At 34.5% G+C, this 115,343-nt stretch carries 106 protein-coding genes, 1 riboswitch and 3 other annotated features (2 of these 110 only partly in view); of the genes, 85 read left to right on the plus strand and 21 right to left on the minus strand.

Annotated features, from left to right (window positions below; genetic code table 11):
- Both EGX95_RS07670 and EGX95_RS07675 read left to right on the plus strand, forming a co-directional pair.
- On the plus strand, positions 1 to 1,147 hold the 3' portion of the coding sequence (locus EGX95_RS07670) for an MFS transporter (protein WP_001161160.1). It extends 116 nt beyond the left edge of the window; 1,147 of the gene's 1,263 nt are visible here — the last part of the coding sequence; its start codon lies off the left edge, out of view; its stop codon occupies positions 1,145 to 1,147.
- A gap of 29 nt (positions 1,148 to 1,176) precedes the next feature.
- Entirely contained in the window at positions 1,177 to 1,455 is a 279-nt protein-coding gene (locus EGX95_RS07675) for a hypothetical protein (protein ID WP_000905837.1), read from the plus strand.
- Positions 1,456 to 1,474: 19 nt separating this feature from the next.
- Here the strand turns inward: EGX95_RS07675 and EGX95_RS07680 are convergent, their stop codons facing one another.
- Complete coding sequence (locus tag EGX95_RS07680) at positions 1,475 to 1,939, minus strand: hypothetical protein (RefSeq protein WP_000823325.1); 465 nt, start codon at positions 1,937 to 1,939, stop codon at positions 1,475 to 1,477.
- Between the two features lie 90 nt (positions 1,940 to 2,029).
- Between EGX95_RS07680 and EGX95_RS07685 the strand changes: the two genes are divergently transcribed.
- From EGX95_RS07685 to EGX95_RS07710, 6 genes are all read left to right on the plus strand, one after another.
- Positions 2,030 to 2,239 carry a hypothetical protein gene (locus EGX95_RS07685; protein ID WP_000661603.1) on the plus strand — a complete coding sequence of 70 codons (210 nt, stop codon included), beginning with the start codon at positions 2,030 to 2,032 and terminating at the stop codon, positions 2,237 to 2,239.
- A gap of 125 nt (positions 2,240 to 2,364) precedes the next feature.
- Positions 2,365 to 3,807, plus strand: a complete 1,443-nt coding sequence (locus EGX95_RS07690) for a carbon starvation CstA family protein (RefSeq protein WP_000627648.1) — start codon at positions 2,365 to 2,367, stop codon at positions 3,805 to 3,807.
- Between the two features lie 89 nt (positions 3,808 to 3,896).
- Entirely contained in the window at positions 3,897 to 4,709 is an 813-nt protein-coding gene (locus tag EGX95_RS07695) for a polyphosphate kinase 2 family protein (protein WP_000443567.1), read from the plus strand.
- A gap of 177 nt (positions 4,710 to 4,886) precedes the next feature.
- Entirely contained in the window at positions 4,887 to 5,426 is a 540-nt protein-coding gene (locus EGX95_RS07700; protein ID WP_000678338.1) for a PadR family transcriptional regulator, read from the plus strand.
- 35 nt (positions 5,427 to 5,461) lie between these two features.
- Entirely contained in the window at positions 5,462 to 7,210 is a 1,749-nt protein-coding gene (locus EGX95_RS07705; protein ID WP_000438138.1) for an MFS transporter, read from the plus strand.
- A 202-nt stretch (positions 7,211 to 7,412) separates the two neighbouring features.
- Positions 7,413 to 8,687 carry an MFS transporter gene (locus tag EGX95_RS07710; RefSeq protein WP_000886934.1) on the plus strand — a complete coding sequence of 425 codons (1,275 nt, stop codon included), beginning with the start codon at positions 7,413 to 7,415 and terminating at the stop codon, positions 8,685 to 8,687.
- Between the two features lie 43 nt (positions 8,688 to 8,730).
- Here EGX95_RS07710 and EGX95_RS07715 read toward each other — a convergent pair whose 3' ends face one another.
- Positions 8,731 to 9,714 (minus strand): ketoacyl-ACP synthase III, encoded by a 984-nt coding sequence (locus EGX95_RS07715; protein ID WP_001086322.1) that lies wholly within the window; start codon positions 9,712 to 9,714, stop codon positions 8,731 to 8,733.
- A gap of 174 nt (positions 9,715 to 9,888) precedes the next feature.
- On the opposite strand from EGX95_RS07715, the gene EGX95_RS07720 reads away from it, so the two are divergent.
- Together EGX95_RS07720 and hflX are read left to right on the plus strand one after the other, a co-directional pair.
- On the plus strand, positions 9,889 to 10,434 hold the full coding sequence (locus EGX95_RS07720; RefSeq protein ID WP_000849230.1) for a hypothetical protein: 546 nt from the start codon (positions 9,889 to 9,891) through the stop codon (positions 10,432 to 10,434).
- A 483-nt stretch (positions 10,435 to 10,917) separates the two neighbouring features.
- On the plus strand, positions 10,918 to 12,177 hold the full coding sequence (gene hflX / locus EGX95_RS07725; RefSeq protein ID WP_000391886.1) for a GTPase HflX: 1,260 nt from the start codon (positions 10,918 to 10,920) through the stop codon (positions 12,175 to 12,177).
- Positions 12,178 to 12,218: 41 nt separating this feature from the next.
- Here hflX and EGX95_RS07730 read toward each other — a convergent pair whose 3' ends face one another.
- On the minus strand, positions 12,219 to 13,859 hold the full coding sequence (locus EGX95_RS07730) for a peptide ABC transporter substrate-binding protein (RefSeq protein WP_063246783.1): 1,641 nt from the start codon (positions 13,857 to 13,859) through the stop codon (positions 12,219 to 12,221).
- A gap of 222 nt (positions 13,860 to 14,081) precedes the next feature.
- Between EGX95_RS07730 and EGX95_RS07735 the strand changes: the two genes are divergently transcribed.
- From EGX95_RS07735 to EGX95_RS07750, 4 genes are all read left to right on the plus strand, one after another.
- Positions 14,082 to 15,293 carry an MFS transporter gene (locus EGX95_RS07735; RefSeq protein WP_001149422.1) on the plus strand — a complete coding sequence of 404 codons (1,212 nt, stop codon included), beginning with the start codon at positions 14,082 to 14,084 and terminating at the stop codon, positions 15,291 to 15,293.
- A gap of 10 nt (positions 15,294 to 15,303) precedes the next feature.
- The gene (gene cysK / locus EGX95_RS07740) at positions 15,304 to 16,221 is read left to right on the plus strand and encodes a cysteine synthase A (protein WP_000762275.1); all 918 of its coding nucleotides are present in this window, start codon (positions 15,304 to 15,306) and stop codon (positions 16,219 to 16,221) included.
- Positions 16,222 to 16,298: 77 nt separating this feature from the next.
- Positions 16,299 to 16,811 (plus strand): GNAT family N-acetyltransferase, encoded by a 513-nt coding sequence (locus tag EGX95_RS07745; RefSeq protein WP_000771321.1) that lies wholly within the window; start codon positions 16,299 to 16,301, stop codon positions 16,809 to 16,811.
- 86 nt (positions 16,812 to 16,897) lie between these two features.
- Positions 16,898 to 17,722 carry a DUF4037 domain-containing protein gene (locus EGX95_RS07750; RefSeq protein ID WP_001237271.1) on the plus strand — a complete coding sequence of 275 codons (825 nt, stop codon included), beginning with the start codon at positions 16,898 to 16,900 and terminating at the stop codon, positions 17,720 to 17,722.
- Between the two features lie 40 nt (positions 17,723 to 17,762).
- Here EGX95_RS07750 and EGX95_RS07755 read toward each other — a convergent pair whose 3' ends face one another.
- A complete protein-coding gene (locus EGX95_RS07755) occupies positions 17,763 to 19,397 on the minus strand; it encodes a putative polysaccharide biosynthesis protein (RefSeq protein WP_000107891.1) in 1,635 nt (544 codons plus the stop codon).
- A gap of 220 nt (positions 19,398 to 19,617) precedes the next feature.
- Positions 19,618 to 19,840: a binding site (T-box leader), on the plus strand.
- Between the two features lie 300 nt (positions 19,841 to 20,140).
- Here EGX95_RS07755 and EGX95_RS07760 point away from each other — a divergent pair.
- The gene (locus EGX95_RS07760; RefSeq protein ID WP_001088182.1) at positions 20,141 to 21,478 is read left to right on the plus strand and encodes a sodium-dependent transporter; all 1,338 of its coding nucleotides are present in this window, start codon (positions 20,141 to 20,143) and stop codon (positions 21,476 to 21,478) included.
- A 40-nt stretch (positions 21,479 to 21,518) separates the two neighbouring features.
- Here EGX95_RS07760 and EGX95_RS07765 read toward each other — a convergent pair whose 3' ends face one another.
- Positions 21,519 to 22,223, minus strand: coding sequence for a polysaccharide deacetylase family protein (locus tag EGX95_RS07765; RefSeq protein ID WP_000727403.1), 705 nt, complete (start codon positions 22,221 to 22,223; stop codon positions 21,519 to 21,521).
- Between the two features lie 330 nt (positions 22,224 to 22,553).
- Here EGX95_RS07765 and EGX95_RS07770 point away from each other — a divergent pair, with 330 nt between their 5' ends.
- From EGX95_RS07770 to EGX95_RS07785, 4 genes are all read left to right on the plus strand, one after another.
- The gene (locus tag EGX95_RS07770) at positions 22,554 to 22,817 is read left to right on the plus strand and encodes a CD3324 family protein (RefSeq protein WP_000878319.1); all 264 of its coding nucleotides are present in this window, start codon (positions 22,554 to 22,556) and stop codon (positions 22,815 to 22,817) included.
- Between the two features lie 155 nt (positions 22,818 to 22,972).
- Positions 22,973 to 23,659: a DUF421 domain-containing protein gene (locus EGX95_RS07775; protein WP_001015532.1), complete on the plus strand. Its 687-nt coding sequence runs from the start codon at positions 22,973 to 22,975 to the stop codon at positions 23,657 to 23,659.
- Between the two features lie 110 nt (positions 23,660 to 23,769).
- On the plus strand, positions 23,770 to 24,411 hold the full coding sequence (locus EGX95_RS07780) for a FusB/FusC family EF-G-binding protein (RefSeq protein ID WP_000387063.1): 642 nt from the start codon (positions 23,770 to 23,772) through the stop codon (positions 24,409 to 24,411).
- A gap of 109 nt (positions 24,412 to 24,520) precedes the next feature.
- Positions 24,521 to 24,721 carry a hypothetical protein gene (locus EGX95_RS07785; protein ID WP_000473064.1) on the plus strand — a complete coding sequence of 67 codons (201 nt, stop codon included), beginning with the start codon at positions 24,521 to 24,523 and terminating at the stop codon, positions 24,719 to 24,721.
- Between the two features lie 163 nt (positions 24,722 to 24,884).
- On the opposite strand, the gene msrA is transcribed toward EGX95_RS07785, so the two are convergent.
- Positions 24,885 to 25,421, minus strand: a complete 537-nt coding sequence (gene msrA, locus EGX95_RS07790; RefSeq protein ID WP_001291872.1) for a peptide-methionine (S)-S-oxide reductase MsrA — start codon at positions 25,419 to 25,421, stop codon at positions 24,885 to 24,887.
- Between the two features lie 192 nt (positions 25,422 to 25,613).
- Positions 25,614 to 25,859 (plus strand) — a binding site (T-box leader).
- 62 nt (positions 25,860 to 25,921) lie between these two features.
- Positions 25,922 to 26,161: a binding site (T-box leader), on the plus strand.
- Positions 26,162 to 26,314: 153 nt separating this feature from the next.
- Between msrA and ilvE the strand changes: the two genes are divergently transcribed.
- From ilvE to ilvA, 6 genes are read left to right on the plus strand one after another with little or no spacing between them, the layout of a single operon-like run.
- Entirely contained in the window at positions 26,315 to 27,214 is a 900-nt protein-coding gene (ilvE, locus tag EGX95_RS07795) for a branched-chain-amino-acid transaminase (protein ID WP_000528129.1), read from the plus strand.
- Between the two features lie 22 nt (positions 27,215 to 27,236).
- On the plus strand, positions 27,237 to 28,952 hold the full coding sequence (gene ilvB / locus EGX95_RS07800; RefSeq protein ID WP_123805481.1) for an acetolactate synthase large subunit: 1,716 nt from the start codon (positions 27,237 to 27,239) through the stop codon (positions 28,950 to 28,952).
- Positions 28,949 to 29,161, plus strand: a complete 213-nt coding sequence (locus tag EGX95_RS07805) for an ACT domain-containing protein (RefSeq protein WP_000019906.1) — start codon at positions 28,949 to 28,951, stop codon at positions 29,159 to 29,161. Before ilvB ends, EGX95_RS07805 begins: the two co-directional genes overlap by 4 nt.
- 14 nt (positions 29,162 to 29,175) lie before the next feature.
- The gene (ilvC, locus tag EGX95_RS07810) at positions 29,176 to 30,183 is read left to right on the plus strand and encodes a ketol-acid reductoisomerase (protein ID WP_000861157.1); all 1,008 of its coding nucleotides are present in this window, start codon (positions 29,176 to 29,178) and stop codon (positions 30,181 to 30,183) included.
- Between the two features lie 46 nt (positions 30,184 to 30,229).
- Positions 30,230 to 31,903 (plus strand): dihydroxy-acid dehydratase, encoded by a 1,674-nt coding sequence (ilvD, locus tag EGX95_RS07815; RefSeq protein ID WP_001255807.1) that lies wholly within the window; start codon positions 30,230 to 30,232, stop codon positions 31,901 to 31,903.
- A 31-nt stretch (positions 31,904 to 31,934) separates the two neighbouring features.
- Entirely contained in the window at positions 31,935 to 33,197 is a 1,263-nt protein-coding gene (gene ilvA, locus EGX95_RS07820) for a threonine ammonia-lyase IlvA (RefSeq protein ID WP_000250339.1), read from the plus strand.
- A gap of 79 nt (positions 33,198 to 33,276) precedes the next feature.
- Here ilvA and EGX95_RS07825 read toward each other — a convergent pair whose 3' ends face one another.
- Both EGX95_RS07825 and EGX95_RS07830 read right to left on the minus strand, forming a co-directional pair.
- Positions 33,277 to 33,504 carry a hypothetical protein gene (locus EGX95_RS07825; protein ID WP_014297763.1) on the minus strand — a complete coding sequence of 76 codons (228 nt, stop codon included), beginning with the start codon at positions 33,502 to 33,504 and terminating at the stop codon, positions 33,277 to 33,279.
- A 52-nt stretch (positions 33,505 to 33,556) separates the two neighbouring features.
- Positions 33,557 to 34,660, minus strand: a complete 1,104-nt coding sequence (locus EGX95_RS07830; RefSeq protein ID WP_000854508.1) for a CapA family protein — start codon at positions 34,658 to 34,660, stop codon at positions 33,557 to 33,559.
- Between the two features lie 211 nt (positions 34,661 to 34,871).
- Here EGX95_RS07830 and EGX95_RS07835 point away from each other — a divergent pair, with 211 nt between their 5' ends.
- From EGX95_RS07835 to EGX95_RS07845, 3 genes are all read left to right on the plus strand, one after another.
- The gene (locus tag EGX95_RS07835) at positions 34,872 to 35,588 is read left to right on the plus strand and encodes a DUF554 domain-containing protein (protein WP_000236057.1); all 717 of its coding nucleotides are present in this window, start codon (positions 34,872 to 34,874) and stop codon (positions 35,586 to 35,588) included.
- An 18-nt stretch (positions 35,589 to 35,606) separates the two neighbouring features.
- The gene (locus EGX95_RS07840; RefSeq protein ID WP_000503625.1) at positions 35,607 to 36,458 is read left to right on the plus strand and encodes a GNAT family N-acetyltransferase; all 852 of its coding nucleotides are present in this window, start codon (positions 35,607 to 35,609) and stop codon (positions 36,456 to 36,458) included.
- Between the two features lie 168 nt (positions 36,459 to 36,626).
- On the plus strand, positions 36,627 to 37,841 hold the full coding sequence (locus EGX95_RS07845) for a multidrug efflux MFS transporter (RefSeq protein ID WP_000179309.1): 1,215 nt from the start codon (positions 36,627 to 36,629) through the stop codon (positions 37,839 to 37,841).
- A 54-nt stretch (positions 37,842 to 37,895) separates the two neighbouring features.
- On the opposite strand, the gene EGX95_RS07850 is transcribed toward EGX95_RS07845, so the two are convergent.
- Positions 37,896 to 38,657, minus strand: coding sequence for a DODA-type extradiol aromatic ring-opening family dioxygenase (locus EGX95_RS07850; protein ID WP_000982938.1), 762 nt, complete (start codon positions 38,655 to 38,657; stop codon positions 37,896 to 37,898).
- A 204-nt stretch (positions 38,658 to 38,861) separates the two neighbouring features.
- Between EGX95_RS07850 and EGX95_RS07855 the strand changes: the two genes are divergently transcribed.
- From EGX95_RS07855 to EGX95_RS07880, 6 genes are all read left to right on the plus strand, one after another.
- Positions 38,862 to 39,785 carry an alpha/beta hydrolase gene (locus EGX95_RS07855; protein ID WP_001102593.1) on the plus strand — a complete coding sequence of 308 codons (924 nt, stop codon included), beginning with the start codon at positions 38,862 to 38,864 and terminating at the stop codon, positions 39,783 to 39,785.
- Positions 39,786 to 40,032: 247 nt separating this feature from the next.
- On the plus strand, positions 40,033 to 40,677 hold the full coding sequence (locus EGX95_RS07860) for a LytTR family DNA-binding domain-containing protein (protein ID WP_000389719.1): 645 nt from the start codon (positions 40,033 to 40,035) through the stop codon (positions 40,675 to 40,677).
- Between the two features lie 127 nt (positions 40,678 to 40,804).
- On the plus strand, positions 40,805 to 42,319 hold the full coding sequence (locus EGX95_RS07865) for a succinyl-CoA:acetate CoA-transferase ScpC (protein ID WP_000429782.1): 1,515 nt from the start codon (positions 40,805 to 40,807) through the stop codon (positions 42,317 to 42,319).
- A 214-nt stretch (positions 42,320 to 42,533) separates the two neighbouring features.
- Positions 42,534 to 42,977: a GNAT family N-acetyltransferase gene (locus tag EGX95_RS07870; RefSeq protein WP_000701911.1), complete on the plus strand. Its 444-nt coding sequence runs from the start codon at positions 42,534 to 42,536 to the stop codon at positions 42,975 to 42,977.
- A gap of 27 nt (positions 42,978 to 43,004) precedes the next feature.
- Complete coding sequence (locus EGX95_RS07875) at positions 43,005 to 43,364, plus strand: YunG family protein (protein ID WP_000342916.1); 360 nt, start codon at positions 43,005 to 43,007, stop codon at positions 43,362 to 43,364.
- Between the two features lie 53 nt (positions 43,365 to 43,417).
- Positions 43,418 to 44,743 carry a bifunctional S-methyl-5'-thioadenosine deaminase/S-adenosylhomocysteine deaminase gene (locus tag EGX95_RS07880; protein ID WP_002027475.1) on the plus strand — a complete coding sequence of 442 codons (1,326 nt, stop codon included), beginning with the start codon at positions 43,418 to 43,420 and terminating at the stop codon, positions 44,741 to 44,743.
- A 153-nt stretch (positions 44,744 to 44,896) separates the two neighbouring features.
- Here EGX95_RS07880 and EGX95_RS07885 read toward each other — a convergent pair whose 3' ends face one another.
- Positions 44,897 to 46,279: an alpha/beta hydrolase family protein gene (locus EGX95_RS07885; RefSeq protein ID WP_001035240.1), complete on the minus strand. Its 1,383-nt coding sequence runs from the start codon at positions 46,277 to 46,279 to the stop codon at positions 44,897 to 44,899.
- Between the two features lie 587 nt (positions 46,280 to 46,866).
- On the opposite strand from EGX95_RS07885, the gene EGX95_RS07890 reads away from it, so the two are divergent.
- Entirely contained in the window at positions 46,867 to 48,495 is a 1,629-nt protein-coding gene (locus EGX95_RS07890; protein WP_000823536.1) for a peptide ABC transporter substrate-binding protein, read from the plus strand.
- 52 nt (positions 48,496 to 48,547) lie between these two features.
- Here the strand turns inward: EGX95_RS07890 and EGX95_RS07895 are convergent, their stop codons facing one another.
- On the minus strand, positions 48,548 to 49,078 hold the full coding sequence (locus EGX95_RS07895) for a GNAT family N-acetyltransferase (RefSeq protein ID WP_000483991.1): 531 nt from the start codon (positions 49,076 to 49,078) through the stop codon (positions 48,548 to 48,550).
- 142 nt (positions 49,079 to 49,220) lie between these two features.
- Between EGX95_RS07895 and EGX95_RS07900 the strand changes: the two genes are divergently transcribed.
- The 3 genes from EGX95_RS07900 (at position 49,221) to EGX95_RS07910 (ending at position 51,917) form a co-directional block, all read left to right on the plus strand.
- Positions 49,221 to 49,919: a response regulator transcription factor gene (locus EGX95_RS07900; protein WP_000414532.1), complete on the plus strand. Its 699-nt coding sequence runs from the start codon at positions 49,221 to 49,223 to the stop codon at positions 49,917 to 49,919.
- A complete protein-coding gene (locus EGX95_RS07905) occupies positions 49,909 to 50,985 on the plus strand; it encodes a sensor histidine kinase (protein ID WP_000695278.1) in 1,077 nt (358 codons plus the stop codon). Before EGX95_RS07900 ends, EGX95_RS07905 begins: the two co-directional genes overlap by 11 nt.
- 71 nt (positions 50,986 to 51,056) lie before the next feature.
- Complete coding sequence (locus EGX95_RS07910; RefSeq protein ID WP_000265299.1) at positions 51,057 to 51,917, plus strand: M23 family metallopeptidase; 861 nt, start codon at positions 51,057 to 51,059, stop codon at positions 51,915 to 51,917.
- 60 nt (positions 51,918 to 51,977) lie between these two features.
- Here the strand turns inward: EGX95_RS07910 and EGX95_RS07915 are convergent, their stop codons facing one another.
- Positions 51,978 to 53,273 (minus strand): Nramp family divalent metal transporter, encoded by a 1,296-nt coding sequence (locus tag EGX95_RS07915; RefSeq protein ID WP_001030679.1) that lies wholly within the window; start codon positions 53,271 to 53,273, stop codon positions 51,978 to 51,980.
- Between the two features lie 478 nt (positions 53,274 to 53,751).
- Here EGX95_RS07915 and EGX95_RS07920 point away from each other — a divergent pair, with 478 nt between their 5' ends.
- The gene (locus EGX95_RS07920; RefSeq protein WP_000246213.1) at positions 53,752 to 54,711 is read left to right on the plus strand and encodes an oxygen-dependent tRNA uridine(34) hydroxylase TrhO; all 960 of its coding nucleotides are present in this window, start codon (positions 53,752 to 53,754) and stop codon (positions 54,709 to 54,711) included.
- A 178-nt stretch (positions 54,712 to 54,889) separates the two neighbouring features.
- Here EGX95_RS07920 and EGX95_RS07925 read toward each other — a convergent pair whose 3' ends face one another.
- Positions 54,890 to 56,365 (minus strand): hypothetical protein, encoded by a 1,476-nt coding sequence (locus EGX95_RS07925; protein WP_063246785.1) that lies wholly within the window; start codon positions 56,363 to 56,365, stop codon positions 54,890 to 54,892.
- A gap of 175 nt (positions 56,366 to 56,540) precedes the next feature.
- On the opposite strand from EGX95_RS07925, the gene panE reads away from it, so the two are divergent.
- Positions 56,541 to 57,485, plus strand: coding sequence for a 2-dehydropantoate 2-reductase (gene panE / locus EGX95_RS07930; protein WP_001221878.1), 945 nt, complete (start codon positions 56,541 to 56,543; stop codon positions 57,483 to 57,485).
- A 55-nt stretch (positions 57,486 to 57,540) separates the two neighbouring features.
- On the opposite strand, the gene EGX95_RS30900 is transcribed toward panE, so the two are convergent.
- Positions 57,541 to 57,669: a hypothetical protein gene (locus EGX95_RS30900; protein WP_000031869.1), complete on the minus strand. Its 129-nt coding sequence runs from the start codon at positions 57,667 to 57,669 to the stop codon at positions 57,541 to 57,543.
- A 139-nt stretch (positions 57,670 to 57,808) separates the two neighbouring features.
- A riboswitch (cyclic di-AMP (ydaO/yuaA leader) is annotated at positions 57,809 to 57,955 on the plus strand.
- 144 nt (positions 57,956 to 58,099) lie between these two features.
- On the opposite strand from EGX95_RS30900, the gene EGX95_RS07935 reads away from it, so the two are divergent.
- The 12 genes from EGX95_RS07935 to EGX95_RS07990 all read left to right on the plus strand — a co-directional run bounded on the left by EGX95_RS07935 (position 58,100) and on the right by EGX95_RS07990 (position 71,973).
- Entirely contained in the window at positions 58,100 to 59,926 is a 1,827-nt protein-coding gene (locus EGX95_RS07935) for an APC family permease (RefSeq protein WP_000254879.1), read from the plus strand.
- 593 nt (positions 59,927 to 60,519) lie between these two features.
- Entirely contained in the window at positions 60,520 to 61,680 is a 1,161-nt protein-coding gene (nheA, locus tag EGX95_RS07940; RefSeq protein ID WP_000751836.1) for a non-hemolytic enterotoxin NHE subunit A, read from the plus strand.
- 31 nt (positions 61,681 to 61,711) lie between these two features.
- Positions 61,712 to 62,920, plus strand: a complete 1,209-nt coding sequence (gene nheB / locus EGX95_RS07945) for a non-hemolytic enterotoxin NHE subunit B (protein ID WP_000162994.1) — start codon at positions 61,712 to 61,714, stop codon at positions 62,918 to 62,920.
- A gap of 107 nt (positions 62,921 to 63,027) precedes the next feature.
- The gene (locus EGX95_RS07950; RefSeq protein WP_001172007.1) at positions 63,028 to 64,107 is read left to right on the plus strand and encodes a non-hemolytic enterotoxin subunit C; all 1,080 of its coding nucleotides are present in this window, start codon (positions 63,028 to 63,030) and stop codon (positions 64,105 to 64,107) included.
- A 297-nt stretch (positions 64,108 to 64,404) separates the two neighbouring features.
- Positions 64,405 to 65,499 carry a response regulator aspartate phosphatase gene (locus EGX95_RS07955; RefSeq protein WP_000405634.1) on the plus strand — a complete coding sequence of 365 codons (1,095 nt, stop codon included), beginning with the start codon at positions 64,405 to 64,407 and terminating at the stop codon, positions 65,497 to 65,499.
- Positions 65,496 to 65,639, plus strand: a complete 144-nt coding sequence (locus EGX95_RS07960) for a Phr family secreted Rap phosphatase inhibitor (protein ID WP_000721513.1) — start codon at positions 65,496 to 65,498, stop codon at positions 65,637 to 65,639. The genes EGX95_RS07955 and EGX95_RS07960 overlap by 4 nt, the downstream gene beginning before the upstream one ends.
- A 642-nt stretch (positions 65,640 to 66,281) precedes the next feature.
- Positions 66,282 to 67,232 (plus strand): DNA-binding transcriptional repressor DeoR, encoded by a 951-nt coding sequence (locus EGX95_RS07965; protein WP_000356563.1) that lies wholly within the window; start codon positions 66,282 to 66,284, stop codon positions 67,230 to 67,232.
- Positions 67,233 to 67,538: 306 nt separating this feature from the next.
- Positions 67,539 to 68,210: a deoxyribose-phosphate aldolase gene (gene deoC / locus EGX95_RS07970; RefSeq protein ID WP_001017430.1), complete on the plus strand. Its 672-nt coding sequence runs from the start codon at positions 67,539 to 67,541 to the stop codon at positions 68,208 to 68,210.
- A gap of 104 nt (positions 68,211 to 68,314) precedes the next feature.
- On the plus strand, positions 68,315 to 69,496 hold the full coding sequence (locus EGX95_RS07975) for a NupC/NupG family nucleoside CNT transporter (protein ID WP_000876184.1): 1,182 nt from the start codon (positions 68,315 to 68,317) through the stop codon (positions 69,494 to 69,496).
- Between the two features lie 36 nt (positions 69,497 to 69,532).
- Entirely contained in the window at positions 69,533 to 70,834 is a 1,302-nt protein-coding gene (locus tag EGX95_RS07980) for a pyrimidine-nucleoside phosphorylase (RefSeq protein ID WP_002081390.1), read from the plus strand.
- A 33-nt stretch (positions 70,835 to 70,867) separates the two neighbouring features.
- Positions 70,868 to 71,263, plus strand: a complete 396-nt coding sequence (locus tag EGX95_RS07985) for a cytidine deaminase (protein ID WP_000358525.1) — start codon at positions 70,868 to 70,870, stop codon at positions 71,261 to 71,263.
- A 230-nt stretch (positions 71,264 to 71,493) separates the two neighbouring features.
- Positions 71,494 to 71,973, plus strand: a complete 480-nt coding sequence (locus tag EGX95_RS07990) for a CcdC family protein (RefSeq protein WP_000561054.1) — start codon at positions 71,494 to 71,496, stop codon at positions 71,971 to 71,973.
- Positions 71,974 to 72,020: 47 nt separating this feature from the next.
- Here the strand turns inward: EGX95_RS07990 and EGX95_RS07995 are convergent, their stop codons facing one another.
- Positions 72,021 to 72,251, minus strand: coding sequence for a DUF896 domain-containing protein (locus EGX95_RS07995; protein WP_000789788.1), 231 nt, complete (start codon positions 72,249 to 72,251; stop codon positions 72,021 to 72,023).
- A 189-nt stretch (positions 72,252 to 72,440) separates the two neighbouring features.
- On the opposite strand from EGX95_RS07995, the gene EGX95_RS08000 reads away from it, so the two are divergent.
- Positions 72,441 to 73,724 carry an aminopeptidase P family protein gene (locus EGX95_RS08000; protein ID WP_000843006.1) on the plus strand — a complete coding sequence of 428 codons (1,284 nt, stop codon included), beginning with the start codon at positions 72,441 to 72,443 and terminating at the stop codon, positions 73,722 to 73,724.
- Positions 73,725 to 73,821: 97 nt separating this feature from the next.
- Here the strand turns inward: EGX95_RS08000 and EGX95_RS08005 are convergent, their stop codons facing one another.
- Together EGX95_RS08005 and EGX95_RS08010 are read right to left on the minus strand one after the other, a co-directional pair.
- A complete protein-coding gene (locus EGX95_RS08005; protein WP_000687263.1) occupies positions 73,822 to 74,457 on the minus strand; it encodes a pentapeptide repeat-containing protein in 636 nt (211 codons plus the stop codon).
- Positions 74,458 to 74,738: 281 nt separating this feature from the next.
- On the minus strand, positions 74,739 to 75,284 hold the full coding sequence (locus EGX95_RS08010) for a hypothetical protein (RefSeq protein ID WP_000458529.1): 546 nt from the start codon (positions 75,282 to 75,284) through the stop codon (positions 74,739 to 74,741).
- Positions 75,285 to 75,607: 323 nt separating this feature from the next.
- Here EGX95_RS08010 and topB point away from each other — a divergent pair, with 323 nt between their 5' ends.
- Both topB and EGX95_RS08020 read left to right on the plus strand, forming a co-directional pair.
- A complete protein-coding gene (gene topB, locus EGX95_RS08015) occupies positions 75,608 to 77,752 on the plus strand; it encodes a DNA topoisomerase III (RefSeq protein ID WP_000766744.1) in 2,145 nt (714 codons plus the stop codon).
- A 268-nt stretch (positions 77,753 to 78,020) separates the two neighbouring features.
- Positions 78,021 to 79,268: a DUF4153 domain-containing protein gene (locus tag EGX95_RS08020; protein WP_001064724.1), complete on the plus strand. Its 1,248-nt coding sequence runs from the start codon at positions 78,021 to 78,023 to the stop codon at positions 79,266 to 79,268.
- 126 nt (positions 79,269 to 79,394) lie between these two features.
- On the opposite strand, the gene EGX95_RS08025 is transcribed toward EGX95_RS08020, so the two are convergent.
- Positions 79,395 to 80,360: an arsenic resistance protein gene (locus EGX95_RS08025; RefSeq protein ID WP_000103775.1), complete on the minus strand. Its 966-nt coding sequence runs from the start codon at positions 80,358 to 80,360 to the stop codon at positions 79,395 to 79,397.
- A gap of 294 nt (positions 80,361 to 80,654) precedes the next feature.
- Here EGX95_RS08025 and EGX95_RS08030 point away from each other — a divergent pair, with 294 nt between their 5' ends.
- The 5 genes from EGX95_RS08030 to EGX95_RS08055 all read left to right on the plus strand — a co-directional run bounded on the left by EGX95_RS08030 (position 80,655) and on the right by EGX95_RS08055 (position 86,139).
- Entirely contained in the window at positions 80,655 to 81,347 is a 693-nt protein-coding gene (locus EGX95_RS08030) for an FMN-dependent NADH-azoreductase (protein ID WP_000522519.1), read from the plus strand.
- 240 nt (positions 81,348 to 81,587) lie between these two features.
- Positions 81,588 to 82,946, plus strand: a complete 1,359-nt coding sequence (brnQ, locus tag EGX95_RS08035) for a branched-chain amino acid transport system II carrier protein (RefSeq protein WP_001284775.1) — start codon at positions 81,588 to 81,590, stop codon at positions 82,944 to 82,946.
- 83 nt (positions 82,947 to 83,029) lie between these two features.
- Positions 83,030 to 83,449, plus strand: coding sequence for a VOC family protein (locus EGX95_RS08040; RefSeq protein ID WP_000750837.1), 420 nt, complete (start codon positions 83,030 to 83,032; stop codon positions 83,447 to 83,449).
- A gap of 330 nt (positions 83,450 to 83,779) precedes the next feature.
- Positions 83,780 to 85,429: a copper resistance CopC/CopD family protein gene (locus EGX95_RS08050; protein ID WP_000114296.1), complete on the plus strand. Its 1,650-nt coding sequence runs from the start codon at positions 83,780 to 83,782 to the stop codon at positions 85,427 to 85,429.
- Positions 85,430 to 85,518: 89 nt separating this feature from the next.
- Positions 85,519 to 86,139: a YcnI family copper-binding membrane protein gene (locus EGX95_RS08055; RefSeq protein WP_000821407.1), complete on the plus strand. Its 621-nt coding sequence runs from the start codon at positions 85,519 to 85,521 to the stop codon at positions 86,137 to 86,139.
- Between the two features lie 42 nt (positions 86,140 to 86,181).
- Here EGX95_RS08055 and EGX95_RS08060 read toward each other — a convergent pair whose 3' ends face one another.
- Positions 86,182 to 87,087 (minus strand): DMT family transporter, encoded by a 906-nt coding sequence (locus tag EGX95_RS08060; RefSeq protein WP_000192810.1) that lies wholly within the window; start codon positions 87,085 to 87,087, stop codon positions 86,182 to 86,184.
- Between the two features lie 97 nt (positions 87,088 to 87,184).
- Here EGX95_RS08060 and EGX95_RS08065 point away from each other — a divergent pair, with 97 nt between their 5' ends.
- The 7 genes from EGX95_RS08065 to EGX95_RS08090 all read left to right on the plus strand — a co-directional run bounded on the left by EGX95_RS08065 (position 87,185) and on the right by EGX95_RS08090 (position 93,157).
- Complete coding sequence (locus EGX95_RS08065) at positions 87,185 to 88,054, plus strand: LysR family transcriptional regulator (RefSeq protein ID WP_000156743.1); 870 nt, start codon at positions 87,185 to 87,187, stop codon at positions 88,052 to 88,054.
- Positions 88,055 to 88,174: 120 nt separating this feature from the next.
- Positions 88,175 to 88,606, plus strand: a complete 432-nt coding sequence (locus EGX95_RS08070; protein ID WP_000704073.1) for an Rrf2 family transcriptional regulator — start codon at positions 88,175 to 88,177, stop codon at positions 88,604 to 88,606.
- A gap of 70 nt (positions 88,607 to 88,676) precedes the next feature.
- Complete coding sequence (locus EGX95_RS08075) at positions 88,677 to 89,327, plus strand: DsbA family oxidoreductase (protein ID WP_000216669.1); 651 nt, start codon at positions 88,677 to 88,679, stop codon at positions 89,325 to 89,327.
- 57 nt (positions 89,328 to 89,384) lie between these two features.
- Complete coding sequence (locus EGX95_RS08080) at positions 89,385 to 89,987, plus strand: nitroreductase family protein (RefSeq protein WP_001277028.1); 603 nt, start codon at positions 89,385 to 89,387, stop codon at positions 89,985 to 89,987.
- 126 nt (positions 89,988 to 90,113) lie between these two features.
- Complete coding sequence (locus EGX95_RS30905; RefSeq protein WP_000997341.1) at positions 90,114 to 90,245, plus strand: hypothetical protein; 132 nt, start codon at positions 90,114 to 90,116, stop codon at positions 90,243 to 90,245.
- Positions 90,246 to 90,354: 109 nt separating this feature from the next.
- On the plus strand, positions 90,355 to 91,965 hold the full coding sequence (locus EGX95_RS08085) for an amidase family protein (RefSeq protein WP_000759430.1): 1,611 nt from the start codon (positions 90,355 to 90,357) through the stop codon (positions 91,963 to 91,965).
- A 178-nt stretch (positions 91,966 to 92,143) separates the two neighbouring features.
- Entirely contained in the window at positions 92,144 to 93,157 is a 1,014-nt protein-coding gene (locus EGX95_RS08090; protein WP_001006574.1) for an AI-2E family transporter, read from the plus strand.
- 54 nt (positions 93,158 to 93,211) lie between these two features.
- Here the strand turns inward: EGX95_RS08090 and EGX95_RS08095 are convergent, their stop codons facing one another.
- Positions 93,212 to 94,156 (minus strand): L-lactate dehydrogenase, encoded by a 945-nt coding sequence (locus tag EGX95_RS08095; protein ID WP_000715326.1) that lies wholly within the window; start codon positions 94,154 to 94,156, stop codon positions 93,212 to 93,214.
- Between the two features lie 200 nt (positions 94,157 to 94,356).
- On the opposite strand from EGX95_RS08095, the gene EGX95_RS08100 reads away from it, so the two are divergent.
- From EGX95_RS08100 to EGX95_RS08130, 7 genes are all read left to right on the plus strand, one after another.
- Positions 94,357 to 95,793 (plus strand): flavin monoamine oxidase family protein, encoded by a 1,437-nt coding sequence (locus EGX95_RS08100; protein WP_000527993.1) that lies wholly within the window; start codon positions 94,357 to 94,359, stop codon positions 95,791 to 95,793.
- Between the two features lie 103 nt (positions 95,794 to 95,896).
- Positions 95,897 to 96,814 (plus strand): CobW family GTP-binding protein, encoded by a 918-nt coding sequence (locus EGX95_RS08105; RefSeq protein ID WP_001044956.1) that lies wholly within the window; start codon positions 95,897 to 95,899, stop codon positions 96,812 to 96,814.
- 286 nt (positions 96,815 to 97,100) lie between these two features.
- Positions 97,101 to 98,318, plus strand: a complete 1,218-nt coding sequence (locus tag EGX95_RS08110) for a substrate-binding domain-containing protein (protein ID WP_000061984.1) — start codon at positions 97,101 to 97,103, stop codon at positions 98,316 to 98,318.
- Between the two features lie 88 nt (positions 98,319 to 98,406).
- On the plus strand, positions 98,407 to 99,180 hold the full coding sequence (locus tag EGX95_RS08115; protein ID WP_000149327.1) for an ABC transporter ATP-binding protein: 774 nt from the start codon (positions 98,407 to 98,409) through the stop codon (positions 99,178 to 99,180).
- Complete coding sequence (locus tag EGX95_RS08120) at positions 99,158 to 99,859, plus strand: branched-chain amino acid ABC transporter ATP-binding protein (RefSeq protein ID WP_001196704.1); 702 nt, start codon at positions 99,158 to 99,160, stop codon at positions 99,857 to 99,859. The genes EGX95_RS08115 and EGX95_RS08120 overlap by 23 nt, the downstream gene beginning before the upstream one ends.
- A 21-nt stretch (positions 99,860 to 99,880) precedes the next feature.
- Positions 99,881 to 100,741, plus strand: coding sequence for a branched-chain amino acid ABC transporter permease (locus EGX95_RS08125; protein ID WP_000382789.1), 861 nt, complete (start codon positions 99,881 to 99,883; stop codon positions 100,739 to 100,741).
- 49 nt (positions 100,742 to 100,790) lie between these two features.
- The gene (locus tag EGX95_RS08130; protein ID WP_002081376.1) at positions 100,791 to 101,744 is read left to right on the plus strand and encodes a branched-chain amino acid ABC transporter permease; all 954 of its coding nucleotides are present in this window, start codon (positions 100,791 to 100,793) and stop codon (positions 101,742 to 101,744) included.
- A gap of 98 nt (positions 101,745 to 101,842) precedes the next feature.
- Here the strand turns inward: EGX95_RS08130 and EGX95_RS08135 are convergent, their stop codons facing one another.
- Positions 101,843 to 102,631 carry a LysR family transcriptional regulator gene (locus EGX95_RS08135; RefSeq protein WP_000405011.1) on the minus strand — a complete coding sequence of 263 codons (789 nt, stop codon included), beginning with the start codon at positions 102,629 to 102,631 and terminating at the stop codon, positions 101,843 to 101,845.
- A gap of 120 nt (positions 102,632 to 102,751) precedes the next feature.
- Between EGX95_RS08135 and EGX95_RS08140 the strand changes: the two genes are divergently transcribed.
- From EGX95_RS08140 to EGX95_RS08190, 11 genes are all read left to right on the plus strand, one after another.
- The gene (locus tag EGX95_RS08140) at positions 102,752 to 103,291 is read left to right on the plus strand and encodes a DUF4865 family protein (RefSeq protein ID WP_000579898.1); all 540 of its coding nucleotides are present in this window, start codon (positions 102,752 to 102,754) and stop codon (positions 103,289 to 103,291) included.
- Positions 103,292 to 103,332: 41 nt separating this feature from the next.
- Positions 103,333 to 103,731 (plus strand): tautomerase family protein, encoded by a 399-nt coding sequence (locus tag EGX95_RS08145; protein WP_001117258.1) that lies wholly within the window; start codon positions 103,333 to 103,335, stop codon positions 103,729 to 103,731.
- Between the two features lie 12 nt (positions 103,732 to 103,743).
- On the plus strand, positions 103,744 to 104,067 hold the full coding sequence (locus EGX95_RS08150) for a carboxymuconolactone decarboxylase family protein (RefSeq protein ID WP_000980845.1): 324 nt from the start codon (positions 103,744 to 103,746) through the stop codon (positions 104,065 to 104,067).
- A gap of 153 nt (positions 104,068 to 104,220) precedes the next feature.
- The gene (locus EGX95_RS08155; protein ID WP_001205518.1) at positions 104,221 to 104,664 is read left to right on the plus strand and encodes a MarR family winged helix-turn-helix transcriptional regulator; all 444 of its coding nucleotides are present in this window, start codon (positions 104,221 to 104,223) and stop codon (positions 104,662 to 104,664) included.
- Between the two features lie 121 nt (positions 104,665 to 104,785).
- Positions 104,786 to 105,841, plus strand: a complete 1,056-nt coding sequence (locus EGX95_RS08160; protein ID WP_000417576.1) for an LLM class flavin-dependent oxidoreductase — start codon at positions 104,786 to 104,788, stop codon at positions 105,839 to 105,841.
- A gap of 617 nt (positions 105,842 to 106,458) precedes the next feature.
- Positions 106,459 to 107,862 (plus strand): cytochrome ubiquinol oxidase subunit I, encoded by a 1,404-nt coding sequence (gene cydA, locus EGX95_RS08165; protein ID WP_000448883.1) that lies wholly within the window; start codon positions 106,459 to 106,461, stop codon positions 107,860 to 107,862.
- Positions 107,849 to 108,865 (plus strand): cytochrome d ubiquinol oxidase subunit II, encoded by a 1,017-nt coding sequence (gene cydB / locus EGX95_RS08170; protein ID WP_000950062.1) that lies wholly within the window; start codon positions 107,849 to 107,851, stop codon positions 108,863 to 108,865. Before cydA ends, cydB begins: the two co-directional genes overlap by 14 nt.
- Entirely contained in the window at positions 108,865 to 110,580 is a 1,716-nt protein-coding gene (gene cydD / locus EGX95_RS08175) for a thiol reductant ABC exporter subunit CydD (protein ID WP_000824070.1), read from the plus strand. The genes cydB and cydD overlap by 1 nt, the downstream gene beginning before the upstream one ends.
- Before the next feature lie 2 nt (positions 110,581 to 110,582).
- A complete protein-coding gene (cydC, locus tag EGX95_RS08180; protein WP_000073481.1) occupies positions 110,583 to 112,307 on the plus strand; it encodes a thiol reductant ABC exporter subunit CydC in 1,725 nt (574 codons plus the stop codon).
- Between the two features lie 315 nt (positions 112,308 to 112,622).
- Positions 112,623 to 113,771 (plus strand): hypothetical protein, encoded by a 1,149-nt coding sequence (locus EGX95_RS08185; protein WP_000664273.1) that lies wholly within the window; start codon positions 112,623 to 112,625, stop codon positions 113,769 to 113,771.
- 106 nt (positions 113,772 to 113,877) lie between these two features.
- Positions 113,878 to 115,343, plus strand: partial view of a glycosyltransferase gene (locus EGX95_RS08190; protein WP_000857385.1) — the 5' portion only. Its footprint extends 1,096 nt past the window's final position; the window shows 1,466 of its 2,562 coding nt (coding positions 1–1,466); its start codon is at positions 113,878 to 113,880; its stop codon lies off the right edge, out of view.

Below are 115,343 nucleotides of genomic sequence, written 5' to 3' on the forward strand. Positions count from 1 at the left end.
AGGTAGTTCGATAACGATGGTTATTTTGCCAGTCGTTGTGTATTCATTAACTGGTTCAACAGTTGTAATGGGAATGACTATGGCAATGTACATGCTTCCTAATATTCTTGCGTTACCGTTTGCGGGATTAGTCGTAGATCGAATGGATCGAGTGAAAGTAATGTTATTTACAGATATAGTTCGCTGCATATTAATGCTATTACTTGCAACACTTATATTTATGGATGATTTAACAATTCTGCTTCTATATGTCCTCATAGCATTATATGGACTTATGGAAGGGATATTTCAACCAGCATATGCGGCTGTAAGAGCGAAAGTATTTGTACCAGAAATTCGAAATGCAGCTAATGCATTAACGCAAATGAGTAATCAAGGTATACGACTAATTGGACCGGCTCTTGGAGGATTAATCGTTTCAGTTGCATCTGCTGGAATAGGGTTTGGACTAGATGCAGTAACATATTTGTTATCATTTTTTTGTTTATTATTTTTAAGGGAAATAAAGTTTAAAAAAGTAAAAACGATTGAAAAAAGAAAGATCGATTACAAACAAGAGTTTATGGAAGGTGTTTTCGTTTTAAAAAGTCATCCGTGGCTATGGATTACAATTTTAGTTTTTTCTTTTATCAATATTTGTTATGCAGGAATTATCGTCGTATTAATTCCATGGTTATTTAATGTTCATCATCATTTTGAAGCATACGTGTATGGATTAGGAATGGCATCCTCTGGTGTTGGAGCTGTAATTGCCGCGCTAATATTTGGCGGGAGAGAACGGTGGCATAAGCGGGGATTACTTGCCTATGGTGGTGTTTTAATAAGTGGTTGTGCGCTTTTAATAATGCCGTTTATTGCTTGGGCACCTGCTTTAATCGCATTAATGGCAATTGAAGGGTTCGGTATGATGATATTTGGACTCATTTGGGAAACGAGTTTACAAGAGCTCGTGCCAGAAGAAGCATTTGGAAGAGTGGCAAGCCTTGATATGTTAGGTTCATTTGCTTTATTGCCACTAGGTTATGTAGTTGTAGGATGGTTAGCTACTGTCATAGGTGGTGAGATAACGATTATAACATTAGCTATTTTAGTACTTGTAACAATTGGAGTAGCATTATGTGTGCCGAGTATTCGAAGATTTGATTGATGATATAAGGGAAGGTGGGAACGACTTATATGCTTATAAAAAATTTGAACGATATAGTCACAAAGGAATGGGACAACCAATATACTTTGCAGGAAAAGATCTTTGAAGCAAAAAATTTCACAGTCTATATTGCTACCCATAGAGAAAATAAGCTAGCATATAATCAACTAGTATTAATAAAACATTTTTGTAACGAAAAGCCTTCCGTACATATTTGGCATAAGAAAATTAGCACTGATGCAACAAAACTGGACATCACAAAAGAAGTGACAGAAGCCATTCAAACTGGTTTTGTAAATGAAGAGTAAGCCCTAATTAAATTAGGGCTTACTCTTCATTAAATACAAATGTTTGTTTCAGTTTTTTACTTTCATTTACTGGATGGCCGTTGTAAGAAAAGTTCTTTTCTTCCCAAGTAATCACAACTTTAAAATTATGGCTATTAAAGTCTAATGGGAATACCATGTAGTCAAAGCTTGTATGACTTTTAGAAATATTTTCATTAGGGGTAGTAGGTTTAAAGGTAGCTTTAGAGGTAGGATTGTTATCAAGTATTTCCACGGATACGTTTGATACATCATGACCGATGTTTTTTACGAGTAAACTATATGTATCAAATACACCTTGTTTTGGCTGGATTGCTTGCTTGTTTACGTTATGAGATTTATCAATTTCGATATACCATTGTTTAGACTTTGATGCAATTGGTAGTGATTGAAATGTGTATGCACTAGCTTGTATTGGTAGTGCTAAGCATATAAGCGTAAAGAGAGTTAATATTTTTCGTTTCATTTTTTGAGAGCTCCCATTCTTTAATGAATTTTTTGTTATTTTCTTCTCTTTTTGAGATAATATACCATACGATTTAGGTGGGAGGATATATTGAAAGAACTCGTAAGTATGGGAAGCAGTATTTTTCTACAATTATTATTTTTGTATATATTTATTTCTGTAATGTTATTAGATTTGAATCCATGTAATGCAGTAATTGTATATATAAGTATTGGGGTACTAAGCCTTATCGTTGGAATGGATTTAGTTACGAATAATCAAGTTACCCTTACTGTTATGAGGTGGATGTTTTCATTATAAAAAGAATATACTAAAAATTCTATATAAACCATTTATTTAATTTGGTTAAATATGCTAGAATAAATTGAAAGCGTTTTCTTATGTGGGAATAGGAAAGCATTTTCTGTAAAGGGGAGGGGATAGTGATGATTACATTTTTAGTATCAATCGTCGTATTGATAATTGGTTATTTTACATACGGAAAGTTTATTGAAAAAATATTTGGAGTCAATTACAAAAGAAAGACACCGGCCTATGTGAACCAAGATGGCGTAGATTATGTACCTATGGATAGGCGAAAGAATTCTATGATTCAATTATTAAATATTGCAGGTACTGGACCTATATTTGGGCCAATATTAGGTGCTTTATATGGACCAGTTGCATTTGTTTGGATCGTAATAGGGGCTATTTTTGCAGGTGCTGTTCATGATTATCTTACAGGGATGATTTCTATTCGAAATAAAGGGGCGCATATTCCTGAATTAGCAGGGAAGTTTTTAGGAAATGCAATGAGACACATTGTAAATGTTTTTTCACTGTTGCTTTTAGTATTAGTAGGAACTGTGTTTATTACAACACCAGCATCATTACTTGATATCGTATTACAAGGGAAAGTGTCAATCACTATTATCCTAACTGTTATTTTCGTATATTACATTTTATCTACAATCTTGCCGATTGATAAAATTATTGGAAAGATTTATCCGGTATTAGGTGCATTATTGCTAATAAGTGCTATTGGTATAGGGGGAATGATGATAATAAAAGGTTCTCCAATCCCAGAATTAACGTTTGAAAATATGCATCCAGATAATGCGCCGATTTTTCCATTATTAATGCTGACAATTACATGTGGTGCTTTATCAGGATTTCATGCAACACAATCACCAATTATTTCACGGACACTTCAAACTGAAAAGCACGGCAGATATGTATTTTTTGGCATGATGATTGCGGAAGCGATTATTGCGATGATCTGGGCAGCGGCCGCTATGAGTATTTTCTCATACGGTGAATTAAATGAGTTAATTAAATCAGGTACACCAGCTGCGGTTGTAAGCGAAATCTCGAAGACAATGTTAGGTGCTGTCGGCGGAACGATCGCTGTTATCGGAGTAATTGTATTACCAATTACATCTGGTGATACCGCATTCCGTGCGGCACGTTCTATCATTGCGGACTATTTTAACTTTGAGCAAACGAGATTGAAAAACCGCTTAATTATTGCAATTCCGTTGTTTGTCATTGCATATGGTTTAACGAAAATTGATTTCACACTATTATGGAGATATTTCTCTTGGGCTAATCAATCGACTGCAGCAATTGCGTTATGGATTGGAACGATGTATTTATTCATAAAAGGAAAGCCGTATGTTGTTTCCTTAATTCCAGCGATATTTATGACGCTTATGACTGTTATTTATATTTTAAATGCGAAAATTGGTTTTAATATCCCGTTAAACACATCTTATATTATAGGTGCAGTTATTACCGTTATATTAACTGCTATATTCTTTATGAAAGCCATGAAAAATAAAAATGAGAATATTGAAGTAGATGTGCAATTAGAGAAGGAAGCTGTGTAGAGATTTTTCTACACAGTTTTTTCTAATGTGAAAAAATTTCCAATAATATGTTAAAATAACATTGTCATACAACAAGGGGGATTTGTTTTATGGAAAGTGGAGTTCTTGCTAAAGTAGATGTAACGAAAAGAATTGAATCAAAATCTAAGTACAATAAGAAACTTGAAAAATATCAAAGGCGCTTATTAGCGTTGCAGCAAATTGTAAAAGAAGAAAAAATTGCAGTTATGCTCGTTATGGAAGGCTGGGATGCGGCTGGAAAAGGCGGGGCGATTAAACGAGTGACGGAACACCTTGATCCGCGTGGGTTTCAAGTAAATCCAATTGGAGCACCAGCACCTCATGAAAAACGATACCACTACTTGCAACGTTTCTGGCGGAAGCTACCTCAGTATGGGCAAATTACTATTTTTGATCGCTCATGGTACGGCCGTGTGTTAGTGGAGCGTGTTGAAGGTTTTGCTACAAAGGAAGAGTGGATGAGAGCGTATGACGAGATCAACGATTTTGAAAAACTATTAACAGATGATCATTATATAATCGGGAAGTTCTTCTATCATATTAGTAAAGATGAACAATTAAAGAGGTTTAAGGATAGAGAGAACAATCCTTTAAAAAGATGGAAAATTACAGATGAAGATTGGCGTAACCGTGAAAAATGGGACGAGTATGTTGAAGCAATGGAAGAAATGTTTGAAAAAACAAATAGGCCAAATGCGAAATGGAAAATTATCGCGAGTAACGATAAATTATACGCTCGTTTGAAAACGTTGAAAGTGATTATTTCATTAATTGAGGATTACCTTGTAGAACATAATATAGAATTACCTTCATATTATTATGAAATAAAAGAGGGAAAGACAGAAGGCTTTGAAACGGGCCAAGATGAAGTTGTAAAATAGTACAAAGTTTGTATAGGAAATATAAAATAGAGATACCCTGTAATTTTGAACAACAAATTTACAGGGTATTTTTAATTTAGAAACATTTTACAAATAACAGAATAAGGTATATAATCAATAATCATATTAACAATGTTAATATGATTATTGATTATATACTATGTGGGGGGTCTTATTTTGAAAGGAAGAGATGTTGTTTTAGGTTTATTAATGGGAAAAGAATTGTCTGGTTATGATATTAAAATTGTGTTTGAAGATGTATTTACTCATTTCTTTGATGGAAGTTTTGGGATGATCTATCCAACGTTACGTCAGTTGGAAAAAGAGGGGAAAATAAAAAAAGAAGTTGTTATGCAAGAAGGGAAACCGAATAAGAAAATGTACTTTATTACAGATGCAGGGCGTGAAGAGTTTTATCAATACATGCAAACGGATGTAGAGAAAGATGTTTTACGTTCAGATTTTTTAATGAGGATGTATTTCGGTAATTACAGCGATGGTCAGGCGATAAAAAAATGGATTAAGGATGAAATTGAAAGGAAAGAAGCATACATTGCGGATCTACGTCTGAAATATGAAAAGTGGAGAGAAGGTATTACTTTTGTTGAGGAAATTTCACTTGATGTAGGAATTGCATCGTATAGTGCTCAAGTAGAGACTTTGAAAAGAAAACTAGAGCAACTAGAAGCAAAAGAACACAATAAAATGGAAGAGTGAAAAAACGTTCATAATAAATAAAGGGGTAGAAGAACATGGAACAATCAAAGGGTATTAAGATTGTATTTTTAATGTGCTTAGGTATATTTCTTTGTATGATTGATACGACAATTATGAATATAGCTTTACCAGCGATACAAACGAGTGTAAATACTTCATTGGAAAAAATGTCTTGGGTATTAAATGTTTATACAATGACAATAGCAGTACTTGCTATCCCGCTAGGGCGGATAGCTGATATCTTTGGAAAAGCAAAGATGTATATTCTTGGTCTGGTGATTTTTGGTGGCGGGTCAGTACTGTGCGCTTTTGCTAATACGGGGGATTTTCTTATCTTTTCTCGCTTTATACAAAGTGTAGGGGCAGCAATTTTATTTCCAACTAGTATGGTAATTGGTGTATCAGCTATGCCGTTAGCTAAGAGGCATGTTGCACTAGCAATTTTAGGAGTAACACAAGGATTATCAGCGGTGATGGGTCCAGTAATAGGTGGGATTATTACACAAAATTTCGGTTGGAGATGGGTGTTCTTCGTAAATGTTCCAATTTGTATTCTTGGAATCATTTTATGCTGTATTATGCTACAAATAAAGAATGAAGAACGTATTATCTCAAAAATAGATTGGGTAGGACTACTATTAAGTAGCACAGCAATTTTTTCTTTGACTCTCATATTAGTAAAAGGAAATACATGGGGATGGCAAAGTAAGATTGCATTGTTTTGTTATGCACTTAGCACTATTTCTCTTGTTCTATTTGTTCTAGTAGAACGAAGGAGTCATAATCCAATGGTGAATTTAAAGTTATTTCAAGATCGAATGTTTGTCGGAGCATCTATCGTTGTCATATTAAGTAATTTATTTTTAATTGGAGTTACTGTTTTACTTCCAACGTTCTTGACGAAAATACAGGGGCGAACGGAAATTGAAGCAGCTTTTTTAGTGACACCCATTTCAGCAATGATATTTTTTGTTTCACCAGTTGCAGCAACTTTAATTAAAAAACTCGGAAAAGTAACTATTATTTTATCAGGCTTTCTTGTTATGGGCTTATCTTATTATTGGTTGCAAATGATTGATGTTAATTCAACAAATATAGAAATTATTATTCCATGTATGATATTGGGTGTTGGGTATGGTTTAGTAGTAGGTCCAATTACAGTTTTAAGTGCTTCTTCGTTTGAAGGGGAATTATTAACTGCTTCTCAAAGTGTCGTGTCAATGTTGCGGCAAGTAGGTATTGTTTTAGCGGTCGCAATATTTGTATCTAACTTAACTCACAACTTAACTGTAAATAAAGAGAATGTATATCGTTATGCAGAAGAAAAAGTTCATAATATTCATGTGAGTAGTGCCGAGCAAGCGGAGATATTACAAGTAACAAAGGAAAAAATAGAGAATCAAAGTATAGAAACAAATGTAGAAAAGCATCAAAATGAAACATTTGTAGGGTTAAATAAAGAAAAAAAAGACGAATTAATTCACCAAAAAGTGGATGAAGTATTAAGAGAAGTTCCAGTAGAATATAGAGATGTAAAAAGAGAAGAAGTTATGAGTCAAGTGACAAATGAAGTTAAAAAACAAGAAGAAAGTGTAAAGAAAGAAGTACTAGCATTTTCGAATGATGTGAATCATTATGCTAAGAATCAGATGGCTATGAGTTTTACAGATTTATATAAAGCAAGTGTGCCAATTATTTTAATTTGTGCTTTAGTAAGTTTGTTATTTTCGGAAAGAAAGGCTTTGAGTAAAAAGAAAAGTGGAAGAGTAGTAGAGGAAGTGTAAAGAAAACAGGCTAATAGCAGCCTGTTTTTGTTTTCCGATTACATATTGTGAATGGTAGTATTTTTAATATAGCATGAGAGAAGTCGAGTTTGGTTAGAAAGTTTTTTAGAATGAAAGAGAAGAATGGAAAATGGCATTGAATATGTAACGTTAAACATAGTACATTAACAAGAGGGTTTAATTTTAAAGGGAGGATGAGGAATTGTTAGATAGGGCGGGGGCTTTAAAAAGTAATCGAATGTATACAGAAGAAGAACAACAAAAATTATACAAAAGAACATTAATAATCGTAAGCATTTCACAAATGTTTGGCGGAGCAGGTTTAGCTGCTGGCATTACAGTAGGTGCACTTCTTGCGCAGCAAATGCTTGGGACAGATGCATTTGCAGGTTTACCGGCTGCTATGTTTACAATGGGATCTGCGATAGCGGCTTTCTTTGTCGGGAAGTTATCGCAAAAGTATGGTCGCCGCGTAGGGCTTGCAGCGGGTTTTATAGTAGGTGGACTAGGGGCTATTGGAGTTGTATTGGCAGCAATAACAAATAGTATTATTTTTTTACTAGTTTCTTTACTCATATACGGTGCAGGTACAGCTACGAATTTACAAGCTCGTTATGCAGGTACAGATCTAGCAGACAAGAAGCAAAGGGCAACTGCCATTAGTATTACGATGGTAATGACGACTTTTGGTGCAGTCGCAGGTCCAAATTTAGTAGGTGTAATGGGAAGGTTTGCTCATTCAATTGGAATTCCTGAACTTGCTGGCCCATTCATATTATCAGCGGCAGCGTTTATACTGGCGGGTCTTGTCCTTTTTGTTATGCTACGTCCAGATCCGTTACTTATTGCTAATATGATAGAAACATATAAACAAGAGCATACATATAAAGGGCAAGCAGTAACAGAAGAAGCGAAAGAAAATAAAAGAGGCATTACGGTTGGAGCTATCGTAATGATACTTACACAAATCGTGATGGTTGCAATTATGACAATGACGCCAGTTCATATGGGACACCATGGTCATGCTTTAAGTGCAGTAGGTCTTGTAATTGGTTTTCATGTAGGTGCAATGTATCTTCCATCTCTCGTTACAGGAATGTTAATTGATAAAATTGGCAGAACTACGATGAGTATAGCTGGTGGAGTAATCTTATTAGCAGCAGGTGTCATAGCTGCGATAGCGCCAAGTGATTCTTTAATACTATTAATCGTTGCTTTGTCTTTACTTGGATTAGGGTGGAACCTCGGTTTAATCAGTGGTACTGCTCAAATTGTTGATGCAACTATACCTTCCACACGTGCAAAAACACAAGGGAAGATAGATGTGTTTATTGCGTTAGCTGGAGCTTCTGGTGGAGCGATGTCAGGAATGGTAGTAGCGAATTCAAGTTATGCGGCATTGTCATTAGCTGGAGGAGTGTTAGCTTTCATGCTGATTCCTGTTGTGATATGGTCTCAAAAAGGAGAAAGAAATTAAAGAAGAGGTTCTAGTTATTGACTAGAACCTCTTTTTCATGCATTTAACTTAAATCCCACTCCACAATAAGACCTAAATGCGTAAGACCACCACCAAATCCGTACAGTAAAAGTGTGTCTCCGTTATTTAATTTCCCTTCTTTTCTAGCTAAATCTAGAGCGAGTGGAATAGAGACAGAAGATGTATTCCCCATATATTCCACGCTCGTTAATGTTTTTTGTATTGGAATTTGAGATTTTTCACAAATAGATTCAATCATGCGTAAGTTAGCGCTATGAGGAATGAGCCAGTCTATATCATCTATTTGCATATTTGCAGTATGTAATAGTTCTTTTATACCTGCTGGCACCGTACGTGTTGCCCATTTATATACTTCTCTTCCATTTTGAACGATTTTTTCATTTGTTTGCAGTGGGGTGTCATTCATAGTAGTAGATAAGTTTGTTCTATATAGATGAATACCGCCGTGCCCATTTGTGCCCATATGATACGCGATAAAGCTTGGTTTGTTTTCATCTCTTTCTAATAAAATAGCTCCAGCACCATCGCCAAATAAAATGCAGGTCGTTCTATCGGTGTAATCAGTAACTTTTGATAATGTCTCTGTCGCTACGACAAGTACTTTTTTATGTGATCCAGAAGTAATCAAGCTATTACCGACGTGCAAGCCATATGTGAAACCAGCGCAAGTGGCATTTAAATCAAATGCCATTGTATGAGGTATGTTGAGGTATTGTTGTATTTGGCAAGCAACACTAGGGAAAACGTAATCAGCAGTAGTAGTAGCGACAATGATACAGTCGACATCTTCTAAGTTTTTCTTATATGTTGTACATAAATTTTCAACTGCTTTAATGGCTAAGTTTGAGGAGTATTCATCTTCGCTAGCGATTCTTCTTTCCTTCATTCCTGTTCTTTGTACAATCCATTCATCATTCGTATCGATCATTTTTTCTAAATCATTATTAGATAATATTTGATTTGGAACATGAGTGCCAATTGCAGTAATACGGGATTTAGAATTCATAGGAACAGCTCCTAACTTTATTTTATAACCTGATACTAATATCAGGTTATAAAAATGTCAATATAGATTTTTAGTGTATTGAACGACTTAGCTTACTATGAAGGAATTTAGCGAGTGTTGTAAAAATAATATACGAGAAGTTTCTAAAATTGATAATGAAGTGAGTTGAGCTCCTTGAAAACAATTTTACGCATGTTGCCTGTTGTCATTACTTGTAGCTTTATTCTTATTATTTTTTCAGAGAAATCTTATGCTTGTGATTGTATTAACGTATCAGCAGAAGAGGCACTTCAAAAAAATGATGTAGTGTTTGAGGGAAAAGTAATTGAGATTGGAAGGAAAGAAGAGGGTGAAATTGAAGTGTTATTTGAAGTGAAGAAAATTTGGAAAGGGACAAATTTTACGCAAATCATCGTATATACAGATGGTGGTGATTGTGTGTTTCACTTTGTAGAGGGGGGAGAGTACTTAGTATTTTCTTCTCAAAGAGGACCGGAAAAACAATTATACATACATAGTTGTAGTGGTACGAAGAGATTAGATGAGGCAGAGATAGAGAGAAATACTTTAAGTCATATTGCTAAGGGTGTTGCTCCGACGAAGAAAGTGGATTTAAAAGGGGAGATGGTGAGCGGTTTCAGTTGGTGGCAAGTTGCTATCATTTCCATTTGTCTATTATTAATCATTGTTTTTGTTGTGAGAAAAACTCGCAAAAAATGACGATTAAAGTAAATATATAAAGATTTTCTTTCTGTTTCTATAGGTGGTTTAACCTTGTGAAAGCGAATTACTTATGCTACACTTTATGTAACTTAAAATGAACGGAGGGGCTTCCTTTGATCTTAATCAGATTACGTCTCAATACTTTGTGCCAATAATTGAATAGCGCTCAAAGGCTCTGTCTGTGTACAGAGTGAACGGGATTGGTCTGCCTATTTTAAAGGAACCCTTTATTAAGCTTATATGTGAAAAAGAGGGAGGGACGAATACGCCCTCTTTTTGTTTTGCCTTTATAAATAGAATGGTATCGTATAGGTGAACACTTATTGTGGATACGTATATGATTTTGGGACTTTTTGACTATGAGATAGGATGAAAGCACAACTTTCTTCTATTTCTTTGGTGAACCCTTATCCGTTTACGAAAACACAGGCAGCGACCTGTGTTTTTTATTTTACGTAATCGAAATGGAGGAATAAATATATGGAAGAATTATTACAAAGAGCAGTTTTAGTTGGAGTAAATTTAGGTAATGAGGATGATTTTGCATATTCGATGGAAGAGCTAACGAATCTTGCAGAAGCTTGTGATGTAGAGGTAATTGGACAAGTGACGCAAAATTTACAACGTGTAAATCCATCCCATTATATTGGAAAAGGAAAGATTGAAGAAGTAGCAGCCTATGTAAATGAAGTAGGTGCGAATATGGTCATCTTTAATGACGAATTATCGCCTTCTCAAATTCGAAATTTAGAAGCAGATTTAGATTGTAAAGTAATTGACCGTACCATATTAATTTTAGACATTTTTGCGCAACGTGCGAAAACGAAAGAAGCGCAGTTGCAAGTAGAGGTGGCCCACCTTCAGTATATGATGCCTCGTTTAATTGGTCTTCGTGAGTCGTTAGGAAGACAGAGCGGCGGTGTTGGTACGAAAAATAAAGGTGTCGGTGAGAAGAAATTAGAGTTGGATCGTCGTAAAATTGAAGAACAAATTTCAGTTTTAAATAAAGATTTAGAAGCTCTTGTTGCGCAGCGTCAAACGCAGCGAAAGCAACGTAAGAAAAATGAAATTCCTGTTGTAGCATTAGTAGGTTATACGAACGCAGGAAAATCAACGACGATGAATGCGATGCTTGAAATTTATAATGGGACAGAAGAAAAACAAGTATTTGAAAAAGATATGTTATTCGCGACGTTAGAAACATCGGTGCGAAATATTGATTTACCAGATAATAAATCATTCTTATTAACAGATACAGTTGGATTTGTAAGTAAATTACCACATCATCTTGTGAAAGCATTCCGTTCAACGTTAGAAGAAGTAGCGGAAGCAGACTTACTTATTCACGTTGTAGATTATGCAAATCCGAATTATGAACAGTTAATTGATATTACAAATGAAACGTTAAAGAAAATTGGAGTAGAAAATATTCCAACAATCTATGCTTATAACAAATCAGATATGGTAGATGTTGAAATTCCGAAAGTACAAGAAGACCGTGTTTATTTATCGGCGAAGAAACATGTTGGAATAAAAGAGCTTGTCGAAATGATTCGCTCACACATTTATAAAGAGTATACGAAGTGTGAAATGTTAATTCCGTATGATCAAGGGCAGGTAGTTTCTTATTTCAATACTCATGCGCACGTTCTATCTACGAGTTATGAAAACGAAGGTACGAAACTAGAAGTGGAATGTAAGACGAGCGATTACGAAAAGTATAAGCGTTTTGCAATTTAATAAAGAAGGCGATCCTAATATGTTTTAGGATCGCCTTTTTCTTATTCCGTAATAGAGGCCCACTTATAAGAATAAATTCCTGCAAATGGACGAACAACAACACCTTTTACTGTTGGACGTTCTAAATATACAAGTCCTGATTGGAAGATTGGAGCGATAGCTGCATCATCTTCAAGTAAGATTTTCTCTGCATCTTGGAACGCTTTCCAACGTGCTGGTAAGTCAGTTACTAAAGTAGAGCTCGTTTTCTCAATTAATTCGTCGTATTGTTTGTTTGAGTAACTCATCTTATTAAACGGTCCGTCTGTGACGAACATATTTAAAAATGTTGTAGGATCAGGATAATCTGGTCCCCATGTAGAAAGTGAAATTTCAAAATCACCATTTCCTTCACGATCTAAAAATGCTTTTACTGGAAGTGGTTGTAATGTGATTTTTAATCCAGGTAAGTTTTTCTCCAGTTCACCTTTTAAAAACTCACTAATTTTTTTATCGTTAGATTCATCAGTTGTTATGATTGAAAGAGAAGCGTTTTGTAAATTTGTTTCTTTTTTCGCAGTTTCCCATAGTGTTTTAGCTTCTTTCACATTTGTTTCTACTTTTACATGACTTGTACTGCGAAAATCTTTATTGTCAGGTCCTTTTACGAATCCTTTTGGAACGAATGCATTCGCAGGTATAGAACCATTGTTTAAAATCGTTGTTGCGATTCCTTGTTTATCAAAAGCAAGCGAAATAGCTTTACGAGCATTTTTGTTTGCTAATAAAGGGTTCTTTTGACTAAATCGGAAAAACGTTACAGAAGGACGTTCCATCTTCTTTAAGCTCGGATCTTTTTGATATTTATCAACAAACTCTGAATTAATCGTAATTCGGTCTACTTGTTTACTTTCAAATAAATTAACAGCTGTTGAAGTATCTTTTACGATATTTACATTAATTTCATTTAATTTCACATTTTTATTATCCCAGTAGTTCGGGTTTTTTGTCATTTTATAACTTGTATCATGTTTCCATTCACTTAATTGGAAAGGTCCGTTATAAACTACATTTGCAGCTTCAAGTCCGTAATTTTTCCCTTGTGCTTCTACAACCTTTTTGTTTTGAGGATAAAATGTTGCAAATCCCATTAAACCTAAAAAGTATGGAACAGGGTGTTCTAACTGTACTTCTAATGTTTTATCGTCAATTGCTTTTACACCAAATGAGTCAATTGGCAATTCTTTTTTATTTATTTTTTCTGCGTTTTTAATATCGAACATAATATGTGCGTATTCAGAAGCAGTTTCTGGATTTACGGCATGTTTCCATGCATATTCAAAATCATGAGCAGTTACTGGATCGCCATTTGACCATTTTGAATCGTGTAATGTAAATGTATATGTTTTTCCGTCTTCGCTCAGTTTGTATGATTCAGCTGCTGCAGGAACAGGTTTATTGTCAGGCCCAGGCATATATAATCCTTCCATTACGTTGTTTAAAGCAGCGTAAGAAAACCCATCGGTTGCGATAGATGAATCAAGTGTAGAAATTTCCCCAGCTTCTACAATGTTTAATAATTGTTTTGAAGATTCTTTTTTCTTTTCTCCAGTAGTTGTTGCCTCTTGTTTTTGACCACATGCTGTTAAAAATATAGATAATGTGATTGAGAGTGCAACGATTCCCTTTGTTTTTTTCTTCATAGTTGTCATCCTTTCCTTCATCTCTGCCTTAGTATAAAAGAAAATATAGAAAATTTCTATAAATAAATCCGATAAAACATATAGAGAAAATATATTATTTAAAAAGTGATATTTCTGGAAAAAGAAATGAAACCAGTATAGAATAGAAATGTTTCAAAAGTCAGAATTTATTACACCTACTGTAATAAATATATATTTTGTACAGAAAGGAGAGATTCACATATGCAGGCAGTTTCGCAAAAAAACACAGTAGAAACACCGACAATATATCGAATATTATTTGCGATTAGTTTCGGTCATTTTTTAAATGATTCGATGCAAGCAGTTGTGCCCGCGTTGTTTCCTATTTTGGAAAAAACGATGAATTTATCCTATATGCAAGTAGGGTGGATTGCGTTTGCGTTAAATATGACATCATCGATTATGCAACCGGTTTTTGGTATGTATTCGGATAAGAAACCGTCACCATTTTTATTACCGCTCGGAATGTTTTCGAGTATGCTTGGGATGATTGGACTCGCGTTTGCACCGAACTTTATTATTGTTATTATTTCTGTTTTATTTATCGGATTGGGTTCTGCAGTCTTTCATCCAGAAGGGGCTCGAGTTGCTTATATGGCAGCTGGTGCAAAGCGAGGTTTAGCGCAAGCAATTTATCAAGTGGGAGGAAATACAGGGAATTCTCTAGCTCCTATTTTTACAGCATTAATTTTCGTTCCACTCGGTCAAATTGGTTCTTTAGGTTTTACAGCCTTTGCAGCGGTAGGAATAGTGCTATTAATTTTCGTATCAAATTGGTATAGAAATGAATTAGCGACTGGTGCTGTGAGAAGAAAAAAGAGGGCTGCGCTTGAGGCGGAAAATGCGATTGTCAGCACACATATTAAATTTGTTATTTTACTTCTTGTTTTTCTTACTTTTGTACGATCTTGGTACGGTGCTGGTATCGGGAATTTTTATCAATTTTACTTAATTGAGCATTACGGTTTATCTATAAAAAATGCCCAGTATTTCGTATTCGCATTTATGATTGCTGGTGTATTAGGAACTTTCTTCGGTGGACCGTTAGCAGATCGATTTGGAAAGAAAACAATTATTGTATTTTCAATGCTAGGTTCAGCGCCACTTGCCTTGCTATTACCACATGTTTCGCTCGTGTGGGTCGTACCGTTATTTTTATGTATCGGTTTTATTAGTTCAAGTAGTTTTAGTGTAATTGTTGTTTATGCGCAAGAGCTTGTTCCTGGAAAAGTAGGAATGGTATCTGGATTAATTGTAGGGCTTGCGTTTGGACTCGGCGCTTTAGGATCTGTAGTCCTTGGGAAATTGGCTGATATATATAGTCTACAATTCATTATGTTACTATGTAGTTGTCTACCATTAATTGGACTTACTTCATGGTTATTACCAAGTGATAAGAAAACGATAGAATAGGAGATGCACTATGAAATTATGTGAAAATGTAACAGAATTAATAGGAGATACACCTGTCGTCCGATTATCTAAATTTATTCCAGAAGACGCAGCAGATGTGTATGTAAAACTAGAAATGTTTAATCCATCGCGCAGTGTAAAAGACCGTGCTGCTTATAATTTACTGCACGTTGCAGAAGAAAATGGTCTCATCAAACCAGGAGATACAATTATTGAACCGACAAGTGGAAATACAGGAATAGGCTTAGCAATGAATGCAGCCGCAAAAGGATATAAAGCGATTTTAATTATGCCAGATAATATGTCAAAAGAGCGTATAAATTTATTAAAAGCATACGGAGCAGAAGTAGTTTTAACACCGGCAGAACAAAGAATGCCAGGAGCAATTGCGAAGGCGTTAGAATTGCAAAAGCAAATTCCAAATAGTTTTATTCCGCAACAATTTGAAAATCCAGCAAATCCAAATATTCATCGTTATACAACTGCACTTGAAATTTATGAACAAATGGATGGAGAGCTTGATGCATTCGTAGCAACGGCAGGAACTGGCGGAACGATTACTGGGACTGGTGAAACGTTAAAAGAGAAACTACCAAATTTATATGTTGCAGTAGTAGAACCGAAAGGATCTCCTGTTTTATCAGGAGGTGTTCCGGGTCCTCATAAACTAGTAGGAACAAGTCCAGGGTTTATCCCGAAAAACTTAAATACGGAAGTGTATAACGAAATTATTCAAATTGCAGACGAAGAGGCTTTAACGACAATGAGAAACTTAGCTAGACAAGAGGGGTTATTAGTTGGGCCGTCTTCTGGTGCTTCTGTTTACGCAGCGATTATGATTGCAAAACGATTAGGCGCTGGTAAAAAAGTTTTATGTATTGCACCTGATACAGGTGAGCGTTATTTGAGTATGGGATTATTTGAATGAAAATGATAGAAACCCCTTAATGGTGAAAGAGAGCTATTAAGGGGTTTGTTGTAGGTTATTTAGAGAGGAGAAGCACAATGAAACTATTAAAACCAACATATGAATATAGCAAACAAATTACGGAGTATCGCGATGCGTTTTTACATGCTGATGAACAACCACACGGCAGTAGTTCTTTACAAAATTTTGATTCTCTCGATGAATGGTTTGAAAAAGTGAATATACAAGAAGTGGGAGAAAAATTACAAGGTAATCGAGTACCATCTAGCCAATTTTTAAGCTTTGAAAAAGGGGAACTTATAGGTTTTGTGAATATTAGACATCGATTAAACGAAGAATTATTGCGGGAAAGTGGTCATATTGGATATAGTGTACATCCGGATAAACGTCGCCAAGGTTACGCGACAAAACAATTGAAACTCGCATTAGGTGAAGCGCAAAAATTAGGATTGAAGAAAGTGTTAATAACTTGTGATAAATCGAATGTCGGCTCTGCTAAAACGATTCAAAAGGTTGGCGGTGTGTTAGAAGATGAAGTGGCTTCTTCTCATACAAGTGAAATTGTTCAGCGTTATTGGATAGAAATATGATGTAGTGGAACTTTGAAAAGGAAATACAATGTGTAATATCGAAATAAATAAAGTAAGGCTGTAATGCAATTATAGGGGGAAATGAAGTGAGATTAAAAGAGAAAGCAATAGAAATGTCAGAGATTTATAGGAAGAACCCAAAAGTGCAGGCTATTATTTTAGCAGGCTCAGTAGCTAGAAAGTTAGAAGATGAACATTCAGATATAGAATTACATATTTTATGGTCAATACCGCCAGAGGATGAGGATCGTAAAGAGCCTATTAACTACATTGGTGGAACAATTTTGTCATATCATCCTTACGAGGAAGAAGAATGGTCGGAAACGTATTTGACGAAAGAAGGAATTAAATTAGAGATTAGTAACTTTTTAACAGAAACAGTAGAGAAAGTTATTTCGGATGTAGTGGATCAATATGATATAAGTTATGAAAAACAATGTATCGTATCATCCGTTCATGATGGTGTTAGTTTGTATGGAGAAGAGAAAGTACATGAATTAAAAGATAGAGTGGTGGCATATCCAGAAGACCTAGCGAAACGGATGATTTCAGAAAATCTTTGGTTAAGCAATCGCTGGCATAATCGAGAGGCGCTTTTAAAACGAAAAGATTGGCTTATGTTATATGATGTTATTTGTGAAGCACAGAGGAATATATTTGGGGTCTTATTTGGCTTAAACCGAATGTATGTGCATCACCCTGCCTTTAAATGGATGCCGAATAATGTGGACCGAATGAGTATTAAGCCTGAAAACTTATATAAGCGTATGGCGAATGCGTTAATAGGGAAACCGGAGTATAGTGTACAGGAGTTAGAAGTGTTAATCGAGGAGCTATTACAGTTAGTAGAACACCATGCTCCGGAATTACATATTGCTGAACAGCAAAAGCGTATTCAATATGCGAAATAAAAAACAAAGAGATGTAACCCTTGTTACATCTCTTTGTTTTTTATTTTACTAATTTCCCCAGTATAGGTAAGCGTTGAATTCTATCACCGAGAATATGTGAAGCAAGTCCACTTGTTAATACGAATAAAAGGTAAACAATCCCTCCTGCAAAGCCGCATATAACAACAATGAGAAGTGATTCGATATAAGATTGTCCAGGAATTAACCATGTTAAAATTGCTTTTAATGCCATCACAACAGCAGACATTGCTGCTGAGTAAATTGTAATAAGAAATACTGTTTTTGCTGTTTCGTCAATTTTGAATTTCGCAAACTTAACGATGCAGTATAACATAATAATATTTGAAACGAGGTATCCAAGAATTGTTCCAAGTACAGCACCGTGTCCGCCAAATAAATGTAAGAGCGGTGTATTTACTACAACTTTAACGAGAATCCCGGCTGAGAATGCAATCATTGTTTTTCTTTGATAATCGATTCCTTGTAAAATAGCTGCTGAAACTGTGAAAATCGCACTTAATATAGCAGACGGTGCAAATGAAATTAAATATTGTGATCCACCAAGTGCAATTTCAGGATTTACATAAACCATACGGAATGCATCGTAAGCGATACTAGCAAGACCAAAGGCAGCCGGGATCGTGAAGAATAACAAGACTTGAAATATCTTTGAAATTTGTTCTTGTAATTCTTCTAATTTCCCGCTTGTATAAGATTTCGTTATAGCCGGAATGATCGTTAAGGAGAATCCAGTTGCAAGTGAAGCTGGAATCATAATTAACTTTTGGGCATAGTTCGTTATATAAGCGAAAACTGCATTTGCTGTTTCTAACGGCTCTCCCATCGCTCTAAGGACATCAGCTACAGTATATTGATCTACTAACGTGTAGAGTGGAATTGCGATGCCGACAAATACAATTGGGATTGCATAGCGAAGTAATTCTATATAAATATTTTTTAATGGGATATGGGATGTTCTTGATTTTAATTCACCTTCGGGAGGTTTTAACCCATTATATTTTTTCCAGTACATCATTAAAATAGAGACACTTGCAAGTGCTCCGATAACAGCTCCAAACGTAGCAACTGCAACAGAAGAGGCTACGGAACCTCCTAATAGTTTTGAGACGATAAAGCTACCAACTAAAATGAAAACAACACGTGCAATTTGTTCCACGACTTGAGAAACAGCACTTGGTTTCATATGTTGAAAACCTTGGAAATAACCACGTGTCACACTCATAGCTGGTACGATAATAAGTGCAAAACTTAATGCTCGCATCGTAAGTGTTACGTCAGAGATAAATTGTGGATCTGGCGTTTTCGAGCGAATAATAAATTGTGATATGTATGGTGCTCCAATAAATAAAACTAAAAACCCTAAAAATCCCATAAACAACATTAATTTTACGCTAGAGTTGTATAATTTTTTGCTTGTACTATAATCACCAAGCGCATTATGCTTTGCAACGAATTTGGAAACGGCAATAGGGATACCGGCAGTTGAAAAGCTTAATAAAATACCGTACCAAGAGTATGCATATCCATATAAAGCGACCCCTTGCGTTCCAACTAATAGTTGAAAAGGGAAGAAGTATATAAAACCTAATATACGTGAAATCATTGTCGCGCCGCTTAATAAAGCAGTTCCTTTTAAAACTTTTGAAGTAGACAAAATTCTTTCCTCCTACTCGTGCTGTCTTACGTTTATCGTATATTACTATAAACCTGTTAGAGTAGTTAATATAGTATGGAACATAAATATTCTAATATTATTCACTTAAAAGTCATATTTTACATTTTCAAATAGAATGTAATACGTAAAAATTCAAAATATAAGTTGACACTATTTTTAATGTGTGATAAAAATGATAGTAATCAATTCGGAAAATAATATTTGGGCAATGAAAGGGTATAGTAGTGAATATCTCCCTATTACAGAGAGCTGATGGTTGGTGTGAATCAGTATATAGATTATTCATGAAGTTCGTCCTGGAGCATCTTTCATAAATCTCACATTATGAGGAAATGAAAGACGGTAGTTTATACCGTTATCAAATAAAGTGGTGAAGATTGTTTCACAACTAGGGTGGTACCGCGATATTTATCGTCCCTACGTATTTACGTAGGGACGTTTTTTATTTAGGTCTTACTTTGTTGTGGCTTCATAACTAGGGTGGTACCGCGATATTTTATCGTCCCTACGTATTTGCGTAGGGGCGTTTTTTATTTAGGTCCTAACTTTGGTGTATCTTCATAACTAGGGTGGTACCGCGATATTTTTGTCGTCCCTACGTATTTACGTAGGGGCGTTTTTTATTACTAGGGAGGAAGTGAACGTATTAGAAAAGAGTATCGATAGAACAATATAAATACCGAATTGTAACAAAGAAAAAGAGACAGAGAGGAGATTAACAGATGAATTCACAGCAATGGACATCGAAATTAGGTTTCGTATTAGCTGCGGCAGGTTCAGCAATTGGTCTAGGGGCTATTTGGAAGTTCCCGTATATGGCCGGAATTGGAGGGGGCGGCGCGTTCTTCCTTATTTTCATCGGTTTCACATTATTAATTGGTTTACCGCTATTATTAGCTGAATTCGTTATCGGAAGAAGTACACAAAAAGAGGCTGTTGATGCGTATAGAGAAATCGCACCAAAAACATTATGGCCATGGTTAGGGAAATTAGGGATTGTAACATGTTTCATATTACTTTCTTTCTACAGTGTTGTAGGAGGCTGGATTTTATTATATTTATGGAATGCAATTACAGGTAGACTATGGGAAGGAAATGGCGCATACGAAGCTACGTTTGGTGAAATCATTTCCAATCCGTATTTAGCAGTAGGATCACAGCTATTATTCATCCTTATTACTATTTTTATCGTAAGTAAAGGTGTACAAAATGGTGTTGAAAAAGTAAATAAATATTTCATGCCAGCACTATTCGTTTTATTCTTTGTATTAATCGTTCGTGCACTTACGTTAGATGGTGCAGGAGAAGGGGTTCGTTTCTTCTTACAACCTGATTTCTCACATGTAACATCAGAAGTTATTTTATATGCAATGGGACAATCGTTCTTCTCACTATCAGTCGGAGTAGCAGTAATGGTAACGTATAGCTCATACTTACCGAAAGAGGAAAGTTTACCGCGTTCAGCATTTTCTATCGTAGCTTTAACGCTTGTGATTACATTACTTGCAGGACTTGCAATTTTCCCAGTAGTGTTCGCATTTGGAATGGAACCATCTCAAGGACCGGGACTATTATTTATCGTACTGCCAGCTATTTTTAGTAAAATGGCATTCGGAAAATTCTTCTTCATCGTTTTCTTACTACTATTCTTCTTTGCTACTATTACATCAGCGATTTCGATGTTAGAAATTAGCGTGGCATCTTTAACTGCAAAAGGTAAAGGGAAACGTGAAAAAATGGCTTTAATCGTAGGTTTATTAATCTTCGTTGTAGGAGTACCATCAGCATTGTCATTTGGTATATTAAGCGATCTGAAGATTTTCGGAAAGACAGTCTTTGATTTAGCGGATTATGCAGTTAGTAACGTATTAATGCCACTTGGTGTTTTATTAGTTTCTATCTTTGTTCCTTTAAAAATGAAGAAAGATGTATTAATGAAAGAGCTTGGTGTAAGTAAAAATAAAGGCTATAAATTATTCGTATTATGGTTATTCTTACTTCGCTTTATCGCACCAATTGCGATTATTATCGTATTCTTAAATGTACTTGGCATTATTTAAACAAAAAGGTAGCGTATCATTGTATGATACGCTACCTTTCTTACTTTGTTCTTTTTTGTAGTTCGTTTACTGTTACGAACTGATAGCCCTTCTTAGATAAAGAGTCTAAAATACCTTCAATGGTCTGTAAACTTTCATTAGACTCATCATACATAGAGTGCAGTAAAATGATAGAACCTGGTTTTACATTTTTATTAACATATTCAATTTTATCAGCAGCAGATTTATAAAAAGTATCAGGTTCAAGGTCCCAGGTGATTGTTTCGATATTGTTTTTATTTAAATAATAGGGCAGACCAATTAGCTTTTTCCCGTTAGGTGGTCTAAAATCAATGGCGCCTGTAAATCCTGTTTGGCGGATTAATGCATTCGTTTTTTCTATTTCTTCTTTAATAAAAGAAGGTGTTTTAAAAACCATTCTGTTATGAGAATATGTATGGTTTCCAACTTGGTGTCCAGATTGTACGATAGATTTTCCTAACGATAGGTTTTTCTCTAATTCATTTCCAATTAAAAAGAAAGTAGCTTTTGCATTGTATGTATCTAGTAGCGGTAATATTTGTTTTACATTGTTAGTAGGGCCATCATCAAAAGTTAAAGCAATCACCTTTTCATTTGTTTCTACTCGATTTGTTAAATCTCCAAATAATTGAAAGCTTCTTGCATTCATCAATTTGTATGTTCCGAATAATGCTACAGTAGTAATGAATATTGTAACGATTGTAATGATTTTTTTCTTCTTCATAACGCAACCTCACTATAGTTTTTGATTGGACTAAAAAGTATTATATCAAACTAAGTAATTTCATGCTTTAAAAAGGATGTGGATGCAAGGGGAAGGAATTTATCATATAATGTAATGAAAAAGGTATATTAGGAGGTGTTTACATGGCGATTATAATTCAATTGCCAGACACTGCAGCGTCTCATGCAAAGCCAAGTATGGAAATGGCGATACTTTGCGTGAGGTAGACAAGTAATATACAATTCATCGCCAAAATGAGCTTGTATCATTTTTTGTATTTGGCTTTGCACCTTATTGAAATGAACCATAAAAAATAAGGGGCGAGCAGAAATGAAATACGTAAAAGCTAAGGCAGTTTTACCAGAGAGTTTAATTACTGAAATTCAAAAGTATATACAAGGTGAAACAATTTACATTCCAAAACAAGAAACGAAACATTATAAATGGGGAACACGATCTGGAGGAAGAAAACAGTTAGATGAAAGAAACAAAGCCATTAAAGAAGCGTTTAAAAGTGGAATTGCTATTCATCAACTTGCAGAAGAGTATTTTCTTTCCGGAGAAACGATTAAAAAGATTGTGTATTCTAAATGAAAAAAAGAGTCTAGTTCAAATATTATTTTGAACTAGACTCTTTTTTGCTTTGTATCTATTGGATATATAGCTTATGAATGGGAAAGATAATAGAAAAATATGTCGTTTTTTTACTAAATAGAACATTTGAGTGAAAAGCAGAAAGGTGAACATATATGAATCATATTGGACAAATAACGATAGAGCTTTTAATTGGTTTCTTTGTTCTATTAATTGCTACAAAAATATTAGGGAAAACACAAATATCTCAGCTGACGCCATTTGATTTTATTTCTGCTATTGTTCTTGGTGAGCTCGTTGGAAATTCAATATATGATCCTAAAATTAAAGTGTGGTCTATTTTATATTCAGTATTTGTATGGGTAATTTTAATTTATACAATAGAAGTGATAACGCAAAAAATAAGAGGAACAAGAAGGTTTTTTGAAGGATATCCTTCCATTATTATTCGTAATGGAAAGATTGATCGTGAACAATTAAGTGTAAATCATTTGGACATTAACCAATTACAACAAATGCTTAGGCAACAAAAAGATATATTTTCAATCCGAGAAGTTGAATATATGATATTAGAACCTAACGGAAATATAAGTGTTCTGAAAAAAAGTAAATACGAATCTCCCACTATAAATGATTTAAGTTTAAAACATAAGCCTGTATACTTACCAATTTCATTAATTAGCGATGGAAAAGTAGTGAAAGATAATTTGAGAGAAGCGGGCTTTGATGAAGGATGGCTGTATAAGCAAATAAAGCAAAAAGGAATTACTAAATTTGAAGACGTGTTATATGCGGAATGGAAAACAGATGATGGCTTCTTTTGTCAGGAAATGGAGCGGTAAAATATAATCGATGTATGTAATATTCGTTTCTAAGTTATCTTTTACATACCAAAAAGCTAAATCATTGTATACAATAAGATTAGATCAACAATTTGTATGGAGTGATAAAGATGGAAGCTTTTATTAGAAGTGATCAATATAATTTTATAAAATCACAAGCTTATATTTTAGCGAATGGGCACGCAACGGCAAATGATAGAGGTGTCATTCAAGCGTTAAAATCATTAGCGATTGAAAAAATAATACATGTATTTGAGAATTTAACGGATGAGCAGAAAGAGTTAATCGATACGGTATTAACAGTTCAAAATAGAGAAGATGCAGAATCGTTTTTAATGAAAATAAATCCGTATGTCATTCCGTTTCAGGAAGTTACAGCGCAAACATTAAAAAAACTATTTCCTAAAGCGAAAAAGTTAAAACTGCCTGATATGGAAGAAATAGATATGAAAGAAATATCTTATTTAAGCTGGATTGATAAAGGGTCAAGCAGGAAATTTATTATAGCGAAAAATGATAAAAATAAATTTGTTGGTCTGCAAGGAACGTTTCAAAGTTTAAATAAAAAGAGCATTTGTTCTTTATGTCACGGACATGAAGAGGTAGGGATGTTTTTAGTTGAAATTAAAGGTGATATACCAGGAACTTTCGTGAAAAAGGGAAACTATATTTGCAAAGATGCCGTGGCCTGTAATCAGAATATGAAATCACTTGATAAATTACAGGATTTTATTGAGAGATTGAAGAAATAAAATGGAAAACCTCTAGTGCTTAAACTGGAGGTTTTTTATTTAAGAAACGGTAATAGATTTCTTTTTTAAAAGATATAATTTATAAATAAAACATAGGAGAGCTAAAGAAATGTTTAAAAAGTTTTTACTTTCTTTACCGGATGTTTTACTTATATGTATTGTTATCTACATAACGTACACAACTACTCTTAGTTTTGTACAGATGTTAGTAATTTCAATTACAATCGGAATCGTTGGTGGTCTTGTTATAAGAATTTGTAAGGATGTATTCACGTATATAAGGTGGACAATGAAACAAAGGAAATCTTGAATATGTTAAATAGCTATAAGGAGAAAATAAAATGACTAATAAAAAGAATAAAACTAAAAATGAGATAATACTTTGGACATTAACAGCTGTTGTTTTTATCATTGTATGGTACTTTTTTCAAAGATAAAAATGCATCGTACTTAAAAGGTACGATGCATTTTTATTATTTTTTTTGCCAATTTTCTTTTATAAAGTCTGCACGGCCAGATTCTTTTTGCTCAGTAGCATATTTCTCTGGATTTTTTTTATAGAAATGTTGATGGTATTCTTCAGCCTCATAAAAAGGTGCAGCCGGGCGAATTTCAGTTACGATTGGCTCTTTAAACATACCGCTTTCCGCAAGAGTTTGTTTTGATTTTTCAGCAAGTTCTTTTTGCGTTTCGGTATGATAAAAAATAGCGGTGCGATAAGATGGACCACGGTCAAAAAATTGTCCGCCATCATCAGTTGGATCGATTTGCGGCCAATATAAATCCAGTAATTTTTCATATGGGAAAATAGAAGGATCAAATGTAATTTGTACAACTTCTAAATGACCAGATGTACCCGCTTTTACTTGTTCATATGTTGGGTTTTCTACATGACCACCTGCATAGCCAGAAAGTACTTTATGAATACCAGGAAGTTCATCAAACGGCTTTACCATGCACCAAAAGCAACCGCCTGCGAAGGTTGCGAGTTCGTATGTTTTTTCGGACATTGTTGTAATCCTCCTAAATATATATGTTTTATATAGTATTATATAAAAAGTTTTATTGCGCAATAAAAAAGATTCGAAAATATATGTAGTATTAAAAAAAATCAAAAAAACATGTTGACAATGAAAAGAACAACGTCCTATAATACGTTTAACAAATGAAAGTTAATTAAGAATTTTCTAACTTTATATGTTGTATATGCAAAGAAGAGGAAAGTAGATGATTATGATCGTTTCAGAGAGCTACTCCAAGGCTGTGAGAGTAGTAACAATCGAGTCATTGAAGATCACCTCGGAGCATCGCTTGCGAAAGGGAAACTGAGTAGAGGGCGACGGCATCGTCTCCGGTAAAAGGACGGGGGTCTAATTGGACCTACAGAGCTTATATTTCGTGAGAAGTATAAGGAAGCTGAGTGGTAACGCGAAACTCTCGCCTCAGCAATCAAAGCTACTAAATTGTAGTAGTTGATTGCTGAGGCGAGAGTTTTTATTTTTAAAAATAAGAGAATGCGTAGAAGAGGAGAGTAAATGATAAAAATTGTTTCAGAGAGCTACCCAGATGCTGTGAGGGTGGTAACAATGTCATCATTGAAGATCACCTCGGAGCACTACTTTTGAAAACTAGTAAAAAGTAGCGGAGTTGTTTCCGATAGAAAAACAAAAGTCTAATTGGACTTGCAGAGCTTATATTTCGTGAGAAGTGTAAGGAAGCTGAGTGGTACCACGATTCCCTCGTCTCAGCAATGGATTGCTACAAGTATGTATGTAATCGATTGTTGAGACGAGTATATTTTTAAGAATTATATACTGAATATTCTGTTAAAAAATACTCATCTCAGCAATCGATATAGAAATAGATTGCAAAAATAGAGAGAAAAAAAGAGGAGCGATGTGAGATGGGAAATCAGTACATTTATATGAATGGGGAATTTGTAGAAAAAGAAAAGGCAGTTGTTTCAGTATATGATCATGGTTTTTTATACGGAGACGGTGTATTTGAAGGGATTCGTAGTTACGGTGGAAATGTATTTTGTTTAAAAGAACATGTAAAACGATTATATGAATCGGCAAAATCTATTTTACTTACAATCCCGCTGACGGTTGACGAAATGGAAGAAGCAGTTCTACAGACACTTCAAAAAAATGAGTATGCAGATGCTTATATTCGGTTAATTGTTTCAAGAGGAAAAGGGGACTTAGGGCTCGATCCGAGAAGTTGTGTGAAACCGAGCGTTATTATCATTGCAGAACAATTAAAGTTATTCCCACAGGAATTTTACGATAATGGATTAAGCGTTGTATCTGTTGCATCAAGACGTAATACGCCAGATGCTTTAGACCCACGTATTAAGTCAATGAACTACTTAAATAACGTACTTGTAAAAATTGAAGCGGCACAAGCAGGAGTGCTAGAGGCTCTTATGTTAAATCAACAAGGATATGTTTGTGAAGGATCTGGAGATAATGTTTTCGTTGTGAAAGATGGAAAAGTATTAACCCCGCCATCCTATTTAGGAGCATTAGAAGGTATTACAAGAAATAGTGTTATTGAGCTATGTGAGCGACTTCATATTCCATGTGAGGAAAGGCCATTTACTCGCCATGACGTATATGTAGCAGATGAAGTATTTTTAACGGGAACGGCAGCAGAATTAATTCCTGTTGTAAAAGTTGATTCAAGAGAAATTGGAGATGGGAAACCAGGAAGTGTAACGAAACAATTGACAGAGGAATTTAAAAAGTTAACGAGGGAAAGAGGAGTACGTGTTCCAGGATTGGCGGAAAGCTTACTGTAGGTAGGGAGAGGAGTTAATTAAAATGGAGCAACAGTATACAACATATGAGAAATTACAGTGTGAAGATGTGACAGGAGCTGGACACGTTATTCAATGCTTGAAGAATTTAGGCGTAACGACTGTTTTCGGTTATCCGGGCGGAGCGATTTTGCCAGTGTACGATGCGTTATACGGAAGTGGTTTAAAGCACATTTTAACTCGTCATGAACAAGCTGCTATTCATGCGGCAGAAGGATATGCGAGAGCTTCTGGAAAGGTCGGGGTAGTCTTTGCTACCTCTGGCCCAGGGGCGACAAATCTAGTTACGGGCTTAGCAGATGCTTATATGGATTCGATTCCTTTAGTTGTCATTACAGGGCAAGTTGCAACGCCTTTAATTGGTAAAGATGGATTTCAAGAAGCGGATGTTGTCGGAATTACAGTACCTGTTACGAAGCATAATTACCAAGTTCGTGATGTAAATCATGTATCACGAATTGTGCAAGAAGCTTTTTACATCGCCAAAAGCGGACGACCGGGACCAGTATTAATCGATATTCCAAAAGATGTTCAAAATGCAAAAGTCACCAGTTTCTTTAATGAAGAAGTTGATATTCCGGGGTACAAACCAGAACTCGTACCAGACAGCATGAAACTTAGAGAGGTAGCGAAAGAAATTTCAAAAGCAAAACGTCCACTTCTTTATATTGGAGGAGGTGTCATTCATTCAGATGGATCTGATGAACTGATCAAATTTGCAAGAGAAAATCGTATTCCAGTCGTGTCAACTTTAATGGGACTAGGTGCGTATCCGCCGGGAGATTCATTATTTTTAGGAATGCTCGGTATGCATGGAACGTATGCTGCAAACATGGCAGTAACAGAATGTGACTTATTACTTGCTTTAGGTGTTCGTTTTGATGACCGTGTAACAGGAAAATTAGAACTCTTTTCTCCGCATTCGAAAAAGGTACATATTGATATAGATCCTTCGGAGTTTCATAAAAATGTAACTGTGGAATATCCAGTTGTTGGAGATGTGAAAAAAGCGTTACACATGTTGTTACATATGCCGATTTGTACACAGACAGATGAATGGATTACGAAAACCGAGGAATGGAAAGCGGAATACCCTCTTTCCTATATTCAAAAAGAAAGTGAGTTAAAACCACAGCATGTTATTAGCTTAGTAAGTGAATTAACGAATGGTGAAGCGATTGTTACGACAGAAGTAGGACAGCATCAAATGTGGGCTGCGCATTTTTATAAAGCGAAAAACCCGCGGACTTTTCTAACATCAGGTGGATTAGGAACGATGGGATTTGGCTTCCCGGCGGCAGTTGGTGCTCAGCTTGCAAAAGAAGAAGAACTCGTTATTTGTATTGCAGGTGATGCTTCTTTTCAAATGAATATTCAAGAACTACAAACAATTGCTGAAAATAACATCCCTGTAAAAGTATTTATTATAAACAATAAATTTTTAGGGATGGTAAGGCAATGGCAAGAAATGTTTTATGAAAACCGATTGTCAGAGTCGAAAATTGGATCTCCAGATTTTGTGAAAGTGGCAGAAGCTTATGGAGTGAAAGGATTAAGAGCGATAAATTCAACCGAGGCGAAACAAGTGATGTTAGAAGCATTTGCTCATGAAGGACCTGTCGTAGTTGATTTTTGTGTAGAAGAAGGTGAAAACGTATTTCCGATGGTTCCACCAAATAAAGGGAATAACGAAATGGTTATGAAGAGGTGGGAAGAATGAGTCATACTTTTTCATTAGTTATCGATAACGATCCAAATGTCTTATTACGCATAAGTGGAATTTTTGCTCGGCGTGGTTATTATATTTCTTCATTAAATTTAAATGAAAGTGAAATGGAGTTAACGGCAGTTTGTACAGAACAAGAAGCAACATTACTCGTCGGTCAGTTGAAAAAGTTAATCAATGTACTGCAAGTAAACAAATTATAAGGAGTGTATGGAGTATGAAAACATATTATGAGCAAGATGCAAATGTAGAGTTATTAAAAGGGAAAACAGTTGCGGTAATTGGCTATGGGTCTCAAGGTCATGCACAGGCGCAAAATTTACGCGATTCTGGTGTGGAAGTTGTAGTTGGTGTTCGACCTGGTAAGTCTTTTGAAGTAGCAAAAGCAGATGGATTTGAAGTAATGTCTGTTTCAGAAGCAGTTCGAACCGCGCAAGTTGTACAAATGTTACTGCCAGATGAACAGCAAGCTCATGTGTATAAAGCAGAGGTAGAAGAGAATCTTCGTGAAGGACAAATGTTACTTTTTTCACATGGATTTAACATTCACTTCGGCCAAATTAATCCGCCAAGTTACGTAGATGTAGCGATGGTTGCGCCAAAAAGTCCAGGTCATCTCGTTCGCCGTGTATTTCAAGAAGGAAATGGTGTTCCAGCATTAGTCGCAGTACATCAAGATGCAACAGGCACAGCGTTACATGTAGCACTTGCTTATGCAAAAGGTGTAGGGTGTACACGTGCAGGTGTAATTGAAACGACATTCCAAGAAGAAACAGAGACGGATTTGTTTGGTGAGCAAGCGGTACTTTGCGGAGGTGTAACTGCACTTGTGAAAGCTGGTTTTGAAACGTTAACAGAAGGCGGATATCGTCCTGAAATTGCATACTTCGAATGTTTACATGAATTAAAGTTAATTGTTGATTTAATGTACGAAGGTGGTTTAACGAACATGCGACATTCTATTTCCGATACGGCAGAGTTCGGAGATTATGTAACAGGATCGAGAATTGTTACAGATGAAACGAAGAAAGAAATGAAACGAGTACTTACAGAAATTCAGCAAGGTGAATTCGCGAAGAAATGGATTTTAGAAAACCAAGCTGGGCGTCCAACGTATAATGCGATGAAAAAAGCAGAGCAAAATCATCAGTTAGAAAAAGTAGGAGCAGAGCTTCGTGAAATGATGAGCTGGATTCATGCACCGAAAGAATTAGTAAAGAAATAGAGTAATAGATTGTAAGTGAAAAATACGTAAGAGGGGATTTGACAAGATGAGAAGTGACATGATTAAAAAAGGTTTTGATAAAGCGCCGCATCGTAGTTTATTAAAAGCAACTGGTTTGAAAGATGAAGATTTTGATAAACCGTTTATAGCTATTTGTAATTCTTTTATTGAAATTATTCCAGGTCATAAGCACTTAAATGAGTTTGGGAAACTTGTTAAAGAAGCAGTACGTGCAGCAGGCATGGTTCCATTTGAATTTAATACAATTGGAGTAGATGACGGTATTGCGATGGGGCATATCGGTATGCGCTATTCGCTTCCGAGTCGAGAAATCATTGCAGATTCAGTAGAAACGGTTGTAAATGCACACTGGTTTGATGGCATGATTTGTATTCCAAACTGTGACAAAATCACACCTGGTATGATGATGGCTGCACTACGTATTAATATTCCGACTGTGTTTGTTTCGGGCGGCCCGATGGCAGCAGGAAAAACATCTAAAGGAGAAGTTGTCGATTTAAGTTCTGTTTTCGAAGGAGTAGGAGCGTATCAATCTGGGAAAATTTCAGAAGAAGAATTAAAGGATATTGAAGATCATGGTTGTCCATCTTGTGGTTCTTGTTCCGGTATGTTTACAGCGAACTCTATGAACTGTTTATGTGAAGTATTAGGCTTAGCTCTTCCTGGTAACGGAAGTATTTTGGCTATTGATCCGAGGCGTGAGGAGTTAATTAAAGAAGCAGCAGAGAAATTAAAGGTTTTAATTGAAAGAGATATTAAACCGAGAGACATCGTAACAGAAGAAGCAATTGATGATGCGTTCGCGCTTGATATGGCGATGGGCGGTTCAACAAATACAGTGTTACATACATTAGCACTCGCACATGAGGCAGGACTAGATTATGATATGAGCCGTATTGATGCTGTTTCAAGGCGTGTACCACATTTATGTAAAGTAAGCCCTGCTTCTAATTGGCATATGGAAGATATTGACCGCGCGGGCGGGATTAGTGCAATTTTGAAAGAGATGAGCCGAAAAGAAGGGGTACTTCATTTAGATCGTATTACTGCTACGGGGCAGACGTTAAGAGAGAACATTGCTCATGCAGAGATTAAAGATAAGGAAGTGATTCATTCTCTTGAAAACCCTCATAGTGAAGAAGGTGGATTACGTATATTAAAAGGAAACCTTGCGAAGGATGGGGCAGTTATTAAAAGTGGGGCAACTGAAGTAAAACGATTTGAAGGACCATGCGTTATTTTTAATTCACAAGATGAGGCGCTTGCCGGCATTATGCTTGGGAAGGTTAAAAAAGGAGATGTAGTTGTTATTCGTTATGAAGGACCAAGAGGCGGTCCTGGTATGCCGGAAATGTTAGCACCAACGTCAGCGATTGCTGGCATGGGATTAGGTGCAGATGTTGCGTTGTTAACCGATGGTCGTTTCTCTGGTGCTTCACGTGGTATTTCAGTAGGGCATATTTCGCCAGAAGCAGCTGCGGGCGGAACGATTGCACTTCTTGAACAAGGGGATATCGTTTGTATCGATGTTGAGGAAAGGTTGTTAGAAGTAAGAATTAGTGATGAAGAATTAGATAAGCGTAAAAAAGAATGGAAACGACCAGAACCGAAAGTGAAAACGGGATGGCTTGGGCGCTACGCACAAATGGTAACGTCGGCGAATACAGGTGCAGTCCTAAAAGTCCCAAATTTTGATTGAGCCAATATAAAAGAGATAAGGATGATATGAAATGGTGCAAAAGGTAAAGGAGAGAGTGAAAATTGAAGATATCTTAATGGCTCATAATTGCATGAAGGATATCGTTATTAAAACACCGTTACAACGTGATACAGTTTTATCTGAGAAATATGATTGTGACGTTTATGTAAAACGAGAAGACTTACAATTAATTCGCTCTTTCAAAATTCGTGGTGCGTATAATCTAATTCAAAGTTTACCGAAAGTACAATTACAAAACGGTGTTGTTTGTGCAAGTGCTGGTAATCATGCGCAAGGAGTAGCTTATACGTGTAATTTATTGAAGATTCCGTCAAAAATTTTCATGCCGACGACGACACCTAAACAAAAAGTGTCACAAGTACAATTTTTCGGTGGTGATTTTGCGGAAATTGTATTAGTTGGTGATACATTTGATAGCTCTTTCCAAGAAGCACAGCGTTATTGTGAAGAAAATAGAATGACATTTGTTCATCCGTTTGATGATCCGTACGTAGTTGCTGGTCAAGGGACAGTGGCAGTTGAAATTATGCATGATATGGAGAAACCGGTTGATTATATCTTTACAGCAATTGGTGGTGGTGGATTAGCATCAGGTGTTGGTACATATGTGAAAGGTGTTAGTCCTGCTACACAGGTCATTGGGGTAGAGCCAATGGGAGCTGCATCTATGAAAGAGGCTTTTCTTCAAAATGATAATGTCGCATTGGAGAGAATAGATAGTTTTGTTGATGGGGCAGCGGTTAAAAAGGTAGGAAAGTTAACATTTGAAACTTGTAAAGATGTAATTGATGACATTGTTTTAGTACCAGAGGGAAAGGTTTGTACGACGATTTTAGAACTGTATAAGAAAAATGCGATTGTAGCTGAACCAGCTGGTGCACTCTCTATTGCAGCGCTTGATTTATATAGAGATGAAATAAAAGGTAAAACAGTTGTTTGTACGCTAAGTGGTGGAAATAATGATATTGATAGAATGCAAGAAATGAAAGAACGATCTCTCATTTATGAAGGATTAAAGCATTATTTCATCATTGAATTCCCACAGCGTTCAGGTGCGTTAAGAGAATTTCTTGATAAAGGATTAGGGCCAGAAGATGATATTACTCGCTTTGAGTATATTAAGAAACATAATAAAGAAAATGGTCCAGCATTAGTCGGAGTAGAGTTAAAACATAAAGAAGATTATGAGCAATTAATTACTCGTTTTAAAGAAAATAATATTCAATTTATGGAGCTTAATAAAAATCCTGTTTTGTTTGATTTGCTTATTTAATATAAGGAAAGGGTTGGCATCCAAATAAAAAAGATAGATACAAGCAAGGGAAATGCTGCTTGTTCTATCTTTTTTACAATTAAACTAAATAATTGCCATATTCAAGAAGAATAAAGCTAGCTAACCAAAAGAATATGGCAATCCGAATGATTATATACATAGTAAATTCAAAGGGAGAAAGGTTTCTCTCTCGCTTTATTTTTTTTAATAGTCTCACAGAATAAAAGGAACATAAAAGCAGAATTGCTATAGAGATTTTATAGATATTTTCTAAGAGATTTATATTTTCTAATAAGTCTTTTAGCATATTCATCACCTATTCTCTAATGTATGTTACAGAGAAATGGATCTTGTACTGTTTAGTTGCGTTTATTTATTATTTTCCCTGTATCATCAATTTCTACATCAGTTGAAATTGTTTGTAAGTATTGGAGAGCTTTTCTCTTTTCTTCCTCATTTACAGGGGAAACTTGGTTGTTACGGATGATATAAGGATTGAATGACATTTGGACATCCTTTCCTTTAAAAGTTAAAGTTAATACACCAGTTTCAGCACTTTTTCCGTTCACATAACTTGGGAATAAAAAGTTTCCTAATGAGTAAGCGACAGGAACGTTATTATAATATTCAAACCCTTGTAACCAATGTGGATGACTTCCGACAATCGCGTCGGCTCCTGCTGTAACCATTTTATTTACATATTGTTTTTGATAATCTACCGGACGATTTGATTTTTCGACACCCCAATGCATATAGACAATTAAATAGTCTGCATCTTTCTTTTGCTCTTTAATTGTTTTTGTTACAAGATTTAAATCATACCCGTTCGCAACGCCAGGTTTATTGTCATCAGCTACCCAAGTGAAATCAGGCATAAATCGGACGAATGAAAGGAATTTGAATTTTTTTCCTTTCACAGTCATTTCTCGTGCAGTATATGCGTCTTTTGCATTTTTTCCGGCTCCAATGTAAGGGAACTTTAATTTTTCTACGTAAGAGATTGTATCTAGTAATCCCTCTTGTCCGTAATCAAGTGTATGATTATTCCCGATATTTACGATGTCATAACCGGTGTTTTTTATAGCTTGAAGCGTGGATGGATCACTTTTAATCCAAAACAGTTGTCCAGGAGCTTTTTTTTCTCTCGTTGTAAATGCAGACTCTAAATTAACGAAAGAAATATCAGCTTTTGTTATTTCTTCTTTTACATGCTGGAATGGATAATCAGCCCCGTTTTTTTCGATTACCGGACGTAATTGCCAATCGAACATTGTATCACCAGAGAAGGTGAGTGTAATTTCTGGGTCTTCTATTTTCTTCTCACTCGTTGAAGCAGTTTTGCTAGATTTGTTTTGGAAATCGGGTGTGTCTTTCGCTTTTGAAGTAAAAGAGTGGTTAATTAATACAACAATTGGCGTAATGCAAAAGGCTATTAACAAAAATCGTTTTAGTAAAGTTTTCATAAATACCTTCCCTTTTGAGTTTATCCCGCAATTAAATTAGCAATGAGTCTATAAAAAGTAATTGATTTATGTACAGATATAAAAAATGCGGTTTATGTAGTGAAAAACATTTGTTAATATTCTCAATATTAAGTTAACATATAGATAACCTGTAAATCAATGTGTAAACCAAAATATAGAAATAAAGAATTCGAAGGGTGAAGAACGAGAAATGGTTATATTAGGAGCAGTTGTAAATGGGGTTTGTATTATATTTGGTACTTTACTAGGTAAATTATTTAGTAAGATTCCAGAAAGTATGAAGGGAACGATCATGCACGCAATCGGTTTAGCGGTTACTGTGCTTGGACTTCAAATGGCATTAAAAAGTGAAAATTTTCTAGTTGTCATTTTAAGTTTAGTAATTGGTACGGTCATTGGGGAATGGTTACAATTAGAAGGAAAGTTAAAACAGTTAGGGGATTGGCTAGAAAATAAAGTTGGATCAAAAGGGAAAGGCAGCATATCAGAAGGGTTTGTAACAGCTACACTTATTTTTGCAATTGGTGCAATGGGGATACTGGGTGCACTCGACAGTGGTATTCGCGGAAATCACGATATTTTATTTACGAAGGCGATTATTGACGGATTTATTTCTATTATATTAACGACAACTCTAGGGATTGGCGTAGTATTTTCAGCGATTCCAGTAATTTTATACGAAGGTGGCATTGCAGTTTTTGCAACACAAATTAATAGTGTTGTCCCGAAGGAATTAATGAATCAATTTATAGTAGAAATGACAGCTACAGGCGGTATTATGATAGCCGCTATTGGATTGAACTTGCTTAGTATTATTAAAATCAAGGTGGCAAATTTACTTCCAGGTATATTGGTAGTGGGTGTAATTGTTTCAATTATTTATGGTTACGGTTTGTTAGTAAATTAGTAGAGGATGGAAATACATATGGGGGAGTTTCAATTTACAAAACGTGTGCATAACATATTGGAGTTTGCAGCAGAAGAGGCTGAATGTAATATCATTCACCCTGTTCATTTGTTTATCGGCATGTGTAAAGAAGGTACTGGCGTTTGTGGCGAGTTGTATATGTATTTGTTCCGTAATATGGGTACGGATTTTTTAGAAAAACTTTCATTACGAAAACAATATGATTTAACGGATCAAGATTATAAAAAAATAGGACAATATAAATTATCACATAAGACGCTAGAAATTTTACAAATAGCGAAGAAACGTATGGAACGTTTTCAGCAAGTATTAATGAACGAAGGACATGTTATATATGCATTATTTCGTGTAAATCCAGTTATTGAAAATGCACAGATGCAAAGAGATATATTACGTATTATAGCTGAGCCAAGAGATTTAGCAGTCGATTTAAAAAGTTTTGTTCCTATTTATAATGATTTAACTTGTACTGTTAGAAAGGGTAACTCTTCTGATTTGAGGAAATTAGTAAGTTTTGTTAGTAAGGAATTTGGTGAACGTTGGTTACATTCGATAGGGTACGGATTTCGTACATATAAAGAAAATGTACCTATTTATATAGCAGAGCAAGAAGAAGTGATAGTAGGTTTCGCTTGTTATGATGTAGTGAGAGGAAAGAAAGGATTGTTTGGTCCAATGGGCACGGCGAAACAAAATCGTGTGAAAGGTGTAGGGAAGCAATTGTTACATTGTAGTCTGCATAGTATGAAGCAAGAGGGTTATGAATATGCAATTATTGGGCAAGCGGGCCCAATTGAGTTTTATGAGAGATGTTGTAATGCACGTTTAATACCGATCATGGATTATTAACCAACTTCATTTAGGTGGAGTTGGTTTTATTATGAAAAAAATGTGGGAATGTAGTGATTTTTATTAGAAAATAGCGGGTTTTGTAGTAAATCTTACAAATAAAGCAAATTACTAAACTTTTTATAAGAAAGGGTGTAGAATGGGTATCTAAAGAAAGAAGGTGTGAAAATGGCCAGCTGGAAACGAAATTTAATGATTTGTTGGCTAGGTTGTTTTACCACTGCAGCCGGTATGAGTTTAGTAATTCCTTTTTTATCTTTTTATATTGAGGAATTAGGGGTGACTGGCACTTCTAGTATTGCACAGTGGTCGGGACTTGCATTTGGTGTAACATTTTTAATGGGTGCGATCGTATCACCAATATGGGGAAAGCTTGGTGATATACATGGACGGAAATTGATGCTAATTCGTGCTAGCCTTGGTATGGCGATTATTATGACGCTTATGGGGTTTGTAACGGATGTATATCAACTAGTCGCACTAAGATTTTTGATGGGAGCAGTATCTGGTTTCCTTTCAACAGCGATGACATTTATTGCAGCAGAAACTCCGAAAGAACATTCAGGTTGGGCAATTTCTACAATTTCAACTGGTGGCGTGAGCGGTTCTTTACTTGGTCCATTACTTGGAGGATATTTGTCTGAGTTAATTGGAATGCGCCATGTTTTTCTTGTTACAGGAGCTTTTTTATTCCTTTCCTTTCTCATCGTTTTTTTCTTCTTACATGAAGAAAATCACTCTGCTCAAGCAAAAAAAGTACAAACGAAAAAAGTATGGACGATGGTTCCAGCTAAGCATTTAATTATTAGTTTGTTTGTAACAACATTTATTATTCAACTTGCTAATATGTCTGTTCAGCCAATTGTTACATTATACGTGAAAAATTTAGTTGGTCCTCAAACTGCGCATATTGAAACAATTGCGGGCGCCGTTATGTCAGCGACAGGATTAGCTGTTATTTTGGCAGCACCAAGACTCGGACGATTATCAGATCATATCGGTCCTCAAAAAACGTTAGTTGTAGCGTTGTTTGCTGCAGGAATTATCTTTATCCCGCAAGCATTTGTAACCTCAGCTTGGCAACTATTAATTCTTCGATTTTTATTAGGAATCGCACAAGCAGGATTATTACCTTCCGTACAAACCCTACTAAAACAACATACACCAACCCATGTAACGGGACGAATATTTGGGTATAATCAATCGTTTCAGTTTTTAGGAAATATGATTGGACCAATACTTGGTGGACAAATTGCAGCGCATGCTGGTTTTCAATATGTTTTCTTCTCTACATCATCACTATTGTTTATTGCGTGCATTTGGGTTTATTTTCATAATAAGAACGAAGGGGTATCAGAGAAACGACATTTGGAAGTTAGTTAACTAGGTGAATAAAAAAGAAAAGGATGAAGCAATGATTGCTTCATCCTTTTTTATTTAAAATTGGAGACAAAGATAACTTAATGTACCAAGCTCGTAACTACGGTGAATGACTTCACCGCTATTTTCACCACTTCCCATAGCGATAAATAAAGGAACAAAATGCTCTGCTCTTGGTACTGCTAATTGTGCATGAGGCGCATTGTTTTCCCAATTAAACAACGCATCTTTATCGTTAGTCTGCATATGTTTTATAATCCAATCATCAAATTCAATTGCCCATTGTTCGGGTGTAGTTTGATTCCATTTCAGTGCTCGTAAGTTATGAACGGTAACACCACTACCGATTACTAAAATATCTTCCTGTCCAAGTCCTTTTAATGCTTCTCCAATCATAAATTGTTCTTTTGCAGAAAGGAATGGATTTACTGATATTTGGATGACAGGAATATTTGCTTCTGGATACATGCGATGTAAGAGTGTCCATGAGCCATGATCTAAACCTCTCGTCATATTATGATGGACTGGAATACCTTTGTTTTTAAACTTTGTTTCTAACATGGATGCAATGCTAGAAGAACCTTTTGCACGATATTTAATTTCGTATAACTCTGGAGGAAAACCTCCAAAATCATAAATTGTTTCATATTCGTTATCTGATGAGGAAATCGTTAATACTTCACTTTCCCAGTGAGCAGTGAAAATAACAATTGCTTTCGGTTTGTATGTTTCTCCAAGGGTTTTTAAAAAACTTGTATATTCTGTATCTTGAATAGCGAGCATCGGTGATCCGTGTGCTAAAAATAATGATGGCATCATAATAGAAACCTCCTAAAAACATAATAATTACTTTATGTAAGTAACTATATAATTTTATTTTAAGTTCGTCAATATATTAGTTTAAGAGCTAATTGGAGAAGTGAGTCATTTGTCATAATGAAGGCAATTGCATATAATACATAATAAGAATAATGAATGGATATTCATTTTTTGAGATACATAATAGAGTTGGGGGCTGACGAAATGAACGTACAGGAAAGTTTCGTTACGGCATTGGATGGATCAGAAATTTATTTACGCAAGTGGTTACCAGAAGGTGAACCGAAAGGGATTATTCAAATTGCACATGGTATGACAGAACATGCAGGTGTTTATACAGACTTTATTGCTGCGTTATTAGAAGCAGGGTATGGTGTTTATGCACATGATCATAAAGGGCATGGGAAAACAGTGAAAAGAGAAGAAGATTATGGTCATTTTAAACCAAATGTAGGTTGGAATGAGGCTGTGTCTGATGTTATTTTTGTATCAGAAACGATAAGAAAAGAGCAGACATGTCCGTTATTTTTACTTGGACATAGTATGGGTTCTTTTTTATCAAGGCGTGCTGTACAATTGAAAGGTGAATTGTATGATGGATTCCTTATTTCAGGAACTGGTGGAAATCCAGGGTTTTTAGGAAGTATCGGTCATAAAGTAGCGACAATCGAGATGAAACTACGCGGAGCGAAAACGAAAAGTCCGATGCTAAACTTTTTATCTTTCGGAAATTTCAATTCGCACTTTAAACCAAATCGTACAAAATTTGATTGGCTATCTTCAGATAACAGTCAAGTAGATAAATATATTGCGGATCCATTATGTGGATTCATTTGTACGACTAGTTTTTATCGAGAATTATTTTCTGGTGTATTAGAAGTAAATAAACTAGAAGAGTTTAAGAAAACACCGCAAAACCTTCCAATACATATTTTTTCAGGAGATCGTGATCCTGTTGGAGATATGGGAAAAGGTGTAAAAGAAGTATATGAAAATTATAAAAAATGTGGCGTGAAAGATGTAACGTTGCGTCTATATGAAAATGGAAGACATGAAATGTTCCATGAAGTGAATAGAGATGAAGTATTTAAAGATTTGATTTCGTGGTTAGAAGAACATAATAAATGAGAATGAAAGCTAAGTCCAGACTGTTTATAGTTTGGACTTTTTGTTTGTAGGTGTTGCAAGTATTTACTGATGTAGTGTTCATATCATTTTTACATATTTGAAGATAGGTTATATTCTGTATAATTAAATAAATAGAAAGCCTTGTGCAAATGAGGAGATAAATGTATAAAATTAATAATCAAACTTTTTATAAAGCAACAGAGGCCATTCAGAATAGTAGTATAATAGCGAATGAGGTGTTAATAGAATGGAAGATAAAACATTAGGTTTACTATTAGATGTTGTTGGGGAATTATTTTCAGATGAAATTTCAATTGCTGTATCGAATACGAAACAATATATATACTATCGGCCAAGTAAACGAATTGATTTAAAGATTAGTGTCGGTGATCCTATAAAGGAAGGAACGATTGCTCATAAAGCAATGGTGACAAACCAAAAAACCTCTGAGTTTATGAATCGGGATGTTTTTGGTATTCCTTATCATGGTATGGCCGTACCATTCTCAAACAATGGAAAGCTTGAAGGTTGCGTGACAGCCATTTATCCAGCTTTAACGGACGGAAAATCAGTCGTTACTTTAAAAACAACGGACGGCTGGATTCCGGTTCCTTTTTCAAAAGTCATGTATTTAGAGGCGAAAGATAAAAAGACGTATGTAAATGCAGAAGAGTTAACAGGGACACATAAATACTCGTTACAAGAATTCGAATACTTACTTCCGAAAGATTCATTTATTAGATGCCACCGTTCCTTTATTGTAAATGTGAATCATATTCAAGCGATTTATCCTGATACGCATTCTACTTTTTTACTTTCTATGGATAATGGAGAGAGGGTTCCAGTTAGTCAATCATACGCTAGTTATTTTCGTAAACTTCTAGGATTCTAAATTATTCTGCTTTAGAGACTAGATTCGCTGTTTTGTCTGAATTTTTGCCATTGTATACTGAAATCCCTATTTAGATACTGTTAAAGTGTAAAATAATTATGAATATTCATAGGGAGAGGGATTACATATGGAGAATAATTTGGATAGAATCAGGGATGAACGTCTGAAAGATCGCGTAGTTACACCTGAAGAAGCAGCTTCATGGATTGAAAGTGGAATGACTTTAGGCTTAAGTGGGTTTACACGTGCAGGTGATGTAAAAGCAGTCCCATTTGCGCTTGTAAACCGAGTTAAGAATGATACATCTTTTAAAGTAAATGTTTATACTGGTGCCTCTTTAGGTTCTGATGTAGATAAATTATTTGCGGAAGCAGGAATTTTAGGGAAAAGATTGCCTTTCCAAGCTGATGCGACTATGCGAAAAGGAATTAATAACGGAGATTTTTTATTTGTGGACCAGCACTTATCTCATACATCAGAGTTACTTCGCGCTGACGTTATGGATGTAGATTTTGCTATTTTGGAAGCGGTTGCGATTACTGAAGATGGCATGATTATTCCAACAACTTCAATAGGAAATTCTTTAGCGTTTTCTTTAAATGCTAAGTCCATTATTATTGAAATGAATATGGCTCAATCCACGCAGTTAGAAGGACTGCATGATTTATATGAACCAGGTAAACAAGGAGAAAGACTTCCAATTCCGATTGTGAAAACGGATGATCGAATTGGAACGATTGGCATTCCAATCGATGTTGAAAAGGTGAAAGGGATTGTGTTTACGAACCAATTAGACTCACCATCGACAATTGTTCCTCCGGATGAAGAAACTGTTATTATGGCACAGCATTTAATAGAGTTCCTTCGAAAAGAAGTCGAAGTAGGCCGATTAACAAATCGTTTAGCACCGTTACAATCAGGAATTGGCTCAGTGGCTAATGCTGTTCTTCATGGAATGTTAGATTCGGAGTTTGAAGATTTAGAAGTGTATTCTGAAGTTTTACAAGATGCGGTCTTTGATCTTATGGATGCTGGAAAAGTCAATTTTGCTTCATGCTGTTCAATCACACTCTCTGAGGAGAAAATGCAAAAAGTATTTTCCAACTTTGAAAAGTATCGTGACAAATTAATGATGCGCCCGCAAGAGATTTCTAATCATCCTGAAATCATTCGTCGCCTCGGATTAATCTCGATTAATACTGCTTTAGAATTAGATATATACGGAAATGTGAACTCTACTCACGTTTTAGGCACAAAAATGATGAATGGTATCGGTGGTTCTGGTGATTTTGCGAGAAATGCTCGCCTAGCTATCTTTGTTACGAAATCGATTGCGAAAGGTGGCAACATTTCAAGTATCGTTCCTTTTGTTTCACATGTGGACCATACGGAACACGATGTAGATGTTATCGTCACTGAACAAGGGTATGTTGATCTAAGAGGACTGGCCCCAAGAGAAAGAGTGGAATTAATTATCGAGAATTGCGCACATCCAATGTATCGTGATCAGCTAAGAGCTTATTACGAAGAAGCTAAAACGAGAGGTGGACAAACTCCTCATGTTTTAGAAAAAGCTTTTTCTTGGCATACGAATTATGCTAAAAATGGAACAATGCTTGAGGCGGTAGTAGAAACTGTATAGGTGTGTATCGTTAGAAATAGTAAAACGAAAGATTGAGTTTGAAAAAAATTTTAGAAGAAGAAAACGCCAACTTTCAAAGATGGCGTTTTTTTCTTTAAATACATTGTTACAGGCCGTACTGATTATAATAAAGATTTATGAAAATAAGAGGGTTTTTTAATTACTTTTCGAATCATTTTAATAGTTTACATATCGAAGGTGAGGAGAAAGAATCATGAAGATAAGAGAAGCGTTATTAAGTGAAGCAAATGAATTAAGTGAACTCGCACTACAATCAAAAGCGACGTGGGATTATAGTGAAGAATTCATACTTGCCTGTAAGGAAGATTTAACTATTACAGAAGAGTATATAAATAATAATTTTGTATATGTTTTTGAAAACGATAATACGAAGATTGGATTTTTCTCATTTTTACGTAATGATAAAGCTCTCGATTTCCTGTACATTCATCCTCGTTACAAAGGGAAAGGCTACGGGAAAATAATGTGGAAGTATGTAATAGAAAAAGCAAATGAACTAGGCTTAAAAAGTTTTACGATTGATAGTGATCCGAATGCAAAAGGATATTACTTGAAAATGGGCGCACAGTTAATCGGAGAGACACCATCAACGGTCTTTAAGGATCGTTTACTGCCTCTTTTGAAATATGATGTGTAAAACTATTAATAGTAGGGGAAGATTAGAGTGGATGATGTAAAGGAAAAAAGAATATATGAAGCATTAATAAGATCGTGGTCGATTGAAACAAGTTCAAAGTGGACGACTGAGAATCCAGCAAAGGGACAGTGTGGTGTAACGGCTTTGGTCGTTCAAGACATATACGGAGGAGAGATTAAAAAGACAAAAGTAAGAGAGGCGTGGCACTTTTATAACTTTATAGATGGACAGAGGTTTGATTTTACAGAGGCTCAATTTAATGAAAAACTGAATTATATGGATATAGAATCAAATCGAGAAGAAGCATTTGCAGATACAAATGAAAAACAATATTGCATGTTGAAGAAAAAGATAACGAAAGAATTGAAATTATCTTTTGACTCTTAATCTTTAATAAGTTACTATAATGGTGGTAACTTATTAAAGGGAACTTCATAGAGTTGAAAGGGGAAATACTTTTGAAAACAACTTATGTAAACGCTACAATCGTAACGATGAATGAACAAAATGAAGTGATAGAAAATGGATATATCATTGTAGAAAATGATCAAATTATAGATGTGAAGAGCGGAGAATTCGCTAATGATTTTGAAGTAGATGAAGTAATTGACATGAAAGGAAAATGGGTTTTACCAGGGCTTGTCAATACACATACACACGTTGTAATGAGTCTCTTAAGAGGTATTGGTGATGATATGTTATTACAGCCGTGGCTTGAGACAAGAATTTGGCCACTTGAAAGTCAATTTACTCCAGAGCTTGCGGTCGCTAGTACGGAACTAGGATTACTTGAAATGGTGAAAAGTGGTACAACATCATTCTCTGATATGTTTAATCCAATTGGAGTAGATCAAGATGCAATTATGGAAACGGTATCAAGGAGCGGGATGCGAGCTGCTGTTTCAAGAACTTTATTTAGCTTTGGAACGAAAGAGGATGAAAAGAAAGCAATTGAAGAAGCTGAGAAATATGTGAAGCGTTACTATAACGAAAGTGGTATGTTAACTACGATGGTTGCACCGCATAGTCCATATACATGCAGTACAGAACTGTTAGAAGAGTGTGCACGTATTGCAGTAGAAAATCAAACGATGGTTCATATTCACCTTTCGGAAACAGAGCGTGAAGTACGTGATATTGAAGCAAAGTACGGAAAACGTCCAGTAGAATATGCAGCAAGTTGCGGATTGTTTAAACGACCGACAGTTATTGCACACGGTGTAGTATTAAATGACAATGAGCGTGCATTTTTAGCGGAACATGACGTTCGAGTAGCTCATAATCCGAATAGTAATTTAAAACTAGGGTCTGGTATAGCGAATGTAAAAGCGATGCTAGAAGCAGGAATAAAAGTAGGAATTGCAACAGATAGTGTTGCATCTAACAACAATTTAGATATGTTTGAGGAAATGCGCATTGCAACTTTATTACAAAAAGGTATTCACCAAGACGCAACAGCGTTACCGGTTGAAACAGCTCTTACACTTGCAACTAAGGGAGCTGCTGAAGTAATTGGGATGAAACAAACAGGCTCACTTGAGATTGGAAAGTGTGCTGATTTCATTACAATTGACCCGTCTAATAAACCGCATTTACAACCAGCAGATGAAGTGTTATCACACCTTGTGTATGCTGCTAGTGGAAAAGATATAAGTGATGTAATCATTAACGGAAAACGTGTCGTTTGGAATGGCGAATGTAAAACGTTAGATGAAGAGCGTATTATATTTGAAGCAAGTCGATATAAACGAGGTTTGCAAAGATAAGTATTTTCAGGATGTGGAGAAAGTCTTTTCCGCATCCTGTTTTTGTGTGTGAACCTTTTTTATTAATAAAACAGAAGAGAATGATTTAGATAAAATCACTAGTTTCAAAAATCCTTCACGTAATAATGATTATTGAAAGGATTTTGATGTTTCTTATTCTTTTGTCGCGTTGACCCATTTAATAATGTCCTGAATTACGTATTCAGGAATATTAGCAGGGATTTCATATTCACTAGGAAGACTTAATTCCCCATCACCCTCTGTGAAGAAATGATTCAATTTTGGGTATTCATTGAACTGAACATTCCTGCGGTTTGAAAGCCCTTCCTGCCATTTTGTATATTCATTTTTTACTGTTACTTGATAATCGCGTGCTCCTTGCAGAATCAGTAAAGGCTCTGTTCGTAATCTTGCCTCTTCAACTGGACGCCACCTAGAAACGTCATACATAAAATGAGGTGATCCAAAATTGTAGCCAGCTGGAGGGTGGTCAGGATTGAAAGTAGGATCCTGGATAAAAGCGACTTGTCTTTTTAGTTCATCGATTACTTCCTTTGGTGCTCCTAGGTATTGATTCTGATCAATAGCAATGTCAGTCAAGGGGCGTGCAGGTGGTGCGAGTAAGATACTTCCTCTAACAAGTGAAGAAGGTGATTTGCTTAGTATACGTGGCATTGCGCCAGCTCCTAGACTATGTCCAAGAATGAAAATATTATTTGGATCAATGCCTTCCTGCTGCGCTGCTGATTTTGCTGCATATATGGCATCATCTGTAGTATCACGGTCTAACGTAACAGGTTCTGCACTCATCTTTAATGCGTGTTCTAAGGTACGTTTTTCATAGCGCAACACTGCAATTCCGTTGGATGAAAGGCCCACCGCAAGATCGCGTAAGATTTTTGTTCCCATATATGTGCTATCGCGATCATGGATGCCAGCACCATGAACAAGAACAACTACGGGTAGCTTTTCACCAGGCTTATGTTTCGGAACCGTTAATGTCGCTGGTAACGGATAGGTGGAATTTCCGATGACGATTTCACGTTCTTGATAAGAGTCAGGTTGATCATAGCTAGGATGCGGGATGGTATATGATTCCTTGGGAGGCCTTTCTCCAATTTCATCTACTTTCCCGCCAGGTGTAAATTTAAGGAGGAGCGTTATGGTAGTTCCTTCGATAACTGCTGGCATTTCCACCGTCTGATGGACTAAGTTTCGTTCTTTTATCACGGGGGGCCCCATGCTTTTTATCCCGCTCCAGCCACTCTGTGTCCACCAGTTTTGTAATGTGTTTGCTGTAAACTTGGATTGAAAAGCAGCAGACGTCAACTGAAGTGCCTCTGCATACTTATCTTGCTGGAGATATTCAAAAAATAATGATGTACGCTCCGTTAAAGAGACTCGTTTTTTTTCTACAGATGGTTCCTCACGTGTATTTGCGTGAATAGCTGTTGTAAGCGGAAAAGATGAAATGCCTAAAGAAAAGAGCAGGGTAAAGGAAAGTATTGATTTTTGTATTTTCTTTTTTTTATTCATGTTTTAACCTCCAATATGTGATGGTGAAAAATAGGTATGATAAATTAAGGTCCTGTTGTAACAATGTCTAAATCATTGATATGTTCATCTAAAACCAACAGTTCTAATTTTGTCGTAATCGCTCTGGTAACTCCTAACCTTTCTTCCTTCACTTTATATTTTGACTATACGAAACAAAGTTCAAGTTTTTCTTACTTGATCCTTACAAAATCCTTAAGTGTATAAGATTTGTAAAATATCACTTTCTATTTGACCTGAATTCCAAAAAACAAAGTGGCATTGCTGAATGGAGATAGGAAGATATCCCAACCAAACTGTACCCTATACGTCTATTAAGTTAGTTATGGGGAAATTTACATGAAACAGAAGAAAAGTTAAAATAAAAAGAGAGGTATGCAATAAGAGATTTTTTATAAATACTTGAGCGAACAGCGCAGATTAAATATTCAATCTTTAGCTATCCTTTTTAAAAGGGTAGCTTTTTTCTTGAACGAATAAATATTCAAAAGAATGTCGCATCTTTCTGGTAGTATTTCTGCTATAATATATTACGCTTTATAATATTTTATATTTAAGGAGAACAACTCATGAAGCGAAAGAAGAGCCGTTTAATGGTAATGGCACTTGTTACATCTTTATTATTAACAGCTTGTAATAATAAGGAAAATAAAAGTGATACAAAGGCAAAAAAACAAGTATTAAATGTAACAGTATCAGAAGAAATTCCTTCTCTTGATACAGCGAAAACGATGGATGGTACGTCAGCGCACGTTATGCAAAACATATTTGAAGGATTGTATGCATTAGATGATCAAGATCAGCCGATTCCAGCAGTAGCAAAATCGTTTAAAAGAAGTGAAGATGGTAAAAAATATACATTCGATTTGCGTAAAGATGCAAAATGGTCAAATGGGGACAATGTGACAGCGCATGATTTTATGTTTGCGTGGAAACGTGCAATTACCCCTGAAACAGCGTCTCAATATGCGTCCATGCTCTTTTATGTGAAAAATGCGAAAGAGATTAATAAGGGGACGATGCCTCTTGATGAACTTGGGGTTACAGTTATAAATGATTATAAGTTAGAGGTGGAACTAGAACAGCCAATTCCTTATTTTTTACAGTTGTTAGCACTACCTATATATTTACCACAGCATGAATCATTTTTGAAAGAACAAGGAAAAAATTATGCATTGGAACCTAATAATCTTATATATAACGGTCCATTTGTATTAGAGAAATGGAAGCATGAACAAGAGTTTCAATTAAAGAAGAATGCTACTTATTGGGATGAAAAGAAAGTGAAATTAGACGAGATAAACTTTCAAATTGTAAAGGATACAATGACCGCTGTTAATTTATACGAAGCTGGTAATTTGGACCGGGTGCCTATTAATTCTCAATTTGTAGACAAGTATAAAGGGGATAAGGAGTTACATATGTCGAGCGAACCTGCAATTGCTATGCTACGTTTTAATGAAAAAAATAGTGCGTTAGCAAATAAGAAAGTGCGTCAGGCTATTTCATTCGCGTTAAATAAAGAGGATTTCGTTGCTCATTTTATTAATAACGGAGCAAAACCTGCAACTGGGCTAGTACCAGTTGGGCATATCAATGAAGAAACGGGAAAAGATTTTAGGGAAGAAAACGGAAACCTTTCTTTATATGATGTACAAAGTGCGAAAAAAAATTGGGAAGAAGCGAAAAAAGAGCTTGGAGTAGAGCAAGTAAACTTCGAGTTTTTAACATTTGAACAAGATAACGCAAAACGTATGGCAGAATATATAAAAGGTGATTTAGAAAAGAATTTACAAGGATTAACGATACAAATTAAACAACAGCCATTTAAGCAAAAATTACAGTTAGAACAAACAGGTGATTACGATATAACTATGGCAAATTGGGGACCCGACTATAAAGACCCAATTAGTTATTTAGAACTATTTACGACGGGGAATCCGAATAATAAAATGAATTATTCTAATGTTCGTTACGATGAATTAATAAAGAAAGCGAAAACGGATTTTGTACTAGATACGGAAAACCGATGGGAAGCGTTGCGAGAAGCCGAGCAGGTATTATTAGAAGATGCTGCGGTGGCGCCGCTTTATCATATTGGCTCAGCATATGTACAAAAGGATTATGTAAAAGGAATTGAAAAGCATCAATTTGGTGGTATTTATACTTATAAGAATGCTTATATTGCAAATGAATAAATACAAAAAACCTTACTTTTTTGAAGTAAGGTTTTTTTACACATGTATTCTATTAAAACGATTTTAATAAAGAATAACAATTCGTATCATAGGGAATGTCATCTTGATACATATAATTTTTTAGAACGCCTTCTTTTTCAAAGCCTAATTTTAATAGTACTTTATTGGAAGCTTCATTTTCAAGAAATACAATTGCTCCGATCCGCTTTAAATGAATCGTATGGAAACCGTATGATATAACCTCAGAAACAGCTTCAGTCGCATATCCTTTTCCCCAGTGCTCAGGTAAAAAGGCATAACTTAAATTGGCCCGTTTATGCTCAGAAGACCAATCGTGAAAACCAATTGTTCCAATGAGTTCTTTCTTGTTTTTTAATTCGATTCCCCATTTTATACCGCTTCTTGCATTGTAACTCAGTTTAAAGTTATGAATAATTTGTTTCACTTGATTAATATCTTGTAACGGTTTTTGGCCATAATAGCGCAGTACGTCAGTATTAGAGAAGCATTGTAGTATACCTGATGCATCTTCTTCGGTAAGTTCTCGTAAAATGAGTCGTTCAGTTTTCAATATAGGAAACATACTTTCACTCCATTTCTTTTGAAACTAGAATGTGTTGTTATTATATAATCTAGTCTGAAAATAAAGATTATTCAAGAGGGGAGTATAGTTTTGATTTGTGATAAAATTGATTGTGGAATATATTTCAAAAAGAGGTTTATATATGGAGAAAAATTCAATTTTAATTGTAGATGATGATCAAGATATTGTTAGATTTATGAACGTGAATTTAATACAAGAAGGTTTTAAAGTTTTTAGTGCTCATAACGGAGAAGAGGCTTTAGAAATTATAAATAATAACAGTATTCAACTTGCTATTTTGGATATTATGATGCCACAAATGGATGGGATAGAATTGTGTAGAAGAATTAGAGAGAAACATAGTTTGCCAATTATGTTTTTAAGTGCAAAATCATCGGACGTAGATAAAGTCGTCGGATTTAGTACGGGAGCAGATGATTATATTGTGAAGCCGTTCAGTACAATTGAATTAATTGCAAGAGTGAAGGCTCAATTAAGAAGGTATACATATTTCAATCAAAATGCTGTCCAAGTAATAGAAAAGAAAATAAATATTAGAGGTTTAGAAATAGATGAAGTGTCTAGAACAGTAATGTTATATGGAGAAACAATCAATCTTACGAAAACTGAATATGATATTTTGTATTTAATGGCAGCTGCAAAGAATCGTGTATTTACTATTGAAGAAATATATGAGAGCGTTTGGAAAGAAAGGGCTTATGAAAGCAATAATACAGTAATGGTTCATATCGCAAGATTAAGAAATAAAATTGAAGAGAATCCAAAAGAACCGAAGTTTATTCAAAATGTTTGGGGAGTCGGATATAAAATTGAAGATTAAATCATTACAAGGCATTAGAGCTAAGTTTTTTATCGCATTCATATGTAGCATCTTGTTAGCGACTGTAAGTATAATAGTGTTTCAAATTTTGGTTGGAAATATATATAGTCAGGTTAATGTTTTAGAGGAAAAATATTCATTTTTATATTTTATAGTCTTTTTGATTTTTACTACAACATACTTTGCATTCATGACAAAAACGCTGATGAAAAGGTTGTCTCAAATTAACAAGAACGTGAAAGAAATAAGTGAAGGTAATTTTGAAATACATATACCTATTTCGAAAAGCGATGAGATTGGTGAACTAGCGGCAAATGTTAATAGAATGGCGAAAAGCTTAAAAGAGTCTATCGAGAATGAAAAAAAATCACAGGAAATGAAAAATGAAATGATTAGTAATATTTCGCACGACTTACGAACACCTGTAACATCTTTAATTGGTTACGCGGACTTGTTAGGAAATAAGCTACATTCAAATGGAGAAGAATGTGAACAGTATGTAAGCATATTAAAGCGAAAAAGTTATGAATTAAAAAATCAAGTAGATGAATTATTAGAATACTGTCAAATAAATTATAGAGAGATTGAATTACATAAAAGTGTAGTAAATATGAAAGCATTAATGGAACAAATTATGATTGATTTTGTACCACAACTAGATGATGCCAATATGAGCTTTTGTATGAAAGGTGATAAGGAGTTACATGTGGAAATGGATGTAGCACTTATGGTGAGGTTATTCGAAAATGTAATTAGTAATAGTATTATGTACGGGAAAGACGGAAAGGAGATTGTAATTCAAATTTCTAAAAGAGACATGAATGTTGAAATAGAAATTAAAAATTTTGGGCAATGTATTCCGAAAGAGGACCTTCCTTACGTTTTTGAGAAATTTTATCGTAGTGAAAAATCACGTAGTTCTCATACGGGCGGGAAAGGAATAGGACTTGCAATTTCAAAAAGTATAGCCGATCTCCATCAAGGGGATATCACTGTACGTAGTAACGATAAAGAAACAGTTTTTACTGTGAAATTACCGCAGTATAAAAAAGTAAGAAAGTCGTAAGTATTTCTTTTATATGTCGTAATTTTTACTTTGTATCATTGAGAAAAAGGATATGAGAGTAGGGACGCGACATGTGGAAGGCATTTTTATTAGTAATTATAGTTTCTTTTTTAATTATAAGTTGGATCTTAGTTTATGTAGCTAATGGTGTTACATCAGTTTTTGTTTGGTGGAGTATACAGGCTTTTAGTTTTATTTCAGTTTTCCTCTTGGTAGGATCAGTAATAATATTTTTTTGGAAAGGCATTTTTAGAAAGCGGATAGATAGAACGCTATTTTTAATCATTCTGTTTTCTATCATTGGAGCTTGGCCTGTCGGTTGGTTTGCTAATATAGGTAGAATTGCTTATCCAGCAGATATACAATCTATGAGTCCTAAAGCAGTAGTTCGTTTTCCTTTGAATGAGCGAGCATTAATAGGTTGGGGTGGTGATCGGTTAGAAATGAACTATCACGTTATAAAACCAAATGAAAGGTGGGCATATGATATTCTCATTCCACCTGCTGAAGTGAAAAGTAGTAAATTAAAGGCCTATGGAATATACGGAGCGAGAGTAATGGCACCAGCTTCTGGAACAGTTGTATCAATTAATAATGATGAAAAAGATTTAGTTCCGGGATCGGATGATTTTCAGTCAATGGCGGGAAATCATATTTATTTACGACTAGATGAAACAGGGACATTTTTGGTTCTTGCGCATTTAAAGAAAGGGTCAATTAAAGTGAAGGAAGGACAACATGTAAATGAAGGAGAATTTCTTGCTCAAGTCGGTAACTCAGGAAGTTCAAGTGAGCCGCATTTACATATTCATCATCAAAGGCAAGATCCGTCCAAGGTAAGTATGTTTTTTGCGGAAGGATTGCCACTTTACTTTCGAACTGAAAATGGTGTCATGATGCCGGAAAGAGGGACATACACAAGTGGTAACTAGAAGAAAATCATTTCATCCAAAAAGGGTACTCCAAATTAAAATTGGAATACCCTTTTTTCATTACCCTACAAATGTTTGATACAGTAAGAAGATATTTAAAACGATAACGAGTGCTGCAATTATCCAAGCGATAAATGTTGTTATACGGTGGTTAACGAGTGCACCCATAATCTTTTTGTTACTTGTAAACATAATAAGTGGCACTAGTGCAAATGCAATACCGAATGATAAGACGACTTGGCTCATGACTAGAGCGTAAGTTGGATTTACACCTAAAGCGATAATAACTAATGGTGGAATCATTGTAATAAATCGGCGTAAGTATAACGGAATATGCATGCGAATGAAACCTTGCATAATAATATCACCCGACATTGTACCGACAGAAGAGCTAGATAGTCCTGCTGATAAGAGCCCAATTCCAAACAAAGCAGCTGATACAGGACCTACTAAGTTGGTAAATTGAGTGTAAGCAACATCTAAATCTTCAACGTGCAAGCCGTTTTTAAAAAATAGTGCAGCAGCAACAATTAACATACTTGCATTAATTGCTCCAGCAATAACCATTGCAATAATAATATCGATAAATTCGAAACGAAAAATCTTTTTCTTTTGTTCGTCAGTTGTTCCGACCACACGGCGTTGTGTTAATGCAGAATGCAAGTATATTGCATGCGGCATAACTGTCGCACCTAAAATCCCTGCTGCAAGTAATATACTGTCTACACCCTGGAATTTTGGAATAAATAGTCCTGAAAGAAGGGGACTTAATTCTGGTTTTGCATAAAAAACTTGAATCCCAAAAGCAATTACTACAATGAAAATCATTCCTGTAATAATAGCTTCTAGTGGACGAAATCCTCTACGTTGAAATTCAAGGATAATAAATGATCCGGCTGCTGTAATTAAAGCGGCAGGTAGCATCGGGATTCCAAATAGTAAGTAAAGCCCCAATGCAGCTCCAATAAATTCCGCTAAATCTGTAGCCATAATAACTAGTTCACCTTGTATCCATAAACCGATAGACACAGGCTTTGGAAAGTTTTCACGAGCTATTTCGGGTAAATTGTTTCCTGTAGCAATTCCTAATTTAGCTGATAAAGTTTGGATTAATACAGCCATTAAGTTAGAGGCGAGTATAACCCATAATAGTAAATATCCATATTGTGAACCAGCTGCGATATTTGTAGCAAAGTTGCCAGGATCAATATAAGCAACGGACGCTATAAAAGCGGGTCCTAAAAATGGTAACAGTCTTTTCCAGCCTTTTGTTTCTCCACTTAAAGCTAAGTGAGCTGATTGTACGGTTGTACTTTCAGAAGGGAGATGTTCATCTTTTGTTATATCTTTATTCATAGTAGTTTTCCCCTTTAAAATGTTAACTTGATGAAATTATTGTATTTATTCTTACTCATTATTTCAATACATTTAGATATGTTATATGATAATTTCATTTGAACACGAAAGTTTCCTTAATGCAAATTATATGCCTTTATGCAATGGATGGTGTGATAACGTAAAATGAATTGGGAGTTTATGGTGTGATGACATGGGGAAACATAATAAATTAAAGGGTCAATTTTGAAATTTATGTGAACATAAAGCCGATAATACAGCATATTAATTGATGGAATTGCATTTGTATGATATATAATATATTGGGATTACAACATAACCATAGTGTTTTGATGTGTAATCTTGTTTTTTATTTTTGTTAACTGATAGAAAATAGTATAAAGAAAAGAAAATAGAATTCATTTTCTTATTATATATGTTTTGATATGAACGTTAACTTATACATGATTTAAAAAATTAGATAGGTGGTAGAAATACATTGGCAACTACAAAACCATACAGAGTATTACTATATTACATGTACACAACAATTGAAAACCCAGAAGAATTCGCGGCAGAGCATTTAGCATTTTGTAATTCACTTGAATTAAAAGGAAGAATTCTTGTAGCAAAAGAAGGTATTAACGGAACTTGTTCTGGAACTGTAGAACAAACAGAGAAATACATGGAAGCAATGAATAATGATCCACGTTTTGACGGTATCGTATTTAAAATAGATGAAGCTGATGGTCATGCATTTAAGAAAATGCACGTACGTCCTCGTCCAGAGTTAGTTACACTTCGTCTAGAAGATGACATTAACCCACACGAAATAACTGGGAAGTATTTAGAGCCAAAAGATTTTTATGAAGCAATGAAACAAGAAGATACAGTTATCATTGATGCGCGAAATGATTATGAATTTGATTTAGGTCACTTCAAAGGTGCGATTAAACCTGATATCGAATCATTCCGTGAATTACCAGATTGGATTCGTGAAAATAAAGAAGTACTTGAAGGTAAAAAGATTTTAACGTACTGTACAGGCGGAATTCGTTGTGAGAAGTTCTCTGGTTGGTTAGTTCGTGAAGGTTATGAAGATGTAAGTCAGCTTCACGGCGGAATTGTAACGTACGGAAAAGACCCAGAAGTACAAGGTGAGCTTTGGGATGGACAATGTTACGTGTTCGATGAGCGTATCGCTGTACCAGTAAACCAAAAAGAACATGTTATCGTTGGTAAAGACCATTTTACAGGTGAACCTTGTGAACGCTATGTAAACTGTTCAAATCCAGAATGTAACAAGAAAATTTTATGTTCTGAAGAAAACGAAGCGAAATATTTACGTGCATGTTCTCATGAATGTCGTGTAAGTCCACGTAACCGCTACGTAATACAACATGAATTAACGGAAGAGCAAGTAGCTGCTGCATTAGAGAAAATCGAAGCAGGGAAGTAAGAGGAATTCGTGTAATAAAAAAGGGTACTCCAAACTTTATGTTGGAGTATCCTTTTTATATTGTCCGGTTCAGCCTTTTGTCGGTTTCTGTCGGTAAGTCGATATATCTGGAAAATCGCTCATAAAAATTTCACTTACTGCAGCGCGCTACGTATTTGTAATTTGAAATTCATTTTCTTTACTTCTTATCGTCTTCCTCTTTCACAGCAGACAATACAGTTTGTTTAACCCAAGCTTTTCTTCGTTTATGTTGTAGACTCCATTGGTATAAACTTTGCGCACCTAAAATAAGTGAAATGACAATGCCGCTAATCGCAATTAATAGAGCGAAAAATTCAAGAGGTGACGATAACTTGTTTGAATCGGTGTTTCTTAAAAGGTCAATCATAGTAAACCCTAACATTTGGCCCACTACAGAGTAGAGCGTTAAAATTAATAATAAGAGGCTATCTTTTTTAGAGGCGACATTTTCTTGATATTTAAACAAACTATCAAGATTTTGTTTCGCGTTCGAGTATAGAACCTCAATATTAAAAAGTTTTCTTAAACGAAAGAAAATATCTTCACTTTGTGATTGGGATACTAATTCTAAAGAAAAATAATTAGCAGTGAACGAATTGATCGAATAAATTAATTTCTCTATTTCATTAGTATCTTGTTCAATGTTTAGCTCAGCATAGGCGTTAGCCATTTTTAATAAAACAATTTTATGGAATAGGTTTAATAATAAAGCGTAATAAAATTCTCCGTACATTTGACTAGCAAGTTTAGCGATTTCACGTTCTCCTTCATTTGTTACACATGTAAAAATATGTTCTTCCATTATGAAATAACGATTTGGAGCCCATCTCTGGTAAGCGTGTTTTTTTAAATAGTCATGAATGTAAGGAAGGTTATTTGCACTCACATATGGCTTACCATCACTTGTTAATCCGGAAAGACTAGAAGTACTATAAACATCCACTTCATTAAGTTCCATTCCTTCTTTTAGTGACAATAAAGTTTGGACGTACATTCTTTGGTCTTCGAAGAAAGGGAAGGTTTGAAAGTATGAACTTCTTAATCTCTTCTTTTCAAAGAAATCAGTTACGCCATTAAATAAATAACCAAAAATGAATTTTTCAACTTGGGAATACTTTTTTCCGTTACATTCAATACAAATAGTCTCATTTGTATCATTTTTAGTTTCAAGTACACGGAAGCGAGCAGCGAATTCGATTGCTTCGGATAAAGTCATGTTTGGAGCAGTGTTTACTTCTGTCCGAATTGTTAAGAAGCCAAGCTCATAAGGACAAAGTGTTACGTCAATAGAATGAATCTTAAATGGAACGGAAATAAGATTTGTTGTTAAATGTCCAGTTAAGTTAAGGTCTTTAGAATAGCGCTGCAATCCTTTTTGATGCTCTGAGTGAGGAAAGAGAATTTTATTGGTAAATGAAAGGTAGTATGCTTCCATATTTTGATGTGAAACTTGAAACTTTCCGTAGTATGTATTTTCATTTTCAAGATGATCGAGTCGAAAAGGGTGAAAATCATTTTTCTGTAAGAAAGGGAACATATTTTGTTCATATCCAGTTTTAAAAGAAAACGGGAATATAAATTGAAATATAGCTGTTGTTACATCTTTTTCCTCGATTGTATGTATTGCCTCCATTTACATTGTTTCCTTTCCAAATATGCTATAAAAACAACATGCCCAAATTCATTTGAAAATAACCACTGTTTTATACTTGAGTAAGAATGAAAATTCAGCTTATTTAGTAGGGGACATGTATAATGTTATGTATACTGAATGTTATAAAATTGTATTTTGAAAAGGGGGATGTTGTATGCGTATTTTAGTATTAGGAGCGGGAGGCGTTGGAGGCTTTTTTGGGGGACGCTTAGTAGAAAAAGGAGAAGATGTTACTTTTCTTGTTCGTAGTAAACGGAAAAAACAATTGGAGGAAAGAGGACTTGTAATCCGCAGTGTTAATGGGGATTTTTCCTTCCAACCGAAATTAATAACGAAAGAAGATCAAACTGCTCCATTTGATGTGATTCTATTTTCAACAAAAGCGTATCACTTAAATGAGGCAATTCAAGATTTGAAGCCGTTTGTAGGTGAAAGTACTGTAATCATTCCGTTGCTAAATGGTATTGCTCATGTATCGCTATTACAAAAGGAATTCGGTGAGGAAAAAGTAATTGGTGGTTTATGCTTTATCGAGACGACGTTAAACGATCAAGGAGAAATTGTACAAACTAGCGCTGCAAATAGACTTATGTTTGGAGAAATGAAGTCTCAAAATTCAGAGAGAATAAAGCATATTTCTAAAGCATTTGCAGGTACGAAATCTAGTTTTATTTTAAGTGAAAACATTATGCAAGATATGTGGCATAAATATTTATTTATTACTGTAATGTCCGGTGTGACAACGTTAATGCGTGCACCAATTGGACCAATCCGTGAAAGTGAAGGCGGCCGTGATTTTATCCGTAATGTGTTTGAGGAATCTGTACAAATCATGAGAGTATTAGGAGCCCCCGTAAAGGAAAATATTGCCGAGGAACATATGAAAACGATTGATAAAATTTCGTATGATATGAAGTCATCAATGCAACGTGATATGGAAAAGGGTTCGTTTATTGAAGGGAAGCACTTGCAAGGATATTTACTGGATGTAGCAGAGCAATTTTCAATAGCGGCACCATTATTAGGCACTATATATCAAAATTTAAAGGTGTATGAAGAGATGACCTTTAACAGATCTGTAATAGAATTAGATGTATGAAAAAATAAAAAAGAAAGCAATATATAAGTGTATTGCTTTCTTTTTTTATGACAAATCATTTATTTCTTTTTGTTCTATCTGTCAAATTTATTTCCTGTTCACGTTTACCGTATAATTGATTAATTTCATTTGCTAATGCATCTAAATAGGAATCGGAAAAAATAGGCTTCTTTTCTTTAGACATATAGATCTCCTTTATTGATTTTTTAGTATTCATTATGTATATTTACCAGCGGATTATGCGCAATCATTTTAATTTTTTCTTTTTAAAAATTTTTGTTTACATTTTGAAAATAAAGGAGTATTATAATCCACAGTTTCAATTTTCTAAATCGCTGAAACCGCATGGTGCGGGGGACCCGTTCTTATGGATTAGTTCTGAATCCAATGGGGTGAATCCTTGAAAAAGGTAGGGCTACTCATAGGCCCGAATCCGACAGCTAACCTCGTAAGCGTTATATTGAGAAGGAAGGTGGAGCTTGTGCGACAAAAAAAATAATGTCTACAAGTCTATTTCGTTATGGCTTGTAGACATTTTTTGTTTTCTGAAGAAATCGTTTATCCGCTATAACTAGCAGAAAAGTTCGTACAAAATTATTGGAGAGTGGACAGCAGTGGTTTCATCTATTAAAAGATTTTTAATTGGAAGACCGTTAAAATCAACAGAGCTTGGAGAACAGAAGCTTAATAAAACGAAAGCTTTAGCTATTTTATCTTCTGACGCATTGTCATCAGTTGCTTACGGTCCAGAGCAAATTTTAATTGCTTTAGCAGGTGTTGGAGCGATCGCTTATTGGTATTCCATTCCGATCGCTATTGGGGTATTAGTATTATTGACGGCCCTTATTTTATCTTATCGTCAAATTATTTTTGCTTATCCGCATGGCGGGGGCGCGTATGTTGTATCAAAAGAAAATTTAGGGATGAATCCAGGCTTAATTGCTGGAGGATCTTTATTAGTTGACTATATTTTAACTGTTGCGGTAAGTGTGTCTGCAGGTACAGATGCGCTCACATCTGCTTTTCCTAGTTTACATGCACATAATGTAATCATTGCGATTATATTTGTTATATTTATTACCATCTTAAATTTAAGAGGTGTAACGGAATCAGCTTCCGTTTTAGCATATCCTGTTTATTTATTCGTTTTGGCACTATTTATATTAATTGGTGTAGGGATATACAATATTTTAACGGGGCACGTTTCGCAGGCTTTACACACGCCGATTGGAACACCAGTTGCAGGGATTAGTTTATTTTTATTATTAAGAGCATTTGCATCAGGTAGTTCTGCTTTAACAGGTGTTGAAGCAATTTCAAATGCAATTCCGAACTTTAAAGATCCTGCGCCAAACAATGCTGCAAAAACATTGCTTGCAATGGGTGCATTACTTGCAGTTTTATTTTCAGGAATTGTGTTCTTAGCTTATTATTACGGAATTTCTCCAAGTAAAGAAGTAACAGTTGTTTCACAAATTGCTGAACAAACATTTGGACGTAATTTCATGTACTATTTCATACAAGGTACAACAGCTTTAATATTAATCCTTGCTGCTAACACAGGATATTCTGCGTTTCCGTTATTAGCAGTAAACCTTGCAAAAGATAAGTTTATACCAAGAATGTTTACGATTAGAGGAGACCGCCTAGGTTACTCAAATGGAATTATTATACTTGGAATCGCATCGATTATTTTAATTGTAGCTTTCCAAGGGCAAACAGAGCATTTAATTCCGTTATATGCAGTAGGTGTATTTATTCCATTTACCCTTTCTCAAAGTGGTATGGTATTAAAATGGCTTCGTGAAAAACCGGAAGGATGGGCTTTACGATTAACGGTCAATTTAATTGGTGCAGTCATTAGTTTTATCGTAATGAGTATGTTCTTTTTAACTAAATTTGCACAAGTTTGGTCAATCCTTATTTTCTTACCTGCTATTATCTTCTTGTTCCACCGAATTAAGAAGCATTATGATGCAGTAGGAGACCAACTAAGTTTAAAAACTTGTGAACGGATTGTTCCGATTGAAGGAAATGTAATTGTCGTTCCAGTAGCTGGTATGACACATGTAGTAGAAAATTCATTGAACTATGCAAAGTCTCTTTCAGCAGATCAAGTTATTGCTGTATATGTCGCTTTTGACAGAGAAGAGGAAAAGAAATTTGAAGAGAAATGGAAGAAGTGGCAACCTGAAGTAAGGCTTGTTACTTTACATTCTCATTATAGAAGTATTATTCAACCGCTAACAAAGTTCATTGATACAGTACAGTATAAAGCGAGTGAATCAAATTACCGAGTTACGGTCGTTATACCACAATTCATTCCGAAAAAAGGTTGGCATAACATTCTTCATAATCAGTCTAGTTTACTCATTCGTGCGTATTTACTCTATAAAAGAAATGTTGTTATTACAACAGTACCATATCATTTGAAAAAATAAGAAGGTTTTTTAAGGATAGCTTTACGAAAGTGAAGCTATCCTTTTTGTGTATACGCTATGCATAATTGCATACGAGTCTGAAAGATATATTGATATAATTTTTGTGTCTGTGAGTAAGTAGAGGTTTTTGTTGTGATATATGGATATTTCAATTGAAAAAGTAAAGTGGATTATATTTTAAAATAAAGACATGAAAGCTTGAAAATAAAGGGAATGAAAATACTTCTTTACGTTATATAAATAGCTGTGTTTAAATGACCTTACAGTACAAAACTTATATGAAAACAAAACGGAATTTCATATTTATGTATGTGAATTAGTTTAAAATGAATAATATTTTTATGTAATATATTCACTGTATCAATGTGGGAAATAAGATGAAATAGAAAATTTATGCAATGTTATTCATACTAACCACATATGAAAAGTTTTATAACGATAAGTAAGTACTGTAGCAATAAAATTTGGGAGAGATGGTTCGTGTGTGAATCGCGGTGAGAACGTTCTCTATTTTAACCATCTCAAACTATGTGCAAGAAAATAGAATAATAAAATGCGATAGTAATAGTTACTAATACATAGGAGGAGTTAAAGTGAAAAAGACTTTAATTACAGGGTTATTGGTTACAGCAGTATCTACGAGTTGTTTTATTCCTGTAAGCGCTTACGCTAAGGAGGGGCAAACAGAAGTGAAAACAGTATATGCACAAAATGTAATTGCTCCAAATACATTATCGAATTCAATTAGAATGTTAGGATCACAGTCACCGCTTATACAAGCATATGGACTAGTTATTTTACAACAGCCAGACATTAAGGTAAATGCGATGAGTAGTTTGACGAATCATCAAAAGTTTGCAAAGGCAAATGTAAGAGAGTGGATTGATGAATATAATCCGAAGCTAATTGACTTAAATCAAGAGATGATGAGATATAGTATTAGATTTAATAGTTATTACAGTAAGCTCTATGAACTAGCAGGAAACATAAATGAAGATGAACAATCAAAAGCAGATTTTACAAATGCATATGGAAAACTACAATTGCAAGTACAAAGCATCCAAGAGAATATGGAGCAAGATTTATTAGAGTTAAATCGATTTAAAACGGTATTGGACAAAGATAGTAATAACTTATCAATTAAAGCTGATGAAGCAATAAAAACACTGCAAGGATCAAGTGGAGATATTGTGAAATTAAGAGAAGATATTAAAAGAATTCAAGGGGAAATTCAAGCTGAATTAACGACTATTTTGAATAGACCTCAAGAAATTATTAAAGGCTCTATTAATATCGGTAAACAAGTATTTACAATTACAAATCAAACTGCACAAACGAAAACAATTGATTTTGTTTCTATCGGTACTTTAAGTAATGAAATTGTAAATGCTGCCGATAGTCAAACGAGGGAAGCGGCTCTTCGTATTCAGCAAAAACAAAAAGAGCTCCTACCACTTATTCAAAAATTATCACAAACTGAAGCAGAGGCGACACAAATTACATTCGTTGAAGATCAAGTAAGTAGCTTTACAGAACTAATTGACCGTCAAATTACAACTTTAGAAACGTTATTAACGGATTGGAAAGTTCTAAACAATAATATGATCCAAATTCAAAAAAATGTTGAAGAAGGCACATATACAGATAGTAGTTTACTTCAAAAACATTTCAATCAAATTAAAAAAGTAAGTGATGAAATGAATAAGCAAACAAATCAATTTGAAGATTACGTTACAAACGTTGAAGTACATTAAAAATAAGTAACGATATAGGGAGAGAAGAAAAATGACAAAAAAACCTTATAAAGTAATGGCTCTATCAGCACTTATGGCAGTATTTACAGCAGGAAACATTATGCCAGCCCATACGTATGCAGCTGAAAGTACAGTGAAACAAGCTCCAGTTCATGCGGTAGCAAAAGCTTATAATGACTATGAGGAATACTCATTAGGACCAGAAGGCTTAAAAGATGCAATGGAAAGAACAGGTTCAAACGCTTTAGTAATGGATCTGTACGCTTTAACAATTATTAAACAAGGTAATGTTAACTTTGGAAATGTATCATCTGTTGATGCGGCTTTAAAAGGGAAAGTGATTCAGCACCAGGATACAGCTAGAGGAAATGCGAAGCAATGGTTAGATGTATTGAAGCCACAGCTTATTTCAACGAATCAAAATATCATTAACTACAATACGAAATTCCAAAACTATTATGATACTTTAGTTGCTGCGGTAGATGCAAAAGATAAAGCGACGCTTACGAAAGGCCTAACTAGATTATCAAGTAGTATTAATGAAAATAAAGCACAAGTGGATCAGTTAGTAGAAGACTTGAAAAAATTCCGAAATAAAATGACGTCGGATACGCAAAACTTCAAGGGTGATGCAAATCAAATTACATCTATATTAGCTAGTCAAGATGCAGGAATTCCGCTTCTGCAAAATCAAATTACAACGTACAATGAGGCAATTAGTAAATATAATGCAATTATTATCGGTTCATCAGTTGCGACAGCTCTAGGACCAATTGCAATTATTGGTGGTGCAGTAGTTATTGCTACGGGCGCAGGAACGCCGCTAGGAGTCGCATTAATTGCAGGTGGTGCAGCAGCTGTAGGCGGTGGTACAGCCGGTATCGTATTAGCGAAGAAAGAACTTGATAATGCACAAGCTGAAATTCAAAAAATAACAGGACAAGTTACAACTGCTCAATTAGAAGTAGCTGGGTTAACGAACATTAAAACACAAACGGAGTATTTAACAAATACGATTGATACTGCAATTACAGCGTTGCAAAACATTTCAAACCAATGGTACACAATGGGGTCAAAATACAATTCTTTACTTCAAAATGTAGATTCAATTAGTCCGAATGACCTTGTTTTTATTAAAGAAGATTTAAACATTGCGAAAGATAGCTGGAAAAACATTAAAGACTATGCAGAAAAGATTTATGCTGAAGACATTAAAGTAGTAGACACAAAAAAAGCATAATCGAATACGAATCGTTAGAGCGTTAAGTGTTGATGAATGATTTGAAGCTCCTGTTCAGTTGTGAGCAGGAGCTTTTTATACTCTTATAAAGAAACTAGGTGAAAAGTATGCAGAAACGATTTTATAAGAAATGTCTTTTAACATTAATGATTGCTGGGGTGGCAACGAGTAATGCATTTCCTTTACATACTTTTGCAGCAGAACAAAACGTAAAAATACAACAAGAAAATGCGAATGATTACTCTCTTGGCCCAGCAGGATTCCAAGATGTAATGGCACAAACAACATCGAGCATATTCGCGATGGATTCATATGCAAAATTAATTCAAAATCAGCAAGAAACGGATTTAAGCAAAATAAGTTCGATTAATGGTGAGCTTAAAGGGAATATGATTCAGCATCAAAGAGATGCAAAAATGAATGCGGCGTATTGGTTAAATAGTATGAAGCCTCAAATTATGAAAACGGATCAAAATATTATTAATTACAATAATACTTTTCAATCGTATTATAATGACATGTTAATAGCGATTGATCAAAAGGATAGCGGAAAATTAAAAGCGGATTTAGAAAAGTTGTATGCGGATATTGTAAAGAATCAAAATGAGGTAGATGGATTATTAGGAAATTTGAAAGCTTTTCGCGATAGAATGGCGAAAGATACAAATAGTTTCAAAGAGGATACAAATCAGTTAACAGCGATATTGGCAAGTACGAATGCAGGTATTCCAGCTCTAGAGCAACAAATAAATACATATAACGATTCGATTAAAAAGAGTAATGATATGGTTATTGCTGGTGGCGTACTTTGCGTAGCTCTAATAACATGTCTTGCTGGCGGACCGATGATTGCCGTCGCGAAAAAAGATATCGCAAATGCAGAACGAGAAATCGCTAATTTAAAAGATAGAATTTCTGGAGCGCAAGCAGAAGTCGCAATTTTGACAGATGTAAAAAATAAAACAACAAATATGACTGAAACGATTGATGCAGCAATTACAGCACTGCAAAACATATCAAATCAATGGTATACAGTAGGGGCAAAATATAATAACTTATTACAAAACGTAAAAGGAATTACTCCTGAAGAGTTTACGTTTATAAAAGAAGATTTACATACAGCAAAAGATAGCTGGAAAGACGTAAAAGATTATACAGAAAAATTACATGAAGGCGTAGCGAAGTAAACAGTGGACTAGTTCTGCTGTTTATTTTTTGCCGAGAGTACCAACCTTCTTATCTCAAGGTATTTACTCTTCTTGGTATGATGATCGCAAGTTCTATTTATAAAAAATAGGTCTTAATAGAAATTTATATAATTCTTTCAAATAAGTGCAATTGGATATTAGCCATGTGTATTTTAAGTGCGAAATATATAGTTTGATCCTAAAATATTTCTCAACCTCAAAATTGCATGCATTCAAAATAATTGTGTTAATATTTAAATAATATGCAAGTAATAGCTAAAGAGAGGGTGACGGGCGATGGAAATAAGAGATTTCACACATACAGGGTATGCATTATTACAAGAATGGTATCATCAAATGGTTTCTCAACATACTGAAAAAACTATTATGTTGAAACAAGTTATAGACGAAAAACTTGATAGTATGAAAGAATGTGACAATCTTTTAGATTATTACACCTTATTTAATTGGCGTTTTCAAATGTTAATCGGTAATTTTGAAAATGATCTAGAAAGTCTTTCACATCTTCAAGAGCAACCTGATTCAAGATTACAATACTATTATCACTTCTTTAAATTCATCTATAAAACAGAAATGGGGCAGTATCCAAGGGCAGAACATCATTTGAGGCTTGCGGAAAAAATGCTTCCAATACTTAATGATGAATTAGAAAATGCAGAGTTTCAATATAGAGTAGGTTTATATCATTACTATTTGTCGCAACCTACTTTAGCGGTGAAATATACATCTAATGCCCTTGATTATTTCGCAGAAGATAAAGAATTACATACGTTTCATGCGAAAGTTGGAGCGTGTAAAAACACAATAGGAATGTCTCTTATTACACTTGATCAGCATGATATGGCGGAAGAATATTTAATATCTGCCTTAAGTATATTAGAGGATGAAAAGGAATTGAAAGCAGCCCTAACAGTTCGTTATAATTTAGCTGTTTTTTATTCGAATCAACAATTGTGGGAAATCTCTCTAAGGCATTTAGAAGATGTATATGAAAAATTCAGTTCCCCGCGATTACCGTACCAGAAAAAAGGTATACATACCTTAGCGGAAGTTCACTATAAATTAGGGAATTATGAAAAGGCAAAATTCTTTATTGATGAAGGGCTAAAAGATTGTACGGAAGAATACCACCACCGTTATAATATCTTGAGTGCTTTAGTTAATAAGGTTTCTATTGAAAAATTAGAGTTTGTTGTTTTGGAAGCTATAGCTTATTTTAAGGAACAAAATATTTCAAAAGAAATTCAAAATTATTCTGAACTTTTAGCTAATGAGTGTTATAACGTAGGAATGAAGGATAAGGCTTCAGAGTATTATCGTATGAGTTATGAAGCTAAAATTTCAATAAAGGAAAAGGGGTATTTAAGATGAAAAAGATTAAGGTTTTCGTCATAAGTCTAGTAACTGTCACTGTATTATCTATTGGATTAAATAACCCTGAAATTCATCAAAATATATCAGAAAAAGCACCTGTTGTACAACATATGACTGAACCAGGTGGAGGAATCTAGTAAAAGGTTCATTCCCCTTTTAAAAAACGATAATTATAATTCCTAAGAAAAGCCTATTTCCTAAAAAGAAATGGGCTTTTTAATATGTGCTAATACCCCATTGTCCATCAAGCGAAAATTTTAAGACGCTCTCATAACAAGAAATCAGCTCATCTTTTCTTAGCTGTCTAACAAAAATTAAATTTCACTAAAACAGGTAAATCTTGTTTTAATTTTTCACTTCAAACTGAAGATTTAATGCATGTTACGTATGGAATTAAGAAAAAAGGACAAAAAATGGTCTCTTTACTAACCCTTACAGAAAACGCGAATGGAAATTCCATAAGTATGAGAAAAGCAGTTTTTGATATCCTGGGCCTCATATACAACTTTTCTATGTTAAATAACTTGATTCTACCGTGCGTTTTTGAGCGGTCCTGTTATCGTTATTGCAGAAAATGCGTGAATTAAATGATAATGGATTTACATGTTTCACGCGTAACTATATTGAGTTAGTAAATCTACACAATAATGTTTTATTTCATGCAGTAAGTGTAGTGGATGTTCAGTTAGATAAAATTCAGTAGTCGAAATTTCTTGCATAAAGCTGTATAATGCTTGTAACGAAAAGGAAATACAGGAAAGGATATGTAGCGAGTTACTATGGATAAAGATAAACAACAATTAAGTGTAGAAGTTGCAAGATTATATTATCAATCAGATTATAGTCAGCAAGAAATTGCTAACAAATTAAATATTTCAAGACCGACAATTTCTAGACTATTAAAGTACGCGAAAGAAAAAGGATTTGTTCAAATTAGCATAGCCGATCCATTTGCTGATTTAGATAATGTCGGTAATTTACTGAAAGAAAAATATAACTTGTTAGAAGCACATGTTGTATTTTCCCCAGTGCCAGAATATGCAACGATTACAGAGTATATAAGTAAATATGCAGCTGAGTATATGGAAAAGACGGTTAAAAACGGTGATATCGTTGGTGTAAGCTGGGGAATGACGATGTATGAAATCGCTAGAAAAATCGTACCACAACATGTAAAAGGTGTAGAAGTTGTCCAGCTAAAAGGTGGTATTAGCCATTCGAGTGTAAATACATATGCAAATGAAACCATTGCATTATTTGCAGATGCTTTTCAAACGACGCCAAGAAATCTACCTCTTCCAGTTATATTTGATAATGCAGTGACAAAAGAATTAGTAGAGCAGGATCGACATATTCATCACATTATTGAAATGGGGAAACAAGCGAATATTGCAATTTTCACTGTAGGAACAGTGCGAGACGAGGCGCTATTATTCCGATTAGGTTATTTCGATAAGGATGAAACGAGTTTACTCAAAAAACAATCGGTCGGTGACATTTGTTCACGTTTCTTTGATGGAGACGGAAATATTAGTAGTGAAGAAATTAATAAGCGAACCATCGGAATTGAGTTAGAAGAACTAAAATTAAAGAAACGCTCTATTTTAGTTGCAGGTGGTAATAGAAAAATAAAAGCAATTGATGGTGCGTTACGTGGCGGATATGCAAATGTATTAATTATCGATCAGCATACGGCGAAAGAATTGTTACATTATCAAAAAGAAGATTAGAAATAAAAGGCTTTCTCAAGATATTCATTTTGAGAAAGCCTTTTATTTTGTTATGTATGAATTATGGGATTATTTTTGAATACAAATTGCCTTTTTTAAAATAATTATGGATATTGAGATACATACTACCATTGTTAATATAAAAAATTTGAATTTATATATGAAGTATTTCTTAGTTAGAATGCGCTTTATTTACTAGAAGGAAATTCCTTTTTAAAAAGAATGAACAAAATTTCAAAAGTATATTTACATTTGTTCAACTAAGAGTTAGAATGAAGTTGTTAAAAGATATGAGGAGTGAAGATAATGAATATTGCAAAGTTAATTGACCATACAATTTTAAAAGCTAATGCTACAAAAGAAGATGTTATGAAAGTAATCGAAGAAGCAAAGGAATATAAATTCGCTTCTGTTTGTATTAACCCAACATGGGTAAAGCTAGCTGCTGAAGAACTAGCTGGACATGATGTAGATGTTTGTACTGTAATTGGTTTCCCATTAGGAGCAAGTACGACTGAAACAAAAGCATTTGAAACAAAAGATGCTATCGCAAAAGGTGCAACTGAAGTTGACATGGTAATCAACGTAGGCGCTTTAAAAGATGGCGACGACGAACTTGTTGAAAAAGACATTTATGAAGTAGTACAAGCAGCAAAAGGAAAAGCTCTTGTAAAAGTAATCATTGAAACTTGTCTATTAACAGATGAAGAGAAAGTACGCGCTTGTGAATTATCAGTAAAAGCTGGTGCTGACTTCGTAAAAACTTCAACTGGATTCTCAACTGGCGGAGCAACTGCTGAAGATATCGCATTAATGCGTAAAACAGTAGGACCAAACGTTGGTGTAAAAGCATCTGGTGGTGTTCGTACACGTGAAGATGCAGACAAAATGGTAGCTGCTGGAGCTTCTCGTATTGGAGCAAGTGCTAGTGTTGCAATCGTATTAAATGATGCAAAAGATGCTACAGATAACTACTAATCATTAGTGAAGTCAAGGGCAATAGATACACAAAGTAAAGTGTATCTATTGCTTTAACAATTGAAAGAAATGTAAGCGGATACGAACACGGGAGGAGACGGCTTATGAAATACTTAATCGGTGTTTTTGGCCTCGTATTGATTTTAGGTATCGCTTGGCTTGCTAGTAATGATAGAAAGAAAGTCAAATATCGTCCAATCATAACGATGGTTATATTACAATTCATTTTGGGGTTTCTATTATTAAATACAAGTGTAGGGAATATATTAATTAGCGGAATAGCAGATGGTTTTGGAGAGCTATTAAAATATGCCGCTGACGGTGTAAATTTCGTATTTGGTGGATTAGTAAATCAAAAAGAGTTTTCATTCTTTTTAAGTGTATTAATGCCAATCGTATTTATATCAGCTTTAATCGGTATTTTGCAACATATTAAAGTGTTACCTATTATTGTGAAATCTATCGGTCTAGCATTAAGTAAAGTAAATGGAATGGGGAAACTAGAATCATATAACGCTGTTGCTTCTGCGATTTTAGGACAATCTGAAGTGTTTATTTCAGTTAAGAAACAATTAGGATTATTGCCAGAGAAAAGAATGTACACATTATGTGCATCTGCAATGTCTACCGTTTCCATGTCTATCGTTGGATCGTATATGGTGTTATTAAAACCGCAATATGTTGTAACCGCTTTAGTGCTTAACTTATTCGGGGGCTTTATTATTGCTTCTATTATTAATCCTTATGAAGTTACTGATGAAGAAGATATGTTAGAAGTACAAGAAGAAGAAAAAAAGACTTTCTTTGAAGTATTAGGGGAATACATTATTGATGGATTTAAAGTTGCGATTACAGTAGCAGCTATGTTAATTGGTTTCGTTGCTCTTATCGCATTCATTAATGCAGTATTTAAAGGTGTAATCGGTATTTCATTCCAAGAAATTCTCGGTTATGCATTTGCACCATTTGCATTTATTATGGGTGTACCTTGGCATGAAGCAGTTAATGCCGGAAATATTATGGCAACAAAATTAGTATCGAATGAATTTGTCGCTATGACAGATTTAGCACAAGGAAACTTTAATTTCTCAGATAGAACGACAGCGATTATATCTGTATTCTTAGTTTCATTTGCAAACTTCTCTTCAATTGGAATTATTGCAGGAGCGGTTAAGAGCTTAAATGAAAAGCAAGGGAATGTAGTCGCAAGATTTGGTTTGAAATTACTTTTCGGTGCAACATTAGTAAGTTTCTTATCAGCAACAATCGTAGGCTTATTATTTTAATAGATTCATATCATATAAAAAGGAATGGTGATTGTAATGAGAATGGTAGATATTATTGCGAAAAAACGTGACGGTAAAGAATTAACGACTGAAGAAATCAAATTCTTTATTAATGGATATACAGACGGAAGTATTCCTGATTATCAAGTAAGTGCACTTGCAATGGCAATCTTCTTTAAAGATATGACAGATCGCGAACGTGCAGATTTAACGATGGCAATGGTGGAGTCCGGAGAAACAATCGACTTATCAGCAATTGAAGGAATTAAAGTAGACAAACATTCAACTGGCGGTGTTGGTGATACAACAACATTAGTACTAGGACCATTAGTAGCTGCTTTAGATGTACCAGTAGCAAAAATGTCTGGTCGTGGTTTAGGACATACGGGCGGAACAATTGATAAATTAGAAGCGGTAGAAGGATTCCACGTTGAAATTACGAAAGAGCAGTTCATTGATATTGTAAACCGTGACAAAGTAGCTGTTATTGGGCAAACAGGAAACTTAACACCTGCAGACAAAAAGATTTATGCATTACGCGATGTAACAGGAACGGTTAACTCAATTCCTTTAATCGCAAGTTCAATTATGAGTAAAAAAATTGCAGCTGGTGCTGACGCAATCGTACTTGATGTGAAAACAGGTGCTGGCGCATTTATGAAAACAGAAGAAGATGCAAAAGAATTAGCACATGCAATGGTACGTATCGGAAATAATGTAGGACGTCAAACGATGGCTGTTATTTCAGATATGTCACAACCACTTGGTTTTGCAATTGGTAACGCTCTAGAAGTGAAAGAAGCGATTGATACGTTAAAAGGTGAAGGTCCAGAAGATTTAACAGAATTAGTACTCGTATTAGGAAGTCAGATGGTCGTACTTGCGAAAAAAGCAAATACATTAGAAGAAGCTCGTGAAATGTTAATTGAAGTGATGAAGAACGGAAAAGCAACTGAGAAGTTTAAAGAGTTCTTAAGCAATCAAGGCGGAGATAGCTCAATTGTAGACAATCCAGAAAAAATGCCACAAGCGAAGTATGTAATTGATGTACCTGCAAAAACTTCAGGTGTTATTTCTAACATTGTTGCAGATGAAATCGGTATCGCAGCTATGCTACTTGGTGCTGGCCGTGCAACGAAAGAAGACGAAATTGATTTAGCGGTAGGACTAATGTTACGTAAAAAAGTGGGCGATGCAGTAAAAGAAGGCGAGCCATTCGTAACAATCTATGCAAATCGCGAAAATGTAGAAGATGTAAAAGCTAAAATTTATGAGAACATTTCTATCGCTGAAACAGCAGAGGCTCCTAAATTAGTGCATACAGTTATTACTGACTAATCATCATTACACTTACTTTGAGGGGGAAATAATATGGATAAGAAAAAATATATTGAAGAAGCAAATAAGATGTTAGAAAAAGCATATATTCCGTATTCAAAATTTCCTGTTGGTGCAGCGTTAGTTACGAAAGAAGGTAAAATCTATACTGGTTGTAATATAGAAAATGCTTCTTATGGTTTATGTAACTGCGCAGAAAGAACAGCGATCTTTAAAGCAGTATCAGAAGGTGAGCGCGACTTTAGTTACTTAGTTATTACAGGAGAAACGGACGGACCGATTTCACCGTGTGGTGCTTGTAGACAAGTAATCGCTGAATTCTGTGATCCGAAAATGCCTGTATTATTAACGAATGTAAAAGGCGATGAAAAAGAAGTAACTGTTGAGCAATTACTTCCAGGTGCTTTTACAAATGACGATTTAAAATAAGTTAAAAGCCATTTTGCAATATTAATTGCAAAATGGCTTTTTTGTTTGAAAATTGAATGTAATATTTTGTTCATATTCCGTTCATAAACTTTGCGTAAAATGATTGCAGCGAATATGGAAAGTTTACAGCAGGAGGGATATAATGAAGAAATTCTATAATGGTGCTTGTAGTTACTTATTAATTTATGATTTTGCTCAAAAAGTCATTTAAATAGATAGGAGTGGAAAGTATGATAGCACTTTTATCAAGTATTGTAGCAGTTTGTATGGCTGTTGGGGTAATGTTTCTTCGCTTTAAAGCAGCGAAAAAGCCGGTAACGAAAAAGAAAATAATATTGCCGCCAATTTTTATGAGTACTGGCGCAATGATGTACTTCTTACCAGCGTTTCGATTAACATCGTTAGAAATAGTAGAGGCGATTAGTATAGGACTTATTTTCTCTATATTTCTTATTAAAACAACGAAGTTTGAAATAAGAAATGAACATATATATATGAAACCGTCAAAAGCATTCATATTTATTTTAGTTGGATTATTAGCAGTGCGAGTAGTAATGAAATCGTATTTAAGTCAATCGATTGACTTAGCAGAGTTAAGTGGAATGTTTTTCTTACTCGCTTTTGCGATGATTGTATCGTGGAGAATTGCTATGTATCGTTCCTATGCTAAATTAGAAAAAACAATAAAAAGAGCTGGAATTTCTATATAGGAAATCCAGCTCTTTTTATGTTTTATTAAAATTCTTTAACGCGGAACTCATTTGCTTAATTTTAAACGTATTTGAGCATCTTGTAATGCCGCTGGCGTAACGTTAAGACCATTTTGATCAACAATTTTTGTGTTTAATAAAATGGAATCTAAGCTTCCACGAAATGTTTGTGTATAGTTTTGACGCAACATTTGTTGTTCTTGTTTTTCATCAACTGTTAATCCAGATACTTTTTCTTTTTTTGATAATTCGTTAATACGGAACAAAATGTTTTTCATTTGTTTCACCTCTAGTTAGATTTAATTACATTAGTTACTTACTAATGTATAGTTATCATAACGTGTAATTTTAATTATGTCAACACCATCTAAAAAGGTTAAAAATTGACGAAAAATTGTAACAATAATAAAATGAATTGATTAGATAATTATTTTTTTAATCATACATAGAACGCTAGGGGGATTATTATGAAATCAACATTTTTTGCTCAAAATAGAGAACGATTAGTAAACACATTACCAGATGAATCAATTACAATTTTATTTGCTGGACAAGCACCTCATATGTCAGCGGATGCACATTATAAGTTTGTGCCGAATCGGAATTTTTATTATGTAACAGGAATCGATGAACCAAATGTTATTTTCATGTTGAAGAAAATTGGAAAGAGTGTTGAAGAAACACTATTCATTGAAAAGTCAGATCCAGTAATGGAAAAGTGGGTCGGTAAAACAGTTTCTAGCGAAGAGGCAGAGAAAATTTCAGGTATAAAGAAAGTTGTATATTTAGATAGCTTTGAAAAGACAATGTCAAATATATTTTTTACAGAAAATGTGAAGCATCTATTTTTAGATTTAGAGCGTCGTGAGTGGAATGGTACAGAGACAAAAACATTAGCGTTTGCTAAACATGTAAGAGAACAATACCCGCACGTAACAATTAGTAATGTATATCCAAATATTTGTGAATTACGAGTGTTTAAAACAGAAGAAGAAATTGAAATTATGAAAGAAGCGATTGCTGTAACGAAAGACGGTATTTACAACGTACTTAAGCATGCAAAAGCAAACATGATGGAATATGAATTAGAAGCCCAGTTTGATTTCACACTGAAGTCATCTGGCATTAAGCATCATGCGTTCAATACAATTTTGGCGAGTGGGAAAAATGCTACAGTTCTTCATTATGAAGATAATGATGCACAAATTCAAAATGGTGACTTAGTATTACTAGATTTAGGTGCTCAAAAAGACTACTATAACGCTGATATTAGTTATACATTCCCGGCAAATGGAACATTCTCTAGTCGCCAAAAACAAATTTATAATATTGTATTAAAAGCATTAAAAGAAACAACAGAGATTATTAAGCCAGGCTTAAAGTTCGCTGCATTAAATGAACACGCTAAAAAAGTACTCGCAGAAGGGTGCAAAGCAGTTGGTTTAATTCAAGAAGATGAAGAGTTATCAAAATACTATTATCATGGTGTCAGCCATTTCCTTGGTTTAGATACGCATGATGTAGGGACATACAAAGATAGAGTATTAGAAGAAGGCATGGTTATTACAATTGAACCTGGTCTTTATATTGAAGAAGAATCGATTGGAATTCGTATTGAAGATGATATTCTTGTAACGAAAGACGGATACGAAAACTTGTCAAAAGATATCATTAGAGAAGTGGAAGAGATTGAAGCGTTTATGAGTGTAAATAATGAACATGTCAAAGGAAAACAAGCTGTAGTTAAATAATAAGAAAGTCATCACTAATTTATTTGAACTTTATCTCGAATCGTGGACAATTAAAAAATCCATGATTCGGGATAGGGTTCTTTTTATCTTCGAAATACTAATCTTTAATTATTAATCCTAATAAAGTCGCAAACTGAACAGCTTGATATGTAGATACTTTACATCCCCTTAAATCGCTCACTGAAACTGTCAGAGTATTAAAATTAGAAGAGCTAATATCGATCCCCTTCAGTGATGTCTGGTCAAAATTAGCTTCGTCAAGGCTACATAATTGGAATTCAACTTTTTTTAGTTTACAGTCAAAAAAATCTGCACTATTTAATGAAGTTTCATTAAATACAATCTTTTCTAGTTTAGAATTTCCAAATGCAGCTAAGTTCAAAATAGAATTCTCAAATTTAACATTTCCTAAGCTAGATTCTGCAAAATTAACCCCGATTAATTTACTGTTTTTAAATTCGACTCTGTGAACAGAAGAATTGCTTAAATTAACATTTGATAAATCACAGTTTTCAAAACAAACATCTGTAATATCAATATTGCTAAAGTCTGTATTCGTGAACTTACAATTCTTTATCACAGCATCATATAATCGTACTCTATCCACAGATTCATTTTCGAAAGTGGAATCGATAATTTCACACATTTCTAGTGTAGGATCTTCTTCATAAAAAATATCTTGAAAATTTTTTGAAGATAACTCTGGTGAAATTTTGGGTCTATCAATTTTCATGGTATATCAATCCTCTTCTATTTGATATATAAGTGTAATTTAGGTTTAGTGAATCCCCGAAAGGAACATTAGTTCTTATTATACAAAATCATACGTTTTTTTGTGAAGAGGATTTTGGTTACCTTTTTCTAATTTAATAATCACAGTGTTATTGTTTCTTAAGAAATAAAGCCCTAATAAATAGGAGAACTGCTAATACATTTGTTACAGAGAAATCCTCTTGCATACCTAAAAGTATCGCTTCTTCTAAGGTTTCTGATTTAATAATTTTGTTTTAAGTGTTAGTGCATATGTTGTTCATACTCGTGTGAAGTTGAAGGAGTAAAATCGGGGAATGTTATGAATACCGAAACAATGATTACAATACTAATTGAAAGCAATAATAAAAAGCATCGGTGGATCACAGTAGAAAACCTTTCTGATAAAATTTGAATTATAAATGACATAGTAATCGTTATAGTAAATAAAAGGCTGATAAACAGTATACTATGAGCTTGTTGCGCATTTAGCATTTCTGTAATCATTGCTCCCATCATACTTGCCATTACCCCAGAGAACATTCCTTCTAAAGCAGTATATAGATGAAAACGTAGACCAACTAAAAAGCCGATACAACCACTAATTAAAATAGCAAGTAAAGTAGAATATAGTAATTCCCCCTTAAAGAGAATGCCTAAGTAAAAACCAATACTTAAACCGATACTCATACTAAAAGACATAATAAATACCATATACTCCATTAGGGTACCCTTACGTTTAGAAATATTGGATGCAATAAGAATTGAGGTACAGCAAAGTGTTAAGGTAGTTAACGTATAAGCAAACATTATGATACCTCCTTGTCCTATCGTTCATTTCATCATATGTGTACTTATGATAATTTATATCTGCATATTATCTGCACAATTTCATAAATGAAAGCAAGGTGGCGTTTTGATTTTTTTACGTCTTTTTTTACGTGTGAACATGTGAAAGAAAGTGTTATATAATGAGTTTCTATTGTGAAGCAATAAAGAATAAGCGTATAATATTATAGTTATCCCATTACTCGGGATAACCCGCGAATGATAAATAAGATTGTTGTTTTATCATCGCTTCTAAACAGATAGACAATGAAAGTAACAGTGGAATACAGATAGGGAGTTATAAAATGAAATTAATTATTGCCGAGAAACCAGATCAAGGTTTGGCTCTTGTTTCACAGTTTAAATATCGCCGGAAAGATGGATATTTAGAAGTAGAAGCGAATGAGTTATTTCCAAATGGAGCGTACTGTACATGGGCAATTGGTCATTTGACGCAGTTATGTAATCCAGAACATTATCACGCAGAGTGGAAAAAATGGTCACTTGATACGTTACCGATGATTCCTGAACGATTTCAATTTGAAGTAACAAAGTCGAAGTATAAACAATTTAACGTTGTGAAACAGCTGTTACATAATCCTCAGGTAACAGAAATTATTCATGCGGGCGATGCTGGGCGTGAAGGGGAATTGATTGTACGAAATATTATTAACCTTTGCAACGTGCAAAAGCCGATGAAACGTCTTTGGATTTCATCTTTAACGAAACAAGCTATTTATCAAGGATTTAAAAACTTGCTTGATGAATCAGACACGATTAATACGTATTATGAAGCATACACAAGATCTTGTGCTGATTGGGTTGTTGGTATGAATGCATCACGTGTGTTTAGTATTTTGTTAAAGAAAAAAGGAATGAATGATGTATTTTCAGCTGGTCGTGTACAAACACCGACACTCGCGTTAATCGTAAAGCGTGAAAAGGAAATAGAAAACTTTAAGTCAGAGCCGTTCTGGGAAGTGTTCGCAACCTTTAATATAGAAGGAAAGAAGTATGAGGGGAAATGGGAGAAGGATAGTGAATCCCGCTTAAAAGACCCTGATATGGCGAATAAAATTGCGGCATTTTGCCAAGGTAAACCGGCAGTAGTGAAGGAAATGAAAACGGAGCGTAAAGAATTTCAGCCGCCGCTTTTATTTAACTTATCATCACTGCAAGCAACGGCAAATAAAGCCTTTAAGTTTTCACCGAAAAAGACGCTTGATATAACGCAAGCACTATATCAAAAAGGGATTGTTTCTTATCCTCGTTCGGATTCCAACTATGTTACCCAAGGAGAGGCAGCAACGTTCCCTGATATTTTACAGAAGTTAAGTCAGTTTGATGAATATAAAGGTTTATTACCAGCTCCGGTTGAATCGATTATGAATAATAAGCGTTATGTGAATGAAAAGAAAGTAACAGATCACTACGCCATTATTCCGACAGAGCAAGTTACAAATCCAAGCAGACTATCAGGTGATGAAAAGAAAATTTACGATATGATTGTTAGAAGACTTATAGCAGCTCACTATGAAGTTGCAATCTTTGACTATACAACGATTGTAACGCTTGTAGATGAACGTGCTGAATTCATTTCAAAAGGAAAACAGCAAATTCAAGAAGGCTGGCGTAAAGTTATTTTCCAAGACGATAAAGATGACGAAACCATTCTTCCAATTGTAGCTGAAGGTGAAGAAGGAAAAGTTGTAAAAGTGAAAGTGAAAGAGGGAAAAACACAACCACCGAAGCGTTATACAGAAGGACAACTTATTACGTTAATGAAAACAGCTGGTAAGTATTTAGAGAATGAAGAGCTGGAGAAAGTATTAAAGAAAACAGAAGGTTTAGGCACAGAAGCAACTCGCGCTGGAATTATTACGATGCTGAAAGACCGTAAATATATAGATGTGAAGAAGAACCAAGTGTATGCGACCGATAAAGGGAAAGTATTAATTACCGCAATCGGTGACAAAATACTAGCTTCACCAGAAATGACAGCGAAATGGGAGCAGCGCCTTGCAGAAATTGGTGAAGGCACGGCTTCACCAGCTACATTTATGGAACAAACGAAAAAGCTATCAGCTAAAATTATTGAAGATGCAGTGGAAATGTCAGAGAAATGGGACTTTACTGGATTGCATGTTGAATCGATTGAGCGAAAAGGATCGAAATTTACAACAGGTAAAAAGGTTGGTAGCTGTAAAAAATGTGATGGCGATGTGATTGATAAGTCAACGTTTTACGGCTGTTCTAATTACAACACGACACAATGTGACTTTACCATCTCGAAGAAGATATTAAGTAAAACAATTTCGCAAAAGAATATGACAAAGCTATTAAAAGGTGAAAAGACCGATTTAATTAAAGGCTTTAAAAAGGGCGAGAAAACATTTGATGCGAAATTAGAGTGGAAAGATAATAAGATTAATTTTGTATTTGAGAATTAAGTTGTTTTAACAAATAAAAATATGATAATTAAATTATATCCTATAGAATAGACGCTTAAAAAAGTCTATTCTATAGGATATTTTTTTTGAATAAGTAGTACTATATATTTTTGTTTGAAATAAAATATACAATAAAAAAATCTTTATAATTGATAATTATTTATTGTAAAACGATAAATTTTGTATTAAAATCATTATCATAATAAATCAGTGAGATGCTTTTTATAGAAAGGTAACAAAGCTGTTTTTTATTAGAGGAGGTAAAACTATGAACAATCAAAATTTGATTATCGAAAATATGGATAACCCTCATGAGTTGGAGAGAATGTATAGAAAAGACCCGAAAGCTTTTAAAAAGTCATTCTCACAAGCATGGGATGAAAACTCTGATTCTCAGGTGCTAGCCGCCTGGTATGAAAGGTTGCATTTCAAGGGAAAGACAAATGCAGAAAAAATATCACTGTTTCAAAAAGGTTTCTTATTCATGGGCATGTTAGCTATTCTGGCCGGGATAAGCACCAGAATCATTTTCTACTTTGTCGAACAAGAAGCAATTGCTCCAATTAACCTAGCTTTTGGTGTAATTCCCTTTATTGTCGCTTATTTTGTCTACCATAATACGCCGAAAAAAAGTATTATTTATTCCCTTATAGCGTTGTTCCTAATTTCCGGGATATATCTTAATACGTTGCCATTAAATTATAAAGACAGTATTATCCTTGCTTATTTACATCTTCCTATATTTTTATGGATCTTGGTAGGACTTGCGTTTACAGGAAATGAATATTCAAAAGGCAGTACAAGATTAGCTTATATTAAATTTAATTTGGAATATGCCCTTCTCTACGCCAGCATGGCAGTTAGCGGAATGATTCTAGCAGTATTCACCATGCGTTTATTTAGCTTTGTTGACTTGGATATAGGAGAATTCTATTTTAGTAATGTTGTGTTATTTGGTGCTGCTGCTCTTGCTATTGTGGCTGCATATTTAGTATCAATGAATCTTAAACTTGCTAAAAATATTACACCATACATATCTAAAATTTTTAGTCCTCTCGTCTTGATTACGTTGCTAATCTATCTTATAACGGTTATATGGGTCGGGAAAAATCCGTTCTTGGACCGCAATTTCTTAATGGCCTTCAACGGAATACTTCTTGGCGTATTGGCCGTTACCATATTTTCTATCGTTGAGAGTGACTCAGACGAGAAAAAGAACATTTCAGATTATATAAATTTTTCCTTAATTGTTCTGGCGCTTATTATTGACACTGTGGCTTTGTCAGCTATCGTATTCAGACTTTCTTCTTACGGGATTACACCTAATAGACTTGCTGTTTTAGGGGTAAACATACTGATCTGGGCAAATTTAATTTGGATTATGTTTTCCTATATGCGTTTCTTGCAAAACAAATCAGGACTGACAGCTATCCAAGATGCCGTTACGAAGTATTTGCCAATTTACGGACTTTGGGCAGCTTTCGTTATATTTACGTTTCCTTTAATTTTTAATTAGAAAGGAACTGTTAATGTAACGACAAATTAATTCTTCTATAACGTATAAAATGCTTAGAGCCGATAATGATCGTTCATTATATAATTTCTCGACAATAAAAAACGTCCTATAGCAGGACGTTTTTTATTATGTATATTGCTGCTTCTTCTTAATAAGTAACAACACCTGTGAAACACAAGCAAGTACTGGCAGTTCAATTAACGGTCCAATAACGAGTGCAAGTGCAATAAGAGGCTCGTCAGGGAAAGCAGTCACAGCAATAGCAAGAGCAACAGGTGAGTTTCTTGCTAACGTTGTTAAGTTTAGACTTACTGTATCTTTATAAGATAAGCGCATAACGTGCCCGATAAATTGTCCTAGTACAAAATTAATGATGAAGAACAATAGAACAGGAATGAGTAATAATAAAACGACATTCATATTTTGTAGTAAATATTTACCTTGTGATGCAAACATTGCTACGATTGCTAAACTTAAAAATACAATTTGGGCAGAGCTGAAAAACGGAATGAGTTTATTCTCGAGCGTTTCAGCTTTTTTCAGTTTATTCATAATGAATTTTGTAGCGTGTGCAAGTAAAAATGGTAAGACGATTACGATAACAATACTTTCTACTAAAACAGAAACCGCTACAGTCTTCATAATACCAGCGAATAAAAATAAATAAATGGGAAGTAGTAGTACTTGCAAAATTAAATTTACAGGTAAAATCGCAGTAGAAAGTGCTACATTTCCTTTCGCTATTTCAGTAAAGATTAAGTACCAATCTGTACATGGAGTAACCATTAACATAATAAATCCAACCCAAAGCGCAGGGTGATCTGAAAGAAATAGTGCCCCTAATCCCCAAGCGAGTAAAGGTGTCCATAAGAAGTTAATAGTAAGACTTGTTCCAGCAAATTTTAAATTACGAAATCCGTTTTTTATTTCTTTTAATGGGATGCTGAGGAATAATCCATATAGCATGAAAAATAAAAAGGGAACAATAAATTTGTCTGAATACATATGTATAACATTAAATTGTCCAAGTATGATGCCGCATGTAACAGCAAAAAGAATAATAAAAGTTTGAATCTTTTCTATCGTGCTCATGAATGAATCCTTTCTAAATATGAATTTTCCTCTCTAATTTTATTATACAAGTAATAAGGCTGTAATTTGGTGTTCAATTGTATTTTAGTTAATATTTTTAATTCGAGACTTATTTTTTTATTAAAAGTTACTTGACTAAAGTAAGTGACTATATTACAATCACTTACATAAGGTAATTAAATAACAAAAAGTTTTAATTAACTTTCCTTAAGGTATCAATTGGAACTTTTTATTAGAATAAGAATTTTTATGATGTTGAATAATGAATATGATAAGAAAGTTTAGGTGAAGAAAATGGGATTATTTAGCTCGTTATTTGGTAAAAAAGAAGAAAATACAAAAGTAGAGGGGAATAAAAAAATGTCAAAAGTATTATTTGTAAAAGCAAACGATCGTCCAGCGGAGCAAGCAGTTAGTTCAAAAATGTATGAAACATTTGTAAGTACTTATAAAGAAGCAAATCCGAATACAGAAATTACAGAGTTAGATTTATTTGCATTAGATCTTCCTTATTACGGAAATATTGCTATTTCAGGTGGATACAAACGTAGCCAAGGTATGGAGTTAACAGCTGAAGAAGAGAAGGCAGTTGCTACAGTAGATCAATATTTAAATCAGTTTTTAGAAGCTGATAAAGTTGTATTTGCGTTCCCATTATGGAACTTTACAGTACCAGCACCATTAATCACATATATTTCATACTTATCTCAAGCTGGAAAAACGTTTAAATATACAGCTAATGGCCCAGAAGGTTTAGCTGGTGGTAAGAAAGTAGTTGTGTTAGGTGCTCGTGGTTCAGATTACTCTTCAGAACAAATGGCTCCTATGGAAATGGCAGTTAATTACGTAACAACTGTACTTGGATTCTGGGGCATTACAAATCCAGAGACTGTTGTAATTGAAGGGCACAACCAATATCCAGATCGCTCACAACAAATTGTTGAAGAAGGTCTAGAGAACGTTAAGAAAGTAGCGGCGAAATTTTAATTAATTGATAGTAAAATGGAAAAACCAACATGGATGACCATGTTGGTTTTTTAGTCTATTTTTCATGTTAAAAAATGTATATTTATAAAATAAAAGAAAAGTTTGAAAATAGTATTGCAAAATATTATATAGCAAACTATAATGAGTTCAAGAATAGTTGATACTTAAATTAAATGTTCAGAAAATTCAATTAGTTAAAATTGGAAAATGAGATAAGGAAATTTGAATGGGGGTTATATTATGGCGAATAAAGTACCGTTTTCGTTCATAGTAGTTATTGGATTAATGTTATTTGCACTATTTTTTGGAGCAGGAAATTTAATTTTTCCGGCAATGCTTGGTCAATCGGCAGGAGAAAATGTATGGATTGCTAACGCTGGATTTTTAGTAACAGGTGTTGGATTACCATTACTAGGTGTACTAGCATTTGGTTTTTCGGGTAAAGATGATTTACAGTCATTAGCAAGTCGTGCTCACCCAGTGTTCGGGATTGTGTTTACAACAGTTTTATACTTGGCGATTGGCCCGTTATTTGCAATACCAAGAACAGGAAATGTTTCTTATGAAATTGGTCTTAAACCGTTTATGCCAGAGGGATTAGGTTCTACACCTTTAATTCTTTTCACAATTGTATTCTTTAGCATCACTTGTTTTTTTTCGCTAAATCCTGCGAAAATTGTCGATATTGTTGGAAAAATCTTAACGCCAATTAAGTTAACTTTCATCGGTATTTTAGTAATCGTTGCTTTTATTCATCCGATTGGAGAAATGCAAGCACCAGTTGAAGCTTATACATCACATGCATTCTTTAAAGGGTTCCAAGAAGGATACTTAACGATGGACACGCTTGCATCATTCGTATTCGGAATCATCATCATTAATGCAATTAAAGAAAAAGGTGCAAAAACGAAAACACAAATTATGGTCGTTTGTGCAAAAGCAACAATCATTGCAGCATCTATTTTAGCAATTATCTATACAGCACTTTCTTATATGGGTGCTTCAAGTGTTGCAAAGCTTGGACATTTAGAGAACGGCGGAGAAGTATTAGCGAAAGTTTCTAACTACTATTTTGGATCATATGGCGGAGTATTATTAGGGTTAATGATTACAGTAGCTTGTTTAACAACTAGTGTGGGACTTGTATCAGCATGTTCTTCATTCTTCCATAAGTTATTCCCAAATGTTCCTTACAAAACAATTGCAATCACGCTATGTATATTTAGTGCAATTGTTGCAAATGTAGGATTAACACAATTAATTGCAGTTTCTGTTCCAGTATTAACAGCAATTTATCCACTAGCAATCGTATTGATTTTCTTAACATTCTTCCATTCATTATTCAAAGGAAGAGCTGAAGTTTATCAAGTGAGCTTAACTGTAACATTTATTATCAGCTTATTCGATGGATTAAGTGCAGCTGGAGTTAACGTTGAAGTAGTAACCCAAGTGTTCACTAAATTCCTTCCGATGCAGGAAGTAGGATTAGGCTGGATCTTCCCAGCGATTATCGGTGGATGTATCGGATATGGCATTAGCGTTTTAAAATTAAAAAATCAAATTCAACCAGCAGCAAATACGAATAAGAAAATAGGTTAAATAAAAAAGTTATAGAACTTGTTTCTATAGCTTTTTTTGTTACTATTAATAATGAAAGAAAATAAAGTAGTAGGGGAAATAAAATGAAAAAAACAATTGATCATATCGGCATCGCAGTTCGAGATATAGATAGTACGATACGTTTTTATGAAAAAGTGTTGTCAGGAACTTTAATAGATCGTTACGTAAGTGAAGCGCCTGGTGTTGAAAGTGAAGTAGCCATTCTTGAAGTGGATGGAGATAGAATTGAATTGCTTGCGCCGACAAATAACACCACTTCACCAATTGCCCGATTTATAAAACAAAAAGGTAAAGGTGTTCATCACGTTGCATATCGAGTAGATGATTTAGATGTAGCTTTAGAGGAATTGAAAGAACAAGACATTCGAACGTTAGAGCATACGCTTCGAATGAATAAACACGGCAGAAGATTAATCTATCTTAATCCAGCGGATACAGAGGGAACAATCATAGAGTATTGTGATTATCCGGAAGAGAAATAGAAGAAGGATATTTTTAAGAAGGTGTTACGTAATAACGTAATACCTTTTTTATTTATGCATTTCACACTTTCTTCACAAATGATTCACGATAACTTTTCCTCTTCAGGAACTTACATAAATATATTTTATGATATAATAACAATCGACTTTAAAAATGTAAGTTGTATCTATGAAGGTAGTTACTATTGTATTAGAAGCTTAGAGGTGAGAGAGAAATAAATAGTTATACTGTATAGAAGATTATATTTAATCAGGTTAATATTTAGTCCGAGAATCCAACTCGGGAAGTAAAAATAATGAAAATATAGCGATGAGGAAGAAAGAAGTGAAATGAGTGTGAAAGTAATGAAAAGGTTAGGGACATTGTTATTCATTGTATGTGTGCTTATCATATTGATACCGAAAAGTGCATCTGCTCATGCATACGTTGTGAAATCAAACCCTACTGAAAATGAAACATTGAAGAAAGCACCGTCTGTTGTGAAAATCGAGTTCGATGAGGACATACAAATCTCAAGTTTTAATACATTGTACGTGAGAGATACATCAGGTAAAAGGGTCGATTTAAAAGATGCTCATATTGATAAAAAAAATAAAAAACTATTAGAAGCTGGATTGAAAGAGAATCTTAAAAATGGTCTCTACTCTATTCAGTGGAAAGTGATTTCAGCTGATGGACATCCAATTCAAGGAGTTATTCCATTCCGTATTGGATTAGCGGAAGCTGGAGCAGATGATATACAAGTAGAAGAGATGGGATATGTTCCGCAAATTGATATGATCATGGAACGTGGAATTTTATATACAAGTTTCTCACTATTTATAGGAGTGCTATTCTTTAATCTTATTATGTATAAAGGGAATGCAACCTCGGTTCGATCAAGGAGTAAGAACATAATATGGATTTCCTTATTAGGGATATTTATTAGCTTGTTATTCAATCTACCACTGCAAGCGAAAATAAATGCTGATGTTTCATGGCTAGAAGCATTCAATCCTTTACTATTAAAAGAAACGTTACAGCTTTCTGTTTTTAGTTATGTTTGGATTACTCAAATGGCTCTAATTAGTTCGCTTATAATCGTTACGTATTTTGCGATGAGGCGTGAGAAGCTATCGTCTTTTAAAGTATGGAGTATTCCAATAGTGTTGTTTATTGGAATACTTGTTATGAAAGCATGTAATAGTCACGCATATGGTTTAAAGTTTAAAGATATTGCTGTTGTTATGAATTTTTTACATTTATTCGCAGCTTCATTATGGATTGGTGGTTTATCGTCTATTATTCTTCTGTTACGTAAAGAGGATAACAAATGGAATATGTATTGGGATATGATTAAGCGTTTTTCACCGTGGGCAACATGCGCTGTCATTGTGATTTTAATAACTGGTCTTTTTAACAGTACATTTTTTATTCCAACAATCCACTCGTTATTTGATACGAAGTATGGATTAGCTTTACTAGCAAAGATACTTTTATTCGTTTTCATGGGGATATTGGGAATTATTCATTATGTGAAAGGGAAAATGAGAGCGGAGCAAGGATTAGGTGCTACGGTAAAAGTAGAGTTTATCATTGGAATTATCATTTTCGTAATCGTAGCTTTTATGACAAATGTACAAACACCACCGATGCCTCCTACTGGACCTTTTACAGAGAGTAAACAATTAGATAATGGATATGAAATGACGCTAAATGTAAGTCCTAATAGAGTAGGACAAAATATATTCCATATTACTTTAAAGGATGAGAACGGACAACCTGTTACTGATATGGAACAAATTATATTAACGACTCAATCGTTAGATATGAATATGGGAAAAGGATCATTTAAAGTTTCGGCAGTTTCACCGGGAGAATATGAAGCAGAAGGTATGTATATTAACATGACAGGCAACTGGAATATACAAGTACATGGATTAACGAAATCGCTTGATAGCTTCGATACGGATTATAAATTTATTGTAGGTGGCAGATAAAGTGAAACTTTAAGCAGCCCTCATCAATTGGGCTGCCCGGCGAATAGCGGGATAAAGAGTAGGTATAGATAAAAAGGAGCTAATTGAAAATGAAACGCATAAAAAAATTAGGAACAACAATGATCGCAACAGTAATTGCAATGGGAATTTTTTCGTTACCTGTTAGTGCACACGTCACTGTGAAGCCAGCAACTTCTGACATCGGCTCTTGGGAGACTTACACGATAAAAGTACCAGTTGAAAAGAATGTAGCAACAACAAAAGTTACACTGAAAATACCGTCTGGTGTGGAATTCCAACAGTATGAACCAGTGCCAGGATGGAAAATGGAAGAGCAAAAAGATAATGCCGGAAAAGTGAAAACTGTAGTATGGGAAGCAATAGGAGAAGGGATTTTACCCGGTCAGTTCCAGCGATTTACTTTCGTCGCTAAAAATCCGGATAAAGAACAAAAAATAGCTTGGGATGCATATCAACAATATAAAGACGGAGAAATTGTTGAATGGACAGGCGATGAGAAAGCTGAAAAACCGCATTCACTTACTACAATTGCAAAAGGTACGTCATTAACAGGAGAACATGGTGAAGTATCTAATGTAGAAAAGAATGAAGGTACTAGTAATATGCAATTGATAGCGATTGTTTTATCTATTTTGGCAATTGTATCTTCGGTAGGTGCGTGTGTTTTTGTAGTGCGTCGTAAAAAATAAGATATAAAAAAGAGCCTACAAATAGTAGGCTCTTTCTCATATTTATTTCACTTCAACCTGCTGCCTTACAGCAAGTGTTTTCGGCTTTATATTTACAAAACAAATGCTCACTACAATAAATAATAGTCCGATAAATAAGCTAATAGTAATGGCTTCATGTAAGAAAATTGAACTTACAATAATAGCGATTAGAGGAATGAGAAATGTATAAGCCCCTACTTTACTCGCTTCACCAGCTCCAACGAGTGTGAAGTATGCAAGCCACCCCATTGCAATAACAAAGAATGAAATAAAGAGTAGTACACTAACAAATGGCATACTCCAAGCAATACTAGACCAACTTTCAAATTCTGAGCCAAATCCGATTAAACAAAGACCACCGATAAGAAGCTGAATTGTTACCATCCAAATGGCATTAACACGGTGACCAGTCTTCTTAATGAATACTGTGCCAAGTGCCCAGCCAATAGCGCATCCTAACGCGAGAAGGATTCCAATAACAGAAATATGTCCTGTTAAACTGCTTGAGCTAATAACACCTACACCAATAAATCCGAGAACAAGCCCGAAAATTTTCAAGCCGTACATTGATTCTTCAAGCCATATCCACGAGAAAATACCGAGTAAAACTGGTTGTAGAAATACAATGGCGGAAAATAACCCAGCAGGCATATATTGAAGACCAACAGTTTGTAACCCGTAAAATATAATGATGTTAAGTAAAGAAGAAATAACGTATAAATGCCACGTTTCTTTTAAATGTAATTCTTTATATTTGGGTAGAGCGAAAAGGAGTAAAATGAATCCTCCAATTAAAGTTCGAACGCCTGCAAATAAAACGGGTGGTGTATAATGCAGGGCAAACTTAGATAAAGGCCAATTGATTCCCCACATAAAAACGAGGAAGGTAAGGATTATGGCCGTCTTAGTTCGAGAAAGCTGTGTCACGGTAAGACCTCCTTGTTGTTATTCATTTCATTATGATATGATATCGAATGTAATAAATAAAATGAATCTTTTTTATAAGGAGTATAAGTGATTAGTTATGACTATTACACAACTGCAAGTATTAATAAAAACTATTGAGTTAGGTAGTTTTACGAAGGCTGCCAGGGTGTTAAATATGACGCAGCCAGCTGTAAGTCATGCAATTTCAAGTATTGAGTCAGAGTTAGGAGTTACGATTCTTATACGTGATAAACGACAAGGATTACTCGTTACAGATGTAGGAAACAGAATTCTTGTACATATTAGAGAGATTTTGAACGGTGTAGAGAAGATTGAACAAGAAGTTGCGATGGAGAAAGGACACGAAGTGGGGACGATTCGAATTGGGAGTTTTCCGAGTGCTTCTGCACATTTCTTACCGAAAATGATAAACCATTTTAAGGAGAAGTATCCGAGCTTAGAGGTCGTTCTTTGCGAAGGAACAATTAAAGAAGTTGAAGATTGGTTAATATCGAGGGTTGTTGATATAGGAATTGTTATTTTGCCTAATAAAGAGATGGAGATTGTCCCATTAACGAAGGGAAAAATGGTTGCTATCTTAAGAGAGGATCATCCTCTTTGTAAGAAGGACTCTATTACAATTCGTGATTTGGAGAATGAACCGATCATATTATGTAAGGGCGGATACGAACCACCCATCATTGATATGTTTAAACAAGCCAACGTACCACTTCGGGCTGAGTATGTAATTTCTACCGTTACTACCGCTTTAAATATGATTCAAGAAGGGCTAGGTATTGCAATATTAGCTGAATTATCTTTAACGAATTTACCACAGAATGTGCAAACGAGAGAGTTGGAACCGCAAGTATGGAGAGAAATTGCTTTAGCTGTTCCTTCATTAAAGGATTCTTCAATCGCTGTACAGCTATTTATTGAAGAATTTCAAGCGCTATTTGCAGAATAAAAAGGGGTGTCTCATATATCATAATGGGGCACTTTTTAATTTACTTATAAAAAATCTATGAAAAGGATTGACTTATTTTTTAGTTGTAACTATAATGATTACATCGAGGTGGTGATTACGATGAAAATTAGTAGCCGCTTTTCCATAGCTGTTCATATTTTATCTATTTTGAAAAACAATCCATCTTCACTTTGTACTTCAGACTATATGGCTGAGAGTGTCAATACAAATCCAGTAGTCATTCGTAAAATCATGTCGTACTTGAAACAAGCTGGCTTTGTTTACGTAAATCGTGGACCGGGTGGCGCGGGATTACTAAAGGATTTACATGAAATCACATTGTTAGATGTGTATCATGCAGTGAACGTAGTCGAAGAAGACAAGCTATTTCATATTCACGAGCAACCGAATCCAGATTGTCCAATTGGGGCGAATATTCAAGCGGTGTTAGAAATTATTTTAATTCAAGCACAATCCGCGATGGAAGAAGTTTTGAGAAATATTACGATGGGGCAGTTGTTTGAAACTTTGCAAGAAAAAATGAATGCTTAAATAATATTTATATTTTTTTATCATTAATGTAACTAATTTGATTACAACGATAAGGTAAGGTGTAAAAGTTATGACTGTAAAAATGAAAGTATACTCAGATTTTATATGTCCGTTTTGTTTTTTAGCAAAAGGTCCATTAGATGAGGTAGCGAAAGAGAAAGATGTAGAGATTGAATGGATGCCATTTGAATTACGTCCAAGTCCATATTCAAAAATAGATCCATGGAATGAACCAGAAAAATTAGGTTCATGGGATGCTTTCATTCTTCCGACAGCGAAGAAGTTAGGAATTGATATGCGCTTGCCACGTGTTTCACCACATCCATATACACATTTAGCTTTCGAAGGATGTCAATTTGCGAAAGAACGTGGACTAGGTAATGAGTATCATCACCGCGTATTCACAGCATTTTTCCAAGAAGAGCAAAACATTGAAGATATTGATGTGTTAACAAAATTAGCGGTAGAAGTAGGACTTCCTGAGGCGGAATTTAAAGATGCTTTAGTAACTCGTAAATATAAGGAAAAGCATCAAGAAGCAATTCAGCACGCACATGATGAAGCGAATATTATGGCTGTTCCAACTGTCATGATTGGAGATGAAATCATTCAAGGGCTTGCTAGTAAAGAAACGCTACAAAGGGTCATTGATAAAGAAATTGAAAAGGATAAAACAAATTCATTTGAAGGTATGCAATGTAATACCGATGGATATTGCTAATTCGCTTGTTATGAAATAACAAAATAAATGATAAAACAAACATTTGGAGGAATTAAAATGTCAGCAACTACAACAAACTTAAAAGAAGCAATCGTGAACCGCCGTTCCATTCGTAAAGTAACAAAAAATGATGCAATTACGAAAGAAAGAATTGAAGAAGTGCTAAAAACAGCTTTACACGCCCCAACATCTTTCAATATGCAAAGTGGTCGTATGGTTGTATTAATGGATGGGGAGCATGAAAAGTTTTGGGATATTGTGAAAGAAACATTAAGAGCCCGCGTACCAGCAGAAAACTTTGAAGCGACTGTAGAAAGACTAAAAGGTTTTCATGCAGGTGTAGGAACAGTTCTATTCTTTGAAGATCAAGCAACTGTAGAAAAAATGCAAGAAAACGCACCATTATATAAAGAGCAGTTCCCATTCTGGTCTCATCAAGGAAATGCGATGTTACAACATACTGTGTGGATGTTATTATCTGCTGAAGGAATTGGGGCGTCATTACAACATTACAACCCAATCGTAGATGCTGAAGTGAAAGAAACTTGGAATATTCCAGCAGAGTGGAGCTTAGTAGGTCAAATGCCATTTGGTGAACCAAACGAACAACCAGCAGAAAGAACGTTCTTGCCTACTGAAGATGTAGTGAAATTTTATTAAGAAATACAATATGTAACGAGAAGGAAGCTGTACTTAAAAACAGCTTCCTTTTTTGTAGTGGTGTTAAATTATGTGCATTTAGGGAAGAAATATAAGAAATAATCCGGTGAGAAGGGAATTAGAAAAATGAATGATGAGAAAAAATATACAGTGGTAGGTACTGATGTTGAGGAAGTAAAGCGTTTAAATAAAAATTCAGGGTTAACGTATAATCAAGTGAAGGAATTATTAGCGAAGCAAATGCAAAAAAAGAAGTAATGAAATTGAAATTCTTCATTTTTTCATTTAGCATTTTTATTAAAGAGAGTTATAAAGATAACTCTCTTTTTCAATACAATTGAGCAACTGTTAGAGTGGAGGAAACAACATGAAGAAGTGGGTAAAGATAACGTTATCGATCGCTGGAGGTATTGTCCTATTGGCATGTGCCGGAGGGTATTACGTGTATAAAAATTATTTTCCAAAGGAACCTGAGCGTATTGTATATGATAAAGAAAGAGTGTTAAAACCGATACATAATCAGCTCAAAGGAATTAACATAGAAAATGTAAAGATAAAAGAAAAAGAAGTCGTAAATGCGACTGTAGATGAGCTTCAAAAAATGATTGATGATGGGAAATTATCATATGAAGAATTAACGAGTATTTATCTTTTTAGAATACAAGAACATGATCAAAATGGAATAACATTAAATGCTGTTACAGAGATAAATCCTAATGCGATGGAAGAAGCAAGAAAGTTAGATCAAGAGCGAGGTAGAAACAAAAAGTCGAATTTATATGGTATTCCTGTCGTTGTAAAAGATAATGTACAAACGTCAAAAGTGATGCCGACTAGTGCAGGAACTTATGTATTAAAAGATTGGATTGCAGATCAAGACGCAACAATTGTGAAGCAGTTGAAAGAAGAAGGGGCATTTGTTTTAGGAAAAGCGAATATGTCTGAGTGGGCGAATTATTTATCTTTTACAATGCCAAGCGGGTATAGCGGGAAGAAAGGACAAAATTTAAATCCGTACGATCCGATTACATTCGATACTTCGGGATCAAGTTCAGGATCTGCTACAGTAGTTACAGCAGATTTTGCACCGCTTGCAGTCGGAACAGAAACGACAGGATCGATTGTAGCACCCGCAGCGCAGCAATCAGTAGTTGGGTTACGTCCATCTTTAGGCATGGTAAGTAGAACAGGAATTATTCCGTTAGCTGAAACTCTTGATACAGCAGGACCTATGGCAAGAACGGTAAAAGATGCAGCAACGTTATTTAATGCAATGATAGGTTATGACGAAAAAGATGTTATGACAGAAAAAGTGAAAGATAAAGAAAGAATTGATTATACAAAGGATTTATCAATAGATGGATTAAAAGGGAAAAACATAGGGCTTCTTTTTTCTGTAGACCAACAAGATGAAAATAGAAAAGCAGTAGCAGAAAAGATTAGAAAAGACCTTCAAGATGCAGGTGCGATATTAACTGAGTATATTCAGTTAAACAATGGGGGGGTAGATAATTTACAAACATTAGAATATGAGTTCAAGCATAATGTAAACGACTATTTTTCACAACAAAAAAATGTGCCGGTAAAATCGTTAAAAGAGATTATAGCGTTTAATAAAAAGGATAGTAATAGACGAATAAAATATGGACAAACATTAATTGAGGCGTCTGAAAAATCTGCTATAACGAAAGATGAGTTTGAAAAAGTAGTGCAAACGAGTCAAGAAAATGCAAAAAAAGAGCTGAATAGATATTTAGTAGAAAAGGGTTTAGACGCTTTAGTTATGATTAATAACGAGGAAGTTCTTCTATCCGCTGTAGCTGGCTATCCAGAATTAGCAGTGCCAGCAGGATATGATAACAATGGAGAGCCAGTAGGTGCAGTATTTGTCGGGAAGCAATTCGGTGAGAAGGAACTGTTCAATATTGGATATGCGTATGAACAGCAGTCTAAAAATAGAAAACCACCTAAATTGTAAAAGGTTAAACGAAAAAAAGATCTCAACTGAAGTAAGTAGGTGGGCTAATATAAATAGAATCTAACAATATAAAAAGAAAAAAAGGATTCTTCCTAATTAGTAAGAAAGATTGTCTATAGAAGTTCATAAAATGTAATATATTCAATTTCCATCCATTGAAGGGGGAGGTTAAATCTTAATGAATGAAGTGAAAAATTTCTTTCGAAGTAGAGGGTTTCAACGGTTTCTCGTTTTAATAATATTAGCGCTTGTATTATATGGATTAAAAAGTATGATCAACTTAATATTAATTACGTTTATACTGACATTTTTAATGGATCGATTTCAACGTTTTATTTCAAAGAAATTGAAAGTGAACCGGAAAATTGTTATCGCCTGTTTGTATATCATATTAGTTTCCTTTATTGGCACGACATTGTATAAATATTTACCTGTGTTAACGATACAAATTTCGCAATTGATTTATCAATTTAAATTGTTTTTTCAAAACCCGCCTGATAATGAAATTATTAAATATGCACTTTCGACAATTAACGGAATGGAAGTATCAAAGTATATAGAACAAGGTGTAGATGTCATCTATCAATCGATAGCAAATATAGGGAAGGTAAGTTTACAAATATTATTGTCTCTCATATTAAGCTTATTTTTCTTATTAGAAAAAGAGCGTATTATTACCTTTACTTCTAAATTTAAAGAGAGTAAGCTAAAGATTTTTTATGAGGAGATTGCATATTTTGGCGAAAGGTTTGCAAGATCGTTCGGTAAAGTAATTGAAGCACAGTTTTTAATTGCGGTTGTAAATTGTATTCTTACTGTTATTGCATTAATTGTTTTAGGATTTCCGCAGCTTCTCGTATTAGCTGTTATGATTTTTCTACTAGGGTTGATTCCAGTTGCAGGTGTGATTATTTCTTTATTTCCACTTTGTATTATTGCTTATAACGTAGGCGGAGTTATATACGTTGTGTACATACTTGTGTTCATTACAGTCATCCATGCTCTTGAAAGTTATTTTTTAAACCCGAAGTTTATGTCTGCGAAAACAAATTTACCAATCTTTTATACATTTATGATTCTCATTTTTTCAGAACATTTTCTTGGAATATGGGGGCTTATTATTGGGATACCAATCTTCATCTTTTTATTAGATGTACTTGATGTAAATAATGAGGAATCGATTAAAAAATAGAAAATAAAGTAAAAAGCAATCCAACAAATTTTGGATTGCTTTTTGCATATATCATTAAAGAACAGGAGCCATTGTTTCTTTCAACACTTGAACAGAGTGATCGAATTTTAATTCTTCGTCTTCACTTAATTCTACTTCTAAAATTTCACGAACACCGCCGCGATTTAAAACAGCAGGTACACCGATATACACATCTTTTTGACCATATTGACCTTCTAAGTAAGCCGATACAGTTAATACACTATTTTCATCATTTAAAATCGCTTTAGTAACACGTAGAAGTGACATACCAATACCATAATAAGTTGCACCTTTTCGCTCAATAATATGGTAAGCTGCATCACGAACGTTTATGAAAATTTTGTCTAAATCTTCTTGATTATACGTGTTGTCTTTTTCAAGCAGTGTTTGTAGTTTTTGAATACCTACTGATACGTGGCTCCAAACTGGAAGTTCAGTATCGCCATGTTCGCCGATAATATAAGCGTGAATGTTGTGTGGACCAATATTGAAGTACTCACCTAACATATAGCGGAAACGAGCAGAATCAAGTGTTGTACCAGAACCAATTACGCGCTCTTTCGGTAAACCAGATTCTTTCCAAGTTACGTAAGTTAAAATATCGACAGGGTTAGTTGCGATTAAGAAGATACCATCGAAGCCGCTATCCATAATACTACGAACAATTTGTTTAAAGATTTTTGCGTTTTTCTCAACTAAATCTAAACGTGTTTCGCCTGGCTTTTGTGGTAATCCAGCCGTAATGACTACAAGATCAGCATCTTTACAATCTTCATAGCTACCTTTCCATACTCTAGTTGGAGCTGGCGCGAATGGAACAGCATGACTTAAATCCATTGCTTCCCCTTCAGCTTTTGCTTCGTTTACATCAACTAAAACAAATTCTTCAGCCACAGCTTGATTAATCATACAGTAAGCATAACTACATCCAACCGCTCCTGTTCCTACTAGTACAACACGGTTAATCCCTTTTTTCATTTCAAAATTCCTCGCAATTTCATTAATTTTATTATGTAAGATAATACGTCTTACTTCTATAGAGTCATATCTAGTTTATTACATTTTATAAAAGATATTCAAGTATTTGAAAATGTATCCGTGCAAATCCGCGAACAAAACATAGGAATTCAGTGAACCGAATATAATTCAGTAAAATCCTTTGTAAAAGGGGAAATGGCATGGGGAATCCATTAGCAATGGAAGAAATGATTCATATTATTCATGCAGGGCTTGTTAAAAAGAATAACCCAAAACGGATTACGATTGCAGGTGCAGGGATTTCTGGATTAGTTGCAGGTTCTTTATTAAAAGAGGCTGGGCACGAAGTAACGATTATAGAAGCAAATAACAGAATAGGTGGCAGAGTGTATACGATTCGGGAACCATTTAGTGTGGGTTTATATTTTAATGCGGGCCCGATGAGAATCCCTGACACCCATAAGTTAACCTTAGCGTATATTCATAAATTTAAACTACCTTTAAACCTTTTTATAAATAAAACTTTTGCAGATATCATTTATACGAATAACATTCAAACGAGATTGAATGTGTTTGAAAATGATCCAAGTGTACTTGAATATCCGGTTTTGGATAAAGAAAGAGGAAAAACGGCAGAAGAGCTAATGATTGAAGTGTTAGAACCAATACTAAATTACATTAAGAAGGATCCTGATAAAAACTGGCTTATCGTTGAAAAAAAGTATAAAACGTATTCGCTTGGTTCATTTTTAATGGAGTATTATTCAGATGGTGCGATAGATATGATTGGGGTACTTCTTGATATGGAAGCTTATATGGGAATGTCCTTAATTGAAGTATTACGTGAAATGATTTTCTTTACTTCAACAACGAAATATTATGAAATAACTGGTGGAATGGATAAGTTATCGAATGCATTCTTACCACAATTAAGGGAACATATTTTAATGCCGTATAAGGTTGATAAAATTATACAAGAAGATAATAAAGTAATGTTACAAGGAAATCATGAACAAACGTTAGAGCAATTTACAATAACAAGTGATTTTGCTATTATTACAATTCCATTTTCAGCGTTAAGATTTGTAGAAGTTCAGCCATACTATTTATTCTCTTATTTTAAAAAAAGAGCAATTCGTGAATTAAATTATATTGCTGCAACTAAAATTGCGATAGAGTTTAAAAGTAGATTTTGGGAGAAAGCGGGACAGTGTGGTGGTAAATCTATTACTGATTTACCGATACGGTTTACATATTATCCGAGTTATAGTATTCATACTCCAGGACCAGCTATCGTTATAGCAAGTTATACGTGGGCAGATGAGGCGTTAACATGGGATAGTTTACCGGATAGAGAACGCATTCGTTACGCATTAAAAAATTTAGCAGAAATATACGGTGACATCGTCTATAGTGAGTTTGTTACTGGAACATCTTTTAGTTGGAGTAAAAATCCTTATTCTTGCGGAGCATTTACAGCTTTCGAACCGGGTCAAGAACTCGAGTTATTTCCGTATATTACACCACCATCTGGAAAGGTACACTTTGCTGGAGAGCATACGACATTAACACATGGATGGATGCAAGGAGCGATAGAGTCTGGAATTCGAGTTGCTTATGAAGTAAACGAACAGTGAAGATATATTTACAAATCACTACTCTTTTAATAAAATAATAAATATAAATCGTAATTGTTACGCTTTGAATACGTTTGAAATAAAGAAATGGATGGTCGATTACATGAATAAAGTAGAAATTCATATATTAGGTGGATTTTTAGGTAGCGGAAAATCAACGTTATTACAAAATTTGTTGTTAGCGGAGAAAAAGAAGAATAGAAAAGTTGCAGTACTAATGAATGAAATTGGTGAATACTCGGTAGATACCGATATTATTGGAAAAGAGAATGTTTTAAGGGAACTTCTGAAAGGATGTATTTGTTGTACGTTAAAAGAAGAGCTTGAAATACAGTTACATTCGTTATATCAGCAAGAAAGGCCAGATGTCATTTATATAGAAACGACTGGTGTTGCGCATCCAATTGAAGTGTTAGATGCATGTGTATCACCAATTTTATCACCTTTCTTAGAAGTGAAATCCATTGTAGTCGTTTTAGATGCAGTAAGATGGTTAAATCGAAGTGTATTAAGTGCAAACGTTCAGCAATTATTGCATGAACAACTGAAGTTTGGTAGCCACATTTTAATTAATAAATCAGATTTACTAACAGATGCGGATAAGAACAAAGTAATAGAAGAAGTGGAAGTGATAAATAATCATGCGAAATTGTTTGAAACAAAATATTGCAATATATCTTTAGAAGACATAGAAGAAGCTGAATTTATGAATGATGGGGAACATGAGACACTACATGTCAAACAGCATTTACATATACAAACGATGACATATCAATTTACGAAATCGATTGATCAAGACAATTTATATGAATGGCTTTCAAATTTACCAGATAGTATTTATCGTGTAAAAGGTTTTGTGAAATTTCATGGGGACAAATATCCTCACTTATTCCAATACTCGTTCGGAGTACCGACTTTACTGGAACAAGACTTCGGTTTCCCAACGAACTTAGTAGTAATAGGGGAAGGGCTAGATAAGAAACGATTGGCTGAAGGGTTAGAGGAAGTGGAAAATAATTAAGTGTTTTTTACATAGGCTGCAATAATTGACTTAAGAACTTAAGTTAATTATTGTAGCTTTTTTCATGATTAATACTGCAACGAAACAGTATTTTCAATTGGAAAGTAGAATATATATTGATTGTATGTCCGTTTCCATTAAATAGGAAGGTGATTATAGATTTGTGCCGAATGTAGAGGATACTACAAGAGTTTTCCATTACCTATCTTATAGTTAGTCATGATTACGGACAGGGAATTTTGGCGTGTTTGATTCTATCAGAAAGAAAAGTATGGGGAGGATCACAATGTCGATGAAAAAACGTAAATGGCTAAAAATGATGGCTACTGGTTGTGTTTTAGGATCGTTATTCATAACGGCAGCTTGTTCAGGAAAGAAGGCAAGTACAGAAGATGAAAAGACGATTAAAGTAGGGGTTCTTGCTTCATTAACAGGTCCATTAGAATCATATGGAAAACAAACAGTGAACGGATTTGAATTAGGATTAGACTATGCAACCGGTGGAACTGGGAAAGTGGAAGGGAAGAAGATTAAGTTTGTTGTAGAAGATACGGAAACAAAAGCAGAGGTAGCCGTTAAAAAAGCTACGAAGTTATTAGAAGAAGAGAAAGTCGATTTTTTAGTCGGATCGTCTAGCTCAAGTGATACATTAGCAGTTTTACCATTAGCTGAAGAATATGAAAAAATAATGGTCGTAGAACCGGCAGTTGCTGATAGTATTACCGGAAAGAATTGGAATAAGTATGTTTTTAGAACAGGAAGAAGCTCTTCGCAAGATGCAATTGCAGGAGCAGCTGCAATTGCAAAAAAAGATGTAAAGATTGCGACATTTGCCCCGGATAATGCATTTGGCCGTGAAGGGATTGCTGCATTTAAAGCTGGAGCGAAGAAATTAGGTGCAAATATTGTGAACGAGCAATATGCTGATACAAATTCGACTGACTTCACTGCAAATATTCAAAATATCATTAGTTCAAAACCAGATTATTTATTTATCGTTTGGGCAGGGGCGAATTCACCTTGGAAACAGTTGAAAGATATGAATGTAGAAGCGCAAGGTATTAAAATTTCTACTGGTGCACCAGATATTCCGGCATTAAAAACGATGGATGCATTAGTAGGAATGCAAGGGTTTTCGGTATATTATCATACACTCCCGAAAAATAAGGTGAATGATTGGTTAGTAGAAGGACATAAAAAACGATTTAATGGTGCGGTGCCAGATTTATTTACAGCAGGTGGAATGTCAGCGGCAATTTCTATTGTAGAAGCGTTAAAGAAAACAAAAGGTGATACAGATGTAGATACATTAATTAAGAAAATGGAAGGAATGGAATTTGATACACCGAAAGGAAAGATGAAGTTTAGAGAAAAGGATCACCAAGCGATGCAGACGCTTTATTCTATCACGTTGAAAAAGCAAGATGGTGTTGACTATCCAGTGCCAGTATTAGAGCGAGAATTAACGATGAAAGAGACAGAGCCACCAGTTCAAAATAAATAGACTGAATTTTCTGTTGTTTTTGTATAAAGAGGGGATCCCCTCTTTGTACGTATTTTTTTCATACTTAAAGCTTTAAAGGGGGGATTTCATGACACATTTGCTAGAAACGAAAAATCTTAGTGTATCTTTTGGCGAGCATCATGTTATTAAAGATGTAAATTTAACTGTACAAAAAGGAAAACTCATTTCTATTATCGGGCCAAATGGTGCGGGTAAGACAACATTATTTAATTTACTAAGTGGACAGATTTCACCCACAACAGGTGAAGTGTATTTTAAAGGGCAAGATATTACAAAACTATCGATTTCAGATCGAACACGCTTAGGAATCGGTCGCTCTTTTCAGCTTACAAACATATTCCCAGAATTAACGGTACTTGAAAATGTCCGTTTAAGTGTTCAATCATTCGTACAAGATTACTATAGTTTTTTCCCGAGTCCAGCAAAATTAAAGCAACAAGTTGGAGAGGCGAGACGTTTCTTAAAAACAGTATTACTTCAGGAGAAAGAGAATGTATTAGCAAAAGATTTGGCACATGGAGAGAAAAGAAAGCTAGAACTTGCGATGTTATTAGCTTTAAAAACGGATGTGTTATTACTTGATGAGCCGACGGCAGGTATTTCGGTTGAGGAAGTCCCAGCTATATTACAAGTGATTGAAAATATTAAGAAACATCCAGAGAGTACAATTGTACTTATTGAACACAAAATGGATATGGTATTAGGTTTGTCAGATCATCTAATCGTTTTATTTCATGGAGAGTTATTGGCTGAAGGTTTACCCGAAGAAATTATGAAAGATGAGCGTGTACAAAGTGCTTATTTAGGGGGATTATATAGTGGCACTATTACAAGTGAATAATATAGAGACGTATTTAGATCAGTTTCATATTTTACAAGGGGTATCTCTTACTGTTGAGAAAGGAACGATTACTGTACTGTTTGGAAGAAATGGGGCAGGGAAGACTACGACGTTACGTTCGGTTATGGGGTTTCACCATATCGCACATGGTGAAATTTATTATGATCGTACACAAGTAAATGGATTATCTACACATTTAATTTCAAGGAAAGGGATAGGGTATGTACCAGAAAATCAAGGTATTTTTCACGATCTGACAGTAGAAGAAACATTCGCTCTTGCTAGAGGTAAGGGCGAAGAAGCGGAAGAAAAGATAGAATGGATGCTTGAACTATTTCCAGATTTAAAGCAATTTTGGCACAAAAAAAGTGGACTCTTAAGCGGGGGACAAAAGCAAATGTTAGCAATTTCAAGAGCATTTATTAATAGTGATGGTTTACTACTTATTGATGAGCCGAGTAAAGGCTTGTCTCCTATTATGATAGAAAAATTAATGATAGCTATTTTGAAAATGAAGGAGAAAACAACAGTTTTACTCGTTGAACAAAATTTTATGATGGCTAGTCAAATTGGTGATTATTTTTATATTATGGATAACGGAAAAATTGTTCATAACGGTTTTATGCATGAATTAAAAGAGGATAAGGAAATGTGTCACAAATATTTAGGAATCTCTTAACATGAATCCGGGGTGAGAAGGATGGATGTGTTAATCAATTTATTTGTAAATGGGATTTCAACAGGGATGCTCATTTTTTTATTAGCATCAGGTCTTTCGCTTATTTTCGGTTTAATGAGTGTTCTAAACTTCGCACATGGTGGTTTATTTGCATGGGGAGCATTTACAGGTGTTTGGCTATTTAATATGACAGGGAGTTATGTGTTAGCTTTAATTGGAGCAATAGCTATGGGAATGTTCCTTGGATTTATTTTAGAAAGATTCCTTATTAGACCGGTATACGGAAATCATGTTCGACAGCTTCTTGTTACACTTGGAGGAATGCTTGTACTTAGTGAATGTATTAAAGTATTTTGGGGACCAAATCCAATTGGGGCAAAGTTACCGTTATGGCTACAAGGAAGTTTTACGTTCGGAGGCGTTATATTAATTAAATATCGTCTATTCGTTATCATAATTGGGGTTATCATATACATTGCCTTATTATTATTGCTCAAAAAAACAAAGATAGGTCTTATGATACGCGCAGGTGTAATGGATAAAGAGATGGTTCAAGCGCTCGGTATTAACGTAAAAGCTATATTTTCTTTCGTCTTTTTATTAGGAGCAGGGATGGCTGCCTTAGGTGGCTTCTTATTAGCACCATACTCAGGCGTTATTTTCGCTGAGATGGGTATGCAGTATGCGATTTTAGCTTTCATAGTAGTAATCATTGGAGGGCTAGGAAGCGTACAAGGTTCAGCCATCGCTTCTTTAATTGTCGGATTAGCTGGTGCTTTTACAGCGTATTTTATACCGGATTTATCACTTGCAATCAATATGTTAATGTTACTATTTTTCTTAATAGTGAAGCCAAATGGACTTGTTGGTGAAAAGGGGTGAAATGGTGAACAGCACATCAAATCGAATTAAAGTATACTTCGGAGTATGTATGCTCATTTGTTTAAGTGTATTTCCATTCGTAAATGATTCACGGAGCTTGTTAATTTTGTTCACTCAAATCTTCATCTTTGCTATTTTTGCAATGAGTTTTGATGTATTGCTTGGATATACAGGAATTGTATCATTCGGCCATTGTATGTTCTTTGGAATAGGAGCATATGGCGTAGCGCTTTTATTTGATCGGCAAGGAGTATCTATAACAAACTTTTTAATAGGACTAGTAGCTGCAATCTTCATTTCAGCAATTGTTAGTTATATAATTGGCTTGCTTTCTTTACGGCTGAAAAGTCATTTTTATGCAATGTTAACACTTGCTATTTCACAATTGTTTTTCGTACTTGCTGAAAAATGGCGCGGGCTTACTCATGGAGGGGATGGTTTTACATTTGGGGTACCAGACGTATTCCGTGATCGTTTTACCTTTTATTATGTAACACTTATATGTTTACTTATCATTTTTGTTCTGTTACGTCTTTTCACAAAATCTTCTATTGGAAAAGTATTAAAGGCAATTTCACAAAATGAGCAACGTGTTGAAGCACTAGGATATAAAGTTCTTCATTATAAAATTATTGCTAGTGTTGTTGCAGGAGTAGTAGCTGCGATAAGCGGTGGTTTATTTGTTATTACACTGCGCTTTGTTAATACAACTGTATTTTCAATTGAAATGACATTAAATGCATTATTGATGACTATGATTGGAGGCGTTGGAACGTTAATAGGAGCCATTGCAGGAGCTGGAATTATTGAATCCCTAAAATATTATTTATCAGAACTAGCTACAGAGTATCCGATCTTTGAACGATGGACGATTATTCTTGGTGTATTGTACATTATCGTATTGCTAGTTTTCCCGAAAGGATTAGTTGGCACGGTTAAGGGACTGAAGAATATGAAACGGAATAAGAAGGAGAAAAGTGCAGAAGTGGAGCAAAATGTGTGAAAAATCAATTGTATAGAATATGAAAATCCCTCTTTTAGATTCGGAAAGGAGGGATTTTTATTGCTGTATGTAAATTTAGTTCGTTTATAGATATTATATTAATCAAATAGTTCATCAGGGATTTGTTTGAAAGAATTTTGATTCGTAAAGAAATGAACAGCTAATTTCTCAATTGGAACATCTTCAATTGGTACCAATTTATCATTATTAATCGGTAAAAAGGCTACCCCTTTTCCGTCCTGAATAAACTCTTCCATAAGCGAATAAGAATCTAGTTGTTGAAGTTGACGCTGAGATAAATTATATTCTTTTAGAAATTGAATGGTCTTATTTCTAAAAGGGCACTTTTTGTCATTGCTAACGAATAAGAGTTCCTTTGAATAGTCAACAGTACACTTTTCTTTCGCTTTTAATAAACCGATAGAAATTGAAGTGGAAAATACTTTTTTAAACGATATGTCTGGGTAATCCTCATAAGTAATGACCATATCAACTTTTTGTTGCTGCAGTAATTTTTGCAAATGACTACTATTTTCTACATATATTTGATAACTCCTAAAATTTTCTTTAATGCGCTTGCTTACATAATTAGTCAAAATAGATTGTGACGTTGCGATTATATAAGAAGACCCACTCGTTTTAATTTTATCTTTTGCTTCTTCTACTAGCGTTAATATTTGATTTGTGTAGTCTAATAAAATGTCACCAGAAGGTAATAAAGAAACGCCTTTGTTATCTCTATGTAGTAAAGGTGTTTCTAACTCTTGTTCTAATTTTTTAATTCGCTCAGTTACGTTCGGTTGAACATACCCTAACTCTTTCGCAGCTTTACTAATAGAGCCTTCGCTAGCCACAGTTTTGAATATAATAAGATCATTTATTTCCATTTCTCACAGCCCCTTATACGATATCATTATAAATGATACCAAACATAATTTATACCTATTTTACGTTAGTCAATCATCGGTTTATCATTGTGTATATAAGATGGAAAGTGAGTGATAAACATGATTGGAATGCAATATAAGGTCATTTTGCCGAAAGATTATGATATGGAGATTATTAAGAAAAGGGTAAAGGATAATGGGTATAAAACGGATGGTTTTCAAGACCTGAATTTTAAAGCTTATTTAATTACTGAGGCAGATAAGGACGGAAATTTCTATAACTGTTATGCACCTATATATATTTGGAATGGTCATGAAGGAATGAACAAATTTATCTTTGAAGGGTATTACGATAATATTTTACAATCTTTTGGATGGCAACAAATAAATATAGGTGTTCCATTAGTTGTTAATGTAAAAAATGACTTTAAGAAATGCAGATATGTTGTTGAATATGAAGGAAGTATTTCTCCAAGTGAATCATTGAGTGGGATTCAATCTACCATTGTGGATCAAAAGGTAGAGAATTGTTTAGGGAATGTAATAGTATATAATCCAGATAAATGGGGATATAGCCAGTTTAATTTTTATGAAGAGAAGCCTGATATTACAGCGAATAAAAGTGTTACAGTATATGAGATTTTGCACATTTCACGATGAAAACTTGTTGAAGTTAAATTAAGAAAAAGGAATGACAATGTATGCCCTTTGTGAACGTTTATTATCATGAAAATAAATTAAATAAAGAAGAAATTAAAAAGATAGGTGAATGTATTCATCTTTCATTAATTGAACATTTTAACATCCCTGAAAATGATTTCTTTCAAATGTTTTTACCCTATCAACAAAATCACTTTTTATATAATCCATATTATTTATTAGAAAGAGGAGAAAAGAGAACAGAGAATATGATGTATGTTTCTATCACATGTGGACCGGGAAGAACGATAAAACAGAAAAGTGATCTATATCAGTCGATATCCTCGAAGGTTTTTGAATGTTCTAGTATAAAAAGTGCAGACATTTTTATTACACTTAACGAGACAGCCGCTGAAAATTGGTCGTTTGGTCAAGGATTGGCGCAATTGGTAAAAAAGTGAAGGGGGAGTGAAATGATGAATGAATCCATTGAATATTGTATTCAAGAGAAAATGAGAGAAAAGGCACCTGCATTTGCTCATTATAGTGAAAAAATATTGTTCGAGGAAGTGTGGCGAGATGACACTTTAACATTAAGAGAAAGAAGTTTATGTACTGTGTCAGCACTAATCAGTCTCGGTAATACAGAACAATTACCATTTCATCTGAAGCTAGCTAAACAAAATGGGATTATGGAGAATGAGTTGGTTGCATTAATAACACATATGGCTTTTTACGTTGGTTGGCCAAAAGCTGTGGCGGCTTTACATATAGCAATGAATGAAATGGAAAGTTAAGAATAACGATAAGAAAGAATTCATTTAAACATGAATTCTTTCTTATCGTTATTTATACAATACAATAATGAGATATTTTTCACTTTTCCTCTTGCTTTTTTATCACTTGCGTAGTAAAGTGATAGTAAGATTCACGATAGGAAGTGATCAAACATGCGTGATAATACGATAGGATCATTAATATGGTTACGTTTAATACGATTTACGAACCAAAGTAATCAGATGTCAAATGAGTTTTTAAAACGATTTGATTTAACGACTGCTCAATTTGATGTGCTTTTGCAAATACGTACGTATCAACCACTAACACAAATGGAATTAGCTGAAAAGGTAACTGTTACACAAGGCGGTATTTCTCGAATGTTAACGCGTCTTGAAAAAGAAGGATATATTGTACGAAAACAAGATTGGAAAACGAAAACAATTAGTCTGACAGAGCAAGGGGAAGCTGCCTTAGAGAAAGCATTGCCAGAGCAACTTGCATTTCAATCATCGTTTTTTGATGACGTATTAAATGAAGAGGAACAGAAAATGTTATACGAGCTAATGACAAAGGTTCATAAGCATAGTGAAAAAAAAGAATTACCGCAAGAGTAATTTTTTTTTACATTATCAATTGACTAATCAAGTGAAGTTGTAAACAATAGGGAAAAACATTTGACTTACAAACGTTTTTAAAAGAGAAACTAATAGCACTTCATTAAAGGAGAGAGTAATGATGGAAAAATACCGTATGGATACAAGTAAAGGAATGGAATTTGGATTATATTCAATTGGGGATCATGTTTTAAATCCACATAACGGAGAGAAAATTAGTGCTGAACAAAGAATTCATGAATTAATTGAAACAGCAAAGTTAGCGGATGAAGCGGGACTTGATGTATTTGCTGTCGGTGAAAGTCATCAAACGCACTTTACAACGCAAGCTCATACAGTGATTTTAGGGGCTATTGCACAAGCTACGAAAAATATAAAAATTGCAAGTTCAGCATCGATAATAAGTACATCTGATCCGGTACGAGTATACGAGGACTTTGCTACACTTGATTTGATTTCTAGTGGACGTGCAGAAATTGTGGCTGGCCGTGGATCGCGTATTGGGGGATATAGCTTACTTGGTTATGATGTAAATGATTATGAAGAGTTATTTGAAGAGAAGATGGAACTTTTATTAAAAATTAATAAAGAGGAACATGTAACATGGAATGGACAGTTCAGAGCACCGCTTGCGCATGCAGCGGTTATTCCAAGAGCTAAAAATAATAACTTACCAATTTGGCGTGCAGTTGGTGGCCCACCAGCTAGTGCGATTAAAGCAGGACGTGCAGGTGTACCAATGATGATAACAACACTAGGTGGTCCAGCTATTAACTTTAAAGGGTCAGTAGATGCTTACCGTGAGGCGGCTGAGCAAAGTGGATTCAATCCAGCAAGTTTGCCAGTTGCAACAACGAGTTTATTTTATACAGCGAAAAATTCACAAGATGCACTTAGTGAATACTACCCTCACATTAATGCTGGTATGCTTACGCTACGCGGTGGCGGGTATCCGAAACAACAATTTACAAATGCAATAGATTACCGTGACGCGTTAATGGTTGGTAGCCCGCAACAAATTATCGAAAAAATGCTTTACCAATATGAATTGTTTGGGCAACAACGTTTTATGGCAGAAATTGATTTTGGTGGTGTACCGTTTGATAAAATTGAGAAAAACATCGAATTAATTGCTACTGAAATTTTACCGGCTATTAGAAAACATACAGCAAAATAATTTAAAAAATACCGAGAGTCTAATCGATTCTCGGTATTTTTTTATGTATGAATTTAGTTTGAAAAAATGACAATAAAATGAATTTTTAGTCTAGAAAGAGGGAGTACATTTTCTATTTTTGAATAACATTATTTCGTGTTTGAATTTTAGAAATACATTTTTCTCTTGACAAAAAAATAACGAAATTATCCATTGGTTAATAGGACATTTTTCCGTAGAAAAGTCAAGTGTATAAAGAGAGAAACGATTATTTTATTGATGCAAAGATAAGTCTCATATTAAAAAAACACATTTTATCGATGAGAAAAATCTAATTCAAAAAAATACCAAAAGACATATTTCAGACAAAATGATGTCAATAATACGTCAAAAATCAGCTGAATTTACTATGCAGGTATATTATACAATTCGATTAACGAATAAAACACTACTGAAATAGTGAAAAGGTAAATTTTATGAGAAAGTTCTTTTGTAATTATCTTGAAAACTGAAAATTTATATTTTCTAAAAGTACATAAACAAATTTATCTTTCTATATTTCTAAGATTTGAGTTGTTTTATTCATACAACTCAATTGAAATTACGATATAAAAAATTATGAAGGAAGTGATTGTAGTATGGAAACGCTCGAATTGGCACGAATACAATTCGCATCAACAACGATTTTCCATTACTTTTTTGTTCCGCTGTCTATTGGTTTAGCTTTTATCATTGCGTTAATGCAAACGTTATATGTGGTAAAGGGACAAGAAATTTATAAGAAGATGACGAAGTTTTGGACACAAATATTCCTTGTTAACTTTGCGGTAGGTGTAGTAACTGGTATTCTACAAGAATTCCAGTTTGGTATGAACTGGTCAACCTATTCACGTTTCGTAGGTGATGTGTTTGGTCCATCACTTGCGATTGAAGGTTTATTAGCATTTTTCATTGAGTCTACATTTTTAGGTTTATGGGTATTCGGTGAGGACAAATTACCGAAGCGCATTCACCTTTTATGTATTTGGCTCCTTTCAATTGGAACAATGTTATCAGCATTTTGGATTTTAACTGCAAGTGCATTTATGCAATCGCCAGTAGGATATGAAATGGCAGCAGATGGACGTGCACAAATGAATGATTTCTTAGCAATTATCCAAAACCCACAATTATGGGTGCAATTCCCGCATACAATTACAGCGGCAATTGCAACGGGTGCATTCTTTATTGCAGGTGTGAGTGCATGGAAAATAACGAAAGCTCAAGAAACTGAAGTGTTTAAAAAATCGTTCCGCATTTCTATCATTGTTGGAACACTTACAACTGCGCTTGTATTATTCTTCGGTCATGCGCAAGCACAACAATTAATTAAGACACACCCAATGAAAATGGCAGCAGCTGAAGCGTTATGGAATACGAGTGAAGATCCAGCGCCATTTACAGTATTTGCGAAAATTGATGCAGAGAAGAAAGAAAATTCGTTTGAAATTCAAATCCCGTATATGCTAAGTCTATTATCATATGATAAATTTAGTGGTCAAGTAGAAGGGATGAATCAAATTCAAAAGCAATATGAAGAAAAATATGGGCCTGGAGATTATATTCCACCAGTACACACGATGTTCTGGAGCTTTAGAGCGATGGTAATGAGTGGAACATTTATGCTTCTTCTAGGAGCGTACGGATGGTTCTTATCAAGAAAAGATCGTTTAGCTGAAAAAACTTGGTATTTAAAATTAATGGTGTATGCAATTTCACTACCGTTTATCGGTAATACAGTAGGATGGATTATGACTGAAATGGGACGTCAACCTTGGGTAGTTTTCGGTGTTATGAAAACGGAAGATGCTGTATCTCCAAATGTTACGTTCGGAGAAGTGCTATTCTCTTTAGTTTCGTTCACATCATTATATTTAATTATAGGTGGAATTACAGTTTACTTATTCGTTCGTATTATTAAAGGACATGAGAATAAGAAAACGAAACAAGATTCTCAAAGCCATGATCCATTTGATAAGGAGGATGAGTATGTTATCTCTTAATGAGTTGTGGTTTATCATTATTGCAATTTTATTCGTAGGCTTCTTTGTACTTGAAGGTTTCGATTTCGGTGTAGGTATAGTTTCAAGGTTTTTAGGAGAAAACGATTTAGAGAAAAGGATTTACTTAAATACAATTGGTCCATTTTGGCACGCGAATGAAGTATGGCTTGTTTGTGCTGGTGGCGCTATGTTTGCGGCATTCCCGCATTGGTATGCAACTTTATTTAGTGGGTTTTACATTCCGTTTGTATTTATGCTTCTTGCTTTAATTATTAGAGGTGTTTCCTTTAAATTCCGTGCGAAAATAGATAATCATAAATGGAAAGGCTTTTGGGATTGGGGTATGTTTTTAGGAAGTTTACTACCGCCTATCCTTTGGGGAGTTGCCATTGCTAACTTTATGGTAGGTATTCCAATTGATGAGACGAAAAATGCTGTAGGTGGATTCTTACAATTACTTCATCCCTTTGCATTACTTGGAGGAGTTATGTTCCTTCTGCTATGTATTGTTCACGGCTTGCAATTCCTTACAATACGTACAACTGGTAAGTTAAGAGAACGTGCACGTATTGCTGCACTGAAAATTGCACCACTTGCAATTATAGCGCTTCTTATTTTTGCTGGTGTAGGGTTATGGAAAACAGATATTTTCACTGGTCATGGTACAGAATGGATTATGGTTCCGATTGGAGCTTTTGTAGCATTATGTGTGTCAACATTATTAAATAAAAGAAGAAGAGATGGTTGGGCTTTCTTTATGACAAGTTTAACAATCATTTTACTAAGTGCGAGTGTGTTTGCCGGCATGTTCCCACGTGTCTTAATTAGTTCGTTAGGGTCAATATACGATTTAACAATTTATAATGCAGCATCAGGAGATTATGCACTAAAACTGATGACGTATTTTTCAATTGCTATATTGCCATTTGTATTGGGAAGTCAAATATGGAGTTTCTATGTGTTTAGACAACCTGTTAAGTCAGATAAAGATTTGGAGTACTAATGAAAAGAAAAAGAGGACTTCCGTCGTATCCTGGTAGCCGAGTTTTATATGTAGTGTTAACAATCATTAGCATTTTAGAAGCTTTTAGTATTATTGCACAAACAGTGTTTTTAGCGCGAGCTATTACGTTTTTATTTCAGGGAGAAGCGGTGCAATCTGTGTTAAATGAAACGGTTTATTTCGGAATCACGTTTGCAGTACGTCATTTGCTAGTTCGAATGTCACAAATATTAGTAGAACGTTTCGCTGAAAAAACAGGATCGCTATTGAGAAAACAATTAATAGAGGCGTATTTCACATTAGGTCCACGGTATGTTCAAACCGCTGGAACAGGTCATCTGGTTACCTTATCGATAGAGGGTATTGAGAAATTTAAAACATATATTGAACTAACAATTCCTAAAATGATTAGAAGTAGTATCGTACCGGGACTAATTGTACTATATGTTTTTACACTAGATATTGAGTCGGGAATCATTTTAGTTGTAACGATTCCTATCGTAATTATTTTTATGATCCTACTAGGATTAGCAGCGCAGAAAATGGCGGATAGCCAATATGAAACATATCGTGTTCTTTCTAATCATTTTGTAGATACGTTAAAAGGATTAGAAACATTAAAGTATTTAGGTCAAAGTAAACAACACGAAGGAAAGATTGAAAAAGTAAGTAAAAGATATAGAAAAGCAACGATGCGTACTTTGCGAGTTGCTTTTCTTTCTTCTTTTGCATTAGATTTCTTTACGAGTTTATCAATTGCATTTGTGGCGGTCGGATTAGGGATACGTTTAATAGATGGGACAATTGTACTATTACCAGCCCTTACGATTTTAATTTTAGCTCCGGAATATTTCTTGCCGATTAAACAAGTTGGAGCAAATTATCATGCTACGTTAGATGGACAACTTGCAATGGAGCAAATAGAAGAGATTTTACAGCAACAAAAAGAAATAGGGAAGAAAGAATCTAATGTAGACTTAATATGGAATTCAACTAGTAACTTGAAATTACAAGATGTAAAAGTAAAGAATGATGAATCTGAAAAAGCTATATTAGAGGAAATTGATTTTACTTGGAAAGGAACTGGCGCTATAGGTGTAATTGGTGAAAGTGGAGCAGGGAAATCAACGTTAATCGACGTATTAGCAGGGTTTTTAACTCCTTCAGCTGGAAATATGATTGTAAATGGTGTGGAAATTGACGGGGCTACTCGTGAAGAGTGGCAAAAGAATATTGCTTATATTCCGCAGCAACCTTATATTTTCCCGCTTTCATTAAAAGATAACATTTGTTTCTATGAAACAAATACAACGGATGAAGAAGTGGAAAGAGTTATGAATGAAGTCGGTCTTCGTTCACTCGTTACATCGCTTCCAAATGGAATGTATGAAAGAATTGGAGAAGGTGGGCGTATGCTTAGTGGCGGACAAGAACAACGTGTCGCAATGGCGCGAGCCCTTTTAAGCAAAAAGCCAATTATTTTATTAGACGAGCCTACAGCACATCTTGATATTGAAACTGAATTTGAAATAAAGCAAGCGATGTTACGTCTGTTTGAAGGTAAGTTAGTATTTCTTGCAACACATCGTCTTCACTGGATGAAACAGATGGATCATATTCTTATTTTAAATAAAGGGAAAATGATAGAAAGCGGAACGTATGAAGAACTTGTAAAGAATGAAGCATTACATTTTCGCAGGAAAGAGAGGGGATAGAGATGAGTAACTGGATTAAACCGTATATACAGCAAAATAAAGGTAGAATGACTGTAACTATTTTCCTTGGTCTTCTTGGAGTTAGTTCAGGTGCGATGCTACTTTTCATTTCAGGTTATTTAATCTCTAAATCTGCTCTTAGACCAGAAAATGTAATGGCTGTATATGTTCCTATCGTTGCAACACGTGCGTTTAGTATAGGACAAGCGGTATTTCATTATGTAGAGCGTTTAGTTGGACACGATGTTGTATTACGCATATTAGAAAAGATGAGAACGAAACTATATGGGATAGTAGAACCACAGGCGTTATTTTTCCGTTCACGATTTCAAACGGGCGATATGTTAGGCGTATTATCCGAAGATATAGAGCATTTACAAAACCTATATTTACGTACAATATTTCCTAGCATATTAGCATTAGTTGTATATAGCATATTCGTACTTGTTATCGGTACATTTGACGTAGTGTTTGCACTTATTGCAGCATGTATGTTGGCTATTATCGTTTTTCTTCTTCCATTTATATCATTACTTTTAATGAAGAAACATCATGTTACTTTAAAGCAAGGAAGAAACCGTTTGTACCAACAACTAACAGATGCTGTTTTTGGATTATCTGATTGGCAAGCAAGTGGTAGAAAAGATGAATTCATTGATAAGTATGTAGATCAAAATGCTCAGTTGTTAAAAACGGAAAAAAGAATGAAGCGCTGGAATCATATTCGGGACAGTATTATTCAATTAGTAGTGGGTATTGTAGTTATTTCAATGATTATATGGACTGGAAATGAGGCGGCGAGTGAACAGATTGCTCCTACCGTTATTGCGGCTTTCGTCTTAATGACGTTATCTGTCACAAACGCGTTAATTCCTCTGTCAGATGCTATCGATCGAATTCCATCATATGTAGAATCCGCTCATCGTCTCAATCAAGTAGAAGGTAATGGTGTTTTACAGGATGAAAAGGAATTACCTAGAGATAAAGATTATGTTGCACCAAAACATATAGACATTGAATTAAATCATGTATCGTATAGTTACCCAGATAGCAATGAATTTGTATTGAAAGACGTATCATTACAAATAAAAGCAGGAAAAAAAATCGCCATTTTAGGAAGAAGCGGAACTGGAAAATCTACTTTGTTAAAATTGTTAACAGGTGCACTAAGCCCATTACAGGGTGAAGTTTTATTGAATAGTGAACATGCTCACACGAATCTTTTATCAAAATATATTTCTGTATTGAATCAAAAGCCGCATTTATTCGATACGACAATTGGGAATAATGTGCGAATCGGCAAACCAGAGGCAACAGATGAAGAGATATGGAATGCTTTAGAGAAAGCACAATTAGCTTCGCATGTTGCTTCTCTTCCAGATAGATTACAAACAAAAATGCATGAGATGGGGAAAAGGTTTTCTGGCGGGGAAAGACAACGGGTTGCTTTTGCTAGAACGCTAATGCAAGAAGCACCAATCATTGTACTAGATGAACCTACAATCGGCTTAGATCCAAAGACAGAATTATCTTTAATAGAAACAATGTTTTCTGCAACGGAAGAAAAGACAGTAATTTGGATTACGCACCATCTTGTAGGAATGGAGCATGTTGATGAAGTAATATTCCTTGATCGTGGTCAAATTGTGATGCAAGGTAGTCATGAACAACTTCTGAAAGAAAATGAAAAGTATCGTATGCTTTATGAGTTAGACAAAGGAATATAGTTTTATCCGACTTTAATGGGCAGTAAGACCCCCACCTTAAAATGCAGTGAAAGCAAAGAAGTTAGGTGGGGGGCGGGCTGCCCATTAAAGTCCGATTGGTTCAACTAATAATCAGTGGGCGATGAAGAAACCCCCCACTGATTAAAGCTTCACTTTATTAAGTATGTAATGGAAAAATAGCTACGCCTAATGGTGGAGCTATTTTTTTGTTTTGAAATGAATATTCTATTCTTTTTTATGATGGCTGGCAAATGTATATGATCGTTACGAATGAAAAATGAATTTCATATTATACATATAATGGAGGGGATATATATGAAGGAGCAGTATAAAATTATTGTTTTAAGTGATGAATTATCAAGGGGGAAGATTCAAAATGCATTAGACAAAAATAAATGTAAAACAATCGTTCATGTTGTAGACGTTTCAGCCATTGTTCAAATAGAAAATTCTTTTCAATATATAATCATTTGGAGAGTGGACGCAGAAAAACTTACAATTGAATTGATAAACAGGGGCGTGCAAAGTACAAAAATTATTAATTTAACAAAATACATGTATGAATGGAAGAATAAATTAATTTCTATCTATCAAATAAATCCGGATCTTATGTCTTTATACATTTCTATGAAAAAAGCAAAGAGTGATCCGACGTATGAATTGTTTGCAACGGGCTTGTCTTATCCGCATTGTGGTATAAGTACGGAGTTCCTCTCAAAAAAGTCAATAAAATTAACACTTCCATCGCAAGATCTATACTATGATTATTTAATAGCATCACAACTACTATCAAACGATCATTCCTTTCAATATTGTTTGATAGGAATAGCTTATTTCTCGTTTTACTTTGACATGTCGTTATCATCTGAATCATATAGAATTCACAAAGTATATTATCCATTGTTTCAAGACGGCCATCATACTGTAGTTCATTCTCCTCTATCCACTGATGGATTCTCACATCTAGATACCCCGAAACCACTTTTTTCTATTTTTAATTTTCATTTTGAATATATTTTATTAGACGAACTAACAGATGAATCATTGATATTGCCTTGGATAAATGCTGAATGGAATATCACTCCTCTTCACATTCCTTTTGAAGAACACGGAAAAATAAGAGCAGCTTCACATGCTAAATTGTCATATCCTCATACTTTAGTTGAAAATAAAACAATTTTTAAAACATATTTAGAATTACTTTTAAAACATGATATAAAACCACTAATTGTTGTATTCCCTGTTACTTCACATTATTTCAATTGTAGTAGTAAGAAATTAAAAGAAGATTTTTATAAAGTTATAAACGACTTTCATGCTCAATATTCTTTTGAAATTATAGATTTATTTGATTCACCATTATTTTGTGATGAAGATTTTTATGATAGTGATCATTTGAATAAAAAAGGTGCAAATAAAATGTCCATGTTATTAAATATGTTTATTCAGGAACGAAAAGTATGATATTTCGTTTCATATCTGCATAAAAGTATATAGGCTCTATTCGGTTAAAGTGATGTGATTTTTGTGTCGCGTATATAAATAATATGCGAAGAGGTGAGAGAGTAAAATGAAAACTCGTATTGAAAGAACTGAAGAGGTGGTAGATCAACTTCCGTTGGTAAGTGTATTAATTCCTACATATAATCGTCCTCGCTTTTTTGAAGAGGCGTTATGTAGTGTGCTGGAACAAACGTACCCTAATATAGAAATTATAGTTGGAGATGATAGTACGAATGACGAAACAGAAAAGGTGTTACAAAAATACTTATGTGATCATTCAAATATTATTTATATAAAAAACAGTTCAACTCTCGGACAATTTGAAAATGCACTCATGTTATTTCATGAAGCGAACGGTGAGTATATAAATTTTTTAATGGATGATGATATCTTTCATGTGGATAAAATTGAAAAAATGATAAAGTGTTTTTTCAATGATTTAGATAATGAAATTAAGCTTGTAACATCTCATCGTCAAGTAATTGATGAAAAAGGGAAAGAACTACGACATATTTATTCAACTGTCCGTTTATTTGAAGAGGATACGATTATAGAGGGAACAGAATTAGCAAATAGGGTAATTGTGGATCAAAAAAATTATATTGGAGAACCGACAACAGTTTTATTTCGTAAAAATGATTTACAAGAACCGTATGGGATTTTTGATAAGAGGAGGTATCTTTGTAACGTAGATATAGCTTCATGGTTATCTTTATTAAGTAAAGGAAAAGCAGTATATATAGCAGAGACACTGAGTTACTTTCGATTACATCCAGATCAACAGTTAAATGAATCTAATAAAATGATGGATGGATTAGAAGATTTTTCACATAGTATTATAGCTGGAGAAAAATATGGTTTCTTATCTAACGAAAAAGAGTTAGATGAAGCGATAACTAATTTTCTAGAATATGCAAGAAGTATAGTTCCGTCATCAATATTATATACATTAGACTATTATCAAAAAATTAAAGAAAAGAAAATAAACATAGAAAAGAAAAAACAATATATAAATAATAATTCTCCTTTACCGAAAGTAAGTATACTTATTCCTGCGTACAATAGACCGTATTACTTGGAATTGGCGCTTAATAGTGCTCTGAATCAAACATATGAAAATATTGAAATTATTATTTCTGACGACAGTACAAATAATGAAGTCAATGCGATGATTCAACCGTATTTACGTGAATATGAGTGTATTACATATGTTAAAAATGAAACGCCGTTAGTTGCTGAAAACTTTAATAAGTGTATAGAACTTGCGAACGGGGATTATATAAACTTTTTATTAGATGATGACTTATTTCATCATGAAAAGATTGAGAGAATGATGAAATACTTTTTGACGTTAGAAAATATTTCATTTGTGACGTCTTATCGTGAACTAATTGATGAGAATGGAGAGATATTACCACCTTCAACATTAAATATGAAAATCGCGAAAGAAACTATGCTTTTTGAAGGAAAAGAATTAGGGAATTATATGTTAAAAAATTTGAAAAATGTAGTTGGTGAGCCGACAACTGTTTT

The organism is Bacillus sp. FDAARGOS_527 (assembly GCF_003812125.1).
In the GTDB taxonomy this organism is placed as follows: Bacteria; Bacillota; Bacilli; order Bacillales; family Bacillaceae_G; genus Bacillus_A; species Bacillus_A paranthracis.

Bases quoted from the DNA above. Each gene is read 5' to 3' on its own strand.
- EGX95_RS07675 (WP_000905837.1), top strand. From the start codon at position 1,177: ATGCTTATAAAAAATTTGAACGATATAGTCACAAAGGAATGGGACAAC.
- EGX95_RS07680 (WP_000823325.1), bottom strand. From the start codon at position 1,939: ATGAAACGAAAAATATTAACTCTCTTTACGCTTATATGCTTAGCACTA.
- EGX95_RS07690 (WP_000627648.1), top strand. From the start codon at position 2,365: ATGATTACATTTTTAGTATCAATCGTCGTATTGATAATTGGTTATTTT.
- EGX95_RS07695 (WP_000443567.1), top strand. From the start codon at position 3,897: ATGGAAAGTGGAGTTCTTGCTAAAGTAGATGTAACGAAAAGAATTGAA.
- EGX95_RS07705 (WP_000438138.1), top strand. From the start codon at position 5,462: ATGGAACAATCAAAGGGTATTAAGATTGTATTTTTAATGTGCTTAGGT.
- EGX95_RS07715 (WP_001086322.1), bottom strand. From the start codon at position 9,714: ATGAATTCTAAATCCCGTATTACTGCAATTGGCACTCATGTTCCAAAT.
- hflX (WP_000391886.1), top strand. From the start codon at position 10,918: ATGGAAGAATTATTACAAAGAGCAGTTTTAGTTGGAGTAAATTTAGGT.
- EGX95_RS07730 (WP_063246783.1), bottom strand. From the start codon at position 13,859: ATGAAGAAAAAAACAAAGGGAATCGTTGCACTCTCAATCACATTATCT.
- EGX95_RS07735 (WP_001149422.1), top strand. From the start codon at position 14,082: ATGCAGGCAGTTTCGCAAAAAAACACAGTAGAAACACCGACAATATAT.
- cysK (WP_000762275.1), top strand. From the start codon at position 15,304: ATGAAATTATGTGAAAATGTAACAGAATTAATAGGAGATACACCTGTC.
- EGX95_RS07745 (WP_000771321.1), top strand. From the start codon at position 16,299: ATGAAACTATTAAAACCAACATATGAATATAGCAAACAAATTACGGAG.
- EGX95_RS07760 (WP_001088182.1), top strand. From the start codon at position 20,141: ATGAATTCACAGCAATGGACATCGAAATTAGGTTTCGTATTAGCTGCG.
- EGX95_RS07765 (WP_000727403.1), bottom strand. From the start codon at position 22,223: ATGAAGAAGAAAAAAATCATTACAATCGTTACAATATTCATTACTACT.
- EGX95_RS07770 (WP_000878319.1), top strand. From the start codon at position 22,554: ATGAAATACGTAAAAGCTAAGGCAGTTTTACCAGAGAGTTTAATTACT.
- EGX95_RS07775 (WP_001015532.1), top strand. From the start codon at position 22,973: ATGAATCATATTGGACAAATAACGATAGAGCTTTTAATTGGTTTCTTT.
- EGX95_RS07780 (WP_000387063.1), top strand. From the start codon at position 23,770: ATGGAAGCTTTTATTAGAAGTGATCAATATAATTTTATAAAATCACAA.
- EGX95_RS07785 (WP_000473064.1), top strand. From the start codon at position 24,521: ATGTTTAAAAAGTTTTTACTTTCTTTACCGGATGTTTTACTTATATGT.
- msrA (WP_001291872.1), bottom strand. From the start codon at position 25,421: ATGTCCGAAAAAACATACGAACTCGCAACCTTCGCAGGCGGTTGCTTT.
- ilvE (WP_000528129.1), top strand. From the start codon at position 26,315: ATGGGAAATCAGTACATTTATATGAATGGGGAATTTGTAGAAAAAGAA.
- ilvB (WP_123805481.1), top strand. From the start codon at position 27,237: ATGGAGCAACAGTATACAACATATGAGAAATTACAGTGTGAAGATGTG.
- EGX95_RS07805 (WP_000019906.1), top strand. From the start codon at position 28,949: ATGAGTCATACTTTTTCATTAGTTATCGATAACGATCCAAATGTCTTA.
- ilvC (WP_000861157.1), top strand. From the start codon at position 29,176: ATGAAAACATATTATGAGCAAGATGCAAATGTAGAGTTATTAAAAGGG.
- ilvD (WP_001255807.1), top strand. From the start codon at position 30,230: ATGAGAAGTGACATGATTAAAAAAGGTTTTGATAAAGCGCCGCATCGT.
- ilvA (WP_000250339.1), top strand. From the start codon at position 31,935: ATGGTGCAAAAGGTAAAGGAGAGAGTGAAAATTGAAGATATCTTAATG.
- EGX95_RS07825 (WP_014297763.1), bottom strand. From the start codon at position 33,504: ATGCTAAAAGACTTATTAGAAAATATAAATCTCTTAGAAAATATCTAT.
- EGX95_RS07830 (WP_000854508.1), bottom strand. From the start codon at position 34,660: ATGAAAACTTTACTAAAACGATTTTTGTTAATAGCCTTTTGCATTACG.
- EGX95_RS07835 (WP_000236057.1), top strand. From the start codon at position 34,872: ATGGTTATATTAGGAGCAGTTGTAAATGGGGTTTGTATTATATTTGGT.
- EGX95_RS07840 (WP_000503625.1), top strand. From the start codon at position 35,607: ATGGGGGAGTTTCAATTTACAAAACGTGTGCATAACATATTGGAGTTT.
- EGX95_RS07845 (WP_000179309.1), top strand. From the start codon at position 36,627: ATGGCCAGCTGGAAACGAAATTTAATGATTTGTTGGCTAGGTTGTTTT.
- EGX95_RS07850 (WP_000982938.1), bottom strand. From the start codon at position 38,657: ATGATGCCATCATTATTTTTAGCACACGGATCACCGATGCTCGCTATT.
- EGX95_RS07855 (WP_001102593.1), top strand. From the start codon at position 38,862: ATGAACGTACAGGAAAGTTTCGTTACGGCATTGGATGGATCAGAAATT.
- EGX95_RS07860 (WP_000389719.1), top strand. From the start codon at position 40,033: ATGGAAGATAAAACATTAGGTTTACTATTAGATGTTGTTGGGGAATTA.
- EGX95_RS07865 (WP_000429782.1), top strand. From the start codon at position 40,805: ATGGAGAATAATTTGGATAGAATCAGGGATGAACGTCTGAAAGATCGC.
- EGX95_RS07870 (WP_000701911.1), top strand. From the start codon at position 42,534: ATGAAGATAAGAGAAGCGTTATTAAGTGAAGCAAATGAATTAAGTGAA.
- EGX95_RS07885 (WP_001035240.1), bottom strand. From the start codon at position 46,279: ATGAATAAAAAAAAGAAAATACAAAAATCAATACTTTCCTTTACCCTG.
- EGX95_RS07890 (WP_000823536.1), top strand. From the start codon at position 46,867: ATGAAGCGAAAGAAGAGCCGTTTAATGGTAATGGCACTTGTTACATCT.
- EGX95_RS07895 (WP_000483991.1), bottom strand. From the start codon at position 49,078: ATGTTTCCTATATTGAAAACTGAACGACTCATTTTACGAGAACTTACC.
- EGX95_RS07900 (WP_000414532.1), top strand. From the start codon at position 49,221: ATGGAGAAAAATTCAATTTTAATTGTAGATGATGATCAAGATATTGTT.
- EGX95_RS07910 (WP_000265299.1), top strand. From the start codon at position 51,057: ATGTGGAAGGCATTTTTATTAGTAATTATAGTTTCTTTTTTAATTATA.
- EGX95_RS07915 (WP_001030679.1), bottom strand. From the start codon at position 53,273: ATGAATAAAGATATAACAAAAGATGAACATCTCCCTTCTGAAAGTACA.
- EGX95_RS07925 (WP_063246785.1), bottom strand. From the start codon at position 56,365: ATGGAGGCAATACATACAATCGAGGAAAAAGATGTAACAACAGCTATA.
- panE (WP_001221878.1), top strand. From the start codon at position 56,541: ATGCGTATTTTAGTATTAGGAGCGGGAGGCGTTGGAGGCTTTTTTGGG.
- EGX95_RS30900 (WP_000031869.1), bottom strand. From the start codon at position 57,669: ATGTCTAAAGAAAAGAAGCCTATTTTTTCCGATTCCTATTTAGATGCA.
- nheB (WP_000162994.1), top strand. From the start codon at position 61,712: ATGACAAAAAAACCTTATAAAGTAATGGCTCTATCAGCACTTATGGCA.
- EGX95_RS07950 (WP_001172007.1), top strand. From the start codon at position 63,028: ATGCAGAAACGATTTTATAAGAAATGTCTTTTAACATTAATGATTGCT.
- EGX95_RS07955 (WP_000405634.1), top strand. From the start codon at position 64,405: ATGGAAATAAGAGATTTCACACATACAGGGTATGCATTATTACAAGAA.
- EGX95_RS07960 (WP_000721513.1), top strand. From the start codon at position 65,496: ATGAAAAAGATTAAGGTTTTCGTCATAAGTCTAGTAACTGTCACTGTA.
- EGX95_RS07965 (WP_000356563.1), top strand. From the start codon at position 66,282: ATGGATAAAGATAAACAACAATTAAGTGTAGAAGTTGCAAGATTATAT.
- deoC (WP_001017430.1), top strand. From the start codon at position 67,539: ATGAATATTGCAAAGTTAATTGACCATACAATTTTAAAAGCTAATGCT.
- EGX95_RS07975 (WP_000876184.1), top strand. From the start codon at position 68,315: ATGAAATACTTAATCGGTGTTTTTGGCCTCGTATTGATTTTAGGTATC.
- EGX95_RS07980 (WP_002081390.1), top strand. From the start codon at position 69,533: ATGAGAATGGTAGATATTATTGCGAAAAAACGTGACGGTAAAGAATTA.
- EGX95_RS07985 (WP_000358525.1), top strand. From the start codon at position 70,868: ATGGATAAGAAAAAATATATTGAAGAAGCAAATAAGATGTTAGAAAAA.
- EGX95_RS07990 (WP_000561054.1), top strand. From the start codon at position 71,494: ATGATAGCACTTTTATCAAGTATTGTAGCAGTTTGTATGGCTGTTGGG.
- EGX95_RS07995 (WP_000789788.1), bottom strand. From the start codon at position 72,251: ATGAAAAACATTTTGTTCCGTATTAACGAATTATCAAAAAAAGAAAAA.
- EGX95_RS08000 (WP_000843006.1), top strand. From the start codon at position 72,441: ATGAAATCAACATTTTTTGCTCAAAATAGAGAACGATTAGTAAACACA.
- EGX95_RS08005 (WP_000687263.1), bottom strand. From the start codon at position 74,457: ATGAAAATTGATAGACCCAAAATTTCACCAGAGTTATCTTCAAAAAAT.
- EGX95_RS08010 (WP_000458529.1), bottom strand. From the start codon at position 75,284: ATGTTTGCTTATACGTTAACTACCTTAACACTTTGCTGTACCTCAATT.
- topB (WP_000766744.1), top strand. From the start codon at position 75,608: ATGAAATTAATTATTGCCGAGAAACCAGATCAAGGTTTGGCTCTTGTT.
- EGX95_RS08020 (WP_001064724.1), top strand. From the start codon at position 78,021: ATGAACAATCAAAATTTGATTATCGAAAATATGGATAACCCTCATGAG.
- EGX95_RS08025 (WP_000103775.1), bottom strand. From the start codon at position 80,360: ATGAGCACGATAGAAAAGATTCAAACTTTTATTATTCTTTTTGCTGTT.
- EGX95_RS08030 (WP_000522519.1), top strand. From the start codon at position 80,655: ATGGGATTATTTAGCTCGTTATTTGGTAAAAAAGAAGAAAATACAAAA.
- brnQ (WP_001284775.1), top strand. From the start codon at position 81,588: ATGGCGAATAAAGTACCGTTTTCGTTCATAGTAGTTATTGGATTAATG.
- EGX95_RS08040 (WP_000750837.1), top strand. From the start codon at position 83,030: ATGAAAAAAACAATTGATCATATCGGCATCGCAGTTCGAGATATAGAT.
- EGX95_RS08050 (WP_000114296.1), top strand. From the start codon at position 83,780: ATGAGTGTGAAAGTAATGAAAAGGTTAGGGACATTGTTATTCATTGTA.
- EGX95_RS08055 (WP_000821407.1), top strand. From the start codon at position 85,519: ATGAAACGCATAAAAAAATTAGGAACAACAATGATCGCAACAGTAATT.
- EGX95_RS08065 (WP_000156743.1), top strand. From the start codon at position 87,185: ATGACTATTACACAACTGCAAGTATTAATAAAAACTATTGAGTTAGGT.
- EGX95_RS08070 (WP_000704073.1), top strand. From the start codon at position 88,175: ATGAAAATTAGTAGCCGCTTTTCCATAGCTGTTCATATTTTATCTATT.
- EGX95_RS08075 (WP_000216669.1), top strand. From the start codon at position 88,677: ATGACTGTAAAAATGAAAGTATACTCAGATTTTATATGTCCGTTTTGT.
- EGX95_RS08080 (WP_001277028.1), top strand. From the start codon at position 89,385: ATGTCAGCAACTACAACAAACTTAAAAGAAGCAATCGTGAACCGCCGT.
- EGX95_RS30905 (WP_000997341.1), top strand. From the start codon at position 90,114: ATGAATGATGAGAAAAAATATACAGTGGTAGGTACTGATGTTGAGGAA.
- EGX95_RS08085 (WP_000759430.1), top strand. From the start codon at position 90,355: ATGAAGAAGTGGGTAAAGATAACGTTATCGATCGCTGGAGGTATTGTC.
- EGX95_RS08090 (WP_001006574.1), top strand. From the start codon at position 92,144: ATGAATGAAGTGAAAAATTTCTTTCGAAGTAGAGGGTTTCAACGGTTT.
- EGX95_RS08095 (WP_000715326.1), bottom strand. From the start codon at position 94,156: ATGAAAAAAGGGATTAACCGTGTTGTACTAGTAGGAACAGGAGCGGTT.
- EGX95_RS08100 (WP_000527993.1), top strand. From the start codon at position 94,357: ATGGGGAATCCATTAGCAATGGAAGAAATGATTCATATTATTCATGCA.
- EGX95_RS08105 (WP_001044956.1), top strand. From the start codon at position 95,897: ATGAATAAAGTAGAAATTCATATATTAGGTGGATTTTTAGGTAGCGGA.
- EGX95_RS08110 (WP_000061984.1), top strand. From the start codon at position 97,101: ATGTCGATGAAAAAACGTAAATGGCTAAAAATGATGGCTACTGGTTGT.
- EGX95_RS08115 (WP_000149327.1), top strand. From the start codon at position 98,407: ATGACACATTTGCTAGAAACGAAAAATCTTAGTGTATCTTTTGGCGAG.
- EGX95_RS08125 (WP_000382789.1), top strand. From the start codon at position 99,881: ATGGATGTGTTAATCAATTTATTTGTAAATGGGATTTCAACAGGGATG.
- EGX95_RS08130 (WP_002081376.1), top strand. From the start codon at position 100,791: ATGCTCATTTGTTTAAGTGTATTTCCATTCGTAAATGATTCACGGAGC.
- EGX95_RS08135 (WP_000405011.1), bottom strand. From the start codon at position 102,631: ATGGAAATAAATGATCTTATTATATTCAAAACTGTGGCTAGCGAAGGC.
- EGX95_RS08140 (WP_000579898.1), top strand. From the start codon at position 102,752: ATGATTGGAATGCAATATAAGGTCATTTTGCCGAAAGATTATGATATG.
- EGX95_RS08145 (WP_001117258.1), top strand. From the start codon at position 103,333: ATGCCCTTTGTGAACGTTTATTATCATGAAAATAAATTAAATAAAGAA.
- EGX95_RS08150 (WP_000980845.1), top strand. From the start codon at position 103,744: ATGATGAATGAATCCATTGAATATTGTATTCAAGAGAAAATGAGAGAA.
- EGX95_RS08155 (WP_001205518.1), top strand. From the start codon at position 104,221: ATGCGTGATAATACGATAGGATCATTAATATGGTTACGTTTAATACGA.
- EGX95_RS08160 (WP_000417576.1), top strand. From the start codon at position 104,786: ATGGAAAAATACCGTATGGATACAAGTAAAGGAATGGAATTTGGATTA.
- cydA (WP_000448883.1), top strand. From the start codon at position 106,459: ATGGAAACGCTCGAATTGGCACGAATACAATTCGCATCAACAACGATT.
- cydB (WP_000950062.1), top strand. From the start codon at position 107,849: ATGTTATCTCTTAATGAGTTGTGGTTTATCATTATTGCAATTTTATTC.
- cydD (WP_000824070.1), top strand. From the start codon at position 108,865: ATGAAAAGAAAAAGAGGACTTCCGTCGTATCCTGGTAGCCGAGTTTTA.
- cydC (WP_000073481.1), top strand. From the start codon at position 110,583: ATGAGTAACTGGATTAAACCGTATATACAGCAAAATAAAGGTAGAATG.
- EGX95_RS08185 (WP_000664273.1), top strand. From the start codon at position 112,623: ATGAAGGAGCAGTATAAAATTATTGTTTTAAGTGATGAATTATCAAGG.